This is a genomic window from Kitasatospora sp. NPDC002040, assembly GCF_040296785.1.
GTDB lineage: Bacteria > Actinomycetota > Actinomycetes > Streptomycetales > Streptomycetaceae > Kitasatospora.
On record NZ_JBEOXV010000011.1, the window covers coordinates 114061 to 207314 of the forward strand.

At 72.3% G+C, this 93254-nt stretch carries 88 protein-coding genes and 1 pseudogene (1 of these 89 running past the window's edge); 51 read left to right on the forward strand and 38 right to left on the reverse strand.

The window, feature by feature from the left end:
* On the forward strand, window positions 1–237 hold the 3' portion of the coding sequence (locus ABT118_RS22980) for an MFS transporter (RefSeq protein WP_350671998.1). Its footprint begins 1254 nt before the window's first position; only the last 237 of its 1491 coding nucleotides appear in the window; its start codon lies off the left edge, out of view; its stop codon occupies window positions 235–237.
* A 130-nt stretch (window positions 238–367) separates the two neighbouring features.
* Here ABT118_RS22980 and ABT118_RS22985 read toward each other — a convergent pair whose 3' ends face one another.
* Window positions 368–1678, reverse strand: coding sequence for a hypothetical protein (locus tag ABT118_RS22985; RefSeq protein ID WP_350672000.1), 1311 nt, complete (start codon window positions 1676–1678; stop codon window positions 368–370).
* 583 nt (window positions 1679–2261) lie between these two features.
* Between ABT118_RS22985 and ABT118_RS22990 the strand changes: the two genes are divergently transcribed.
* The 3 genes from ABT118_RS22990 to ABT118_RS23000 all read left to right on the forward strand — a co-directional run bounded on the left by ABT118_RS22990 (window position 2262) and on the right by ABT118_RS23000 (window position 5956).
* On the forward strand, window positions 2262–3113 hold the full coding sequence (locus ABT118_RS22990; RefSeq protein WP_350672002.1) for a class I SAM-dependent methyltransferase: 852 nt from the start codon (window positions 2262–2264) through the stop codon (window positions 3111–3113).
* Window positions 3114–3866: 753 nt separating this feature from the next.
* Complete coding sequence (locus tag ABT118_RS22995) at window positions 3867–5096, forward strand: chymotrypsin family serine protease (protein ID WP_350672004.1); 1230 nt, start codon at window positions 3867–3869, stop codon at window positions 5094–5096.
* Window positions 5097–5560: 464 nt separating this feature from the next.
* Entirely contained in the window at window positions 5561–5956 is a 396-nt protein-coding gene (locus ABT118_RS23000) for a hypothetical protein (protein ID WP_350672006.1), read from the forward strand.
* 394 nt (window positions 5957–6350) lie between these two features.
* Here ABT118_RS23000 and ABT118_RS23005 read toward each other — a convergent pair whose 3' ends face one another.
* From ABT118_RS23005 to ABT118_RS23035, 7 genes and pseudogenes are all read right to left on the reverse strand, one after another.
* Window positions 6351–6848, reverse strand: a complete 498-nt coding sequence (locus ABT118_RS23005; protein WP_350672008.1) for a hypothetical protein — start codon at window positions 6846–6848, stop codon at window positions 6351–6353.
* Window positions 6849–7013: 165 nt separating this feature from the next.
* Entirely contained in the window at window positions 7014–8384 is a 1371-nt protein-coding gene (locus ABT118_RS23010) for a PP2C family protein-serine/threonine phosphatase (protein WP_350672009.1), read from the reverse strand.
* On the reverse strand, window positions 8381–9598 hold the full coding sequence (locus ABT118_RS23015) for an ATP-binding protein (protein ID WP_350672179.1): 1218 nt from the start codon (window positions 9596–9598) through the stop codon (window positions 8381–8383). Before ABT118_RS23015 ends, ABT118_RS23010 begins: the two co-directional genes overlap by 4 nt.
* Window positions 9595–10008 carry an anti-sigma regulatory factor gene (locus ABT118_RS23020; RefSeq protein ID WP_350672010.1) on the reverse strand — a complete coding sequence of 138 codons (414 nt, stop codon included), beginning with the start codon at window positions 10006–10008 and terminating at the stop codon, window positions 9595–9597. Before ABT118_RS23020 ends, ABT118_RS23015 begins: the two co-directional genes overlap by 4 nt.
* Before the next feature lie 86 nt (window positions 10009–10094).
* Window positions 10095–10445 (reverse strand): annotated as a pseudogene (locus tag ABT118_RS23025) (STAS domain-containing protein); the annotation flags it as partial.
* On the reverse strand, window positions 10442–11293 hold the full coding sequence (locus ABT118_RS23030; protein ID WP_350672012.1) for an STAS domain-containing protein: 852 nt from the start codon (window positions 11291–11293) through the stop codon (window positions 10442–10444). The pseudogene ABT118_RS23025 and the gene ABT118_RS23030, both read right to left, overlap by 4 nt.
* 187 nt (window positions 11294–11480) lie before the next feature.
* Window positions 11481–11900, reverse strand: coding sequence for an ATP-binding protein (locus tag ABT118_RS23035; RefSeq protein WP_350672014.1), 420 nt, complete (start codon window positions 11898–11900; stop codon window positions 11481–11483).
* 207 nt (window positions 11901–12107) lie between these two features.
* Here ABT118_RS23035 and ABT118_RS23040 point away from each other — a divergent pair, with 207 nt between their 5' ends.
* Window positions 12108–12440, forward strand: coding sequence for an STAS domain-containing protein (locus ABT118_RS23040; RefSeq protein WP_350672016.1), 333 nt, complete (start codon window positions 12108–12110; stop codon window positions 12438–12440).
* Between the two features lie 269 nt (window positions 12441–12709).
* Here ABT118_RS23040 and ABT118_RS23045 read toward each other — a convergent pair whose 3' ends face one another.
* Together ABT118_RS23045 and ABT118_RS23050 are read right to left on the reverse strand one after the other, a co-directional pair.
* Complete coding sequence (locus ABT118_RS23045) at window positions 12710–13957, reverse strand: serine hydrolase domain-containing protein (RefSeq protein WP_350672017.1); 1248 nt, start codon at window positions 13955–13957, stop codon at window positions 12710–12712.
* A 279-nt stretch (window positions 13958–14236) separates the two neighbouring features.
* Window positions 14237–15631 (reverse strand): DHA2 family efflux MFS transporter permease subunit, encoded by a 1395-nt coding sequence (locus tag ABT118_RS23050; RefSeq protein WP_350672020.1) that lies wholly within the window; start codon window positions 15629–15631, stop codon window positions 14237–14239.
* 93 nt (window positions 15632–15724) lie between these two features.
* On the opposite strand from ABT118_RS23050, the gene ABT118_RS23055 reads away from it, so the two are divergent.
* The gene (locus ABT118_RS23055; RefSeq protein ID WP_350672022.1) at window positions 15725–16222 is read left to right on the forward strand and encodes a winged helix-turn-helix transcriptional regulator; all 498 of its coding nucleotides are present in this window, start codon (window positions 15725–15727) and stop codon (window positions 16220–16222) included.
* A 60-nt stretch (window positions 16223–16282) separates the two neighbouring features.
* Here ABT118_RS23055 and ABT118_RS23060 read toward each other — a convergent pair whose 3' ends face one another.
* From ABT118_RS23060 to ABT118_RS23085, 6 genes are all read right to left on the reverse strand, one after another.
* A complete protein-coding gene (locus ABT118_RS23060) occupies window positions 16283–17248 on the reverse strand; it encodes a Gfo/Idh/MocA family oxidoreductase (protein WP_350672024.1) in 966 nt (321 codons plus the stop codon).
* Between the two features lies 1 nt (window position 17249).
* Window positions 17250–18557 (reverse strand): protocatechuate 4,5-dioxygenase subunit alpha, encoded by a 1308-nt coding sequence (ligA, locus tag ABT118_RS23065; protein ID WP_350672026.1) that lies wholly within the window; start codon window positions 18555–18557, stop codon window positions 17250–17252.
* 23 nt (window positions 18558–18580) lie between these two features.
* Window positions 18581–19498: an amidohydrolase family protein gene (locus ABT118_RS23070; RefSeq protein ID WP_350672028.1), complete on the reverse strand. Its 918-nt coding sequence runs from the start codon at window positions 19496–19498 to the stop codon at window positions 18581–18583.
* Window positions 19495–20187, reverse strand: coding sequence for a 4-carboxy-4-hydroxy-2-oxoadipate aldolase/oxaloacetate decarboxylase (gene ligK / locus ABT118_RS23075; protein WP_350672029.1), 693 nt, complete (start codon window positions 20185–20187; stop codon window positions 19495–19497). Before ligK ends, ABT118_RS23070 begins: the two co-directional genes overlap by 4 nt.
* A 16-nt stretch (window positions 20188–20203) precedes the next feature.
* Entirely contained in the window at window positions 20204–21235 is a 1032-nt protein-coding gene (locus tag ABT118_RS23080; protein ID WP_350672031.1) for an amidohydrolase family protein, read from the reverse strand.
* A 187-nt stretch (window positions 21236–21422) separates the two neighbouring features.
* Window positions 21423–22190 (reverse strand): IclR family transcriptional regulator, encoded by a 768-nt coding sequence (locus tag ABT118_RS23085; protein WP_350672033.1) that lies wholly within the window; start codon window positions 22188–22190, stop codon window positions 21423–21425.
* Window positions 22191–22264: 74 nt separating this feature from the next.
* On the opposite strand from ABT118_RS23085, the gene ABT118_RS23090 reads away from it, so the two are divergent.
* The gene (locus tag ABT118_RS23090) at window positions 22265–22966 is read left to right on the forward strand and encodes a substrate-binding domain-containing protein (protein WP_350672036.1); all 702 of its coding nucleotides are present in this window, start codon (window positions 22265–22267) and stop codon (window positions 22964–22966) included.
* A gap of 19 nt (window positions 22967–22985) precedes the next feature.
* On the opposite strand, the gene ABT118_RS23095 is transcribed toward ABT118_RS23090, so the two are convergent.
* Window positions 22986–23687, reverse strand: a complete 702-nt coding sequence (locus tag ABT118_RS23095) for a TetR/AcrR family transcriptional regulator (protein ID WP_350672039.1) — start codon at window positions 23685–23687, stop codon at window positions 22986–22988.
* A 155-nt stretch (window positions 23688–23842) separates the two neighbouring features.
* Here ABT118_RS23095 and ABT118_RS23100 point away from each other — a divergent pair, with 155 nt between their 5' ends.
* Complete coding sequence (locus tag ABT118_RS23100; RefSeq protein WP_350672042.1) at window positions 23843–25351, forward strand: APC family permease; 1509 nt, start codon at window positions 23843–23845, stop codon at window positions 25349–25351.
* A gap of 90 nt (window positions 25352–25441) precedes the next feature.
* Complete coding sequence (locus ABT118_RS23105; RefSeq protein WP_350672044.1) at window positions 25442–27091, forward strand: amidohydrolase; 1650 nt, start codon at window positions 25442–25444, stop codon at window positions 27089–27091.
* A 57-nt stretch (window positions 27092–27148) separates the two neighbouring features.
* Here the strand turns inward: ABT118_RS23105 and ABT118_RS23110 are convergent, their stop codons facing one another.
* Window positions 27149–29110, reverse strand: a complete 1962-nt coding sequence (locus ABT118_RS23110; RefSeq protein WP_350672045.1) for an ATP-binding cassette domain-containing protein — start codon at window positions 29108–29110, stop codon at window positions 27149–27151.
* 518 nt (window positions 29111–29628) lie between these two features.
* Here ABT118_RS23110 and ABT118_RS23115 point away from each other — a divergent pair.
* The 5 genes from ABT118_RS23115 to ABT118_RS23135 all read left to right on the forward strand — a co-directional run bounded on the left by ABT118_RS23115 (window position 29629) and on the right by ABT118_RS23135 (window position 36437).
* Entirely contained in the window at window positions 29629–30285 is a 657-nt protein-coding gene (locus ABT118_RS23115; protein ID WP_350672182.1) for a class I SAM-dependent methyltransferase, read from the forward strand.
* Window positions 30282–32132, forward strand: a complete 1851-nt coding sequence (locus ABT118_RS23120) for a lyase family protein (RefSeq protein WP_350672047.1) — start codon at window positions 30282–30284, stop codon at window positions 32130–32132. Before ABT118_RS23115 ends, ABT118_RS23120 begins: the two co-directional genes overlap by 4 nt.
* Window positions 32129–33775 (forward strand): thiamine pyrophosphate-binding protein, encoded by a 1647-nt coding sequence (locus ABT118_RS23125; RefSeq protein WP_350672049.1) that lies wholly within the window; start codon window positions 32129–32131, stop codon window positions 33773–33775. Before ABT118_RS23120 ends, ABT118_RS23125 begins: the two co-directional genes overlap by 4 nt.
* A gap of 19 nt (window positions 33776–33794) precedes the next feature.
* Window positions 33795–34952 (forward strand): Glu/Leu/Phe/Val dehydrogenase dimerization domain-containing protein, encoded by a 1158-nt coding sequence (locus tag ABT118_RS23130; RefSeq protein ID WP_350672052.1) that lies wholly within the window; start codon window positions 33795–33797, stop codon window positions 34950–34952.
* A gap of 78 nt (window positions 34953–35030) precedes the next feature.
* Complete coding sequence (locus ABT118_RS23135) at window positions 35031–36437, forward strand: class-II fumarase/aspartase family protein (protein WP_350672054.1); 1407 nt, start codon at window positions 35031–35033, stop codon at window positions 36435–36437.
* 41 nt (window positions 36438–36478) lie between these two features.
* Here the strand turns inward: ABT118_RS23135 and ABT118_RS23140 are convergent, their stop codons facing one another.
* Entirely contained in the window at window positions 36479–37216 is a 738-nt protein-coding gene (locus ABT118_RS23140) for a hypothetical protein (RefSeq protein WP_350672056.1), read from the reverse strand.
* Between the two features lie 222 nt (window positions 37217–37438).
* Between ABT118_RS23140 and ABT118_RS23145 the strand changes: the two genes are divergently transcribed.
* The 8 genes from ABT118_RS23145 (at window position 37439) to ABT118_RS23180 (ending at window position 44251) form a co-directional block, all read left to right on the forward strand.
* Window positions 37439–37912, forward strand: a complete 474-nt coding sequence (locus ABT118_RS23145; RefSeq protein WP_350672059.1) for a hypothetical protein — start codon at window positions 37439–37441, stop codon at window positions 37910–37912.
* Between the two features lie 45 nt (window positions 37913–37957).
* Window positions 37958–38155: a hypothetical protein gene (locus tag ABT118_RS23150; RefSeq protein ID WP_350672061.1), complete on the forward strand. Its 198-nt coding sequence runs from the start codon at window positions 37958–37960 to the stop codon at window positions 38153–38155.
* 59 nt (window positions 38156–38214) lie between these two features.
* Window positions 38215–39015 carry a hypothetical protein gene (locus ABT118_RS23155; protein WP_350672062.1) on the forward strand — a complete coding sequence of 267 codons (801 nt, stop codon included), beginning with the start codon at window positions 38215–38217 and terminating at the stop codon, window positions 39013–39015.
* Window positions 39002–39610 (forward strand): Fic family protein, encoded by a 609-nt coding sequence (locus tag ABT118_RS23160; RefSeq protein WP_350672064.1) that lies wholly within the window; start codon window positions 39002–39004, stop codon window positions 39608–39610. The genes ABT118_RS23155 and ABT118_RS23160 overlap by 14 nt, the downstream gene beginning before the upstream one ends.
* A gap of 238 nt (window positions 39611–39848) precedes the next feature.
* Window positions 39849–40745 carry a polysaccharide deacetylase family protein gene (locus ABT118_RS23165; protein WP_350672065.1) on the forward strand — a complete coding sequence of 299 codons (897 nt, stop codon included), beginning with the start codon at window positions 39849–39851 and terminating at the stop codon, window positions 40743–40745.
* 83 nt (window positions 40746–40828) lie between these two features.
* Window positions 40829–41089, forward strand: a complete 261-nt coding sequence (locus tag ABT118_RS23170) for a hypothetical protein (protein ID WP_350672067.1) — start codon at window positions 40829–40831, stop codon at window positions 41087–41089.
* 336 nt (window positions 41090–41425) lie between these two features.
* Window positions 41426–42883, forward strand: coding sequence for an NB-ARC domain-containing protein (locus ABT118_RS23175; RefSeq protein WP_350672069.1), 1458 nt, complete (start codon window positions 41426–41428; stop codon window positions 42881–42883).
* Window positions 42884–42961: 78 nt separating this feature from the next.
* Entirely contained in the window at window positions 42962–44251 is a 1290-nt protein-coding gene (locus ABT118_RS23180; protein WP_350672070.1) for an MFS transporter, read from the forward strand.
* A 114-nt stretch (window positions 44252–44365) separates the two neighbouring features.
* On the opposite strand, the gene ABT118_RS23185 is transcribed toward ABT118_RS23180, so the two are convergent.
* Both ABT118_RS23185 and ABT118_RS23190 read right to left on the reverse strand, forming a co-directional pair.
* A complete protein-coding gene (locus ABT118_RS23185; RefSeq protein ID WP_350672072.1) occupies window positions 44366–45193 on the reverse strand; it encodes an isocitrate lyase/PEP mutase family protein in 828 nt (275 codons plus the stop codon).
* A 50-nt stretch (window positions 45194–45243) separates the two neighbouring features.
* Window positions 45244–46833 carry a peptide ABC transporter substrate-binding protein gene (locus ABT118_RS23190; protein ID WP_350672075.1) on the reverse strand — a complete coding sequence of 530 codons (1590 nt, stop codon included), beginning with the start codon at window positions 46831–46833 and terminating at the stop codon, window positions 45244–45246.
* Between the two features lie 478 nt (window positions 46834–47311).
* Here ABT118_RS23190 and ABT118_RS23195 point away from each other — a divergent pair, with 478 nt between their 5' ends.
* The 4 genes from ABT118_RS23195 (at window position 47312) to ABT118_RS23210 (ending at window position 51257) form a co-directional block, all read left to right on the forward strand.
* Entirely contained in the window at window positions 47312–48085 is a 774-nt protein-coding gene (locus tag ABT118_RS23195; protein WP_350672077.1) for an acyl-CoA dehydrogenase family protein, read from the forward strand.
* Window positions 48086–48409: 324 nt separating this feature from the next.
* Entirely contained in the window at window positions 48410–49288 is an 879-nt protein-coding gene (locus tag ABT118_RS23200) for a CPBP family intramembrane glutamic endopeptidase (RefSeq protein ID WP_350672078.1), read from the forward strand.
* A gap of 26 nt (window positions 49289–49314) precedes the next feature.
* Window positions 49315–50553 carry a sensor histidine kinase gene (locus ABT118_RS23205; RefSeq protein ID WP_350672080.1) on the forward strand — a complete coding sequence of 413 codons (1239 nt, stop codon included), beginning with the start codon at window positions 49315–49317 and terminating at the stop codon, window positions 50551–50553.
* A 5-nt stretch (window positions 50554–50558) separates the two neighbouring features.
* Window positions 50559–51257, forward strand: a complete 699-nt coding sequence (locus tag ABT118_RS23210) for a response regulator (RefSeq protein ID WP_350672082.1) — start codon at window positions 50559–50561, stop codon at window positions 51255–51257.
* A gap of 773 nt (window positions 51258–52030) precedes the next feature.
* Here ABT118_RS23210 and ABT118_RS23215 read toward each other — a convergent pair.
* The 7 genes from ABT118_RS23215 to ABT118_RS23245 form a co-directional block, all read right to left on the reverse strand.
* Window positions 52031–52540: a hypothetical protein gene (locus tag ABT118_RS23215; RefSeq protein WP_350672184.1), complete on the reverse strand. Its 510-nt coding sequence runs from the start codon at window positions 52538–52540 to the stop codon at window positions 52031–52033.
* A 95-nt stretch (window positions 52541–52635) separates the two neighbouring features.
* Window positions 52636–53526, reverse strand: coding sequence for a UbiA family prenyltransferase (locus ABT118_RS23220; RefSeq protein WP_350672085.1), 891 nt, complete (start codon window positions 53524–53526; stop codon window positions 52636–52638).
* On the reverse strand, window positions 53523–54821 hold the full coding sequence (locus tag ABT118_RS23225) for a cytochrome P450 (protein WP_350672089.1): 1299 nt from the start codon (window positions 54819–54821) through the stop codon (window positions 53523–53525). The genes ABT118_RS23220 and ABT118_RS23225 overlap by 4 nt, the downstream gene beginning before the upstream one ends.
* Window positions 54818–55213: a nuclear transport factor 2 family protein gene (locus tag ABT118_RS23230; protein WP_350672091.1), complete on the reverse strand. Its 396-nt coding sequence runs from the start codon at window positions 55211–55213 to the stop codon at window positions 54818–54820. Before ABT118_RS23230 ends, ABT118_RS23225 begins: the two co-directional genes overlap by 4 nt.
* Window positions 55210–57963 (reverse strand): PEP/pyruvate-binding domain-containing protein, encoded by a 2754-nt coding sequence (locus tag ABT118_RS23235; RefSeq protein WP_350672093.1) that lies wholly within the window; start codon window positions 57961–57963, stop codon window positions 55210–55212. The genes ABT118_RS23230 and ABT118_RS23235 overlap by 4 nt, the downstream gene beginning before the upstream one ends.
* 2 nt (window positions 57964–57965) lie before the next feature.
* Window positions 57966–58607 (reverse strand): methyltransferase family protein, encoded by a 642-nt coding sequence (locus ABT118_RS23240; protein WP_350672095.1) that lies wholly within the window; start codon window positions 58605–58607, stop codon window positions 57966–57968.
* The gene (locus ABT118_RS23245; RefSeq protein ID WP_350672097.1) at window positions 58604–59452 is read right to left on the reverse strand and encodes an AfsA-related hotdog domain-containing protein; all 849 of its coding nucleotides are present in this window, start codon (window positions 59450–59452) and stop codon (window positions 58604–58606) included. Before ABT118_RS23245 ends, ABT118_RS23240 begins: the two co-directional genes overlap by 4 nt.
* A gap of 650 nt (window positions 59453–60102) precedes the next feature.
* On the opposite strand from ABT118_RS23245, the gene ABT118_RS23250 reads away from it, so the two are divergent.
* Complete coding sequence (locus ABT118_RS23250; RefSeq protein WP_350672101.1) at window positions 60103–60945, forward strand: NAD(P)H-binding protein; 843 nt, start codon at window positions 60103–60105, stop codon at window positions 60943–60945.
* Window positions 60946–61007: 62 nt separating this feature from the next.
* On the opposite strand, the gene ABT118_RS23255 is transcribed toward ABT118_RS23250, so the two are convergent.
* Window positions 61008–61448: a hypothetical protein gene (locus tag ABT118_RS23255; RefSeq protein WP_350672103.1), complete on the reverse strand. Its 441-nt coding sequence runs from the start codon at window positions 61446–61448 to the stop codon at window positions 61008–61010.
* Between the two features lie 167 nt (window positions 61449–61615).
* On the opposite strand from ABT118_RS23255, the gene ABT118_RS23260 reads away from it, so the two are divergent.
* The 3 genes from ABT118_RS23260 (at window position 61616) to ABT118_RS23270 (ending at window position 64415) form a co-directional block, all read left to right on the forward strand.
* Complete coding sequence (locus ABT118_RS23260) at window positions 61616–62086, forward strand: DIP1984 family protein (protein WP_350672105.1); 471 nt, start codon at window positions 61616–61618, stop codon at window positions 62084–62086.
* Window positions 62087–62595: 509 nt separating this feature from the next.
* Entirely contained in the window at window positions 62596–63921 is a 1326-nt protein-coding gene (locus tag ABT118_RS23265; RefSeq protein WP_350672107.1) for a DUF6271 family protein, read from the forward strand.
* A complete protein-coding gene (locus ABT118_RS23270; RefSeq protein WP_350672110.1) occupies window positions 63918–64415 on the forward strand; it encodes a GNAT family N-acetyltransferase in 498 nt (165 codons plus the stop codon). Before ABT118_RS23265 ends, ABT118_RS23270 begins: the two co-directional genes overlap by 4 nt.
* 82 nt (window positions 64416–64497) lie before the next feature.
* On the opposite strand, the gene ABT118_RS23275 is transcribed toward ABT118_RS23270, so the two are convergent.
* From ABT118_RS23275 to ABT118_RS23290, 4 genes are all read right to left on the reverse strand, one after another.
* Complete coding sequence (locus tag ABT118_RS23275) at window positions 64498–65220, reverse strand: 4'-phosphopantetheinyl transferase family protein (protein ID WP_350672112.1); 723 nt, start codon at window positions 65218–65220, stop codon at window positions 64498–64500.
* Window positions 65217–66047, reverse strand: a complete 831-nt coding sequence (locus ABT118_RS23280; protein ID WP_350672115.1) for a hypothetical protein — start codon at window positions 66045–66047, stop codon at window positions 65217–65219. The genes ABT118_RS23275 and ABT118_RS23280 overlap by 4 nt, the downstream gene beginning before the upstream one ends.
* 4 nt (window positions 66048–66051) lie before the next feature.
* Entirely contained in the window at window positions 66052–66384 is a 333-nt protein-coding gene (locus ABT118_RS23285) for a phosphopantetheine-binding protein (protein ID WP_350672117.1), read from the reverse strand.
* An 82-nt stretch (window positions 66385–66466) separates the two neighbouring features.
* On the reverse strand, window positions 66467–67399 hold the full coding sequence (locus tag ABT118_RS23290; RefSeq protein WP_350672120.1) for a 3-oxoacyl-[acyl-carrier-protein] synthase III C-terminal domain-containing protein: 933 nt from the start codon (window positions 67397–67399) through the stop codon (window positions 66467–66469).
* Window positions 67400–67497: 98 nt separating this feature from the next.
* Between ABT118_RS23290 and ABT118_RS23295 the strand changes: the two genes are divergently transcribed.
* The 4 genes from ABT118_RS23295 (at window position 67498) to ABT118_RS23310 (ending at window position 70793) form a co-directional block, all read left to right on the forward strand.
* Complete coding sequence (locus tag ABT118_RS23295; RefSeq protein WP_350672122.1) at window positions 67498–67779, forward strand: hypothetical protein; 282 nt, start codon at window positions 67498–67500, stop codon at window positions 67777–67779.
* Window positions 67776–68948 carry a glycosyltransferase gene (locus tag ABT118_RS23300; protein ID WP_350672124.1) on the forward strand — a complete coding sequence of 391 codons (1173 nt, stop codon included), beginning with the start codon at window positions 67776–67778 and terminating at the stop codon, window positions 68946–68948. Before ABT118_RS23295 ends, ABT118_RS23300 begins: the two co-directional genes overlap by 4 nt.
* A gap of 160 nt (window positions 68949–69108) precedes the next feature.
* Window positions 69109–70008, forward strand: a complete 900-nt coding sequence (locus ABT118_RS23305) for an ATP-binding cassette domain-containing protein (protein ID WP_350672126.1) — start codon at window positions 69109–69111, stop codon at window positions 70006–70008.
* A gap of 20 nt (window positions 70009–70028) precedes the next feature.
* Complete coding sequence (locus ABT118_RS23310) at window positions 70029–70793, forward strand: ABC transporter permease (RefSeq protein WP_350672127.1); 765 nt, start codon at window positions 70029–70031, stop codon at window positions 70791–70793.
* Between the two features lie 92 nt (window positions 70794–70885).
* On the opposite strand, the gene ABT118_RS23315 is transcribed toward ABT118_RS23310, so the two are convergent.
* Genes ABT118_RS23315 through ABT118_RS23325 form a run of 3 tightly spaced genes read right to left on the reverse strand, consistent with a single transcriptional unit; the run spans window position 70886 to window position 74270 of the window.
* A complete protein-coding gene (locus tag ABT118_RS23315; RefSeq protein ID WP_350672129.1) occupies window positions 70886–72214 on the reverse strand; it encodes an aminotransferase-like domain-containing protein in 1329 nt (442 codons plus the stop codon).
* Window positions 72211–73155, reverse strand: coding sequence for a LipP1 family hormone-sensitive lipase (gene lipP1, locus ABT118_RS23320; protein WP_350672132.1), 945 nt, complete (start codon window positions 73153–73155; stop codon window positions 72211–72213). Before lipP1 ends, ABT118_RS23315 begins: the two co-directional genes overlap by 4 nt.
* A 26-nt stretch (window positions 73156–73181) precedes the next feature.
* Window positions 73182–74270 carry an alpha-hydroxy acid oxidase gene (locus tag ABT118_RS23325; protein WP_350672135.1) on the reverse strand — a complete coding sequence of 363 codons (1089 nt, stop codon included), beginning with the start codon at window positions 74268–74270 and terminating at the stop codon, window positions 73182–73184.
* A gap of 172 nt (window positions 74271–74442) precedes the next feature.
* On the opposite strand from ABT118_RS23325, the gene ABT118_RS23330 reads away from it, so the two are divergent.
* From ABT118_RS23330 to ABT118_RS23390, 13 genes are all read left to right on the forward strand, one after another.
* Complete coding sequence (locus tag ABT118_RS23330) at window positions 74443–75888, forward strand: class I adenylate-forming enzyme family protein (protein WP_502884641.1); 1446 nt, start codon at window positions 74443–74445, stop codon at window positions 75886–75888.
* 77 nt (window positions 75889–75965) lie between these two features.
* Window positions 75966–76241, forward strand: coding sequence for an acyl carrier protein (locus ABT118_RS23335; protein ID WP_350672137.1), 276 nt, complete (start codon window positions 75966–75968; stop codon window positions 76239–76241).
* On the forward strand, window positions 76238–76513 hold the full coding sequence (locus ABT118_RS23340) for an acyl carrier protein (protein ID WP_350672139.1): 276 nt from the start codon (window positions 76238–76240) through the stop codon (window positions 76511–76513). The genes ABT118_RS23335 and ABT118_RS23340 overlap by 4 nt, the downstream gene beginning before the upstream one ends.
* Complete coding sequence (locus tag ABT118_RS23345) at window positions 76510–77622, forward strand: beta-ketoacyl synthase N-terminal-like domain-containing protein (protein WP_350672141.1); 1113 nt, start codon at window positions 76510–76512, stop codon at window positions 77620–77622. Before ABT118_RS23340 ends, ABT118_RS23345 begins: the two co-directional genes overlap by 4 nt.
* Complete coding sequence (locus tag ABT118_RS23350) at window positions 77619–78146, forward strand: hypothetical protein (protein ID WP_350672143.1); 528 nt, start codon at window positions 77619–77621, stop codon at window positions 78144–78146. The genes ABT118_RS23345 and ABT118_RS23350 overlap by 4 nt, the downstream gene beginning before the upstream one ends.
* 148 nt (window positions 78147–78294) lie before the next feature.
* The gene (locus ABT118_RS23355) at window positions 78295–79914 is read left to right on the forward strand and encodes a class I adenylate-forming enzyme family protein (RefSeq protein ID WP_350672145.1); all 1620 of its coding nucleotides are present in this window, start codon (window positions 78295–78297) and stop codon (window positions 79912–79914) included.
* Window positions 79911–81176 carry a beta-ketoacyl-[acyl-carrier-protein] synthase family protein gene (locus ABT118_RS23360; RefSeq protein ID WP_350672148.1) on the forward strand — a complete coding sequence of 422 codons (1266 nt, stop codon included), beginning with the start codon at window positions 79911–79913 and terminating at the stop codon, window positions 81174–81176. Before ABT118_RS23355 ends, ABT118_RS23360 begins: the two co-directional genes overlap by 4 nt.
* A 70-nt stretch (window positions 81177–81246) precedes the next feature.
* Window positions 81247–82233 carry a 4-hydroxyphenylpyruvate dioxygenase gene (gene hppD / locus ABT118_RS23365; RefSeq protein ID WP_350672151.1) on the forward strand — a complete coding sequence of 329 codons (987 nt, stop codon included), beginning with the start codon at window positions 81247–81249 and terminating at the stop codon, window positions 82231–82233.
* 46 nt (window positions 82234–82279) lie between these two features.
* Window positions 82280–83194: a phytanoyl-CoA dioxygenase family protein gene (locus ABT118_RS23370; RefSeq protein WP_350672154.1), complete on the forward strand. Its 915-nt coding sequence runs from the start codon at window positions 82280–82282 to the stop codon at window positions 83192–83194.
* Window positions 83191–84201, forward strand: coding sequence for a thiamine pyrophosphate-dependent dehydrogenase E1 component subunit alpha (locus ABT118_RS23375; RefSeq protein WP_350672156.1), 1011 nt, complete (start codon window positions 83191–83193; stop codon window positions 84199–84201). The genes ABT118_RS23370 and ABT118_RS23375 overlap by 4 nt, the downstream gene beginning before the upstream one ends.
* Window positions 84198–85157, forward strand: a complete 960-nt coding sequence (locus ABT118_RS23380; RefSeq protein WP_350672159.1) for an alpha-ketoacid dehydrogenase subunit beta — start codon at window positions 84198–84200, stop codon at window positions 85155–85157. Before ABT118_RS23375 ends, ABT118_RS23380 begins: the two co-directional genes overlap by 4 nt.
* A gap of 46 nt (window positions 85158–85203) precedes the next feature.
* A complete protein-coding gene (locus ABT118_RS23385) occupies window positions 85204–86469 on the forward strand; it encodes a type III PLP-dependent enzyme (protein WP_350672162.1) in 1266 nt (421 codons plus the stop codon).
* Complete coding sequence (locus ABT118_RS23390; RefSeq protein WP_350672164.1) at window positions 86466–86963, forward strand: carboxymuconolactone decarboxylase family protein; 498 nt, start codon at window positions 86466–86468, stop codon at window positions 86961–86963. Before ABT118_RS23385 ends, ABT118_RS23390 begins: the two co-directional genes overlap by 4 nt.
* 88 nt (window positions 86964–87051) lie before the next feature.
* Here the strand turns inward: ABT118_RS23390 and ABT118_RS23395 are convergent, their stop codons facing one another.
* On the reverse strand, window positions 87052–88470 hold the full coding sequence (locus tag ABT118_RS23395; protein ID WP_350672167.1) for a lamin tail domain-containing protein: 1419 nt from the start codon (window positions 88468–88470) through the stop codon (window positions 87052–87054).
* A 337-nt stretch (window positions 88471–88807) separates the two neighbouring features.
* On the opposite strand from ABT118_RS23395, the gene ABT118_RS23400 reads away from it, so the two are divergent.
* Both ABT118_RS23400 and ABT118_RS23405 read left to right on the forward strand, forming a co-directional pair.
* Complete coding sequence (locus tag ABT118_RS23400) at window positions 88808–89200, forward strand: hypothetical protein (RefSeq protein ID WP_350672168.1); 393 nt, start codon at window positions 88808–88810, stop codon at window positions 89198–89200.
* Between the two features lie 142 nt (window positions 89201–89342).
* Entirely contained in the window at window positions 89343–89777 is a 435-nt protein-coding gene (locus ABT118_RS23405) for a YdeI/OmpD-associated family protein (protein WP_350672171.1), read from the forward strand.
* 61 nt (window positions 89778–89838) lie between these two features.
* Here ABT118_RS23405 and ABT118_RS23410 read toward each other — a convergent pair whose 3' ends face one another.
* Window positions 89839–91311, reverse strand: a complete 1473-nt coding sequence (locus ABT118_RS23410; RefSeq protein ID WP_502884642.1) for an extracellular catalytic domain type 1 short-chain-length polyhydroxyalkanoate depolymerase — start codon at window positions 91309–91311, stop codon at window positions 89839–89841.
* A gap of 261 nt (window positions 91312–91572) precedes the next feature.
* Here ABT118_RS23410 and ABT118_RS23415 point away from each other — a divergent pair, with 261 nt between their 5' ends.
* Together ABT118_RS23415 and ABT118_RS23420 are read left to right on the forward strand one after the other, a co-directional pair.
* A complete protein-coding gene (locus ABT118_RS23415) occupies window positions 91573–92373 on the forward strand; it encodes a hypothetical protein (RefSeq protein ID WP_350672173.1) in 801 nt (266 codons plus the stop codon).
* Window positions 92374–92452: 79 nt separating this feature from the next.
* Window positions 92453–93004: a hypothetical protein gene (locus ABT118_RS23420; protein ID WP_350672175.1), complete on the forward strand. Its 552-nt coding sequence runs from the start codon at window positions 92453–92455 to the stop codon at window positions 93002–93004.
* Window positions 93005–93254: the final 250 nt, after the last annotated feature.

The following is a 93254-nucleotide window of genomic DNA, read 5'->3' on the forward strand; positions in this document are numbered from 1 at the left end:
GCGGTCCAGGCGGTCGGCGGCTCCATCGGCGTCGCCGTCTTCGGCTCGGTCTTCTTCGCCCGGGCCGAGACCGGTGACTTCACCGGCGGCTTCCACCGCGCGCTGATCGTCCAGGCGTGCCTGCTGGTGGTCTTCTTCGCGATCACCTTCCTGCTGCCCGCGAAGGGCCGCCCCGAGGACGAGCAGCACGGCATCACCCCTGAGACCGCCGACACCAAGCAGCACCTCACCGTCTGAGCCCCGGCCGGGGCCGTGCACGACCAGCGGCCCCGGCCGGCCCGAACGGACCTTGCCGGGGCCGCTGCCCGATTCACCGACGGCGCCGAGCGCCACAGCTGCGGTTCGGTGCGGCTCCAGTGGGTGGGATTCAGAAGGTGCAGCCGCTCTCCTCGCAGCCCGAGACGAGGTAGGTCCCGTCGGGCTGGCGCTCCAGGGTGATACTGACGCTGTATTTGAGGTCGGCAGGGTCGGCGTCCGCCTTCCAGCCGTCGTCGGCGAGCCAGTCGAACCAGACCTCCACTTCCAGGTCGACCGAAGGGTCCGTGAGCAATGCCTTCGGGCCCGACCTGGTGGTGTCCATGCGGACCCTCACGCTGCGTACCTGGGTCCACGCCTTCCGGGGGTAGAGCTCCCTGGCCCAGGCCTCGACGGGGTTGTCCGGCTCGTAGTCCTTGTTGGCTTCACGCGTTGCCAGCTGCCTCGCGTAGAGCTGCCCGGTCACGTAGGGCTTGGTTCTGGGCAGGGCGTCGATGCGCCCCTTGTCCCGGGAGATGTCGACGCTGCTCCGGGTCACGGCCCAGGCGATGGCGACGGATTCGGCGTCGCGCTGGATCACTGTCAGCGGCGGGGCCGCCGCATCAGGACGCTTCGGAACGGCCGGCACCGCCGACGGCGCGGCGGCCGCAGCCGGTGGCACGGGGAGCAGCTTGCCGTCCTGGTCCTGGCACTTGTCGGTGCAGCGAGCCGGCCGGAGAAGGGCCTCGTCGGTGTACTCGGTCGTCCAGATGCCTGCGAACACCAGGTGGTTCGCGTGTCCCTTGCGCACGCCGGAGATCCGGAAGGGCTTGTCGCCGTCCTTCAGCGTCCAGGTCCTGTCCTTCCCGTCGACGGAGCCTTCGACCTTGATGACGTAGTCGTAGCTCTGCTCGGCGGCCATGGCCGTCACCTTGAACAGCTCGGGCTGCTGGTTCTCCAGGAAGTGGAACCTGTCGTCGAAGTACGGCAGGTAGGACACCCCGTTGACCGTGCCCTTCAGGGCGCTGTGGGTCGGTCCGTCGAGATCGAGGCCGACGTCCACCGCGGTGCCCTCGCCCTGGGCGCGGCAGGTGACCACCGTTCCCTTCTCCGGCGGACGTGGCGTGCCGACGATCTCGGTCCGGATGTTGCGGATCGCCACGGTGCGGTCCTTCGCCGGCACGGCCTCGACATCGATCCTGGACGTTCCGATGTCGACGGCTCCCTGCTGCCGGGCCCACTTCCACCCCTCGTCACAGGGGTTCGTCACTCCTTCGACGCTCGACAGGGCGACCGTGGTCGGCAGCACGAAGGAGCCGTCCGTCATCACGGTCGAGTAGCGGGCCGTGAACCGGGGCTCTTCCTTCCCGAGATCGTCCTGCAGTCGCGCCGTGAACAGTCCGACCGGTACGCCGACGAGGAGCAGCAGCACACCGACGATCACCTGCCCGCGGTTCGCCGACCAAAGCCCGCTCCTTCGGACCGGCGGCGGAGCCTGCGGTGCCGGAGGCACGCCTGCCGGTTCCCCTCCCGCCGGTGGACCGGCCGAGGCCTCGCCGTCTCCAGTGCCAGGTCCGCTCATTCGCTGCTCCCCCCGGAGTACCCGAACAATCCCCGGCGATGCTAATCGCACCCTGCGGGAGCGGGAAGAGGGCGCCCGTACGACGCCGCACTTGCACCCCGGCGCCACCACATCGACCGGGACCGCAGTCCCCCGGCTGACGACCCGGTCCTCGACCGACCATCGGCCGGGTCAACCGCACACAGGGCGTCCTCCCCTGACGGCTGACCGGACAGGGGCGGGGTGTCACCTCCCAGGGTGAAACCGTCAGGCCGGCCCTCTGGGCCAAACCCCTACCACTGGGCGTCCGTTCGTGTCCGTATGTCGTCGACGCGCCCGCCGCTCCCCCGCCTCGTGCCCCTACGATCGGGGGCCCGTCGCCCCGGCCGGGCCGACCAGCGCCACCGCCCGTACCCCGTCGGCCCGCCCCGGCATCCCGTAGCCCCGCTCCCCCTGAGGTGCACCCGTGCACAATGCCGCTGACACCACCCCCTCCACCGCGACGCCGCACGGGTCGCCGCTTCCTGCCCTGGAATCGGTTCCCGGCTGGTTCTTCCAGCTCGACCAGGAGGCCTTCCACCACCTGCTCGGCGCCCAGAGCGCGGCCGGGCGGACCGGCGACCTGCTGGAACTCGGCTGCTACCTGGGCCGCAGCACCGTACTGCTCGGCCACCACCTGCAGCCCGGTGAACAGATGACGGTCTGTGACCTCTTCGACTCCGACGCGGGGGACGAGGAGAACGCCGCCGAGATGGCCTCCTCCTACCGCTCCACCCTGACCCGGCGCTCCTTCGAGGCGAACTACCTCGCCTTCCATCCGCAGCTCCCCGTGATCCACCAGGCGCCGACCTCGGCCCTGGCAGACGGACGGGTCCGGGCCGGCAGCTGCCGCTTCGTGCACGTGGACGCCTCGCACCTGTACGAGCACGTGGCCGGGGACATCGAGGTGGCCCGACGGGCACTGGCCGAGGACGGCGTGGTGGTCCTGGACGACTACCGCTCCGAGCACACCCCCGGCGTCTCCGCCGCCGTCTGGGAGGCGGTCTTCACCACCGGACTGCGCCCGGCCGTACTCACCCCGATGAAGTTCTACGGCACCTGGGGCGACCCCCGGGCCGTCCAGCGGATGATGCTCGAACGCGACTGGCAGACCGCCGGGTTCACCGTGGACCAGGAGACCATCGCCGGCCGCCACGTGGTGCGCCTCAACCACCGGCCCACGCCCCGCACCGTCCCACCCCGCCGACTGATCACCGACCTCCTGCCACCGCTACTGACCCGCGCCATCCGCAAGGCCCGCCGCGCATCGGGCGCCTGACCGTGCTCGGTTGAGACGTGGCAGGTCCGACCTGACCCGCCTTGACGGACAGCGGTGCCACCGGACAGCCCTGCGGGACCGGAGCGACCGACACAGCGGCTCAACGCGGTGCCCGCCGTCGGCAGCCGGACCGAGTCGGCTCGTTCCGCGAGGGAGCCTGGGCCGGAGCCCCGCAGGCCGTGCAGGTGGCGGGCCTGGCACCTGCTGGACAACCTGGCCCAAGCGGTCGAGCTCGCCCGGTGTACTGCTGGAGGAGCTCCTGATGACCAAGCAGGGCGACTTCCAGAGGACGGATGAGCCACCGGAGGACTACGTCCAGTCCCCCGGCGGCCGTGGCCGATCTCGCGGTCACGGCGGCACGCGGTGACGTCCTTCCACGGCAACGTTCGCAGCCGGCAGCGCAGTTCGGGTCGGTTGACACACTCCGTGCACGTGGAGCCAGGAGCCTGCCCGGGCGAGGACAGGGGTGGGAAGCAGTCACACCGTGGGCTCGGACGGATCCGACGGTGTGTCGGTGGCGCCGGCGGCCAGCTCACCGCGGGTCGGCGGGCGGCCAGGTGGCGGGGGTGGCCGGGGCGGGCCGGTTCCCATCCTGCTCGGCAGGCGAAATCCGCCCCGTACACGTCGGCCGTGCCGGCGGCGGTGGGGTCCGGAGCGACCGAATCGGACCTACTGGTCTCCCCTGGAGCTGGCTACCGTTTCCCGCATCGACCGAGGCCCCGCACCGGCGGAGCCGATTCGACTGGGGGGCACATGAAACGCACGATCCGCCGCATCTTAGCCGTCACGGCGGTCCTCGCCGTCCTGCCGTTGACAGCGGCGTCCGCCGACGCGGACGCGCCGCAGCCACTGTCCGCCGCCGCGGTCGCGGCGCTGTCGCCCGAGCAGCAGGGGCGGGTGCTGGAGCCGCTGCGGGTGGTGGCCGACGCTGTCGCCACGGTCGGACAGGGCAGCCGCGCCGACATCTACACCCAGGTCGAACTGGCCTCCGACTACCGTTCCGTGAACGTCTACCTGACCGACGTGGGCGAGGCCCGGAGCTTCCTCGGCGCCGTTCACCAGGTCAACCCGAAGGCCGACACCGGGCTCGTCCATGTCCGCCCGGGCAAGAAGTCCCGGCAGCAGCTCAAGCGGGAGACCGACGCGATCCTGGCCGACCCGGCGCTGCCCTTCACCGTCGCACTCGCGGGCTCCACGGTCGACGGCAGCGCGATCGAACTGTCCGTCGACAACCCGGCGGCAGCGCGGGCGTACCTGGCGACGCCCGCCGTCGCAGCCGCCCGCTCCGCCGCGGGCCCGGCCACTCCGGTCCGGGTCGCGCAGGGCGCACCGTCGCGTCCGTTGAGCCGCTGGAACGACAGTTCGCCGTTCTACGCGGGCGCGGCCCTCGGGCCCGCCTCCGGCGCGGAGTCGTACTGCACCAGCGGCATCCCCGCCGTCAGCACCTGGGACGGCCGCCAGTGGCTGGTCACCGCCGGGCACTGCTACAACGTCAACGACTACGTCTACACAGCGGGCGGGACCTACATCGGCCAGGTGAAGTACGACCTGCCCGCGATCGACTCGGTCTTCATCGAGGCGCCCACGCTCCGCTACACCTGGGACGGCACCGACGCCGCGGGCTACACCCGCTACCTCAACGGCGTCCGCAACGTCGCCGTCAACGACTTCACCTGCCAGCTCGGCTACAACTCCAAGGTGGTCTGCAACATCCGTACGGTCTACGCGGGCAACGCCAGCTGGAACGTCAACGGCACTACGGTGAACGGTAGTTACGGTGTCCCCAACGGCGGCGGGATCGTCGGCCGGGGCGGTGACAGCGGCGGGCCGGTGATCTACCTGAACGATCCCAACAGCCGCCAGCTCAACGGCATCATCAGCGTCGGCTACGGCTGCGGAGCCTCCGGCTGCACCACCGGCCTCGGCTGGGTCGACGTGTCGACGATCTTCAACACCTTCGCCATCAAGCTGAACCCGTCCTGACGGGGCGACACCGCCCGCTCACTCGCCCCGGCCTGGCGAGTGGGCGGGCGGTCGTGCTCGCTTCGGGAGGACTGCAGGCTGACGCCTCATCAACTCTCGTCAGAAACAGCACTGTTCAGCTTCAGCGGCGAGAAGGCCGGGGGGGCGCTCGACCGCGATGTCGGCCAAGGAGAACTGCGGACCGCGTGAGCGCGCGGCCGGCGAGCCCGGCCGGACGGGCGTCGTACCGTTCAGTACGCAGTCCCGCACGAGCAGCGTCGACCTGCGGCAGGCGGACGTCCTGGTCCTGCAGCACAGCCGCTGGAACAGGCCCATCCGCGAAAGGGTCGTGCCGGGCCACCCGGGACTGCGTCGTCGCCACGGCGGCCGCCGCACTCACCCGGTCGGGGCTCCCGTTCGGCCAGCACCCCCCTCAAGGTCGGAGTCAGACGGAGGGAGTGCTGAGGCGGTGGCTGCGCAGGACCGTGGCGTCCGACTTCAGGAGCAGCACCGCCGTCGCCGCGCCCGCCGGACCGGTCGGTGCCGTTGTCACCTGCGGTGCCCCGGGTGCGCCCGGGTACCTGCTGACCCGAGCGTGCATCGAGGTGACCGGCAACCAGGTCCGCCTGTACGGCACGGCCACGCCCAACAGCCAGACCTGGCAGCCCCAGCCGGTCGGCTTCAACGTCTCCGGCACCGTGATCGGCGACGCCCCGACCGCGCCCACCAGCCCGACCGTGCTCGTCCAGGCGGGCGGCAACCAGGTCGGCAGCATCTGCACCACCGCCCCGTGCGGCTCCACGGTCATCGCCAACTTCTCGGTGAACCAGCCGGGTTGGCCCACCTCCGCCGCCGGCGTCTCCACCGTGGTGGCCTGCTGACCCGCACCGGCGACCGCCCGGGCCGCCTCGGCTGAGCCGCTGCCCGGCTTCTCCGCGACCATGCGCACCGCACGACGGACGACGCACCATGACCGACATGATCCACCATCACACAATCAGCTTTGAAGACGACCCCTAGGGCCTGTGATCAATTGTCCGGTTCGCCCGCCGTGGGCTGGGTGGGGCCGGTACTACGCTTCCGTGACGCGACGCGAACTGAGTGACGGTGAGTGGGGGCTGGTCGATCCGTTCCTGCCGATCGGCCGGTACGGCCCCTGCCCGCAGCATCTGCGGGAACACTTCGAAGGCGTCACTACCGTCGCGACCGTGAGGCGAACTGCCGGGTCGGCCGCGCGTGGGGCGGTCGCTCGGTGGCTCAGCCGCACGGTCACCGTCATCGGGGCTTCTCGCGGTCGTCCTTGTCGCGGCGGGTGAAGGCGAGGAGGCTCCCGGCGAGACCGATGATGATCAGGGCCAGGGCGATGCTGACGCCGCCGGAGTGCTCCCAGTAGACATCCTTGAGGTCGATGAGGTTCGCGGTCTCGTCGATGACCAGTGCCGCGCCGATGCCGTAGGCCAGGCCCATCCAGGCGTGCCAGCGCGGTGATCGTTCCACGAGTCCGACGGCGCCGACGGCCATCAGGATCAGGATGCCCCAGACGTAGTGGTGGATGTGGACCCCGCCGGCGGAGACGTTGCCCACCCCCGCGGTGTCGATGTGGATCAGCCAGGTCAGCAGCCGCAGGCCGCCGAAGGTGACGGTGAACCCCCACCAGGCCAGCACCAGCCCGCGCCGGGTGGGCGAGACCCTGCGCCACCGCCAGGACCGCGATGCGTCCGGGGCAGCGGTCGGTGCGGTGTCGGCCTCGGCGTCGTCCCCGTCGGTCCTCATCCTCAGACCCTAGACCCCGCGCCGTGCGGCGCGGGCGAGCGACCTGCCGTCCCCGGGAGTCCGGACAGCGGGCCGCGCCGGGAGGGCGGTGGTCGCCGCACGCGGGCGCGCCCACGGCCCGCGCCGTCGGGCCGGCGGACGGTGATGATCATGCCCCGGGCCCCGTCAGGCCGGTGCCGGAGCGGGGGCGTGCGGAGCCGGCTGCTGTCCGGGGGGCTGGATGCGTGCGGCGAAGATGATGATGTCGTCGTCGGGTTCCGTCGCGAAGGTCTCCGCGAGCTTCGTGCACAGGCCTTCTGGTTCGTGCGGTCCGGCCGCGGCGGAGGCGCTGAGGAGGTCCAGGCGTTCGTAGAGGTCGCTGCCCCGGGTTTCGACGAGTCCGTCGGTGATCATGAGGAGGCTGCTGCCGGGTTCGACGGTGTGGGTGACGGCGGGCGGCTGGGGGAGTCCGATGCCCAGCAGGGGGCCGTGTTCGCGCAGGAACCGTGGCGGGCCTTCGGGAGGCAGGAGCAGGGGCGGCAGGTGTCCGGCGTTGGCGACGTGGATCCGGGTGCGGTCCGGGTCCACGAGGACGATGCACAGGGTGGTCGTCCAGTCGGGCTGGTGCAGGCTCATCAGGTGGTCGAGGTGGGTGAGCAGGACGTGCGGGGGGTGACCCTGGGCGGCGTAGGCGCGCAGGGCGTGGCGCAGCTGGCCCATGACCATGGCGGCCTGGAGCGAGTGGCCGCTGACGTCGCCGACGGCGAGGAGCAGTCCGTGGGGGGTGTTGACGGCCTCGTAGAAGTCACCGCCGATCTCGGCCGTGGTGGTGGCGGGCAGGTACCGTACGGCGAGCTCGACCCCGGGGCTGTCGGGCAGGGCGGCGGGCAGGAAGGTGCGCTGGAGTGCCAGGGCGAGTTCGTGCTCCTGGCTGTAGCGCTCCACGACGTCCTTGTGCTCGACGGTCAGCTCGGCGTACAGGGCCATGACCCCGGCGTTGGTCTCGGTGAGTTCGTCGTTGAGGCGTTCCAGTTCGTCACGTTGGGCGCGGGCCTCCTCCAGCGCGGCGAGCAGGTCGCGGGTCTGTGCCTGCAGGTCGTCGATGGCGCTCGCGGGAGCGTCCGTGTCCAGCAGGGAGCTCAGTTGTCCCGCGTCCATGTACCGGGACGACAACTCGGGAACGGGGCACCGGATGTCGATCCGGCCGCCGGCGGTCGCGGTCGGGCGGTGGGCGGTCTGCGGCAGCAGCCGGGTGACCGCCTGCAGTGATTCGCTGCTGGGCGTGCGGTCGTCGTGCCACCGGAGGGAGGCCAGGAGGGCGGCCGGGTCACGCTGCACCTGGAAGGTGACGGTCAGCGGGGTGGCGCGCAGGAGGTCGCGTCCCAGCTCGCTCAGCGCGGTGGCGAGGCGGACCTGGTCGCGGTTGTCGAGGCCGACGGCGTGCGCGACGGTCTTGGCCCGGCGCCGCAGGGCGAAGACGTCCTGCTCGGTCCTGACCGATGTGGTCAGTACGGGCGTGTTGTCACGGGTGCGGGGCGAGGGCCGGCCGATGCTCACCAGGCGCCCTTGGCGACCACCACGCTGGCGTCGTCGCGACGGGTGCCGGCGAGGCGCAGCAGTCCGGTGGCGATCAGGGCGGGCGGATGGTGCAGCAGGGATGCCAGGTCACCGGGGGTCCAGCGTTCGCTCAGTCCGTCCGAGTGCATCACCAGTGCGCCGTGGGCGGGTAGTTGGTGTTCGTAGGTGCGCAGTTGGCGCATCTGGTGCCCGACGATCCCCGGGTGGGAGAGCAGGTTGGCGCGGGAGCTGGTGGTGACGACGGAGGCGGTGATGTTGCCGATGCCACAGAACAGGACCCGGCCGTCGGGTTCGAGGCGGGCGGCGGCGATCGCGGCACCGCGGGTGCCGCGCAGGGCCCGGTGCACCTCCCCGATCACCTGTTCGGGCGTGCGTGCGGTGCCCGTGCGGAAGGCCTGGACAGCGGCCTGTGCGGCCAGTGCGGCCATCGGCCCGTGGCCGAGCCCGTCGCACGACATCACCAGTACACCCGCTCCCGGCCCCGCGGTGGCGCCGCGGACGAGCTCCGAGCGCCCGGCCTTCGCCGGCCGGAGCGGGCGGTGCGGATCCCGGGCTGCGGAGTGCAGGCTACGGCTTCCCGTCGCGGTCGCCGTCATGGCCGACCAGTCGGGTGCGGCAGCGGTGCCCGGCCGGTCCGGGCCGGCGGTCGCCGCCCGGGTGTCCCGGCCGGTGTCGGTCCGGGCGGCCCAGGCGTCGCCGCACACCTCCTCGCCGCCGATGGACCGCGTGATTCCGCCCACGAACGCCTCGCCGGAGAGGGAGGGGTGCAGGGGGTGCGGCCAGAAGCGGGCCAGCTGAAGGGTCCCGAGCCCGGGTGCGGAGTGGATGGCGAAGGTGTCCGCCAGCCGTTGGACCGCGCCCAGGCCGATGCCCAGGGTCCCGATGGTCGACACCCCGTCGCGCAGGGCCTGTGCCACGTCGGCTATGCCGGGGCCGGCGTCGACGACGATCACCTCGACCCCCGCGACGTCGCGGTTGCGCAGGACCCGCAGCGCCATCGAGCCGCTGTGGGCGTGCTTGGTGACGTTGGTCGCGAGTTCGGCGACGGCCAGCACCAGTTGGGCGGTGCGGTGCTCTCCCAGGCCGATCCGCCGGCCCAGGGCGGCGGCGGCGCCGCGGGCCGCCTCCGGCTGGTCGCGGAACCAGGAGGAGTCCTCGCAGTCCAGCAGGAAGGGGCCGCCTGCCGCGTTCATCGGGCCCACTTGGTGATGGTGACGGTGGTACCCCGGCCGGGTGCGGTGTCCAGGACGAAGTCGTCGACGAGCCGTTTGGATCCGGACAGGCCGAGGCCCATGCCGTTGCCCGACGTCCAGCCGTCGGTCAGGGCGAGGTCGGTGTCGGGGATGCCGGGCCCCTGGTCGGCGAAGACCAGGCGGACGCCGCGCCGCCCGCGCTCGTCGACGAGGGCCGCGGTCATGGTGCCTCCTCCCCCGTAGATGAGGGTGTTGCGGGCCAGCTCGCTGGCGGCGGTGATCAGCTTGGTCTGCTCGACGAGTGAGAGCCGGCATTCCTGGGCCAGTGCACGGACCAGCTGGCGGGCCTGCACGACTGCGGCGTTGGCCGTGATCTCCAGGATCTGAGGGTCACGACCAGGGCTGTTCACAGACCGGCCGCGGCATCGGGCGCGGTGCCCTCGTCCCCGGCGTCACCCTGGGACGTCGACGTGCCTCCGCCGAGGCTGCTCGCGCGGGCTTGTTCCAGTAGCCGCAGGCCCTTGTCCAGTGTCAGCGCGGTCCGCACCCCGCCGAGCGAGAGGCCGAGTTCGACGAGGGTGATGGCGACGGCCGGACGCATGCCGACCACGACGGTCTGCGCGTCCAGCAGGCGGGATATGGAGGCGATGGTCGAGAGCATCCGGCCGACGAAGGAGTCGACGATCTCCACGGCGGTGATGTCGATGACGACACCGTGGGCACCGGAGTCCACCACCGCGGCGGCGAGGTCGTCCTGCAGCAGCATCACGGCCTGGTCGTCCAGGTCGGTCTGGATGGAGACGAGGAGGACTTGCCCGATCCGCAGGACGGGAACCTGGTCGCTCACCGGCTGCCCGCCTGCGGTGTGCGCGAGAGGGTGACGCCGGAGCGGCGCAGGGCGTGCCGCAGGGCGTCGGCGAGGGTGGCCTTGGTGACGATGTCGCCGAAGTCGATGCCGAGGGCCACGATCGTCTGCGCGATCTGCGGCCGGATCCCGGAGATGGTGCACTCCGCGCCCATCAGGCGGGCCGCGACCACGGTCTTCAGCAGGTGCTGGGCGACCTCGGTGTCCACCGCGGGCACGCCGGTGATGTCGATGATGGCCTGTTCGGAGCCGGTGTCGATCAGGGCCTGGAGCATCTTCTCCATCACCACCATGGTGCGCGCCGAGTCCAGGGTCCCAACCAGGGGAACGCCGATGACCCCGTCCCACAGCTTCACCACCGGGGTGGACAGCTCCATCAGCTGCTCGGCCTGCGCCGCGATCAGTTCTTCGCGGGTGCGCGTGTACACCTCTATGGTGTACAGGCCCAGGGTGTCCAGCAGCGAGGTGAACCTCAGGTACGCCGGGACGTCGCTGTCGGCCCCGGTGAGGGCCGACTCCAGGACCTCCTTGAGGGCGAAGACGCCGGCAGCGGTCTCCGTGGGGGTGAAGCCCTGCTGGGCACGGGCCCGTGACAGTTCGGTCAGCAGTGCACGGACCTCGCCGAACGCCTCGGAGTGCCCGTCCAGGCTGCCCTCCTCCAGCGCGGCCACCAGCGCGGAGTACAGCTCCTGGAGCTCACGCTGGACCTCCGCGCGGCTGACCCGCCCGCCCAGGGATCCGGTGACCTTGTCCGCCCACTCAGCACCGAGGTCTTCGCCGCGTACTGACAGAAGGCCGATCAGGCGGTTGGAAATGTTCTCATCAGCCACAGCACACACCCCTCCATAGGGGACCAAGCGATCCCACCCGGACCTTAGGCCACTACGCCCGGCGAGTGGTACTCAGTCGGGCGGCCCGTGATCCTCAACACCGTCGGCGCAGCTGCTTCCCCCTTTTCCGTGCTCCATGCACGCAGTCCGGGAGAAAGTCCGTCCGGTGCTGCCGGCCGGGGCCCCGTCACCAGGGCATGGTGGCGTGGATCTCCTTGCCACCGGGGTGGGTGACGACGTCGATGCGGGTGGCGAGGCGCCGGATGATGGCGGGCCAGCCGAACCCGCCGCTTCCGCTCACCAGGTCGGGTGTGCGCGGGACGGGCAGGGCGGTGCTGGTGTCGCGCACGGCGATCCGCACGCCCGCCGGCGAGGCGCTGAGGGTCAGGACGACCGGTCCGGGGGCGTGGCGCACGGCGTTGGTGACCAGTTCGGAGACGACGAGGAGGACCTTGTCCGCGGCCCCGTCGTCAGAGGCGGGTGTGCCCGCGCTGAGGGCGGCGAGGAAGGCGGCGGCGCTCTCGCGGGCGTGCGCGCAGGTGCCCGGTCCGCCGTCGAACGCGGCGCACAGCGGCGCCTGGACCGCCCTGCCGGCACTGCCGTCCACGTGCCCCTCCTTCGCTCGCGGCTCCCGCACGTCCCGAGCGGTGCCCGTCGTCCCCGGACGGACATCCTCGCACCTGCCCGGCGCCCGCCGTCACCTCCGGCGGGCGCCGGGCAGAGCGCCTCGGACCGCCGCTGTCCGTGACACGCTGTCCTGCCCTACGTTTGTCCTCGTCGCGCCGCCACGTGACCGTACCGGAAGGAGCCCCGCGTGACCTCACCCATTCCCGTTCTCAGCATTGCCACGCGCACCGGTCCGAGCGGCCCGGTGATCGAGGCTGTCGGCCAGCTCGACTTCGACACTGCCCCCCAGGTGCGCGCCGCCGTCAGCACCACCCTCGCCGCCGTCCCGACCCCGCCCAGCGTGGACCTGGACCTCGGCCGCCTCACCTTCTGCGACTCCGCCGGCCTCACCGCCCTCATCCACGCCCGCAACGAAGCCGCCCGGGCCGGCAGCCGGCTCCGCCTGTTCGCGGCTTCGGAGAACATCACCGCCCTCCTGGAACTCACCGGCGCCCAGGCCCTCTTCCCCCCGGCGGAGTGACCGCGCAGGGCGACGGCCGCGCGCTGATCCCATGGGGGGCAGGACCTGGCGGGAGAGCGCGCCGAGCGGGCGCCACACTCAGCTCGCATCGTTCAGAAACAGTGCCCCAGTGAGCAGAAAACCGTCCGATATTGCTTTTCGCTTCGCTGCTCCGTGAAGATTTGCCAGATTTATGGCGCCTCAGCCGATTGACCACTCTCCTCCGGAGCGGTTGGACTTGGCCAAATCCGAGGACTTCTGACCGAAGGGCACGGGCGCCCTCGGCCCGGTCAGCGGGCCGCCCGGGGCGGGGTGAGCAGGGCGGCGATCAGGCGGTTGACCACGGCGGGCGAGCCGTCCTGGTCGGTGGTGGTGGCGACGGCGTAGACGGTGCGCAGGTGCAGGTCCCGGGTGGCGAAGACGCCGCTGGCGTAGCCGAGGTCGTGGCCGGTCTTGCCCCACAGGACGGTGCCGTCGGGCAGCGGGAAGCTCTTCAGGCCGGCGCCGTAGCAGGCCGTGCCCTTGGCGGGGCCGGTCTCGCAGTCGCTGCCGTTCGCGTAGGGAAGGGGCCGGCCCGCGCTGTCGCGGGGGAGGTCGAACAGTTCGTCCAGCTGCTGCGGGGCGAGCAGGTCGCCGCTGAACAGCGCGCTGATGAAGCGGTCGAGGTCGGGCGCGGTGGAGATGACGGCCGTGGCGTCGTTCGCCTGGTCGCTGACGTCCACGGGCCGGCCGGTGGAGTCGACGACGTAGCCGTGCAGTGCAGGCCGGGGCATCCAGGTGTCGCCCTCGGGTACGGAGGTGTGGTGCAGGCCGAGCGGGCGGAGGATCCGGGTGGTCACCTCGTGGCCGAAGGAGTTGCCGGTCACCTGCTCGATGATCCTGGCGGCGACGCGGTAGCCGAGTGAGCTGTACTCCTGCTCGGTGCCCGGAGCGAAGTGCAGGGGCGGGGTCGATCCGTCCGCCGGGTGCAGGCTGGAGCGGATGACCTCGTCCAGGGTGAAGTAGTCGTGGCGTTCGCTGATCAGCTGCTCGGCGGTGGGGTTGGCGATGCCCGCCTGCATGGCCGGCAGGCCGCTGGTGTGGTTGAGCAACTGCCGTACGGTGATGGGCTGGTAGCTGTCGGGCAGCAGGCCGGGCAGGTAGTGCTGGACGGTCCGGTCCAGGTCGAGTTTCCGCTCGGCGGCCAGGTCCAGGACCACCACGGCCTCGAAGGCCTTGGAGATGCTGCCGACGTGGAAGTGCGCATCGGGTGAGATCGGGCGGCCGGTGAAGGCGTCCGCGGAACTGCCCCGCCAGACCTGGTCCGCGGTGCCGACCCGGGCCAGCTGACCGGCCGCCCGATCACCGGGACGCAGGGCCGTCGCCGCGTCCAGGGCCGCGGTGTTCAGCCCGGTGGCGGCGGCCGGCGACACACCCTGCGGGGCCGCACCGGCCCGGTCCGCGCCGACCGCCAGGGCCGGGGTGGTGGCGGCAGTGGCGGCCACCAGCACGGCGGCGGCCAGTGCCAGTGGGGTGAGGTGTCGCTTGAGGGCGTGCATCGGGTCAACTCCGGTGGGATCGGATCGGGCGCCGGTCGAACGCCCTTGATCATCTTGTCCACCGGCCTGCGGACGGCACATCAGGAACCACCCCGGCTTCGCCCCGAGGTCGGCCCTGACACCACGTCAGGGTCGTCCCGGAGAAGCCCTCCCCCGGGCCGCACCACCCGGCTGGCCGCGCCTGCCGGACCGGGGGTGCGTGCGGAGGGCGGCTTCGACGTCCTGCGCGCGGCAGTTCAGGACGGGTTCGAACCGTGCCCTCCCTGCTGTGACAGGTCCTCAGACCGTGGAGCGGGCCGTACGGTTCCGGGCCCGCGCCAGCAGGAGTGCGGCGGCGCTGGCCAGGACCGCGGCCACGATCACCGCGGCCCAGCCGCGGCGGAACGCCTCCAGTGCGGCCTGCGGACCGGTCGGTTCGCCGATCAGGGCGACGACCAGCGCCACGCCCACCACCGCCCCGATCTGACGGCTCATCGTGGTCACGGCCGACCCGGTCGCGAAGCGGGCCGGCGGCAGGGCCTGCGCGGCCGCGCCGATCAGGGTGGGCAGGGTCAGGCCGACGCCGAGGCCGGTGAGCAGCAGGCCCGGCAGCAGCGCGGCGGCGTAGTCCGGTCGGACGTCGATGGCGACGGCCCACCAGCCGATCCCGGCGGCGAAGGCCAGGGTGCCGAGTGCGGCGAGCAGGCCGGGGCCGAGTCGGCGGACCAGTGCGGCGCTGCCGATCGCGACGGGCGGGACCAGGAGCGGGCCGGGGGCGATGGCGAGTCCGGTGCGCAGCGCGGAGTAGTCCCAGATCTGCTGGCACCAGAGCACGGACGTGAGCAGCATGCCGGCGAAGGCGGCGGTGAAGAGCAGGGCGGAGGTGTTGGCGGCGGCGAAGGTCGGGACCCGCAGCAGCGGGAGGTCGACGACGGGCGCGCGGTGGTGCGCGGACCGGTGCAGGAACCAGGCGGTCAGGGCGACGGTGGCGAGGGCGCCCGCGATCACCGGGGCGGAGGTCCAGCCCCAGTCGTTGCCCTTGACCAGGGTGACGGCGAGCGCGGCGATGGCTGCGGTCAGGAGTACCGCGCCGAGGATGTCGGGCAGCGGGCCGGTCTCCTTGGTGTGGGCGCGGGGCAGGACCCGGACACCGGCGGCGATGGCGGCGAGGCCGACCGGGACGTTGGCCAGGAACACCCAGCGCCAGTCGGCCTCGACCAGCAGCCCGCCGAGGACGGGGCCCAGTCCGGCGGCGATCCCGCCGATCGAGGCCCAGGCGCGGATGGCGCCGGGGCGGCGTTCGGGGGCGGTGGTGGCGAGGAGCAGGGCGAGCGAGGTGGGGACGAGGGCTGCGGCGCCGGCGGCCTGGAGGACGCGCGCGGCGTCGAGCCACAGGACACCGGGGGCGAGCGCGCAGAGCGCGGAGGCGGCGGTGAAGAGCGCGAGGCCGGCCAGGAAGACGGTCCGGTGGCCGATCCGGTCGGCGAGGCGTCCAGCGGTGACGAGCAGGGCCGCGAAGACGATGGCGTAGCCGTTCAGGATCCAGGACAGCGTGCTCAGGGTGCTGCCGCGGAAGTGCTGCTGCATCGCGGGCAGGGCGACGTTGACGATGAACAGGTCGAGGTTGGAGACGAAGACTGCGGCGGCGATGACCAGGAACGCGGTGCGTCCGGCCGGTCGGGGTGCGGCTTCCACCACTGGTGGGTTTGATATTCCAACTGTGTCCATGGCCGGGCACGCTAGCGGGAGTGGGTTTGATTACGCAACTCACCGTGGCATGCTGGAGCGGTGACCCCTCCTCCCGCCACGCCCCCGCCCGGCCGGCCCTGCTCCATCGCCGCAGCTCTGCAGGTGCTCGGTGAGAAGTGGGCCCTCCTCGCCGTGCGCGAACTCTTCTACGGCAACCACCGTTTCGAGCAGATCGTCCGCAACACCGGTGCGCCGAGGGACCGGCTGACCGCCCGGCTGCGCGCGCTCGAGGAGGCCGGTGTCGTCGAGCGCCGCGCCTACAGCGAGCGCCCGCTGCGGTACGAGTACCACCTCACCGAGGCCGGTCACGACCTCGCGCCGCTGGCCCAGTCCCTGCTCGCCTGGGGCGACAGGTGGCTCCTGCCGGAGCCCCCCGCCGTCCTGCACCACCACGTGGCCGACCACCCCGACCACCCCCTCGACGCCGCCTGGACCTGCCGCACCTGCGGCCACGACGTCGGCTCCGCCGACCTCACCCTGGAGGTCCGCTCCCCCGGCTGGAACCACCAGGGCCCGCTGCCGCCGGTGCCGTCCTGAGCGGACGCGGGCAGGCCGCTTCGGCACCGGCAGGCACACCGAGTACTTCGGCGGGGATGCCTACGCGGAGCGGAGCTGCTGCTCCAGTGCGGCGAGGGTGCGGTAGCAGGGCATCACCTGGGCGATGGAGGCGTTGGGTTCGCGTCCCTCGCGGATGGCCGCGACGAACTCCCGGTCCTGCAGCTCGATGCCGTCCAGTGCGACGGCCACGCCGCTGACGTCCACCCGCTCCTCCGTACCGGTCAGCAGGTCGTCGTAGCGGGCCAGGTAGGTGCCGGTGTCGCCGATGTAGCGGAAGAAGGTGCCGAGCGGGCCGTCGTTGTTGAAGGATAGCGACAGGGTGCAGATCGCGCCGTCGGCGGTGCGCAGTTGGACGGACATGTCCATCGCGATGCCGAGTTCGGGGTGGACGGGTCCCTGGATCGCGTTGGCCTGCACGATCGGTGAACCGGTCTGGTGGGCGAACAGGTCGACGGTGTGGGCGGCGTGGTGCCAGAGCAAGTGGTCGGTCCAGCTGCGGGGCTGCCCGAGTGCGTTGAGGTTGCTGCGGCGGAAGAAGTACGTCTGCACGTCCAGCTGCTGGAGGCGGAACTGCCCGGCCCGGATCCGCTGTCGCAGCCACTGGTGGCTGGGGTTGAAGCGCCGGGTGTGGCCGACCATCGCGACCAGTCCGGTGCGCTGCTGGGCGGCGAGGCAGGCCTCGGCGTCCTCGAGGGAGGAGGCCAGCGGGATCTCGGTCTGCACGTGCTTGCCGGCCTCCAGGCAGGCGAGGGTCTGGGCGGCGTGCAGGGGGGTGGGCGTGGCGAGGACGACGGCGTCCACCTGGTCCGACGCGAGCACCTCCGCCAGGCTCGCCACCGCGCGGCCCACCCCCTGTTCGGCGGCGAACCTCCGCGCCTCCTCGAGGTCCGCGCTCACCACGGCGGTCACTTCGACGCCTTCGATCCGGCGCAGGGCCGCCGCGTGCTTGGCGCCGAAGGCACCGCCGCCGGCCAGGGCGATCCGTACGGTCTGCTGGGCGGTCATGTCACTCCTCGGTGGCGGGCGTCGCGGCCCGCGGGTGGTTGTCCAGGATCAGGTGGCCGACGGCGGTGTTGGACGCCGGTACGTGGTAGAAGCGGTGTCTCAGTTCGACCTCGCCCTCGCCGTCGACGTCGCTGAGGGCACCGCGTGCGATCAGCCACATGACCAGTTCGATGCCCTCCGAGCCGGCCTGCTCGACGTACTCCAGGTGCGGGACCCGGGCCAGACCCGCCGGGTCGTCGATCAGCCGGTCCAGGAAGGCGTTGTCCCACTGACGGTTGATCAGTCCGGCGCGCGGGCCGTGCAGCTGGTGGCTCATCCCGCCGGTGCCCCAGATCTGCACCTTCAGCGGCCGGTCGTACGACTCGACCGCGCGGCGCAGGGCCCGGCCGAGCTGGAAGCAGCGAGCACCGGAGGGGACGGGGTACTGCACCACGTTGACGTGCAGCGGGATCACCTTGCACGGCCAGGCGTCGACCTCGCCGAACATCAGCGAGAGCGGGACGGTCAGGCCGTGGTCCACGCTCATCTCGTTGGCCAGGGTGAGGTCGAAGTCGTCGCTGATCAACGAGTGCGCCAGGTGGGCCGCCAGGTCCGGGTCGCCCTCGATGCCGGGGACGGGCCGGGGACCGTAGCCCTCGTCGGCGGTGGGGTAGGCCGCACCGGTACCGAGCACGAAGGTCGGGATCAGCGACAGGTCGAAGGCGCTGGCATGGTCGTTGTAGACCAGCAGGACCACGTCGGGGAGGTTGTCCCGCTGCCAGGACCTGGAGAACTCGTAGCCCTCGAACACCGGCTGCCAGTAGGGCTCGCCGGTCTTCCCGTGATCGATCGCGGCGCCGATCGCGGGCACGTGCGAGGTGAAGACCGCGGCGGTGATGACGGCGTGTTCGACCGGCGGGGCGGGGTCGGTGTGGGCGGCGTCCAGGACGGCGTGGTCGATCCGCCGGCCGACCGGGGACCGGCCGCCGGCCGCCATCATGGCGCGGTACTCCTGTTCGGTCATCCCGGTCATCGAGCCGGCCATCTGCTGGAACGACAGCCCGAGCGTGGCGCCCCACTTGGCGAGGAAGTAGATGTTGCCGCCCTCGCGCACGGCGGCGTTCAGGTCGCGGTCGAGCAGGGCCCGCTTCTGCTCCTCCCGGAGCGGCCAGGCGTCCAGGTAGGCGCGTTCGTCGGCGAGGTAGCTGGCGCGGTTCTCGGCCGTCATCAGGGACATGCAGAACTGGTTGAGGTGGTAGCCCTTGGCCGACTGCTCGGCGTCGAAGATCGTGGTGCCGGGCACCGATCGGTAGGTCCTGTCCAGGGACACGGTGGGATCCAATCTGCGCCGGTTCAGCGCGCTTCCGGCCAGTACAGCCGCATCGGGTTGTCGACCAGGAGCCGTTGCCGCAGCTCCGGGGTGGGGGCCACGTGCGGCAGGAAGTCGACCAGCAGGCCGTCGTCGGGCATGTGGTCGACCAGGTTGGGGTGCGGCCAGTCGGTGCCCCAGAGCACCCGGTCGGAGAACTCCTCGACCACCCGCCGGGCGAACGGGACCACGTCGCGGTAGGCCGACCGCTCCCCCGCGAGAGCGGGCGGTCCGGTCACCGAGAGGCGCTCCGGGCAGCTGACCTTGCACCAGATGTCGGGCCTGGCCCGGAGGAAGTCCAGGAAGGCCCCGAACTCCGGTCCGTCCGGATCGCGGGTCACGTCGGGGCGGCCCAGGTGGTCGACCACCAGCGGCACCGGGACGGACAGCAGGAAGTCGCGCAGCTCCGCCAGGTCGGCCGCCTCGAAGTAGACCACCACGTGCCACCCGTAGGGGGCGATCCGCTCGACCACGTCCCACAGGTCCTGGCGCGGCGTCACATCGACCAGCCGGCGGACGAAGTTGAACCGGACGCCCCGGACACCGGCGTCGTGCAGCTCGCGGAGTTCGGCGTCCGGGATCCCGGGGCGGACCGTGGCCACGCCCCGGGCGAGTCCGCCGGAAGCGCGCAGGGCGTCGACCAGGGCGGAGTTGTCCGCGCCGTGGCAGGTCGCCTGGACCACGACGTTGCGGGCGAATCCGAGGTGGTCGCGCAGGGCGAACAGCTGCTCCTTGGACGCGTCGCCGGGGGTGTACTTGCGCTCGGGGGCGTAGGGGAAGGTGCGGGCCGGGCCGAAGACGTGGCAGTGCGCGTCGACGGCGCCCGGGGGGAGTTGGAGGCGGGGGCGGCTGGGCTCGGGGTGCCAGTCCAGCCATCCCGGGGTCTTGTCGTGGTGGGTCATCGTTCCTCGTAGCGCAGTCCGAGCTCGGCCAGCGGGCCGCGCATGCCGTACAGGTCCAGGCCGAGTTCGCCGCCGCGGAAGCGTTCCCGGCGGCCCGCTTCGGCGGCCTCCCGGCGGGCCGAGGCCTCCGCCACCTCGGCGGCCCGCTCGCGCGGCACCACCACCACGCCGTCGCGGTCCGCGAGGACCACGTCGCCGGGGTGGACCAGCGCGTTGGCGCACACGACGGGGACGTTTACCGAGCCGAGGGTGGCCTTGACCGTGCCCCTGGCGTTGACCGCCCGGGCGAACACGGGGAAGTCCATCGCCTCCAGGTCGGCCACGTCCCGGACGCCGCCGTCGATCACCAGGCCCCGGCAGCCCCGGGCCCGGAAGGAGGTGGCGAGCAGCTCGCCGAAGAAGCCGTCCTCGCTCTCGGTGGTGCAGGCGGCCACCACCACGTCGCCGGGCCTGATCTGTTCGGCGGCGACGTGCAGCATCCAGTTGTCGCCGGGCTGCAGGAGCACGGTGACGGCCGTGCCGCAGACGCGAGCCGCCGGGTAGACCGGGCGCAGGTAGGGGCGCAGCAGGCCGGTCCGGCCCATCGCCTCGTGGACCGTTGCCACGCCGAACGCCGCCAGCGCGGCGACCGCGTCCGGGTCGGCCCGGGTGATGCCGGTGCGGACGACACCGAGGTCGGGTGCGTTCATGGGGGTTCTCCTGGGGTCAACGCGCCGACGCGGCAGCGCGGTCGGCGATGCGGGCGGCGAGACGGGGGAAGACGCGCAGGGCGTTGCCGGCGTAGACCTCGGCCCGCTGCGCGTCGGTGAGATGGGGGGTGGCGTCGACGTAGCGCCGGGTGTCGTCGAAGTGGTGGCCGGTGCGCGGGTCGACGCCGCGGACGGCGCCGATCACCTCGCCGGCGAACAGCACGGACCGGCTGGGGATCACCCGGGTCAGCAGGTCGATGCCCGGCTGGTGGTAGACGCAGGTGTCGAACAGGACGTTGTCCAGCAGCGTCTCCGGATCGGGGCGTCCGAGTGCGAGCGCGAGCCCCCGGAACCGGCCCCAGTGGTAGGGCACCGCACCGCCGCCGTGCGGGATCACCAGCCGCAGGGTCGGGAAGTCGGCGAACAGGTCGCCCTGGACCAGCTGCATGAAGGCCGTGGTGTCGGCGTTGAGGTAGTGCGCGCCGGTGGTGTGGAACGCCGGGTTGCAGGAGGTGCTGACGTGCACCATGGCGGGCACGTCGTACTCCACCAGGGCCTCGTACAGCGGGTACCAGCTGCGGTCGGTGAGCGGCGGGGCGGTCCAACTCCCGCCCGAGGGATCGGGGTTGAGGTTGACGCTGACCGCACCGAGCTCCTCGACCGCCCGCCGCAGCTCCGGCAGGCAGGTGGCGGGATCGACGCCGGGCGACTGCGGGAGCATCGCGCCCATGGCGAACCGGTCCGGGTGGAGGGTGCTGACCCGGTGCACCAGGTCGTTGCAGATCCGGGACCAGGCCGAGGAGACCGCGAAGTCCCCCAGGTGGTGGGCCATGAAGCTGGCCCGGGGCGAGAAGACGGTCAGATCGGTGCCGCGTTCGTCCATCAGCTTCAGCTGGTGGGGCTCGACGGCGGCGCGCAGCTCGTCGTCGGTGATCACCGGCTCCGCCGGATCGGGTCCGGCGGTGCCGACCGCGGCGAGCTGGCGTGCTCGCCACGTGGCCAACTGCGCCGGGGCCGTGGTGAAGTGGCCGTGGCAGTCGATGATCATGACGAGTGCTCCCGGTGGGTCGGCGCGGGCCGGACCCGAGGGGCCGGCGGCGACCGCCCGGTGGAGCCGGTGCGGCCGATGTCCCGAACGCTGCCACCCGCCGTGGCGGCGGATCTGCCCTGATTCCGTCAGGCGGAAGTGCAGCGTGTCCGAACCAAGAAGCCGAGGTCGCGCACGTCCTGCCAGGTCAGCCCGTTGCCCGGGCGCGTCGCCCCAGCTGCTCGGAGATCTCGCCCGCTGCGAGGCGCAGCGGTTCGCGGAGCCCGCGCACCCGGCTCGCGCTGTCCGCCGTGATCACGATCCCCAGGGCCGCCGTCACCGGTCCGGTCCGGCCGATCCGGATCGGGGCGGCGACCGCTACGGTGTTCTCGGAGAGCTGCCGGTCGCTGACGAACACCTGCTCGCGCCTGATCCGGTCCAACTGCCGCCGGAGCAGGCCCGGGTCGGTGACCGTGTACGGCGTCCAGGCCCGGAGCGGGGATGCCAGCACCTCGGCCTGGACGTCCTGCGGCGCGTACGCCAGCAGCACCCGGCCCATCCCGGTGGCGGCGACGGGGAAGCGCGCCCCGACCATGGTCAGCAGCTCCACCGACCGGTGCCCGGCGATCCGTTCGACGAAGACCAGCTCGGTGCCCTCGCGGACCGCGAGCTGGACGTTCTCGTGCGTCGCCTCGTACAGGTCCTGCATAAACGGCAGTGCCACGTCCCGCAGGATCTGGCTGCGCGGGCAGCCGGAGGCGATCTCCCACAGCCGCAGACCGACGTACCAGGCGCCGTCCTCGCCCCGCTCCAGCGCACCCCAGGCGGCCAGTTCGGCGACCACGCGGTGGGCGGTGCTGAGCGGGAGACCCGCGCGCTGGGCGATCTGCGACAGACCCTGCGAGGAGCGCTCGCGGTCGAAGGTCGAGAGGACCCGGAGCACCTTTCCGGCCGCCGTACTGGAAGTCGAATCCATCGCGCCAGTCTCGCAGGAGCCGCGCGGGGCGGCTCGCGACGCGACGTACCATCACCCGGACCCAAGGAGACCGCATGGACCACCCACTCGCACTGATGTCCTCGATGGCGACCCGGCCGATCCTGGCCGAGCTGGCCCGGCACCTGGCCGAGGACCACGGAACCCGCCTGGACGCCACCGCCGCGGGCGGGGTGGAGATCGCCCGCCGGGTACGCGGCGGAGCCGGGGCCGACCTGCTGGTGCTCGCGGAGGACGCGCTCGCCGACCTGGCGGCCGAGGGACACGTGCGCGCCGACACGGTCCGCCCGCTGTGGATCTCGCAGGTGGTGGCCGCCGTGCCGGCCGGGGCGGCGATCCCGGTGTTCGGCACCGAGGCCGACCTCGCCGCCGCCGTGCGGACCGCGGGCCGGATCGCGTACTCGACCGGTCCCAGCGGCAGCGCGCTGCTCGGGCTGCTCGGCCGCCTCGACCTGCTCGAATCCGTACAGGACCGCCTGGTCCAGGCCCCGCCGGGTGTGCCGGTCGGCAGCCTGCTCGCCTCCGGCGCGGCCGAGCTGGCCTTCCAGCAGCACAGCGAACTTCTCGGGCTTCCCGGTGTCCGGGTGCTGGGGCCACTGCCGGGGGCGAGCGCGATCAGCTCCGTCTTCGCGGCCGGCGTGCTCAGCAGCTCCGGGCAGCCGGGTCGGGCCACCCATGTCCTCGACCTGTTCGGGTCCGACCGGGCGTCGGCGATCGCCGGGGCGCACGGGATGACGGCCGCGCGCGGCCGGCCCTGACCGGCCGTCAGGACCCGGGTCACCCGTCGGCCGGGCGCACCGCCTCGAACTGGGCGAGCATCAGCTCCAGCGCGTCCGGGAACGCCGAACCCGCCATCTCCGGCAGGTGCTCGCGGACCGCGTGCAGATTCGGGTAGCGCTCGGCCGGCAGGCTGCCGTGCACGGTGCGCCAGACCTCGCCCTGCTGAAGGCGCTGCTGCTCGCTGAGCGAGCGCACGTCGGCGTCGAGGGCCGCGTGGGCCAGTACGGTGTCGATGAACGTCCGGTACCGGCGCACCGCTTCGGCCGGGACGAAGCCGGCCCGCAGGAAGATGCCGAGGCCGGTGTCGACCGCGTGGCACTCGCCCGGCCCGCCGGTCACCCGGGAGGCGCGGACCGTCGCCAGCCGGGGGTGGCGCAGCACGGAGCTGTGCACCCGGAACGCGAAGTCCCGCAGCGACGCGATCCAGTCCTCGCCCGGCGTGAAGCCGGTGAGCGAGTCGCCGATCAGCCGGTCCGCCACCGCGAGCAGGATCGCGTCGGTGCTGGGGAAGTACCGGTAGAGCGTCGAGGGGTCGCAGCCCAGGGCCGTACCGAGGCGGCGCACGGTGAGCGTGCCGGTGCCCGGCGCCTCGACCAGCTCCAGCGCCGCCGACACGATCAGCTCCTCGGTGAGCACGGTCCCGGTACTGGTCGGGCGCCGTCGCTTGCGCTCGACCGGGATGCGCTGCGGACCGGGCATGGCGGGCTCCTTCTTATGACAACGTATTGACGTAAGAATGGCATGGTTGTTTCATCGGCGCACACCCCCTCGTCCGCCGCCCGCCCCCCGCACCGCCGGGCCCGGACCGGACCGGGGCACTTCCCCCACGCCTCCCCCACGCCAAGGAGCCCACAATGGCCGTCCCTCCGGAGACCAGACCGCCCGCCCCGGGCATGCGCCGCACCCTCGGGGTCCGCGACGGCATCGCGATCGCGGCCTCCAGCACGGCCGCGACCACCAGCATCGGCATCGGCATGGGCGCCCTGGCCGTCTACGCCGGCCGCCAGACCCCGGCCCTGCTGATGGTCGCCTTCCTGCCGATCCTCGGGATCGCGCTGTCCTACGCACGGCTCAACCGCACCGAGCCCAACTGCGGCAACGGGTACACCTGGGTGGGCCGTTCGGTCGGCGCCTGGCCGGGCTTCCTGACCGGCTGGGTGGTCCTGGTCGCGAACGTGATCTTCATGGCGTACACCAGCGCGATCACCGGCTCGGTGATCCTGCAGTTCGCCAACAAGGCGGACGTGCACAGTCTGCTGGGGATCGCGCTCGACCCCGGCTCCACCGGCGTGAGCACGGTGGTCGGGCTGGTCGCCCTGGTCACGGTGACCGTCACGGCCGTCACCGGCGTGCGGTCCGCGACCCGCCTGCAGTGGGTGCTGCTCGGCTTCGAGTACACCGTGCTGCTGGTCTTCTGCACCTGGGCCCTGGTCACCGGGCACGAGTCGTTCTCCTGGGCCTGGCTCAACCCCTTCGCTATCGACTCCTTCCGGTCGCTGGCCCAGGGCCTGGTGCTCGCGGTCTTCGTGTTCTGGGGCTGGGACGCCGCGTTCACCGTCAACGAGGAGACCAGGAACGCCTCCGACGCCTCCCGCGGCGGCCTGATCGCCCTGGTGGCCATGCTCGGCCTGCTGGTCTTCGCCGCGATCTCGTTCCAGCGGGTGATGAGCACCGACGAGCTGATCGAGCAGGGCCCGCAGGCACTGACCTTCCTCGGCGCGAAGCTCAGCCCCGAGCCCTGGGCCTCGCTCCCGCTGGCCGCCCTGATGTGTTCGGCGTTCGCCTCGCTCCAGTCCAGCGTGATCCCCACCGCCCGCGGCGCACTCGCGATGGGCCGCGACCAGACCCTGGGGCGGATGTGGACCAAGGTCCACCCCCGGTTCGGCTCGCCGGCCGTCGGCACCGTCCTGATCATGGCGATGTCCGCCGCCGTCGCCGTGCTCGCGGTCGGCATCCCGAAGATCAACCTGATGATCCTCACCGCGGTCAACTCGATCGGCCTCATCGTCGCGCTCTACTACGGGCTCACCGCGCTGGCCTGCGCCGTACGGTTCCGGGGCGCGCTGCGCGAGGGGCCGCTGGAGGCGATCCGCAGTGTGATCGTCCCCGGCCTCAGCGCCTTGGTGCTGTTCGGGCTCGGGATCTACCTGGCCGTCCAGTACGCCACCATGAGCGACCACTTCCAGGCCACGCCCGACAACGGCTGGTTCATGCTGCTGATCCCCTCGCTGATCATCGCCACCGGGCTGCTGGCCGCCGCCGTCGCCAAGTGGCACCGCCGGTCCGCCTACTTCACCAGCGGACGCGGCACCGACGCCGACGCGATCGCCCTCCCGATGGACGAGGCCGCCGGCCCGGCCTGATCCCGCCGGCCCAGCCCGATCCCGGGGGCCGGCCGCCCTGGCCGGCCCCCGCCCGACTCCCGTCCGCACCGACCGTCCTGGAGCAGCAGCATGCACACCGACACCGCAGCCGACCTCGTCCTCACCGGCGGGCCCGTCCACACCGTCGACCCCGCCCACCCCTACGCCACCTCGGTCGCCGTCCGCGGCGAGCGGATCGTGGCGGTCGGCCACGACGAGGTCCACGCGCTGATCGGACCCGCCACCGAGGTCGTCGACCTGCACGGACGTCTGCTCGTCCCCGGCTTCCAGGACGCCCACGTCCACCCCGTCGGCGCAGGCGTGGAACTGGGCCAGTGCGACCTGTCCGGGGCCACCACCCCCGACGAGTACGCGGCCCGGATCCGCGCCTACGCCGACACCCACCCGGACCTCCCCTGGATCACCGGCGGCGGCTGGTCCATGGAGGCGTTCCCCGGCGGCACCCCCGACCGGCACCTGCTGGACACCGTGGTGCCCGACCGCCCCGTCTATCTCGTCAACCGCGACCACCACGGCGCCTGGGCCAACACCCGGGCGCTCGACCTGGCCGGCCTCCACCGCGACACCCCCGACCCGGCCGACGGCCGGATCGAACGGGACCCGGACGGCCGGCTCAGCGGCACGCTCCAGGAAGGCGCCATGGAGCTGATCGCCCGTCACGTCCCCGCGGTCACCCCCGACGAACAGCTGGCCGGCCTGCTGCGCGCCCAGGCGGTGCTGCACTCCCACGGCATCACCGCCTGGCAGGACGCCCTGCTGGGCGAGCACGCCTCCACCACCGACGCCGCCCTGGCCTACCGCCACGCCGTGACCGAAGGCCTGCTGACCGCCCGGGTCCGCGGCGCCCTGTGGTGGGACCGCTCGCGCGGCCTCGAACAGCTCCCCGAACTGCTCGCCCGCCGCGAACACTTCACCCTGGGCGGACTGAACACCCACACCGTCAAGATCATGCAGGACGGCATCGCCGAGAACGGCACGGCCGCCATGCTCGCCCCCTACCTCACCGACTGCGGCTGCGTTTCCGGCAACTCCGGGATCTCCTTCGTCGACCCCGAGGAACTCGCCGCCGTCGTAACGCGGTTGGACGCCGAGGACTTCCAGGTCCACTTCCACGCCCTCGGCGACCGGGCAGTGCGCGAAGCCCTCGACGCCGTCGCCGCCGCCCGCCACGCCAACGGCAACCGCGGGAACCGGCACCACCTGGCCCACCTCCAGGTGGTCGACAGCGCCGACATCCCGCGCTTCCGCGAGCTCGGCGCCACCGCCACCATCCAGCCCCTGTGGGCCGCCCACGAACCCCAGATGGACGACCTCACCATCCCCTTCCTCGGCGCCCAGCGAGCCACCCGCCAGTACCCCTTCGCCGAACTCGCCAACAGCGGCGCCCTGTTGGCGTCCGGAAGCGACTGGCCGGTCTCCAGCCCGGACCCGATCGCCGCCCTGCACACCGCCGTAAACCGCCACCAGCCCGGATCCGACCGCCCCGTCTTCCTCCCCGAGCAGCGCATCACCCTGGCCACCGCACTGACGGCCTACACCGCAGGCAGCGCCTACGTGAACCACCTCGACGCCACCGGCACCATCACCGTCGGCAAGCTGGCCGACCTCGCCGTCCTGGACCGCGACATCTTCGCCCGGCCCGCCGACGAGATCGCCCAGGCCCGGGTCCAGCAGACCTTCGTCGGGGGACATCGCGTCCACCACGCTCCCGACGCCTGAACGACGGCGGGTGGGAGCGCGCGATCCCCGGAGCGCTCGGAGGCGTCCCCGAGACGATCACCCCACCGTTCGCTGCACCGGCAGGGAGCGGTCGAGCTGGAAGTCGAGCAGCTCGCGGAACAGTCCGTCGCCTTCGGCGGCCAGGGTGTCGTAGCTGCCCTCCTGGACGACGCGTCCCGCGCTCAGGACCAGAATGCGGTCGGCCAGCCGGGTGTTGGCGAGGTTGTGGGTCACCAGGACCGTGATCCGGCCCTTCGCCATGGCGCGGACGGCGTGCAGGATCCGGTGTTCGGCGGCCGGGTCGAGGTCACTGGTCGGCTCGTCCAGCACCAGCAGGCCCGGCGCCTGGCTGCTTCGGTAGACGGACCGGGCGACTGCGGCGCGCTGCCACTCCCCGCCGGAGAGCTGGTGACCGCCCAGCCACTCCTGGGCGAGCAGGGTCGCCCAGCCGGACCGCAGGCCGGCTACGACCTGGTCGAACGCGGCGGCCCCGGCGGCCTCCTCGACCCGGGCCTGGACGTCGGCGGGTTCGGTCCCAGGGGTGGAGAGGTGGATGTTCTCGGCGGCCGGGAGCGGCCAGCGGGCGAACTCCTGCGGGGTGTAGGCGACTCGGCGCCACAGCGCGTCGGGGTCCAGCTCCTCGATCGGGACGCCGTCCCACCGCACCTCGCCGCGCCCGGCCTCGGGGAGCAGCAGTCCGGTGAGCAGGCGGGTGAGGGTGGACTTGCCGGAGCCGTTGTGTCCGACGATCGCGACCACCTCGTCCTGACGCAGGGTCAGGTCGATGTCGTGCAGGGCGGTCTTGGCCTCGGTGCCGGGGTAGGTGTAGCTGAGGGAGCGGACCTCGATGGTGCCGGGTGCGCCCGGGGTGCGGGTGCCGCGGCGGATCCGTGCGCCGCCCGCCTGGTCGAGGAAGTTGGCCCAATCGTCCAGGTAGAGGCCGACGCGGTAGAGGCGGGCACCGGTGCCGACGACGCCTTGGAGGCCGCTCGCGGCGGTGCGCAGGGCGAAGGTGGCGGCGAGGCCGGCGGCGACGGTGATCCGGCCGGTGGCGACGATGGCGAGCAGGGTGCCCCACACGAGGGCGGTGCCGAGTCCGGTGGCGAGCGCGGCCAGGGCGGAGACGCGGGCGGCGATGCGGGTGGCCGCGTCGGTGGCGTCGGCGATCTTCTGGTCGGCAGCACGGTACTTGCTGAGCAGCAGCGGGGCGACGGTACTGGCGCGGACCTGGTCGGCGTGGAGCTTGTCGACGGCCCACCAGCGGTAGATCCGCAGGGCGCGGCGTTCGTCCGTGGTGGCCAGGGCGGCGAGGTAGTGGATCCGGGCGGTGCGCACGGCGGCGACACCGGCCGGGGCGGAGCCGAGCAGGAGTGCGGGGAAGAGCAGCGGGTCGAGGGTGGCGACGATGCCGGCGGCGGCAAGGAAGGAGATGGCGGCGGCGATCACGTCCAGGGCATCGGCGAGCAGGTCGGGGGCGGTCTGGGCGCCGCGGTCGGCGGCCTCCCAGGCGTCGTTGAAGTCGGGGGTGTTGTAGGCGGCGAGCTCGGCCCGGGTACCGGCCTCGACCAGGGCGAGTTCGGCGCCGCGGGCGATCCTGGGGGCGATCCGGCCGGAGAGCGCGGCGATGACGACGCCGAGCAGGGCCCTGACTCCGGCGGAGAGGGTCAGGACCGTCAGCGCGGGTGCACTCTGGCGCAGGTGCTCGGCGACGGGGCCCTCGCGCATCACCCCGGCCAGCGCGGCGGCCGTGGCCGCGAGCACGACCGCGCCCAGGACGCCGGAGGCGGCCTGGCAGATCAGCACTGCGGCGGTGGAGCGCGGGTCGGCGTTCCAGGCCAGGCCGAGCGCGCGGCGCACCAGGTGCGGGAGTCGGCGCACCATCGAGCCGGTGGAGAGCGTGGTCGCCGCTGCCGCCCGGTTGTCGCCGGGCAGGTCGAAGCGCAGGTTCTCGTTGTGCTCCGGCTGCTCGCCGGGCGCGGGGTCGTCTGCGGGGTGTACCGGTGCGGTGGGCTGGGCCACGGACGCCTCCTGGAGGTCGGGGCGGGGCTCGGACAGCCCGAAAGGCCCTCGCGGCGGACAGGCTCCGCTGCCACTGGAAGGCTGGCCCGACTCCGGATTCGGCGGCCGTGGAAGAGGCGGGGTTGAATCCTGGCAGCCACCCCCGACACCTCCCGGCGTGTCCGTCGCCCCCTCACTCGAAGTGGCCAAATCCGGTCCCACATCGGCGAGTTGCCACCATCTGGCAGCGATCTTCAGCCAGGCCGCCCGAGCGCCGTCGAGGGGACGGTCGAGCTCCTTGCGGGCACCGGGTCTTATGGCCAGGGTCTCCGAGGCCGCGGACACTCGGAGGCATATTTATTTACGCCACATGGAATTAATGATTCCGAATGCTAGCGTTCCTCGGGTGCCACGGAATCCCCAATCCTGGCCCACTCAATGGTAGGTGAATCATACTTAGCAATATCACCAACCTCCTCTATCGGAATCCCGCACTGTACGACGCGGCCTACGCGGAGTGCGCCGACGAGATCCCGAGCCTGTGCGAGGACCTCACCAACCGCGAGGGCGGCCGCGAGTTCGGCTCCGTGCTGGACGTCGGCTGCGGCACCGGCCGCGACCTGGCCCTGCTGACGGAGCGGATGCGAATCCCCCGCGCCGTCGGCCTGGATCTCCAGCCGGACATGCTCGCCCACGCCCGGGCCCGTCACCCGCACCTGGAGTTCCACCAGGGCGACATCCGCGACGCCGATCTCGGTGAGCGGTTCGACCTCCTCCTCTGCGTCGGTCTGGTGCTCAGCAATCTGCACCGCTCCGAGGACCTGGCCGCCGCGACCGCAGGCCTGGCCCGGCACGCGGCACCCGGCGCACTGCTGCTGCTGGAACTCGCCCACGGCACCGCCCGCCCGGCCCCCGACCTGCCCTCGGCGTACACCGCCGGGCCCTACCGGGCCACCGCCGACTACCAGCTGGACCCGGCGGCGAGCACGCTGGTGCGGCGCCGAACCTGGCACGGCGCCGACCTCCCGGCCCCGGTCGAGGACTTCGTGACCTTCCGCACCGTGACGGTCGAGGAGATGCGCGCCCTGCTGGCGGCGAACGGCTGGGAGCTGACCACCACGCACGATAACAGGCAGCTGCGCGAAGGCCCGCTTCAGGGCTGGCGGCTGACCATGACCGCCCGGAGGACCGGATGAGGACCGACGAGGACATGCTGGGCAGCATCGAGCTGCCCGACCACCTCTACTACGGGGTGCACACCGAACGAGGGCGGCAGAACTACGACGTCTCCGGCCCGGTGCTCGGGGACTTCCCGCACTACGTCTCGGCGCTCGCGCAGGTCAAGAAGGCCGCCGCGCTGGCCAACGCCGACGTGGGCGTCATCGACCGGGAGGTCGCCGAGGCGATCGGCCGGGCGGCGGACGAGGTGGTGGCGGGGCGGTTCGGCCGCGAGCAGTACCCGGTGAACATGCTCAACGCCGGTGCCATGTCGGTGAACATGAACCTCAACGAGGTGCTGGCCAACCGGGCCAACGAACTGCTCACCGGCCGGATCGGCCACGACCTCGTGCACCCGAACAACCATGTGAACGCGGGTCAGTCCACCACCGACGCCATCACCACAGCGATGCTCATCGCCCTGCACCACGGGGTCCGGGGACTGGTCACCGAGGTCCGGGCGATGGAGGAGGTGCTGGCGGCCAAGGCCGAGCGCTACCGCCACGCCGTGAAGCCGGCCCGGACCTGCCTGCAGGACTCGGTGCCGGTGACCTTCGGTCAGTCCTTCGGCGCTTACCTGGCCGTGGCCCGGCGGGGCATCGAGCGGCTGGAGGCGGCGGCCGACCGCTGCCTGGACGTACCGATGGGGGCCACCGTGGTCGGCACCGGGCTCGGCGTCGGGGCCGGCTACCTGGAGCGGATCTTCCCCCGGCTCCGGGAGGCCACCGGGCTGGCGCTGCGCCGGCACCCCGACTCCTTCGACTGCGTGCAGAACGGCGACGTCTACCTGCACCTGTCCGCGACCTTCAAGGCCCTGGCCACCAACCTCTCCAAGATCGCCCGGGACCTGCGGCTGCTGGCCGGCAGCGACATGCGCGAGATCACCCTGCCGGCCGTCCAGGCGGGCTCCTCCTACACTCCCGGCAAGGTCAACCCGGTCATCCCCGAGCTGGTGATCCAGGTCGCCTACCAGGTCTGCGGAAACGACACTGCGGTCACCATGGGGGTCGAAGGCGCCGAGCTGGAGGCCAACGTCTGGCTCGGGCTGATCACCAAGAACCTGTTCGAGTCCTGCGCCCTGCTCACCGGCGCTGTCCCGCTGTTCACCCAGCGCTGCCTGGCCGGGATCGAGGTGAACGAGGAGACCGCCCTCGCCCACGCCCGTTCCACCCTCGCGCTCTCCGCCGTCGTCGGCAGCGTCCACGGGTACGAGGCAGGGGTCCGGGCCGCACTGCACGCCAAACACCACGGCACCACCATCGGCGAGGCCGTCGTCGAGCTCGGCATCATGTCCCCGCAGGCCGCCGACGCACTCTTCGACCCGCTCACCCTGACCGACCCCACCCGCAGCCCGCACCTGGTCGACGAACTGACCGAGCTCGAACGGCGCCGGGTGACCGCCCTGTTCGAGGCACTGCCGCTCCCCGTACGACACCGCATCCTGCACGCGGTGACCGTGATCGCCGAGGCCGACGGCAGGATCACCAACGAGGAGGACATCGCCCTGCGCATGATCGGCCGCGCCCTCGGCGTCGCACCGGGAGCGGACCGTCCGGCCGCCGACGGACTCAGCAGCGAGCACCGCTCCCTCGTCTACACCTGCGCGGTCTGGACCGCCCTGGTCGACGACGAGGAGGACGCCACCGAAACCCGCCAACTGGAGCTCCTGCAGGCCGAACTCGGCCTCGACCAGGCCGCCGAGACCGCCGCCCGCCGGCGGGTCGAGCAGGTCCTGGCCCGGCGGCGGGCCCTGCTGCCGCGCTCGGAGGAACTCCCCTGGTGGGAGCAGTTCGAGGCACTGATCACCACCGAGGCGGTGCGGTGAGCCGAGCCCCGACCGCGGCCGGGGCACTGGTCGACGCCCTGCGGGAGCACGGCGTCGACCGGGTCTTCTGCGTCGCCGGCGAGAGCTACCTCTCGGTACTGGACGCGCTGCACGACACGCCCGGGATCGACGTGGTGACCTGCCGTCACGAGGGCTCCGCCGCCTACCTCGCCCTCGCGGACGCCAAGCTCACCGGGCGGGCCGGGGTCTGCCTGGTCAGCCGGGCCCCGGGAGCGGCGAACGCCTGCGTGGGGGTGCACGCGGCGGCCGAGAGCGGAGTGCCCCTGGTGGTACTGGTCGGAGCGGTGTCCAACGGCCGGACCGAGCAGGACTCCTTCCAAGGGCTGGACCCGGTACGGCTGTTCGCCGCGGTCACCAAGGCCGGCTGGACCGTCCGCACCCCCGACACCGCCGCCCCCCTGGTCCACCGCGCCCTGCGCACCGCCGAGTCCGGCACCCCCGGCCCGGTCGTGCTCGCCCTGCCGCAGGACGTCCTCGCGCAGCCCGTCGCACCGACACCGGTCCGCCCCGACCCGCAGCAGGCCGCTGCCGCGTCCCCCGCCGACGTCGAGCAGGCCGGGCAGCTGCTCGCCCGCGCCCGGCGGCCGCTGCTGGTGGCGGGTGCCGGACTGGACAGCGCGGTCGGCCGGGGCCTGCTGCGGGAGTTCGCCGAACGGCACGGCGTCCCGGTGGTCACCAGCAACAAGCACCCGCACCTGCTGCCCAACCGGCATCCGCACTACGCCGGGCAGCTCTCCGACGCCGGCTCCCCCGGGCAGCTGGCCGAGCTCGGGCAGGCGGACCTGGTGCTCGCCGTGGGCACCCGGCTGGACTGGGTGACCAGCCGGGGCCGCAGCTTCCCGCCCGGCCCGCCCGAGCGCCAGCCCCTGGTGCACGTCCACCCCGGCGCCGCCCCGGTCCCGGCGGTCCGGCGGCCGACCGTCGGCGCGGCCTGCGACCCGGCGGACTTCCTGCGCCTGCTGCTGCCCACCGAACCGGCGCCGTGGCAGGAACGGTCCGCCTGGACGGACCGGCTCCACACGGCCGAGGTACGGCGGGCCGCCTGGCGGCCCACCGAGGCACCGGACGGCGTGGTGTTCGGCGCGGTGGTCACCGCGCTGGACGAACTGACCGGCGGCGACGCCACGGTGGCGGTCGACTCCGGCGCGTTCACCAGCTGGGTGCTGCGGCACTTCCGGTTCGGGCCGCGCGGCCGGCTGCTCGGGCTCGGTTCCGGCTCGATGGGCTTCGGCGTGCCGGCTGGGGTGGCGGCCGCCCTGCGCGGCGACGGCACCGTGCCCACCGTGGTGGTCACCGGCGACGGCGGCTTCCTGATGAACGGCACCGAACTGGTCACCGCCTGCGCCCGGCGGCTGCCCCTGCTGGTGCTGGTCGCCAACAACAACAGCTACGGCTCGATCCACCTGCACCAGCAACGACTGCACCCCGGCAGGTCGGTGGGCACCGCACTGAGCAATCCCGACTTCGCGAAGCTCGCCGACTCCTTCGGCGCCCTGGGTCTGGTCCTGGACCGGCAGGAGCAGGCCGGCACCGTGCTGGCCCGGGCCCTCGACCATCCCGGGCCGGTCCTGGTCGACATCCGCACCAGCCTCCGGCACGCCCGCGCGCCGCTGCCCACCTGATCCGATCGGAGCACCCGTCATGACCTCCCGCACCACGGAGTACACCGACCCGGCCACCGGTGTCCGGGGCTGGCTCACCTACCACGACGGCGACCGACCGCTCTCGGCCGGCGGCTGCCGGCTGCGCCCCGGGCTCACCCCGGTCGAACTCGCCGCACTGGCCGAGCGCATGACGGTCAAACAGCGGGTGCTCGGCACCAACGTCGGCGGAGCCAAGTGCGGCCTCGACCTGGCGCCCGACGCCCCCGGCAAGGCCGGGATCCTCGGCCGCTTCCTGCACTTCCTCCGCGACGACCTGCTCACCCGCTACAGCATGGGCCCCGACCTCGGCACCGACTGGGGCGAGCTCTCCGCACTCGCCGCCGACGCCGGGGTGCCCTCGATCAAGTACGCCGTCGGGCTGCGCCAGGGCCTCACCGACGCGGACTTCGCCGCCCGGGTCGCCCTGCTCGACCGGCCTGCGGGCGGCGCGCTGACGCTCGGTCAGCGGCGGGCCGGGCACGCGCTCGGGCACGCCGCGCTGCGCGCCGCCCGGCAGGCCGGCGCGAGCGGCCCGGTCCGGGTGACGCTGCAGGGCTTCGGCAACCTGGGCCGGGCCGCCGCCCTGACCCTGACCGAGCAGGGCGCCCGGCTGGTCGCCGTCGCGGACGAGCACGGCTGCCGCAGCGCCCCGGCCGGGCTCGACGTCGCCGCTCTGCTGGGCGCACCCAGCCGGACGCCGGTTCCCGCCCTGCCCGCTGCCGGTCCGTCCACCGCGCCCCGCGAACTCTTCGCGATCCCCGCCGATGTCCTGGTGCTGGCGGGCGGTTCGGACGCCTTCGACGAGACGACCGCCGCCGTACTGCCCTGCCCCGCCGTGGTGGTGGGCGCCAACCACGGCCTGCGCGAGGAGGTCGAGGAGGTGCTGCACCGGCGCGGTGTCCTGGTGCTGCCCGACTTCGTCGGCGGTATCGGCGGCTCCGCCTCGATGGAGGCCCTGTTCGGCCCCGCCCGCACCCCGGACGTCCCGACCGTCCTGGCCGACCTCGCCCGCCTCATGGACGGCCTCACCGACGACCTGGCCGCGCACAGCCGCACCTCGGGCACCACCCCGCGGGCGACCGCCCTCCGGCTGGCGGCCCGGCGTCCCGTCGACCCGGCCGCGCCGCCGTACGGCCACTGCGTCTACCTGACCTGAGCCGCCCAACCCGGCCTGCCCGGCTCCCGAGAGCGCCCGCACCACCACCCACCTCCAGTCGATCGGAGAACGCCTCCCGTGACATCCGACCCCCCGTGTCCCCACGAGCGCGGGCACATCACCGACTCCCGGCTCTCCGGCAACTGCTACGCCACCGAGGCCAGCCGCCGGATCTTCTGCGACACCTGCCGCTTCCAGCGCTGGCTGGGGATCGAGGCCGCCCTCGCTCTGACCCAGGCGGACCTGGGCATCGTCCCGGCCGAAGCCGCCGCCGCCATCGCCGCGGCCGCCCACCTCGGCCCGGTCGATCCGGCGGCCGTCGACCGGGAGGCCCGCCTCACCGGGCACACCCTGGTCGGCCTGCTGCGGGTCCTGGCCCGGGCGGCCGGCCCGGAGTCCGGCCAGTACGTGCACTTCGGCGCCACCACCCAGGACATCCAGGACACCGCCCAGTCCCTGGAGCTCCGCGACGTGCTCGACCAGCTCCAGCCGCAGCTGGACCAACTCCTGCTCGGCCTCACCGAACTGACCGAGCGCCACGCCCACACCCTGGCCCTCGGCCGCACCCACGCCCAACCCGCACTCCCGATCTCCTTCGGCCTCAAACCGGCCAGCTGGATCGACGAACTGCTGCGCCACCGCGAGCGCCTCGCCCAGCTGCGCGAACGCGCCCTGGTCGTCCAGCTCTTCGGCGCGGCCGGGACGATGGCCGGCTTCGGCGGCCGGGGCCCGGCCCTGCTCGAAGGCTTCGCCAAGCGCCTCGGCCTGCAGGCCCCGGTGGTCGGCTGGCACGTCGCCCGCGACCGGGTCGCCGAGTTCACCACCGTCCTGGCCATGCTGTGCGGCACGCTGGCCCGCATCGCCGACGAGATCCGCACGCTGTCACGGCCCGAGTTCGGCGAGATCAGCGAGGAGTGGCAGTCCGGGCTGGTGTGCAGCAGCACCATGCCGCACAAGCGCAACCCCGAACGCAGCGAACAGGTCGCCGTCCTCGCCCAACTCGCCGCCGCACAACTCGGTCCGGCCTGGGCCAGCATGACCGGCGAGCACGAACGCGACGCCCGGAGCTGGCGGCTGGAGTGGGCCTTCGTCCCCGACGTCTCCCACTACACCCTGGCCGCCCTGGAGACCACCCTGGCCATCGTCGGCGACCTGCGGGTGCACGAGGAACGGCTGCTCGCGAACCTGGCAGCGGTGGCCGACCAGGTGATGTCGGAACGGCTGATGTTGGCCCTGGGCCGGAAGATCGGCAAGCAGCACGCCTACCAGGAGATGTACGAACTGGTCCACCGGGCCCAGGACCTCGGCCACCCCATCCGGCTCGCCCTGCAGGAACGCACCGACTGGTTCACCCCCGGGGAACTGGCCACCCTGCTCGACCCCGCCGGCTACCTCGGCTGCTCCGCCCAACTCGCCCACCGCACCGCTGCTCACGCCCGGACCGCCCTCGGAACTGCGCCGGATTCCCACCGACCCGGGACGTGAGCCCGTACCGTTCCCGAACTCTGCGTCACTGGGCCCGCGCGTCATCGTTCACGGTAGAACCCGCTGCCCGTCAGGCGGACCGCCAGGTCCTCTCCCACGGCATCGACCAGGACCGTGGCGGGAGCAACGTGGCTCTCGAACCGGCCGCCGATCGCTGCTTCCACCGCCTTCGCCGCCTCGTCCCGTCCAAGGCCGGTGGAGGTCAGGAACCAGGTCAACGTCGTCTTGCAGAGCCCGTACCAACCCCCCTCGGCGTGGGTGCTGTTGATGACTGCGGTGACCAGGCGGGTCACCGCGCGCTCCAGGTGCCAGCTACGGGTCTCGGCGTCCGCGCCAGGAAGGGGTACGAGCTGCTCGAACCGCTCGGCGATGTCCTCCAGCCAGTCGCGCCACTCCAGCAGGCAGGTCACGACGCGGTCCGCGGTCTCCTCGGGCTCTTTGACCGAATGCCGATCGCAGCACCAGGTTTCGACGGGACCGCCGTAGTGGGTCGAATGGTCCCAGCCGCAGGCCCACCGGCCGTACCGGGACACCAGGAGCACAGTGACCTCGTCGATGAACCTGAAGCCTGCCATCCGATCGGGGTCAGCGTCCCAGTCGGCTGCGGAAGGCACCATCGGGACGACCAGAGCGGTCAGCCGTGCCGCCTCCTCGTCGTCCCAGTCGAAGGCGTTCCGGTGGGGATCAGCGGCGGACCACGGCAGGTCCCAGGCTCGTTCGCGGTGGAGGGACGTGACGTACCTCCGAAGTCGGACAGGACGGAACAACCGACCGATCATGCCGACCAGGCTGGTACCTGTCACCCCGTTTTGTCGACCGCAGACCTGCCGGTTGGCCGCCGTTGGCCGAGCACGTTCACGTGTACCCACCTGGGCACATGCCCGGCGCGGCAGGATTTTCGTAGCCGAAGATCGCCATGGTTCGATGAGTGCTCAGCCGCCACGGTTGAGCAGGCTCCAAACCTCGGCAGCCGAAAGGAATCGGTGATCTTGGGAAACGCAGTGTCAGCTGACGATCCGGGCTGGGAACCGGACGAGCATGTGCGGTTTGCCCGCTACCGCAGGGCGTTCGACAAGGTGTCTGCCGAGGACGCGGCCGCCCTCGTCACCCGTGTACTCACCGACCCCGATGTGGCGATGGCGAACAGCGCCGTGTGTGAGTACCTCGACCGGCGCGCCGCCGAACTGCTCACGGACCCCGGCTATCCGTCCTGGTGCCTGGAGCTGACCGGTCCCGTGGCGGTGGACGACTTCTCCGCCCGGCGCCTGCGCGAGTGGACTCTGCTGCGGGCGATGACCTTGGACGAGCCATGGGATGCCGAGACTCTGCTCGCGGCCTCCAACTGGCTCCAGCTCCGCTGTGCGGAGGAGTCGACGGCCACGACCGCTCTGGCGACACTGGCCGAGGACGGACGCACCCGGCGCATCCGCAACATTGCCAAGTCCCGCCTGTCGGACCTCTGTCGCCGACGCTAGCCCGAAGCGGATCACTTCCATTGCCGTGATCCCTTGGCGGACCGCGTGCTGATCTTCGCGCAGGGCGGTGGCGATCCCGGCGAGAGGCGGCAAGCCGCTGTCGAAGCGTTCAACGGCTTCTCGAACCTGGTGCACTTCGGCCGGATCGGCACGGTGGCGGCGAAGGCCCCCGACGCCTACGACGCCTGCCCGGACGTCGACTTCAGCGTGCTCGGCGACGACGACAAGGCGGCAGCGGCATGACGGACCGGCAGACGTGGGCCGAAAACCGTTCGCGGTCCCGGGGCATTCGGCCGAGACTGATGGTCGATCACATCGGACCGGAAGAGTGGCCAGCCCTGACGTACAACCGTGACACCCTGCCCTTCCCCGACAACCTCGTGCCCCGCATCACCTACGAGGGCATTCGGGACTGGGACGAGTTCGACCCCGCCCGCCACCCGTTCGTCTGGGACGAGGACGAGGAGGAGTACCTCCGCTCGCTGGTCCGCGAGTGGGTGCCACCCGTGCTCTCCGGTCTGGCCGGCGGGTGGCAGGGCGAAAGCTGGTGCGAGAGCCAGGTGGACGCGGTCCTTCGGGAGCGGTACGGCGCCTGGGCCTGGGGATGGAACTGGTCCTATATCGACGGCGGGCCGATCGGTAGCTGGGTCAGCCGGTCGAGCTCGGTGACGACCCCCGACGAGACCGCAGAACGTGTCGTGGCCGCGCTGTTGGAGTGGCGGGCGTGGTTGGAGCGGACGGCCCGGCACTTTGCCGAACTGGCGCCGCCGCCGGACGCCTCACCCGAGGACCGCAGTTGGCACCTGGAGCGGGCGTGCGTCCGGCTCGTGACCCGCACGGTGGACTCGGGCGCGGAGAACGGCTGGCGCGGCCAGACCTCGATCGTCCTGAGCTGGTTCCTCACCAGCACCGGCATGGACCGGGCCAACGCCGAGCAGGCGGTGGAGCGGGCGATCGGTGGCCGCTTCAAGAGCTGGGTCGTCCCGGAACGGCCGCTGATCGAATCCGTCTGCGAGGACCTGGCCGTCGGCGTCACCGGCCACACCCCGTACCAGGAGCATCGAGCGCGGGCGGCGCTGGAGGAGCTCCATGACCGCTACTGACAGCCTCTCGGTCTGGCTGCGCGTGCGCCGCGAAGTCGACTGGCAGTGTGCACCGGCTCTGCAGCGGATCCCGCCCACCCGCGACGGGTTCCGGTCCTGGTGCGAGGGTCCGGTACGTCTGCGCGACCCGATCCGTGCCGAACGCCTGCTCGCCGCACACGCCTTGGCCCGCGCAGATGCCGCACGCCGGCGCCCACTGAACTTCGCCCTGCTGGCCGGTTGGCAGCGCGAAGTCCTCGCCGCGACAGAGGCACCGTTCCGCACGGGCGACGCCTACGCGAAGGCCGGCCGCGAGCGCTATGGTCTGACCCCTCACACCCAGGCCGACTTCGACTCCTGCCTGCGCGAGGCGACCGACCCGGACCTCCCGCCGGCGGCACGCGCGGCCCGCGCCTACCTCGACGTGGCGTTCTTCCACCCCTTCACCGATGGCAACGCCCGCGCCGCACTGTTGACCTCGGTCCATGTCCTGGCGCGGGAGGACATCGTCCTTCCTGAGGTCGGCCCCCTCCAGACCACCCGCTACGCGGACGATCCGGCCGGCGCCGCCGACCTTGCCGTTCTCATCGGGGTGCTCAACCGCCGCCGGCACTGAAGCGTTCGGATTGGCGCCCGCCTCCTGATCGACGTCGGCGTACGAGCCCCGGCCGGCCCAAGCTGTCAGCTGAGCCGTGGTTCCGCCAGCGGCACCACACGGTCGGACTCGACATCGACGCCGTCCTGGCCCCGCAGCACTCGCAAGTTCGTTGATGTTCAAGGGAATTGACGGCGGTGTCGCCCCAGCGCGGTCAAATTCCGGTGCGTGATGTCCGGCTGGGTCTCAGACTGCGGACATGGACGAAACCACCAATCCCGCGGCCGTCGCGCCTGCGCAGCAGTCGAGTCAGCTACTGGGGTACCCACCTGGTGCGCGGCTGCTGATCGTCAACTGCGATGACTTCGGGATGTATCCGGCGATCAACGCGGCGGTGATCGAGTCGATCGAGGAGGGCATCGCAAGTTCGTGCAGCCTGATGGTCCCGTGCCCCGCAGCGCCCCAGGCCTTGGAGATGCTCAGCCGCCGCCCTCGGATCCCGTTCGGAATCCACCTCACCCTGGTGTGCGAGCTGCCCGGCATCCCGTGGGGGCCGCTGACCGCCAGGGAACGGGTTCCCTCACTGCTGGACCCTTCAGGCGAGTTGTTCTCACCGACGCCCGCCGGCCGAGCGGCCCTGCTCGGCCAGGCTCGGCTCGATGAGATCGAACTTGAGTTCCGCGCCCAGATCAACGCCGTCGCCGACGCCGGCCTCGCGCCGACCCATCTGGACTTCCACTGTCTGGCCGACGGCGGCCGCGACGACATCCTCGACCTGACCGTCATGCTGGCCGCGGAGTACGGCCTCGCGGTCCGGGTCTGGCTCGAACCCGGGCGCCGGACGATGCGCGAACGCGGGCTGCCGGTCACCGACAACGACTTCTTGGACAGCTTCTCCCTGGGCATCGAAGGGAAGGCTGCACGATACGTTCGGATGCTGCGTGACCTGCCTGCGGGACTCAACGAATGGGCAGTGCACCCCAGTCTGGGCAACGAGGAGTCGCAGGCCGTCGACGATGGCTGGCCCGTGCGCCGGACAGACTACGAGTTCCTGACTTCGCCGCAGGCCCGTGCAGTTCTCCAGCAGGAGGACATCACCGTCATCGACTACCGAACGATCCAGCAAGTCTGGTCCGGAGGCACGAGCTTCGAATGAACGGTCCGGCCCATCACGCCCCCACGGCAGTCGCGTCTGGCGCAGCGTCAAGGCTCTGCTGGACACCGAGCGCCTACGTCAGAGTGGGCAAGGTCGGCGTCCCGTACGGGCTGCGCAGCGAACCGTCCAGGGGCTGCGGCCACTTCAGCCCCCATGTGTCCTGCCTTCCCGACCTGGAGGCGTACCTCGCCGACCTTCTCCGCAGCCGTGAGCGCCTGGCGGCCGTGATCAACGCTGACGCCTGGGCGAAAGCCAGGGCGATGCCCTCCGACGAGGAGATCCGCCGCGTCCGCCGCCTGATCGGCCGGGTGAGAGGCTCCGTCAACGAGCTCTCCGAGCAATAGCGCACCGAGATCGAGCAGGCCACCAACCAGACCAATCATCAACCACTAGGCCAAACCGGTTAAGAACACCTAATTCGTGATAGACCCGCCTCAGGCTGATGGCAATACCGAGATGACGCTCTGTGACCCAGCCCACACCTTCTATAATCCTATCGAGTTAGTGGGAGATCCACTATGGTGGAGACGTTTGAAAGTTGTTCAAAGTGGCTCCACGGGGGTGGGCCCATGCGCGTCGCAAACCCGTACGAAAGTATGCCGGCCGGAGATTCGACGCGAATGCCTGCACACTCCAGACCGTCCCCGTGCGCCGCGCTGCGATGTGACATGAGGAGAGTCGTGGCCAGGCCTGAACGTCTGATCGACCCCGATTCCGGGCCACTGGCGGAGTTCGCCAATGATCTGCGAGCTCTGCGAGAAAGCTCCGGAAAGCCGAGCTACCGGGATCTTGCCAAGATCGCGCTCTTCGCCCCGTCGGTCCTCTCCAGCGCCGCGAGCGGCCATCGTCTTCCGACACTGCCGGTGACACTGGCGTTCGTCGCGGCGTGCGGTGGCGATCAACAGGAGTGGGAACACCGTTGGCGCTGGCTCGCCCGGCATCTGGGCGTCCACGAGATGGACGCCGCACCGGCCGGGCAGCATTCCAGCGCGACCGGCAAGCGCGGGCGAAGGTCCGTTCCCACCGTGACGCGCCTGCCGCGGCCGACGCAGATCCCCCGGGGTCTCACCACGTTCGTCGGCCGGGAGTCGACCACGGCCGAAGCGATAAGCCGTATGCGGCTCGACGCCGACCACCGACTTCCGCTGCTGATCACCGGTCCGGTCGGTATCGGCAAGACCGCACTCGCGCTGCGCCTGGCCGCCATGGTGTCGAACGACTACCCGGACGGCCAGCTCTTCGCGAACCTGAACTGTACGGATCCCGGGACAGGTGCCCAACACGTCGCAACCGGCTTTCTCCACGCGCTGGGCCTGCCGCCGGAGTTGGTCCCCGCGGACCCGACCCAGCAGATCAATCTTTATCGCTCGATGCTTGCGGAACGCCGGCTGCTCGTACTGCTCGACGGGGTCAAGGACGAGGAGCAGATCCGCCCGCTGATCGGCGCGTCGGGACAGAGCCTGACCCTCGTCACCAGCCGGGCCCGGCTGCTCGGACTCGACGACACGCATCGCGTTGAGCTCTGTGCCCTCAGCAACGAGGCGTCGGTCACCCTCCTCGGCCGGATCGCCGGGGCGGCGCGGATGCGGGCCGAGGGCGATGCCGTGTCCGCCATCGCCGACGCCTGCGGCAACTCCCCGCTGGCGCTCAACCTGCTCGGCCGCCGGCTCGCGGCGCGGCCTGAGCAAACCATCCGCTCGGTCGCCGACCAGCTGGGCCGCCCCGACCTGGCGTTGGAGTTGATCGCTGTCGGCGATGTCAAGCTCCGCGACCGGTTCGCCGCCGCCTACCGACGGTTGCCGGAGCATACCCGCTCGGCTCTGCTCTTATTGACCCACGACCTGTCCGACGGAACCACGGCGGCCGCCGCCGCCTCGGTCTTGAACATGCCGCAGGCAACGGCCGAAACCAGGCTGGAGTCGAGCGTCGACGCGGGCCTGCTCTGGCGGTCCGCGACGACCGGACGTTACTACTCACCGCGGCTGGTCGGGGCGTTTCTCCGGGAGATGCTCGACGTCGAGCGCCGCAGTGCGCGCGCGCTGGAGGTGCCGCGGCGACGCGTGCTGCGCTCGGTCCCGCGATCCGGACCGGTCCCCCACGAGCCTGCCCTCAGCGGCTTCTGGTACGAGTGCGGATGAGGCGCCCCGGCCACGGAATTGATTGTTCCGGCATCGGCGTTCTGGCGGTCAACTACCGCCTCTGCTGGGATCGTGCCCATGGCGAGCATCACAACAAACTCTGATAAACGTCCGGATTCGCCGAGCATTCTCGCGAGTTTCCGAGCTACCCCGGTCCCGGTCAGATACCTGCTCGGGGGCATATTGGTCAACCAGGCCGGTGCCTTCGCGCAGAGCTTTCTGCTGCTCTATCTGACCGTGAACCGTTTCTCGGTCGGTCAAGCCGGCATCGCGCTCGCCGTCTACAGCGCGGGAGCCGTGTTGGGCACCCTGGCCGGTGGGGAGGTGACGCACCGAGCGGGTCCGCGGAACACGATCATCGGTGCCATGACCGTCTCGGCGGTTCTGATCTCGATAGTCCCCTGGCTGGCCACGCCGGCGCTCTACGGGGTGCTGCTGGTCGTCGTCGGACTGACCGGTCTCGCCACCCAGGCCTATCGTCCGGCGTCGTCGGTGCTGCTGGCGGAGCTGATGCCGGCCGAGAACCGGGTGATGGGCTTCGCCATGCAGCGCACGGCGATCAGCGCCGGCTCGGCACTCGGCCCGCTGATCGCGGCCGCGCTGGTGCTGGTCGACTGGGACCTGTTGTTCTGGGTGGACGGCCTGACGGCCCTGGCGTACGCCGGCCTGGCTTTGATCTTCTTCCCGGCCGGCACCTCGACCAGGGCTCAGGAGCGGACGAACGTCCCCACCCGGAGCGCCTATCTCGCTCTTCTGCGGGACGGCCGGTTCCTGCTCTTCCTGCTCTCGATGCTGCTCGGCGCCTTGATCTACGCCCAGTACTACGTCGCCCTGCCGCTGCAGATCACCGCCGACGGATATCCCACCGCGGTTTACAGCGCCGTTCTGGTGGTCTCGTCGCTGACGCTCATCCTGTGCGAACTGAAGGTGACCTCGTACACCCAGAACCGTCCGGCCCACCGGGTCAGCGCGTTCGGTCAGGCGGTCTTCGGCATCGGGCTGATCGGGTACGCGCTGGCCACACTGAACGTGACCGTTCTTTTCATCGCCACGCTCCTGGTCGCGTTCGGGGCGATGTTCAGCGGACCGATGATGTTCTCGTACCCGGCGACCTTCCCGGACACGGTGAAGGCCCGCTACATCGCCGCGCATCAGGCGTCGTTCGGGCTCGGACTGGCACTGGGCCCGGTCTTCGGCGTCGCGGTCTGGGAGGCGTTGCACCGCGGGGTGTGGTGGGTCTGCGGCCTGCTGGGCTTGGTCTCGGCGGTCCTCGCCCTGGTCTCGATGGCGCCGCGGGCAGACGCCGCGCCGCAAGAGGATCCCGAGCCGCGGGAAGATGCCGCCCCGCAGGAGGACGCCGTGCCCTGACGAGGCGGTGAGCGGCCGTACGGAATGAACCGGACGAGCGCGCCAGGTGGCCGGAGCCGGCACACCTGGCGCGCTCGCGCGTGGATCGAGTATCACGAGCACGGCGACGCGCCCTCAGCGCGTGAACGCTCCATTGATCGTACCGAAGTCGATCGTGTCGGCGGTGTCGCCGTAGCCGCCGACGCCGAGCAGCGCGACCGCCGCCCTCCGCGTGCTCTCCAACGCGATCTGGGTGAGCAAGGGACCGACGCTGACCCGGGCGACGCCCAACTCGCCCAGACGCCGGACCGAGGGGGCACCCGGGCCCGCCATGATGTTCAACGGGCCGTCCACGGCGCCGACCAGCGCCTCGATCGTCGGCTCGTCGACGACACCGGGGACGAACAGGCTGTCGGCACCGGCGGCGCGATAGATCGCAAGCCGCTCCAACGTGGCGTCGAGGCGCGTACCTTCCGGACCGACCTGACGGAGGTAGGTGTCGGTGCGCGCGTTGACCACGAGGTCACCGCCGGCGGCGGCGGCCGCCGCCCGAGCCGCTCGGATCCGCTCGGCATGCACCTTCGGATCGAGCAACGGCGCGCCGTCGACACCCGGTGAATCCTCCAGGTTGATACCGGCGACACCCAGCTCGACCAGCGAGCGAACGATCGCCGCGATGTCGTCGGGGGTGCCGTCGCCGTAACCGCTCTCGATGTCCGCGCTGACCGGGACATCGACCACGGCGACGATACGGCCGATTGCCGCCAGAGCGTCCGGACGGGCCAGTTCCTGGCCGTCTCCGTGACCGAGCGCCCAGGAGACGCCAGCGCTCGTGGTGGCGATTGCGGGCGCCCCGGCCAGTTCGATGATCCGTGCACTGGCCGCGTCCCACGCGTTCGGAAGAACCAGAGGGCGCCGGTCGTGCAGGGCGCGGAGTTGCTGGGCTCGCGTTGCCTGAGTCAATGAGATCTCCGATCGGTCTCCGAGGGGTCGATGTACGGATGACGGGTCGGTCACCGCGGGTCCGCGGCGACTCGGACGCTGAACAGGTCCAGTTCGCGAAACGCGGTCGGGCGTACGTCGCGCAGCCGGGTCGACCAGGCCGAAACGGTGCTCTGATACCACAGCGGAACGGCCGGCATGTCGGCGAGGATCAGCTCCTCGGCCTGCCGGTAGAGCTGCCAGCCGGCCTGTTGGGAGGGCGCGGCGTCGGCCTTCGCCAGCAGGTCGTCCACCTCGGGGTTGGAATAGCCACCGTGGTTCTCGGAGCCGCCGGTGCGATAAATCGGGTTGAGGAAGTTCTCGATCGAGGGGTAGTCCGCGATCCACCCCGACCGGTAGATCGCCGTCACCGAACGGTCGGCGATCCGCTGCCGGAACTCCGCCAGCGTCGGTACGCCGACGAACCGGCACTCACGGCCGAGAGTCCTGCTCACGTGAGCACACAGTTCCGTGTACGGCAGGATGGAGGACTCGGTGTTCGACGTCAGCTCGATCACGCCGTCGAAGCCGGACTCGTCGAAGAGCTGCTTCGCCCGGACCGGCTGATAGGTGCACAGCTCGTGGGGCCCCGTGTCGCGTCGCCCCTGGATGCCGGGCGGCACGAGCCCGTCCGCCGGTTCCAGCTGCCCGAAGAACACCTTGGCGATCAACGCCTCGCGGTCGATCGCCAGGGAGATGGCCTGGCGCACCCGAGGGTCGGCGTACCGGCCGTCATGCAACGGGAAGGTGAACGTCTGGATGCCGAACCAGGTCCGGTTGCGCGCCCGGCCCGGCAGCTCCTCGAGGTAACGGTTGTCTTCCATCGCGGAGTACGGCGCGACCTCGGTGAAGTCGAGCCGGTCGGCGATGACGTCCGCGTATGCGGCGTCGGTGCTGGTGTAGAAGCGGAATTCGACGCCGCCGATGTGTGGCTTCGTCGCCCCGCCGTATTCCCGGTAGCGCCGGACCCTGACGTTCTGGCCGGGCTCGGCGGAGACGAACTCGAACGGACCGTTGCCGATCGGGTGAGCCGCAAAACTCCCGGGATCGGCGAAGAAACTCTCCGGTAGCGGGAAGAACGCGGCCGCCCCGAGCTGTACGGGGAACTCGGAGAACGGCGCGGAAAGAGTGACGACGAACTCCCGGTCGCTCACCAGCCGCAGGCCCGACAGCTCGGTCGCCGGCGGGTCGGTGCCGTCGTCGGGATGAACCGCGGCGTAGCCGTCGATGTGCGCGAGGAAGGGGGCACCGTGCAGACCGTTCGGGCCATAGGCGGTGTGGTTCCAGGCGCGGACGAAACTGGCGGCGGTGACCGGGGTGCCGTCGTGAAACGTCCAACCCGGCTTCAACGTGATCGTGTAGACCCGGGAATCGGTGGTGCTGATCCTTTCGGCGACCGCATTGTTCGGCGCCCCGGTCTCGGGATCGTATTCGACCAGCCCGCGAAAGAGCGCGCCGACGATCTTCACGCCGCCGGACTCGGTGGTGTGCCCGGGAACGAGGGCATTCGCAGGTTCGGTGCCGTGATAGCTGATGAACGCTTCAGTGTCGATCTCGGCATCGCTCCCGTCTTCGCGCCGCTCCGCAGCGAGGACATCTTGATGCGGTGGATACGTCTGCACGTTGCGCTCCGTGATCGTTCAGGAATGAGTCCGCAGTCGGATATGCGCACCAGTCAAGCCAGCCCGCCGGTTGATCGACAGTCCCGATCGCCCCGAACAATTAATCGGCTTGGTTCCTCCGATCGGCCTCGACCGCCCGTTCGCCGAGGCCTGCCAGGGTGCGGCGGCCATGACGTTCTCCGAGCCGCGCGCCCCGCGAGCGCCCGTTGGTTGTCCTCTCCGGACCGTTCTTTCAGTCACCCGCCTCAATGGTTTGAATGGGAACGGCACTACGAGAAGCGAGGGGGATCAATCGCATGCCAGTCGATCACATCCGGCCGGGACCCGAGCACACCACCGCGCCTGCGGAAGCAGACAGCGCTCCGATCGGCGCCGCGTCCGCCGCAGCCGAGATCCTGGCCCGCGCCCGGGCCGCGGCGCCGCTGTTGCGCGAACTCGGGCCGACATCGAGCGCGAGCGGCGCCTGCCCGTCGAGGCGGTGGAGCTCCTGCGCGACACTGGGGTCTTCCGGGTGGGCTTCGCGCGCAGCCGGGGCGGCCCCGAACTCAACTCCATCGAGCAGACCGAGGTCATCGAGGCACTGTCCTACGGCGACGCCGCCGCGGGTTGGTGCGCGATGATCGGGTCGGACTCCGGGCTGTACGCGCAGTTCCTCGACGAGCCGGTGGCCAAGGAGATGTTCACCAGCCTCGACATGGTGACCGCCGGGCTGCTCTTTCCGGTCGGGCGCGCCGACCGCGTCTCAGGCGGCTACCGCCTCACCGGCCGCTGGCCGTTCGGCAGCGGCATCACGCACGCCGACTGGGTGATCTCCGGCGCGTTCGTCCATCTCGACGGGCAGCCCGAGCCGGGCGCGAACGGCGAACCGCACGACTCCAAGCTGTTCATCGTGCCCCGCACCGACGTCGAGGTGATCGATACCTGGCACACCACCGGGCTGGCCGGCAGCGGCAGCTGCGACTACGCGATCAGCGACCTCATGCCGCCCATCGGGGTGGGCGTCAACCTGGCCATGCTCGACGGCCACGACCTCGCCCTCGCCACCCACCCCACCGTCGCCGAGGCCGTCCGCGCCTACGAGAACACCATGCTGCCGCGATCCAACGCCCTGGCCGAAGCCCTCGTCGACAGCGCCGACTTTCTCCTGAAGGCCGAAGAGCAGCCCGACGGGCACGACGAAGCCCGCGCCCCGCAGAAGAAGCTCAAAGCACAGGAGCGACAGCCGCAGGAACCCCCGCACAGCACCACCTGACGGGGTCGCACCGCACCCATGTTCCGCCGACGAATGGCTCCGGGAGCCCCCCTCTGTGCACACCTGGAGGCGTTCGTCGGCCGCGTACCGGTTTCCCGACGCCCCGTAGTTGGTGTAGACGTTCCTTTGCCCGCAGGCCGTCTTCACGGCTGTCCGCCCGTACGCGTCCGCCCTTCCGGCTGTCGCACAGCGCGAAACGGGGCCCCTGCGCATCCCCCGTCAGAGCTACCCGCACTGTCCCGGCACGGGTGATCCCCGGGAAGCCGCGGATTTCTACCGTGGTCCTCGGATCACCGCACGGTGCCCTTGCGACAGGAGACCACCATGGACGCCACGTCCGACACGCAGCACGAACCCGGCGCCGCCCCGGACCGGAGTCCGGACGAACGCGGTGGGCGGCTGGTCCGGATCGTGCGCTCACCGCTCGGCTGGCTGCTGACGGGCGTGGTCGGCGTCGGCCTGGTCTCCGCGCTGACGGCGACGGGCCCCGGGCCGGTGCCGGCGCTGGGCGCGGTCGCGGCGGTGGCCGTGTACTGGTGGGTGACGCACCGTCTGGCCGGGCGCGACGTCCCGGAGATCGCCCGCCGGGGTGCCGTACGGGAGGCGCTGTTCGGTGGCGGGATCGGCCTGGGGTTCATCCTCGTCCCCGTCCTACTGCTCACTGTTTTCGGGGGCTACTCGTTCTCGTGGGCCGGGCACGGTTTCCTCGGCATCCTGTGGACGACCGTGATGGTGCAGATCGGCGGGTCGGTCACCGAGGAGCTGCTCTTCCGCGGTCTCGCCCTGCAGGCGCTGGAGCAGCTGTGGGGCAGCCGGGCCGCGGTCGTGATCACCTCGCTGTTCTTCGGGATCGCGCATCTCGGTGCTGCGGAGGCCACGTTGTGGAGCGCGTTGGCGATCGCGGTGGAGGCGGGGGTCCTGCTGGGAGCGGCGTTCCTGTGGCGTCGTAGCATCTGGTTCGTCGCCGGGGTGCACTTCGCCTGGAACGCAGCCGAACAGCTGCTCGGCATCCCGGTCTCCGGCCACACCCCGGAAGGCTGGTTCACCCTGGATGTCCATGGCCCCGCTCTCCTGACCGGCGGTGGTTTCGGCCTGGAGGCATCGATCCTGTCCGTCCTGGTCGGCGCGGCCATCGCGGTCTGGATGCTGCGCCGGGCCCGCTCCAGCGGCGGAGTCACGACCCGCACCCGTCGCGGCCGCTGAGAGCGGCCGAACCTCCAGGAGACGAAGTGGCGACCCTTCAGACATTGGTCAGGATCCCGCTGTTGCGGGTGCCGTACACCTGGTGGCGGCGACAGGACGCCTCCGTCCAGGACACCGTCCTCGCGCTGGCACTCACCGTGTCGGCCTTCGTGTCGAACTTCGCCCACATCGGCGGACAGATCGGCGACCTGCCCCAGCAGCCGCGCAATGCACTGAGCCTGATCCTGGTCCTGGTTCTCGTCCTGGCTCAGGGCCTGCCGCCGGCATTCCGCCGCCGATGGCCGGCCGGCACACTGGCCGTCGTCGCCGTCGCGTTCGCCACCCATCAGGCACTGGCCTTCCCCACCTCCTTCGCCAGCCTGGGCCTGTACCTGGCCCTGTACTCCGCGGGCGCGCACCAGGTCCGCCTCCGCCGCGAGTTGGCCCTCGGGCTGAGCGCGGGCTACGTCGTGCTGGCCCTCGTCCTCAATGCTCTCGGCTCACCCCAGGGGTTCCTGGGCTATCTCGCGTTCTATCTGTTCCTGGCCGCGTTCTGGCTGGTAGGGAGGACCGTGCGCAAGCACCGGACACAAGAGGCAGAACGACAGCGCCTCACCGCCGAAGTGGCCACCGCCACCGAAAGGGCCCGGATCGCCCGCGAACTGCACGACGTGGTCACCCACCACGTCACCGCCATGGTCATCCAGGCCGACGCGGCACAGTTCCTCATCGACTCCGCCCCCGAACGGGCCGGCGAGTCACTGACGCACGTCAGCGACACCGGCCGCCGCGCCCTGACCGACCTGCGCTACCTCCTCGGCGTCCTGGAGGCGACCGGAGAGACCGCCTCCGCGCACCTGGCAGGGAAGGAGGACCGTTCACCCACCCTGGGAGAGGTCGGTGACCTGGTCGAGCAGACCCGTAGATCAGGCCAGCCGATCGAGTTCACCGAGCGGGGCGAGCGCCGGGAGCAGAGCGTGGAGGTCGAGCTCGCCGCCTACCGGGTCGTGCAGGAAGCACTCACCAACGCGGTCAAGTACGCGGCCGGACAGCCGACTTACGTCCAGCTGCGGCACATCGAGGAACACACCGAGATCAGCGTGACCACCGATGGACCCGCCCAAACGCCGACGACCGAAGAGCCGCATCGGCAGGGTGGCGGGCGCGGTCTGGGCGGCCTGCACGCACGCGTGATGATGCTGGACGGCCACTTCGAGGCCGGGCCCCGCCCCGGAGGCGGGTTCGAGGTCCGGGCCACCCTTCCCTTCCAGCCCCGGCAGGCGTGAACCCCGTGAGCACCGCACCCGACCCGATCCGCGTCCTCGTCTGCGACGACCAGGCCCTCGTCCGCACGGGCTACGTCACGATCCTCTCCGCACAACCCGACCTGGAGGTCGTCGGCGAAGCCGTCAACGGACACGAGGCCGTCGCGGCCTCACGGCGGCTGCACCCCGACGTGGTCGTGATGGACATCCGCATGCCCCTCCTCGACGGCATCCAGGCCACCCGCCAACTCGCCGGCCCCGACATCAAGGACACCAACCCGCCGAAGATCCTGGTCGTCACCACCTTCAACGTCGACGCCTACGTCTACGATGCCCTGCGCGCCGGAGCCAGCGGCTTCCTCCTCAAAGACGCACCCCCCACCGAACTGGTCAACGCCATCCGCACCGTCGCCCGCGGCGAAGCCCTCCTCGCACCCGCCGTCACCCGCCACCTCATCGGCCACTACGCCGGACACCTACGCCCCGCCGCCAACGCCCACCCGGCCAAGGACGACGTCGTGACTGCGCTGACCCCCCGCGAACTCGAAGTGCTCCAGCACATCGCCGAAGGCCTCTCCAACACAGAGATCGCCACCGCCATGTACATCACCCCCGAGACGGTCAAGACCTACGTATCGCGCGTCCTCGCGAAGCTCGGCCTGCGCGACCGCGTCCAGGCCGTCGTCCTCGCCCACCGCACAGGACTCGCCCAGGGCACGACGTGACCGGGGCAGCCATGGCAGACCGATCCCAAGCGCATGGACGAGGAAGGGCACGACCAAAAGGTCCGCTCGGACCGCCCCGCAAGATCCCAGGAAATCGACAGCCTCACGGGCAATTCTGCGCCAGCTGGGAGGCAGCAGCGAGGGTGGTGCCATTGCCTCCCGTTCAGGCCAGTGCAGGCCGGGCCGCCCCAGGTGACGAGTGACGGAGTCGACCTGGCTGCCGCAGATCCCACGGGTTGCTCCTGTGATCGGCGTGGCGAGTGCTGCAAGGTCTGGCGACGGTGCGGAGCAGGTCGACTGCGGCGGCGGGGCGGCCGGCGCGCTGCATAGTGATCGCGAGGGCCCGGGCCGCCTCTCCGGTGATCACGGGATCGCCGCTGGCGAGAGCGAGGTAGCGGGCCGCAGTGAAGTCCGCGCGTGCTTTCCGCAGGCGCGAGCGGAGCGCCGCGAGGTCGAGTGCCGGTGCCGGTGCCGGTGCCGCCGAAGGCCGGAACAGGGCTGCCTCCTGAGCGGCGCCCGGGTCATCCGGCGGGCGGGCAGCGATCGGTTCGGCGCTCGCCGGACCGGCGATCAGTGCGGCGCTGAGCCCGACGGCCCCGCCGAGTAGCTTCCTTCGTCACACCGCGTCCTCCTGTCGCCGCCTGGCGTCGCGCTCCACAGCCGGCTCGCCCCCCCCGCATGTGCAAGGAGGGCGCGCCGCACCGGTGTTGCCACGCCGCGGTCTGCCGGGTCGAGCCCCAACGCGTCGGCGAGAGCCACACCGCGTCAGCCGGTCACGGGCAGGACGGACCGTCAAGTACGGACACCAGGGCCTCCAGGATCCCGACAAACTCTGCGGTCGGGATCATTGCTACGAAGACCTCCCCCGCGTCCTCGGGATGTCTGGGCAGGTGCTCCTTACGCAAGAACTGCACGGTGAGGACCGAACGGTCCCCGGCGCCGAAAAGGTACGCCGTCACGTTGTCGGTCGTGGGCCCCCAGTCCAGGGCCCGGAACCGGCTGCGGAACTCGTGGTCGGCTTCGGTCTCGTCGTCGGCCCCGGCGCTGAGCGTGAGACGCCGGTGGGTGGCCTCCGGGGACAAGCCGTCGAACGGCAGCGCAGAGCCTCCGTCGGAACGCAGCCGTCCGGCCGTCTCCAGCACGGCGCGGCGGAACTGCCCGACGAACGCCGTATTGTCGTCACAGGTCAGCCACTTCCCTGCGGCCCACAGGTCCACCCGGCACAGCGCGTGGTCCCGAACTCCGACCTCGACTGCGAACGTGTGCCTGTCTCCCAGAATCATGGTCACACCCGGGACCATCGCAGGCCCCGCCCCTCACCCACAAGCAAATACCCTGCGAAGATCACCGACAGCATCCAGAACCCGTGCCAGAGCAACTACTCGTGACTGAAGCCGCTCAGGCCGAGGGCGAAGTAGCAGGTGTAGGTCAGCAGCACGTAGAGGCCCGGAAGGATGGGCGACCAGCGGGGGTTCGCCTTCTGCCGGAACTTCAGGGCGGCCAGGGCGGGCAGGGCCAGCGGGAGCAGCGCCAGCGGTACCAGTGCCGGTGTGGGCCGCGCTCCGACGGCCAGCAGCACAGCGGCGAGCACCGGCGCGACCAGGGCGATCGCCACCGTGCCGGGGAGGCCGAAGATGGCGACGTAGCTGCGCTCGCCGGGGCGGAGGCGGCGAGTGATCTTCTTCGCCAGCTCCAGATGGACCGCGGTGAGCACGAGGATCACCACGGCGAGTGCTCCGTACCGGCTCGGGTGGAGCGAGGTGGTGTCCAGGTAGCGGGTGTAGAGGTAGAGGTGCAGCAGCAGGGGCGCCGGGTAGCTGACCGCCAAGCTGAGCAGGAGCCGGTCCCCGGAGGGCCAGTGCAGCCAGTGGTAGACGGAGAGCACGAGCGCGCAGTAGGCGAGCTGCCCGGCGAGGACGGCCAGGGCGACGGGGCTGCCGGCGTTGAGTGCCAGCACCAGGGCGGAGCCCACCGCGCACAGCACCAGCAGGTCGCGGACGCTCACCGCGCCGCTCGCCAGCGGCCGTTCCGGGTTGTGGCGGCGGTCGTAGTCGAGGTCACGGATGTCGTCCGCGGCGCGCATCATCAGCAGCATGACGGTGAGTGTCACGGCGGCGTTGAGGGTGCTGAGGCCGGGTCGCCAGGGCGGGTCGTGCGGCTGGACCGCGGCGAACAGCCCGGTGACGCCGTAGGCCCAGGCCCAGGCGAACGAGACGGAGCGGACCGGGGGGTAGCTGCCGGCCACGTAGCGGGCCCAACGACGGATCATGCCGCATCCCCCGTCGTCCGCCACCGCACCGGAAGCGTCCACACTCCGCGCATGAACATCCTGGTGCGCCAGTCGAGTTCGGTCTCGTCCACGGCGATCTCGAGCCGGTCGAGCCGGCGCAGGATCGCGGCCAGGCCCTCCTGGAGCTCCACCCGGGCGTGGGCGACGCCGAGGCACAGGTGTCGGCCGTGCCCGAAGCCGAGGTGGGGGTTGGGCGTGCGGTCGGGGCGGAACTCGTCGGGGTCGGTGAACGCGTGCTCGTCCCGGTTCGCCGCGTCGGTGAGCGGGATGACGACCTGTCCGGCCTCGATCACCGTGCCGGCCAGCTCCACCGGTTCGAGCGTCACGTGCGGCTGGCCGCCGGTGCCGGCGAACCACACCCAGCGCAGCAACTCCTCGACCACGGTGGGGATTCGGGACGGGTCACGGCGGAGCGAGTCGGCCAGGCCCGGCGTGCGCAGCACCTGCAGCACGCACATCGCCAGGTGGGAGGCGGTGGTCTCGCCGCCCGCCATCAGCAGGCCGAAGCCGAAGACGACGATCTCCTCGTCGCTGAGCCGGCCCTCCTCGGGCGCGGTCAGCAGTGAGGTCAGCAGGTCGTCGCCGGGCGCACCGGTCTCGATCGCCCGCCGCCGCTGCGCCACCTGCTCGAAGAAGTAGGCGTACATCGCCTCGTGGGCGGCCTCGACCTCGTCGGCCGCGAACCGGCCGGCGGACATCATGACGGTCACCCGTGGCAGCAGTCCGTCGAGGTCCGCGACCGGGACACCGAGCAGGTCGCAGATCACCCGGTAGGGGAAGGGAGTGGTGAACTCCGCTATCAGGTCGGCCGGTTGGCCGAGGGATTCGAGTCGGTCGAGCAGTTCCTCGGCGATCTCGACGATGCGGGGCCGGTCCTGCTCCCCCCGGCGATGGGTGAACCGGGACTGGACCGCGCTGCGGCGCCGCGTGTGGGTGGGCGCGTCGCTGGTGACCAGCGCGAGCGAGGTCGACTTGCGGGCGAACAGGGTGCCGTTGACCCAGGCCTCCCGGCTGAACCGCGGATCGGCCAGCACCGTCTTCACGTCGGCGTGCCGGGTGACCAGCAGCGCCCTGCGGCCGCCGGCCATCTGCACCGGCACCAGCGGCTCGTCGCGGAAGCGGTCCAGGTACCCGGGGTCCAGGCTGATGCCCGGCCGGTCGGCGAGCGGGAAGCGCGGGCATTCGGCGGCCGGGCTGCCGCTCCCAGAAGCGGGAGCAGCAGGGACGGCAACGGGGCAGCGCCCGGTCTCGTCGGTCACGCGAACGTCGGTCACGCGAACCATCCTTCGGCGGGCTCGCGCGCGGTGTCGGGAGCGCTGTGCCAGTACTCGTGCAGGCTCGCGCACCGCCCGTCCTCGGCGAAGCGCAGGGCGAGGCAGCCGGCGGCGGTGCGGGGCGTGCCGGTGGCGGGGTCGTGCAGGATGCACCACCACTCGACGAAGGCACGGTCACCGGACGCGAGCGGGGTGCCGAACCAGACCACCGGGTCCTTCTGGTTCGACAGCGTCGTGGTCCAGTGCTCGGCGATCGCCCGTCGCCCGACCCGGGCCTCGCCGTAGGGGCCCTGGTGGTACGAGGCGTCCTCGGTGAACAGCTCGGCGATCGCGTGCGGATCGCGGCCCTTCCAGCGCTCCTCGATCAGGTCGATCCACTGGTGCACGTTCATGTCATCTCCTTGTGGGGGTACGGGATTTCCGCGGGCACGGCTGCGCCGCCCGCAACACTTGCAATCTCGGTCTCGGAGAGCAGGCGCACCGTTCCGGCGTCGCCGTCCAGCTCCACCCAGGCGCCGTCCGGGATGGCCGTGAGGGCCCCGGGTACGGCGACCACGGTCGGGATTCCCAGCAGTCGGCCGCTGATGGCCGTGTGCGAGATCAGGCTGCCGCGCTCGACCACGATGCCCTTGGCCGCCATCATCAGCGCCAGCCAGCCCGGATCGGTCTCCTTGGCGACCAGGATGCGGTCCGTGCAGGACTCCGGCGGGACCGAGGCGTCCCGCACGATCTTGGCGCGGGCGCGCACCCGGCCGCTGCTGGACGCCAGGCCGCGCAGCACACCGTCCCCGGTCGGGTCCGCAGCGAGGACGGTGTCCTGACGCGACGTCAGCGCGACGGGCACCGGAAGCTCGGCCGGGACGGTGAAGTACGCGGGCGGCTCGGCCTTCCCGGCGGACCGCTCCAGCTCCGCCCGGCGGCGGCGCACGACGGCGCGGAGGTCGGTCTCGGTCAGGGTGCCGTCGAACGCGCCCAGGACCTCCTCCACCTGCAGGTGCACCAGGTCGGCAACCTGGTCCAGCATCCCGGCGGCGACCAGCCGGTCGCCCAGCCGCCACAGCACGTCCCGGGAGATGCCGTACAGCTGGCTGCGGCAGAACCGGGTGTCCTCGCGCGCCTTGACCGAGAACCGCAAGGACGCCAGCGCGGCGCCCAGCGCCGCCCGGAGCAGCGGGTTGGGGCACGCCTCGCGCAGCGCCTGCCGCGCCGTGGTCCTGGTGCGCGCCTCGTCGGCCAGGTTGGCCTCGACGGTCAGGCCCTGGGTGATGAACGGCCGCAGGGTGGGCAGGATCATCCACGGTTCCTGCCGGGGCGTGAGCGCCTCCAGCTTCAGGTCGTGCAGCGCACGGTCGCCGTAGGCCGCCAGGTGCTGTCCGAAGGCGGCCGCGACGTCGGCGCCGTACCGGCCGGCCGTGATCTCGGCCCAGACCTCCCGTTCCGGCCGCTCCAGCACGGCCTCGCGCAACTCCGGTCGGGCACCGGCCAGTTCGGCCAGTGCGATGGCCGAGCGGACCGAGGCGAGCGTGCGGTTGGGCTTGCCACCGGCCAGCAGGCGCGGCAGCAGCGCGGTGCCGTCGGGGACCCAGCGCTTCAGCAGCGCGCTCGTGCAGGCGAGGGCGGCCAGCGCGAAGTAGGTCGTCACCATCGTGGTGCCCCAGCGCTGCTCGGCCTCGGCCCACATGTGCCGGTAACGGGCGATCAGTTCGTCGGCCGAGCAGTGCTCCAGTGCGGCGGAGTCGGCCGCCAGGGCGTCCCACCAGCGCAGGAAGCTGCGCAGCCGCCGGGGCTGCTGCGCGTACATCCAGGCCAGCCGCGGCAGGGCGGGCAGCACGTCCGCCCACGGCCTGCGGTGTTCCGGGTGGGGTGTGCCGGTCCGCTCGGTCAGCCCGAGCGAGCGTTCCCACAGCGGCCGCATCAGCACGAAGCCGGGGACCTGTCCGTGCAGCGCGTACCAGGCGTCCAGCCGGTAGAACACCCGGCCGTCCAGGTAGCCGATCATGCGGCTGAGGTGGTGCCGGTTCCGGCGCAGCGAGCGGCCGCTGACGCCGAACCGCCGGTAGAAGTCGGTGAATCCGATCCGGTAGAAGACCCGGGCCTGGGAGTAGGTCAGGGCGCTGGTCAGACCGGGGAAGCTCTCAGTGAGGTTGTGGTTGGTCCACGGCGTCTGCGGGCCGTCCCGTAGGCGACCGACCTCCTGCGCGCCGGCCACCACCACCGGTCTGGACTGCACCAGGTGGATCCGGCCGTCGGCGGTGATGACGCCCTCGACGTCCTGCGGCCCGCCGAAGAGCTGTTCCGCCTCGGCGGCGAGGGCGCAGATCCGGTGCACCTCCGGGTCCGTGAGCACCGGTGCGTCGGCGAGTTCGGCGGGCACCGGGAGCGTGACCGGTCCGTCGCCGGGCCGGGCGGGGTCGAGACCGACCATCATGGTCTTGGCGACGGTGTCGGCCTCGATCGTGCCGGTCGGACCGTCGACGAAGAAGTGGTCGATGTCCGCCTTCTCCTGCACGATGCCTTCGCCGATCCCGTGCGCAGCGGCGATCACCCTCCGGTCGGCACCGGTGCGCGGGTCGCGGGTGAACACCACGAACGACCGCACGCCCGGCACCATCCGCTGCACCCCGACCGCCACCCGGGCCGTGGTCGGATCGCTGCCCCGGCGCACCCGGTAGAGCACCGCCTCGGGGTTGTACGCGGAGGCCCAGCAGTCGACGATCCGGGCCAGCACGGCGTCGCGGCCCACGTACAGGAAGCTGTCGGACAGACCGGCGAACGGGTCGCCGGCGCCGTCCTCCCCGGTGCCGTCCGCTGCCGCCGCCACGCACGCCCGGACGGCCACCAGGCCGTCGCTGTCCGCCAGTTGGTCGAACTCGGACAGTACTCGTTCGGCCAGCCCGGCCGGCAGGCCGGCGGCGCGGATCCGTCCGCGTGCCGCCGCCGCCCAGTCGAGCAGCTCCCCGCTGCTCGCCCCGGCGCCCGGAAAGGCGGCGGCGGTTCGCTCGGAGGCCGGGAACGCCTCCGCGCTCACGCAGAAGAACCCGGGTACGGGCAGCCCGGCCCCGCTCATCACGTACTGCCGGGCGAACTTGTGTCCCACCGCGGCCGGATCGCCCAGGGCGGGTCCGTTCAGAACGGCCTCCACGGCTACCACACTCCCGGGACGAGACGCCGATGCCCGCCCGCGTAGTCGGGGTAGCCGGGCACGGCCCACAGCACCCGTTCCTCGACCAGGATGCGCCGGACCACGCACGCGCACAGCGCGGCGAACAGCAGCACGCTCAGCGGGTTGAGGAAGAACGCGACGAACCCGGCGTTGGCCAGCAGCATCCCGGTGTAGGCCGGATGCCGCACGTACCGGTACGGGCCGGTGGTCACGACCGAGTGGTCCGAGTACCGCACCACATGGTGCGAGTAGAACCGGCCCAGGGTGCGGATCGCCACCAGCCGGAGCGCGACCGCGCCGACGGACACCGCGATCGGCACGGTCAGCCACGGCGACCAGCCGTCCCACGGCAGCGGCCACAGGACCGCGGCCACGGCGGTACCGGCCCGGCTGAGCGCGTACGGCAGCAGGGTGCTGTTCTCGGCGGCCGACTCGGACGGGTGCCGGACGCTGATCCGGGCCTCGGCCACCACCCACCCGAGGTAGGCGAGGGCGAACAGCGCCGCGACCAGGTGCGGCCCCGGGCCGTCCTCGGCGAGCAGCAGGCCGATCGCGACGACGAGGACGGCGGCCACGGTCGGCAGCAGGGCGCGCAGGCAGAGTACGACGACACGTTGGTTCATCCCGCGCTCCGGCTCGCCCGGAAGCGGGCGTACACCTCGGGTCGCAGGATCTTGCCGGTGAAGACCAGCGAGCCGACCACCGGGCCTTCGCCGCCGTCCCGGCCGGCGATCAGGTCGAACCTGTACTCGGTCCGGCTGGCGGAGATGGGCACCGTCTGCCAGCGCAGCGTCAGCGGGAGCGAGGACGGCACCCCGACCGGCAGGTCGGCGGCGACCCCGCGCAGCAGGATCTGCGTGTCCAGCGACCAGCCGCCGGTGCGGTGGGTCAGCCAGGTGGACAGCTGCCGGCCGGCTTCGACCACGGCCTCGGTCCGGTGGATGCCGGGTCGCCGGCCGCTGAGCGCGTGGCCCTCGGCCGGGAACACCACGGCCGCGGTGACCCGGCCCCCGACCACGGACGGGTCGCCGATCATCACGTTCTCCGGGCGGACCCGGTGCACCAGCGACGCCTGCGCGGGCGGAATCCCGCCTCCGTCGAGGCCGTTCGGCCGGACGGGCAGGTCCGCCGGCGAGAACTCGGCCCAGCCGTCGGCAATGGGCGTGGATTCCTGGGAAATGCGAACGGCACACCGTTCGCCCTCCAACTTACTGGCGGACAGCTCCAGTTCCGGGCCGAGTTCGGCCATGGAATGGAGCGTCACCCCGGCCTTGATTCGGCCCGCCCCGGATATGTCGGTGCCGGCCACCACCAGGTCCGTCATGGCGCAGATCAGCAGCATGCCGGGAACGTGGTCGAGCGGGTGGTCGAAGAAGAACGGATCGCTCTGGTCGACCGTCAGGTCGGCCGTCCATCCGTCCCGGTCGGGCAGCGGCCGAACGGGGCCGATGAGTCTGCTTCTGTTCACGTCCGGAATCCTGGACGTCAGTACCGCATGGGTCATTGTTCTGGATACCCCGATTTCCTCGCCTGCCGAGTCGCCGGAGCGCGAAGCGCTTCGCGGGGACTCGGAGTCAGCGGTGGGCGTACAAGGCGGCTTCGTGCAGGCCGGGGAGCCGGCCGGGCGGCAGGCGGTCGATGGGATCAACCGCCGTTGCCGGGAAAGAACTTGGCGCGTTCGACTGTGTCGTCCACGCGAGTCGGTAGTTGTGGCGCCCGCTCAGGACCGATGGCGACCCGATCAACTACGGCGTGACCCTATCACCAGATATTCAGGACCAATTGGCTTGATCTTCATGGTTCCTGATGGCAGGTCAGATTCAACTCGCAGTGATGGCAAGCAAGTTCGTACCCCTATCCTGCGGCACTCGCCGGGCGGTGGGGTACGGATTCCGGGAGGTCTGCGCAGAGGGGCAGCAGATCTGCCCCTGCGGACACGGCCGGTCCGCCCGTACGGGCAGTGAGTCTGCCCGTACGCGTAGAGACGACGCGCCGTCAACAGTCGCTCAAGGCTGAGCAGTTACTGTTCTGTTCCCCCCCAGGCCCCGACTGCTCCATCGGCATACCCGATCGCGTCGGCGTGGCACCGGGACCGCTTCGAGGACGGGAACACCCGCTGTGATTCTTCTGACCGGTGTCACCGGAACGGTGGGCCGCGAGGTGGCCCGACTGCTGGCGCCGACCCGCCCCGTGCGGGTGCTCGCCAGGGACCCCGCGCGCCTGGCCCTGCCGGGCTGCGACGTCGAGGTCGCCACGGCCGAGTACGCGGACCGGGACGCGCTGCGGCGGGCGCTCGAAGGTGTCCGGACGGCGTTCCTGGTGACCAACGACCCGACGCAGCCCGACGACTCCCGGTTCATCGCGGCGGCGACCGCGGCCGGGGTGCGGCATGTGGTGAAGCTGTCCGCCTACGCCGTCAGTGAGGCGGACGCGGACGACCTGATCACCCGTTGGCAGCGGGCCAACGAGGAACTGCTGCGCGAATCCGGTCTGGAGTGGACCCTGCTCCGCCCGCGCGCCTTCATGTCCAACACCCTCGCCTGGGCGTCGTCCATCCGCGCCGAAGGTGTGGTCCGGTCACTGAACCCCTACGCGGGCAACGCATGTATGGATCCGCGCGACATCGCCGAAGTGGCGGCGCGGACCCTGACCGAGCCCGGCCACGTCGGCCGGATCCACCTGCTGACCGGGCCGGAGGCCGTCACGCCGGCCGAGCAGACGGCCCATCTGGCCGCCGTGCTCCGCCGACCGCTCCAGGTGGCGGAGCTGACCCTGAACCAGGCCGTCTCGCAGTGGTCCCGGCGCTACCCGGCGCCGATCGTGGAGGCGCTGCTGCAGAGCGCCGCCCGCCAGGCCCGACGGCGCAAGACGGCGGTCGACCCGACCTTCGAGCAGGTCACCGGTCGGCGACCCCGGCCGTTCCGCACCTGGGCGGCCGACCACGCCTCGGCCTTCAGCTGACGGGGACTTCGACTGACGACCCGGTACCCCCGGCGGTCAACTGACGGCTTGGCGCCCGGCCGTCAGCGGCGGCCGGTGGACAGCACGAGGAGGAACTGGCCGCCGCCGGCCTCGACCGCGGCGGTCACCGGCAGCTCCGGGACCAGCCGGGAGAACCGGTCCACCAGCCAGTCCGCCGCCTCCTGGGCGTCCCGCTTGGTCGGACAGCGACCCACCATCTCGCGGCCGCCCTTGCGCTCCAGCCGCGCCGCCACGGTGATCAGCGGCGCGGGTTCGACCACGTACAGGCGCTCCGGCCAGGCGATGACCACCTTCACCGCGCCCTTGCGGGAGTTGCACCCGCGGTGCGCGAGCCGCTCGGCCACGTTCGCCTTCCGGTCGGCGGTCCGACTGTCGACGCTGGGCCCGCGCGGATCGTTCACCGACTCGTCCGGGTCCACCGCTTCGTCGCACACCCAGCAGCGCCAACCGTCACGCTCGGCCACATCATCAAGGAGACTCACCCGAGCAACTTAGCCTGCCCGGCCCCGACCGCACGCATCAGGACCCCGGCCGGCTCCCGTCGTGCCGCCCCGCAGCACTGCGGCCCGGCCGCCGCGCCGCCACCGTTCCGGCCGCGCTGACGTGCATACTTGCGGGACGATCGGCGGAACACAGGGGTGATGACGCAGTGAAACTGGCTGAAGCGCTCGCGGAGCGCGCGGCTGCGTCGCGGCGGGTGGAGCAGTTGCGGGCGCGGGTCATCGGCAGCGCCCGCTACCAGGAGGGCGAGGAGCCGGCCGAGAACGCGGCGGAGATCCTGGCCCAGGCCGGCGAGGTGCTGGACGAGTTGGAGCGGTTGATTCGTCAGATCAACCGGACCAACTCCACCGCGGTGGTCGAGGGCGGCGGCACCCTGATGGACGCGCTGGCCCGGCGGGACGTGCTGCGGCTGCGCCACTCGGTGCTCACCTCGGCCGCCGACGCCGCCGCCGGGAAGGGCCAGCACGGTGTCCGGCAGCTGCGGTCCGAGCTGCGGATCCTGTCCGCCCTGCCGGTGGTCGAGCTGCACGCCCGGGCGGACGTCCTGGCCAAGGAGCTGCGCGAGGTGGACACGCTGATCCAGCGCACCAACTGGGAGATCGACCTGATCGAGGACTGACCCCCACTGACCGGGTGCGGGAAGCAGGTAGTCGTCACGGAGGCGTGCACACACCGCGGGTCGGCGGTCTATCCGGCCCCTGGCGCGCGAAGGGCAGCGCAGGGGTTCGACTCCCCGTCAACAGTGCAGCTCAGCACCGCGTACAGGTGACACGGCACCACGCACAACTCATCACCACGTGCAGATCCGGACGACGAGGGCGGGAACGGGGCGCCCCGCACCCCGCGCGAGGGCCGTGCCACCGGCACGGCCCTCGTGCCTTTCCGGCGCCGGACCTCACGAGGGCAGGGGGCCCTGCCCGATCGGGCAGTGTCGATGCGCACCGCCCGATCCCCGGAGGCCCTCCGTTGACACCCAAGTTGGTCTAGTCCACTGTGGTGAACAGGGTCATCCACGTGGGCCCGCCGGAGCCCCGCGCCCTGACCCTGCCACCAGGCCGCCGATGGGTTCCTGCCCGTACCGGACGCGTACGGGCGAGCATCTGACGATCAGACGGAGATTCCCACACCATGCAACGAGTCTGCCTCGCCCTGCCCACCATGCGCGCCTGCCCCGGCACCATCGTGGACCTCGCCGAGGAGGCGGCCTACGCCGTCGCGACCTTCGGGGCCGAGGTCCACCTCCTCGTCCTCGACACCACCGGCGAGGCCGAGTTCGCGAAGAACGCGGACGCCGTGGCCTCGCTGGCCCCCACTCCCGGCGTGTTCGTGCACCACCTCGGTGACGCGCAGCAGCGGGACTGGCTGCGCCGGGTGGCCGAGGGGTCCGGCGCCGCCGACCCGGAGCTGCTGCTCGACCTGATGCTGCCCAAGGGCGTCGCGTACGGCTCCTGCGTCAACCGGCTCTTCCTCGGTGCGGCCGCACTGGACTGCACCTCGGTGCACCTGCGCAACGACGACTTCGAGTACCAGGTCCGCGACGGAGAGAAGCTCTACCCGATCCACCCCGAGCTGCTCTCGATCGGCCGCCCGGCCGGCCAGGCGGTGGCCGGTGTGACCCGGTCCGAGCTCGACCCGGCCGACGCGGACAAGCGCGTGATGGTGGTCAGCGGCGCCTTCCTCGGTGAACTCAACGTGGACATCGGCGAGATCCGCGAGCTGGACCCGCAGGTCTACCACGACCTGGTGCGCCTGTGGACCCCGCCGGCCTGGTCGGACGAGGACCGCGACGCGATGGTGGAGCTCTCCTTCAAGGGCGTCGGCGCCGAGCCGTTCGACACCGACGAGTCGATCCTCGGCGTGCCCGACATCTGGAAGGTCTACATGTGCAACGTCGCACTGGACCACCGGGCCTACGAGAAGCTGCCGCTGCTGCCCTCGCTGGACACCCTCGGCTGCGACTACGCCCTGCTGCACGCCCTGGTCCACTCCAAGTCGCCCGGTGTGGTGCACAACCGGCACATCGTCAACTACTACACGCCCGAGCGCAAGGTCGGCACCGGCTTCGTCAACTACCAGCTGCGGTACGTGAAGCTGCTGCTCTCGATGCTCTACCTGTACCCGGTCTACGGTGCGATGTGGGACGCGGGCAGCGAACTCCTGGACGACAAGCACGAGTTGAAGGTCGAGACGATCCTGGGCATGGTGCGCGACACCTTTGGGGCGGACCGGTCCGGGAACGAGCACTGCCTGGACGAGGTGGACCGCGCCTACCGCACGCTGGGCGGCAAGTACGCCGAGCTCGCCGACGTGGTGGCCGAGCGGCGGCAGCAGTTGCTGGACGAGGCGCAGCAGGACGCCGAGCTCTGGGCGACGCTGATCGAGGCCTGGGCCCCGATGGCCGCCGCCGCCCGCACCCAGGGCCTGCACCCCGCCGTGGACGGGGCGGCCCGATGAGCGCGGAGCCCCTGGTCCGGCAACTCGCCGACGGCGACTGGGACATCGTGGTCGCGCTGGAGCACGAGGCCTACGCGGCCGACGGCCTGTCCGAGGGCCGGGAGGCGCTCCAGTCCCGCGCCGTCGCCTCGCCGGGGACCTGCTTCGTGCTGGAGCAGGACGGCGTGGTGTGCGGCTACCTGCTCAGCCTGCCGTACCCGCCGCTGCACTCGCCGGACCTGTCCCGGGTCGAGGACACCGTCTACGAGTCGGACAACCTGCACGTGCACGACGTGGTGATCGCCAAGGACCAGCAGAGCCGGAACCTGGCGGAGGTGCTCATGGTCCAGTTCCACTCCCGCGCAAGGGAGTTGGGCTACCAGAGCGTCTCCATGGTGGCGGTGCGCGGCTCGGAGATCCTGACCCGGCTGCTCGGCTACCGCTCGAACCGGGAGGTGGCGCTCCCCGCGTCCTACGGGCGGCGCGCGGTCTACATGTCGATGCCGCTGCACTGAGCGGGCGCAGCGGCGATGCCCCGGGTCCGACCGCGAACGGTCGGACCCGGGGCATCGCCACGCGCTCAATCAGGGCCCTCGACTACGGTGCTTCCCAGGTGTGCTGACGGACCGTGAAGGGCCGGTCCAGGTCCGCGGCCACCGCCGCGTGGAACGGGCCCGGCACCGGGACGTCGGTCACCCACAGCGGGCCGGACGCCAGCGGACCGGGGTCGGCCAGGCGCAGTGGCGAGGGGCCGGCCACCGGGAGGCCGAGGCCCTGGGCCAGCCGGCCGCCGTGGACCTTGACGCAGGCTTCGCGGCGGCACCAGAGCCGGGCGAACCGGTCCGCGCCCTCGGTCGGCGTGGGGGCGTCCAGGACCGACGCCGCGTCGCGGGGCGGGAAGTGACGACGGGCGATCCGCTCACCGACACCGGGCCGGTGGATCTCCTCGACGTCCGCGCCGACCCGGCGGCCGTCTGCGATGGCCAGAACGGCGAGCGCCCCCGACGCGGACCAGTTCACCTGGATCCGATCGGAGGCGGACGGGAGGACGGGCGCGGGCTTGCCGTGCGGGCCGCGCTCCCAGACCAGTTCGGCGGCTCCGGTGCCGAGCCGGTCGGCGACCAGCAGGCGGACGGCGCCGCGCACCAGGGTGAACCGCGCGCCCTGGACCGGGTCGCGGGCCCGGTCGGCGCGGGCCAGCTCCTCGGGGTCGAGCAGCGCGCGCAGCCGGTGCACCAGGGCTGCGGGCCCGTCGGTGGGAATGGTCCAGAGGTCGATCACGTCGGTGGCAGCGGCGTCGGCCGCAGGTACGGCGTTCACGGCAGCGACAGGGTGCTGAGCCGGCCCAGCCGCCGGTCGTGGTCCGCCAGCAGCAGTGGCCCGCCGGTCTGCGGGCCCCGGGCGATGCGGTCGGCCAGCAGGGTCCAGAGGCCGGTGAACGGCTGTCCCGGCGGCGCCGCCCCGACGGCCGCCCTAGCGGTGCCGGAGCCGAGCTCCACGGCCAGCTCCGAGGCCAGCAACAGCTCCGCGCCGGGGCCCAGTTCACGCTGCGCGGCCAGGGCCGAGTCCAGCGCGGCCGAGCGGTCCGGCTGCTCCTGCTGGCGGACCCGCATCCCCTCCCCCGCCTGCTCCTCGCAGACCAGCACGACCGCACGGTGCAGCTCGGGCAGCACGACCGGCTCCACCGGCTCGTAGTGCAGCACGCTCTGCTCCGCCAGCACGATCACGGCTCGCCGGCAGCCACCGGTGCGGTGGTGGGCGGCGGCGATCCGCAGGGCGGTGAAGGCTGCCGCGCTGCCCTGGTCGCATACGGCGAAGGCCGTCGGCTCCCCGGGACAGTGGCGGCTGAGGTAGAGGGCGGTGGGCGCGCCGGGCCGGACGTCGGGCGAGGAGAAGGCGAGGATCAGCAGGTCCGCCGGCTCGTCCGGGGCCAGCACCTTTCCGAACAGGCCCTCGGCCATCAGCCCGAAGTCGTGTCCGACTCCCCCGTCCAGCAGGTCCTCCCGCAGCGGGACGCCGTACGGGCGGACCAGGTCGCCGACGAAGGTCCGCAGTTCGGGGTGGAGCGCGGTGTCGGCGTGGCCGTCGAACCCGGCGGCGACCGCCCTGGTGACGCGCAGGCCCCGGGCCTCGGCGGCGGGCGGCACCGGGTCAGTCCTGCTCGACGAGGTGCCCGGCGACGTAGTCGGCGAGCCGGTCCATCGAGCTGAGGTCGTCCAGGGCGATCTTCTCCACGTCCACCTGGATGTCGAGCAACTCCTCGATCTCCAGGACCAGTTCGATGGTGCTGGCGGAGGTGAGGCTGAGGTCGTCGAAGAAGCAGACGTTGCTGAGGTCCTCCGGGACCTCGCGGCCGAGGACGCGGGGCAGGGCGTCCTTGATGCCGAGCACGATCCGGCCGCGCAGCTCGGCGTCGACCGCCCCGGTGGCGGCCGCCTCGGTGGCGACCGCTTCGGTGACGGATGAGAGGGCAGAGTCCGACATGGGTGAACCGTCCGGTGTGAGTGAGGTGGATGCGGGCACGGATTGCTACGACGAGCGCGTCGGCGGGCCCGCTGGCGGCACGTCAGTGCCGGATGACCATGGCCGAGAAGGTCGCGCCGACGCCTGCGGCCGCGATCAGGTAGTGATCGCCCGGCCGAAGCGTTCCGCCCGTGGTCGCGGTGCGGAGATTGACGAAGGCGTCTGCAGCGAAACTGTGCCCCACCGAGGGCACGTTGTCCAGCACCACCCGTTCGACCGGATAGTCCATCTCGCGGCAAATCATCCGCCAGGAAGCCTGGTTGACGTTGTGCGGAAGCAGTAGCGCGATCTCGGACAGGTCTAGACCGGCCTGGTCGAGCGCGGCCCCGATGGTCTCGATCATGGTCGGCTGGTACTCCCGCAGGTACCGGTTCAGCAGCTCCGGGTCCTCGGCCAGCCGGCCGTCGAACTCGGGCCGCTGGCGGACCACGTAGGAGAGCACCCGGTCGCGGGTGCCACCGGAGCTGATCAAGCAGGCCGCCGAGGCCTCCGCGAAGATCGAGGTCTCCGGGACCACCTGGGCGTCCCGGGTGAAGGTCTTCTCCCCCGCCAGCACCAGGGCCAGCGCCGACGGGTCACCGTCGTCCGCCAGCAGGCGACCGGCCAGGTCGACGGCCAGCAGCGAGGTCGCGCAGGCCTGCTGGGTGACGGTGAACGCGTTGGCGTGGGTGAGGCCGAAGCGCTCCTGGAGCTGGTGCAGCGGGTTGAGCGGGTAGGGCACCACGACCGGCATGCTGCGCGCGTGCAGCAGGTACCGGACCCGGTGTTCGTTGCCGCGCAGCTCGGGCAGGGCCCTTACAGCGGCGTCCAGCAGGTCGAGCAGCGTCCCGTCCGGGTCCAGGCGTATCTGGTCCAGGCCGTGGAAGCGGCGGAAGAGTCGAAGTTGGCGTGGGGTCAGGCCGATCCGCGCGCCCACGTCCTCGATCGACTCGAGTCGCGGGGGGAGGTGGACGGCCACTGCCTCCAGTGCGGTCACCCGGGCTAGTATTCCCACGCTCCGCAGGTCGCACAAGTGATCACCGACCCGGAGCCCTCCCTTTCGCCCCCGTGCCGTCGAGCAGGTGGAGCCCCCGAATGACTGATATCAGGCCTTCCTTCGTACACCCCGACATCGATCCCGAGCTGGTGGCGCTGCTGGTCGCCGCCGCCGATGCTCTGCCCGATTGGGCAGAGTCGGTGGTACCGCAGGCCCGTCTCGATGCCGATCTGGCCTTCGACGAGAGCGAGTTCGCCGTGCTGGACACCCTGCTCCGGGAGCGGTTCGGCGCCGACCTGGGCGCGCTGCGGGCCGGCCTGGACCTGGACGCGCTGGCCGCGCTGACCGTCGGCGACCTGGCGGAGCTGGTGCGCCGATGAGCCGCTTTCTGCTGGTGGTGCCCCCGCTGACCGGGCACGTCAACCCGGCGGCCGGGATCGCGAACGAGCTGATCGCACGCGGCCACGAGGTGGCCTGGAGCGGCACCGAGACGGTGCTGGAACCGCTGCTGGGCCCGGACGCACTGGTCTTCGGCACCGGCAACCGGGCGTTCCGGGCGCTGGGCGGCCACGGCCTGGCCTCGGTGCGCTCGCTCTGGGAGGGTTTCATCGTCCCCTACTCGAAGTTCACCACGAAGCCGCTCGACACGGTGGTGCGCGAGTACCGGCCCGATGCCCTGCTGGTGGACCAGCACACCCCGGCGGGCGCGCTGATCGCGCACCGGCACGGGCTGCCCTGGGCGACCCTGGCGCCGGGGGCGATGGAGCTGGGCCGCCCGTACCGGGCCCTGCCCGAGGTCGAGGCCTGGATGACCGGCCACCTGGAGCGGCTCTGGGAGCGGGCCCGGCTGCCTGCCGTCGAGTACACCGATCCGCGGTTCTCCCCGCACCTGGTGGTCGCGACCACCGGCCACCCGCTGCTCGGCGACCTGCCGGAGCTGCCGCAGCACGCCCTGGTCGGACCGGTGCTGACCGAGCGTCCGGCGGATCCGACCTTCCCGTGGGAGCGGCTGGACCCGGGCCGCCGCACCGTCCTGGTCACCATGGGCACCATGTCGGACGTGGTCGGCGCCGACTTCCTGAACCGCACCGTGCAGGCGCTGGCCCGGTCCGGCGAGGGCGTCCAGGCGGTGGTCGCCGCGTCCGCCGGGGCACTTCCCGCCGACCTTCCGGACCACGTGGTGGTGGTGGAACGGGCACCGATCCTGGAGCTGCTGTCGAAGGGCGCGCTGGACGCGGTACTTTGCCACGGCGGGATGAACACCGTGGGCGAATCCCTGGCCCACGGCGTCCCGTTGCTGCTGGCGCCGATCCGCAACGACCAGCCCTTCGTGGCGCAGCAGGTCGCCGAGGCCGGTGCCGGCCTGCGGGTGCCGTTCACCCGGGCCGCCCCCGAAACCATCGCCGAGCGGCTCCGGCGGGTGCTCGACGAACCCTCGTTCCGTGCGACCGCGACCCTGATCGGACGTCAACTGCTGTCCGGCGGCGGAGCGGTGGCAGCCGCCGAGCGACTGGAAGCACTGGTCACGGGCTCGCCGACCAGCCCTTAGATTGGTCTAGGCCATTGTTTCCTGGGTACCCCAGCCTCTAGTGTGAGGCGCAGGCACCGGTTCCCAGGAACCCCCGCACCCCATCCCAGCCCGGGAGTTCTGGTTGATCGAGACCAAGGGACTTCGTAAGTCCTATCCGTCCGGAAAACGCGGCCAAACCGTGGTCGATGCCGTCCGCGGCATCGATCTGGACGTCCAAGCAAGTGAGATCTTCGGCTTCCTCGGCCCCAACGGCGCCGGGAAGACCACCACGCTGCGCATGCTCGCCACGCTCATCCGCCCCGACGGCGGCGAGGCCCGGATCGCCGGCGCCGACCTGCTGGCCGACCCGGCCGGGGTCCGCCGGCGGATCGGCTACGTCGCCCAGGGCGGCGGCACCAACGACACCGTCACCGCCCGCGAGGAGCTGGTGCTGCAGGCCCGGATGTACGGCAGCGGCAAGGCCGAGGCCCAGCGGCAGACCGAGGACGCCCTCAAGGCCTTCGACCTGACCGAGTTCGCCGACCGGCCCTGCCGCACCTACTCCGGCGGCCAGCGCCGCCGGGTGGACATCGCCCTCGGGGTGATCCACTCCCCGCAGGTGCTGTTCCTGGACGAGCCGACGGTCGGCCTCGACCCGGCCAGCCGGAGCCAGGTCTGGGCCGAGATCGAGCGGCTGCGCACCGAGGGCATGACGGTGGTGGTGACCACCCACTACCTGGAGGAGGCCGACGCGCTCTGCGACCGGGTCGCGATCGTCGACCACGGCCAAGTGGTCGCCGAGGGAACCTCCGAGGCGCTCAAGCGCGAGATCTCCGGCGACGTCGTCCTGCTCGGAGTCACCGCCGACGAGAGCGGGCCCGCCGCCGCCGCCCTCCGCGGCCAGCCCTACCTGGAGCGGCTGGAGCAGCAGGGCGAGGACAGCCTGCGGCTCTACCTGGACGACGGCGCCACGGCCATCCCGCAGCTGCTGCGCGTCCTGGACGGGGCGGGCGTCGTCCCCAGGACCGTCCAGCTCCAACGGCCGAGCCTGGACGACGTGTTCCTCGCCCGCACCGGCCGCTCCATCGACCAGTCCTGACGATCCCTGGGGTCCTTTCCGTGAAGCTCGCCCGTGACACCTGGCTGGTCTTCCAGCGGCAGCTGCTGCTGATGTGGCGCACACCGATCTGGATCGCCGTCGGCGTGGTCCAGCCGGTGTTCTACCTGCTGCTGTTCGCCCCGCTGCTCAAGCAGGCGCTCATACCCATGGGTGCCACCACCTATGCCGAGGCCTACCAGATATACGTACCGGGCCTGTTGGCGGTGCTCTGCATCTTCGGCGGCCTCTACACCGGATTCAGCCTGCTCGGCGAGCTGAAGGCCGGCGTGATCGAGCGCGCCCGGGTGACCCCGGTCAGCCGGCTCGCCCTGCTGCTGGGCCGGGCACTGCGCGAGGTGGTCGCGCTGATCGCCCAGGCCGTCATCATCACCCTGCTCGCGCTGCCGTTCGGCCTCCGGGTCGGCCCGCTGAACCTCCTGCTGGCCTACCTGCTGCTCGCCCTGCTGGCGCTGATGACCTCGGCCATCTCGTACGGCATCGCCCTGGTGCTGCCCAACGACGCCGCGATGGCGCCGGTGGTGAACACCGTGGCCCAGCCGATCGCACTGCTCTCCGGCACGCTGCTGCCGGTGGCGCTGGCGCCGATGTGGCTCCAGTCGGTGGCCAAGTGGAACCCCTTCTACTGGGCGGTCGAGGGCATGCGGTCGCTGTTCTCCGACCACGCCGGCGCCAGCGTGGTCTGGCAGGGGCTGCTGGTCGTCGCGGTACTGACCACCGCGGCGGTCTACTGGTCGGCCCGGCTGTTCTCGTCCCGGATCCGGTAGCGCCCGGGTCGGTGCAGTGAACGCTCTATAAAGAAGAGGGGAGAGGCCGGGTTTTCACCCGGCCTCTCCCCTCTTCTTTATAGTGCTTGCTTTCAGCTTGCGGACTCCCGGATGAAGTCCGCCAGCCGGGCCACACCAGCCGCGATCTGATCCTGGCTCAGGGCGCTGATCGAGAGCCGCAGCCGGCGCTCGCCGCCACCCGCCGGGTAGAACGGGGCCATCGGGGTCCAGAGCACCCCGTGGTCGCGGGCGCAGCGTTCCATCGCCGCCTCGTCCGCGCTGAACGGGACGTCGAGCACGGCGAAGAAGCCGCCTTCCGGCTCGTTCCAGGACAGGCCGAGCCGGGCCCGCTCGGCCGCCGGGAAGTGCCGCTCCAACTCCCGCAGCAGCACGGTGAGGTTGGCCGCGTAGTACGCGCGGGCGGGTGCGTTGGCCGCGCGCAGCCGGCAGTCGTGGCTGAGCAGCATGCCGCCGATCACGGCCTGGCTGAGTGCGGGGGTGTTGACGGTGGTCATGCTCTTCAGCTTGGCCAGCTGGTCGGCGAGCAGGCCGGTCCGGCCGTCCGGCGTGACCACCTCCTGGTCGGCGACCACGTAGCCGAGCCGGGCGCCGGGGAAGCAGGTCTTGGCGAACGAGCCGAGATAGACCACCTGGCGGTGGCGGTCCAGCGCCTTCAGCGTCGGCCGCTCGCCGGACTCCCGGGCGAAGAAGCCGTACGGGTTGTCCTCGATCACCAACAGCCCCTGCTCGGCGGCCACTTCCAGCAGGGCGGCCCGGGCCTCCACCGTCATGCTGGTGCCGGACGGGTTGGCGAAGTCGGGGACCACGTAGAGCGCGCGCGGGCGGCGGCCGGAGGCCCGGACCGCGCTCGCGGCGGCCCGCACCGCCTCCGGGTCGGGACCGCCGTCGGGGCCCTCGGGGACCGGGACGGTCGCCAGGTCGAGCAGCCGGGCGGCGCCGGTGACGCCGACGTAGCAGGGCGAGCTGACCAGCAGCACGTCGTCCAGCGTGGCGCAGAGCGCGCGCAGCACCAGCAGCATGCCCTCCTGGGCGCCGACGGTGAGCACCAGCGCCTCGGGCGCCACCTCCAGGCCCTCGTCGTTGGCGAGGGTGCGGGCCACCAGGTCCGCGATGATGCCCTTGGTGGGCCCGTACTGGAACAGTGCGGTGCGCACCGCGCTGCGGCTCAGGCCCCGGTCGGCCAGGTGGGCGAGATAAGTGTCCAGGTACGCGTGCACGGTCTCGGGCTCGAAGAAGCCCTCGTGCGGGCGGCCGGGGGCGAACGAGAGCGCGTCCGGATAGCGCTCGGTGACCTCGTTCAGGAAGGTCATCGCGTCCAGCAGCGGATCGGCCAGGCTGCCGTGCAGCTCTCCCAGCGGCAGCGGGGCGCCGATGACGGGGGCGGAGGCGGGGGCGGTCATCGCAGGGCCTCGCGCAGCTGCTCGGCGGCGTACCGCTGGGCCTCGCGGCCCTCGTCCAGCACCCCGGCCATGGCGAAGAAGCCGTGCGGCATGCCCTGGTACCGGCGGACCTCGACCGGCACGCCGGCCGCCCGCAGGGCTTCGGCGTACAGCTCGCCCTCGTCCCGGAGCGGGTCGTACTCGGCGGTGATCACGGTGGCGGGCGGCAGTCCTGACAGGTCCTCGGCCCGCAGCGGGGAGGCCAGCGGGTCGGCGCCGTCGGCCGGGTCGGCCAGGTAGTGGCTCCAGTACCAGTCCACCGAGCGGCGGTTGAACAGCAGCGGGTCGTCGTGCTCGCGGACGGACGGGGTGTCCGCGCCGTGGGCGGTGTTGGGGTAGACCAGCAGTTGGTGCCGCAGCGCGGGGCCGCCCCGCTCGCGGGCGGTCAGGGTGAGCGCGGCGGCGAGGTTGCCGCCCGCGCTGTCGCCGGCCACGGCCAGCCGCTCGGCGTCGATGCACAGGTACGCGGCGTACTCGGCGATCCACTCGGCGGCTGCGGTGACGTCGTGGACGGCGGCCGGGAAGGGGTTCTCGGGGGCGAGCCGGTAGCCGACCGCGAGGGTGACGCAGCCGACCGCGTTGGTGAGCCGACGGCAGATCGCGTCGCCGGTCTCCAGCGAGCCGAGGGTCCAGCCGCCGCCGAACAGGTAGAGCAGGGCGGGCAGCGGACCGTCCGGGACGTCGGCCGCGGCCGGGCGGTAGACCCGCAGCGGCAGCGGTCCGCCGGGGCCGGGGATGATGAACTCCTCGACCGAGCCCACCGGTTCCGGGTTCCCGGCCGCGGCCAGGACGCCGGCCAGGTCCGCGGCGCGCGCCTCGGCGGTGGTGAGGGAGTAGAGCGGGGGCGTACCGGCCTCGGCGCGCTGCTTGCGCAGGGCCTCGGCCTGGGGGTGCAGTGGCACAGGATCTCCAGGAATCGGCTGGTCGTTCAGTGGCAGGTCGGCCGGACGACCGCGGTGCGGTCGAGGTCGGCCAGCCGGGGCCGGCCCAGCAGGGCCAGCGTGTGGTCGAGTTCGGTCTTCAGCAGGTCGAGGACCCCGGCGACGCCGTCCTCGCCGCCGGCGGCCAGGCCCCACAGGACCGGGCGGCCGATCAGCACGGCCCGGGCGCCGAGGGCGATCGCGAGGGCAACATCTGTGCCCGTCCGGACACCGCCGTCCAGGAGGACGGGCAGAGTTGGCGGCACTGCGGCGACCACCTCGGGCAGAACCGAGAGGGTCGCGGGGGCACCGTCGAGCTGGCGGCCGCCGTGGTTGGACACCACGACGGCGTCGACGCCGTGCTCGGCGGCCAGCCGGGCGTCCTCGCCGGTCAGGATGCCCTTGAGCACGATCGGCAGGCTGCTGCGCTCGCGCAGCCAGGACAGATCCGCCCAGGTCAGGGTGGGGTCGAACTGCTCCTTGGCGTGGTCGGCGATGCCCGAACTGCCCGCGTCGGCGCGGTGGCTGGACGCCATCAGGTCCTGGTCGAGGTTGACCGCGCGGATGTGCGCGGGGATGGCGAAGCCGTTGCGGGCGTCGCGCAGCCGGCGGCCGATCCGGGGCGCGTCCACGGTCAGCACCAGGGCGCGGTACCCGGCCGCCTCGGCCCGTTCCACCAGGGCGGCCAGCGCGTCCCGGCGGCGCAGCCAGTACAGCTGCAGCCAGAGCGGGCCGGTGGCGGCCTCGGCGATGGATTCCAGGGTGCGGCTGGCGAAGATTCCGGCGACCAGCAGCGCTCCCGCCCGGCCCGCGGCCCGGGCCGTGGCCAGCTCGCCCTCGGGGTCGTACAGCTGGTGGTAGGCCATCGGCGCGATGCCGATCGGGGTCTCCAGCCGGCTCCCGAGCAGGGTCAGGCCCTGGTCGGTGGCGGAGACGTCGACCAGGGTGCGCGGGCGCAGGCGGCACTGGTCGAACTGGGCCCGGTTGGCGGCGAGGGTCCGTTCGGCGCCGCTGCCGCCCTGGACGAAGTCCCAGGTTTCGGCGGGCAGTCGGGCGCGGGCCGCGCGTTCGACATCCGCCAGTTCGAGAGGTCCCACGGGTTGCCTTTCCGGGCAGGCCTCGCTCGGGCCGGCTCCGGCCGGGAAGCATAGGAGGCCGGGCGCCGAATTGGTATAGACCTTGCTTTGGCCTGGCCCTCTGTGCAATCGTCAGGAACCGAACCGAATCCGTTGATTGTGAACGATGTCCATCCAACCTCCCCTTCGTGGAGTGGCGTTGACCGGCTCTTTCTCCCTTCCTCCCCGGCCGGCCGGGGCCTCGCCCGCCGAGGCTCCGCACGACTGGGTGGACCGCTTCCTCCTGGCCGGCCCCGATGACGAGGAGTGCCTGCGCTTCGGGGCTCCCGTGGACCGCGCCACCCTGCGCGCCCGCGTCGCCGAGCAGGCCGAACGGCTCACCGCCGCCGGTCTGTCGAGCGGCGGCACGGCCGCGCTGCGGCTGGCGCCCTCGCTCGGCTACACCGCCGTCCTGCTCGCCTGCTGGCAACTGGGCGCCCAGGCGATCCTGTTGGACTACCGCCTGACCGACCACGAGGTCGCGCTCGCGGTCGAACGGCTGGCACCCCAGGTCCTGGTGGAGTCGGCGCACCGCCCTGCGGCGGCGCTGCGCGGTTTCGCCGAGACCGACCCGGTGCCGCTGGCACTGCCGGGCGGGCGCCCGGCGGCGACCGGCCATGCGCTGGTGCAGCTGAGCTCGGGCTCGACCGGCCCGGCCAAGGTGATCGCCCGCACCGCCTCCGACCTGCTGCGCGAGCTCGACTGCTACCGGCGGCTGGAGCTGTTCCCCAAGGCCGGCGAGCGGGTCGTCCTGCTCTCCTCGGTCGTCCATGTGCTCGGCCTGGTCGGCGGGTTGCTCAACAGCCTGCACGCCCGGGTGCCGCTGACCGTCCCCGAGCGGATGACCACGGCGGGCATCCTGGCCGCCATCGCCGCGGACGACCGGCCGACCACCGTGATCGGCGTGCCGTTCCACGCCGAGCTGCTGGCCGGTGCCACCGCTCCCCCGCCGCTGCCCCAGCTGCGCCGGATGATCGTCGCCGGCGAGCTGGTCCGACCGGGAGTGCCCGCCGCCTTCGCCGCCCGGTACGGTGTGCCGCTGGGCACCATGTACGGAATGACCGAACTCGGCGTCATCGCCACCGACCTCGACGGCACCCTGCACCCCGGCGCCGCGCCGGTCCACGGCATGGACCTGCTTGAGGACGGCGGCGAGCTGCACATCGCCATGGCCGCCTCGCCGTACCCCGGCCTCGACGACCCCACCCGCTGGTCGGGCGGCCGGCTGCACACCCGGGACGCGGGCCGGATCGACCCGGCGACCGGGCAGGTCACCGTACTCGGCCGGCGCGACTCCCAGGTCTCCATCGGCGGCCTCAAGGTCGACCTCAACGAGGTCGAGCAGACCCTGGCGGCCCTGCCCGAGGTCCGCGAGGCCGTGGTGGTCTTCGAGGACGGCGCGATCGAGGCCTTCCTGGCCGCCGAACCGGTCGCCGACCACGCCACCGTCCGCGACACCCTGACCCGCGAACTGGCCTCCTACAAGCGGCCCCGACGGCTCTCGTTCCTCCCGGCGCTGCCCCGCACTGCCACCGGCAAGCTGGTGCGCGACACCACCGCACTGCGCGCCGCCGCGGCGGCTGCCGCGCCCGCTTCCTGACGCACCGTACGCACGCACGCACCACCGCACGTATGCACCACCGCACCGAACCCCGACACAGCACGAGGAGCACCACCATGCAGGAGCGCATCCACGAGTTCGTCCTCGCGGCACTCGCCGAGATGAACTACGACGTCTCCGAGGTCAGCGGTGACACCGACCTCGGCCCGGCCGGGCTCGACCTGGAGTCGCTGGCGCTCGCCGACCTGTCGGTCCAGGTCGAGGACGAGTTCGGGGTCAAGTTCGACCTCGACGAGATGGAGACCACCGCGCTGATGACGCTCGACCAGTTCACCGCCGACGTGGCCCGCCGGGTCGCCGCGCTGGCGCCCGTCGCGGGCAGCCCCGCGTGAGTGCGCCGGTGCTGCCGGTCCCGCCGGACCGCTCCGTCATCCTGGACATGCTGGCGGCGTTCGGGCAGACCGCTGTCGACAGCGTCCCCGACATCATCGGCTCGCTCGAACTCACCTGGCTGACAGCCGAGTTCGAGCAGCGCTACGGCGTCGAGCTGGAGCTCTCGGACGAGCAGTTCGACTCCATCCGCACGGTGGACGACGCGATCGCGGTCCTGAGCGAGGCCGTGCTCACCTCCCCCGAGTTCGACCCCGGGGCCACCCGGTCATGAGCAGCAGCGCACCGCCGGCCGCCCGGCCGGTGTTCACCGGCCTCGGAGTGCTCAGCGCCTTCGGCCGCGGGCTCGCACCACTGCTGGCCGCAGCCGGGCAGGGCCGGACCGGCTTCACCGAGGTGACCCGGTTCGACGTCGCCCGGCGCGGCACCCGGCGGGCCGCCCTGCTGCCCGATCCGCCGCCGCTCGCGGACGCGGTGCTCGGCGCCGTCACCGACGCGTGGCAGCAGGCCGGGCTGCCGGACCGGCCCGGTGACACGCCGGTGCTGCTCGCCCTGCACAGCGATCTGCACACCGGCGCGGTGGCCGATGCCGTGGCCGGCGGCGTCGCCGCCCTGGGACTGCCCGGGGTGGCCCGGGTCTACACCGGCGCCTGCGTCGCCGCCGCCACCGCGGTGGCCGACGCGGCGGCGCTGGTCGCCTCCGGCCGGCACCCCCGGGTGCTGGTCGCGGCCGGCCACCTGGTGGAGCCGGGCGTCTTCGCGGCCTTCGACGCGGGCCGGGCGCTGGCCCGCGACGGGGAGCTGCGGCCGTTCAGCACTGGCCGCAGCGGCACCCTGCTCGGCGACGCAGCCGCGGCCGTGGTGGTCGAGGCCGACACGGCGGCCGAACGGCGCGGCGCGCTCCCGCTGGCCCGGCTGGCCGGCTGGGGCCGGGCCGGGGACGCGTACCACGTGTGCCGCCCCCGGCCCGACGGCGACGGGGTGGCCCGCGCCACCCGGTCCGCGCTGGCCCGGGCGGGTGTCGACCCGTCGGAGCTGGGCTACCTCAACGCCAACGGCACCGGTTCGCCGATGTCCGACCTGGCGGAGGCCCGGGCGCTGCGCGAGGTGTTCGGCGACGCCCTGGCCGAACTCCCGGTCAGCTCCAGCAAGTCCGTCCACGGCCACGCCCTGGAGGCCTCCGCACTGCTCGAACTCGTGGTCACCATCGCGGCGTTGGACAGCGAACGGCTGCCGGTCAACGCCGGCTGGCTGGGCCCGGACCCGGAGATCGGCCTGAACCTGGTCCTGGCCGGACCGGACCGGCCGCGCCCCCGCTACGCGCTCAGCCTCAACTCGGCCTTCGGCGGCGCCAACACCGCACTCCTGGTGGCCGCCGCATGAACGGACTGCACACCCTCGCCACCGCGACCTGGCCGCACCCGGAGGGGCCGGGCGAGCCGCCTGCGCTGCCCGGCTTCTCCGCCTCGACCTTCAACCCCCTGGTCGCGGCCGTCGCCGAGCTCTGCCTCACCCGGCACCTCGGCGCCGAGCCGCGCGAACCCGACCCCGCGGCCGGGCGGACCGGCCTGCTGCTCGCCAGCGCCGGCGGCGACCGCGCCACCGCGCTGGCCATCGACACCGCCGCCGCCTCCGGGCGCCGGATGCCGGCCCTGCTGTTCTTCCAGTCCAACCCCAACGCCGTCCTCGGGCACATCGCCGCTCGCTGGGGCCTGGCCGGGCCGGTCGTCGCGATCAGCCCCCGGGAGGCCGCCGCACCCGGCGAAATCCCGTCCGATGCACTGGAGTTGGCCGCCCTGATGCTCGCGGACGGCGACGCCGACCAGATCCTGATCATCGCCGCGGAGCAGGCCGACCGGTCCGGGGGCACCGACCACGGCACCGCCGTCCTGGTCACCTCCGCCTGAGCACCCGAGCGCCTGAGCATCCGACGACCTGAGCACCCGACCACCTGAGCGCCCGAGCGCGCGCACCCCATCACACATCCGTCCGTACGCGTCCTCGACGCCGCACGCCGCACCCGCATGGCCAGCACCATGGGAGGGACCCATCACCATGAGCATCCGCAGTATCCGCACCCTTCTGGCGGACGACCCGGACGTCGGCACCGGAAACGTGCTGACCAGCAGAATCGCCCTGGGGATCGGGCTCGACGACCCGCTGCTGACCTTCGACACCCCGGTCGACGACCACGCCGCCTGGGCGCCCTTCACCCTGCGCGAACTCGACCGGTCCGTCCGGGCCAGGGCGGCCGCCCTGCACGCGCTCGGAGTCCGCCGCCGGGACCCGGTGGTGGTGTACGCGACCGCCGCCGCCGACCACGTGCTGTCCTTCCTGGCGCTGGCGCGCCTCGGTGCGATCCCGGCCCTGCTCAACCCCAAGGTGGAGGGCGAGCGCGCGGCCCGCTACATCTCCCGGCTCGGCGCCGTCGGCATCCTCACCGACGCCGAGCACCGGGCCGAGCTGGCCGGGCACGACCCGGTCGCCCCGCTGCTCGCCGACACCTCAGAACTCGGCGCCGGCGACCCCGACGCGGCGCCCGAGCCGTACCGCCACTCGGCGGACGACCCGGTCGCGATCACCCACTCCTCCGGTACCACCGGCCTGCCCAAGGCCGTGGTGCACTCGCACGCCAGCCTGTACGCGTCGATCCGCCACCGGGCCGCACTGCCCCGCGCCCAGGGCACCGACCGGATGCTCAGCGTCCTGCCCGCCCCGCACGCGGCCACCCTGATCGCGGTGAACCTCGCCCTCAGCACGCACGGTCAACTCGCCCTGCTCTCCCAGCAGTCCGGCGCCGCCACGCTGGACGCCATCGAGAGCTGGCGGCCGCACAGCGTGGTCGGCTTCGCCGCCACCTGGGCCGACCTGGCCCACCACGACCTGGCCGCCCGCGACCTGGACACGGTCTCGTTCTGGTGGAACACCGGCGACTGCGCGCACGAGGCGCACATCCGCCGCCTGATCGCCACCGGTTCGCGCGAGACCGTCACCCGCGAGGGCCGCAGCCGGGTGCCGGGCTCGGTGTTCATCGACGGCCTGGGCTCGACCGAGATGGGCCACTCGCACTTCTTCATCACCCACACCCTCGGCACCGAGAAGTACGGCCGCTGCGTCGGCCGCCCGCACACCTTCGTGGACTGCGAGGTGGTCGGCCCGGACGGCGAGCCGCTCGGCCCCGGCGAGGTCGGCGAACTCGCCACCGCCTCACCGACCTTGGCGCCCGGTTACTGGAACGACTCGGTCACCACCTACCGGACCCGGCTGCGCGGCCGCTTCCTCACCGGCGACCTGATGTACCGGGACGAGGAGGGCTACTACTACCACGTCGACCGCCTGGTGGACTCGGTCGACCTCGGCGACGGCAAGCGCCTGTACACCGCGCTCTCCGAGGAGCGGGTGCTGGCCCGCGTCCCCGACGTGCTGGACTGCACGGTGGTCGCGGTCAAGGACGGCGACCGCGTGGTCACCGACGTGCTGCTGATCCTCCAGGACGGCGCCGACCCGGGCGCCGACCGCACCGGTGAGGTGGTCGCCGCGCTGGACGAGCACACCGGCGCCACCGTCCGCTCGGTCCTGGTGGTCAAGGGCGACGACATCCCGCTCGGCCCGACCGGCAAGGTCCGCAAGGTCCTGCTGCGCGAGCGCTACCTCGCCTCGGTGGCCGGCCGATGACCCGGACCGCGCGCAGGCCCGGGGCCGTCATCACCGGGATGGGCCTGGTGACACCGCTGGGCCGCAAGCCCGTTGAGGTCTTCGAGGCGCTGACCGCCGGACGCAGCGGCATCACCGCCGTGCCGGAGGGCCACGTCGCCCACGGCTGGCTGCCCGCCGCCGGAATCGCCCCGCACATCGACGGCCGGGAGGTGCTGCCGCCGACCGAGGCCCGCTGCGTGGACCGGTTCGCGCTGCTCGCGCTGGCCGCGGCGGACGACGCGATCGCCGACGCCGGCCTGGTGATCGGCCGCGACGTGGACGCCCGCCGCACCGCCGTGGTGCTGGGCACCGGCGGCGGCGGCCTGGAGACCTACGAGCAGCAGGCGCAGCGGCGGACCGAGCGCGGCCGACCCGGCGTCAGCCCGTACCTGCTGCCGGGGATGCTCTCCAACATGGCGGCCGCCCGGGTGGCGATCAAGCACGGGATCCGCGGCTACAGCAGCGCGATCGTGACCGCCTGCGCGGCCGGTGCCCAGTCGGTGGCCGAGGGGCTGCGGCTGATCCGGGCGGGCGACGCGGACGTGGTGGTGTGCGGCGGGACCGATGCCTCACTGCACCCGACCATCATCGCCGCCTTCACCAACGCCCGTGCGCTGGCCCAGGGTTGGCAGGATCCCGCGCAGGCGAGCCGCCCGTTCGACCTCGGCCGCAACGGCTTCGTGCTGGGCGAGGGCAGCGCCGTCCTGGTGCTGGAGAGCGCCGAGCACGCGGACGCCCGCGGCGCGGCCGGCTACGCCGAGCTGATCGGTTGGGGCTCGACCACCGACGCCCACCACCCGACCACGCCCCGCCCGGACGGCGAGGGTGCGGCCGACGCCATGCGCACCGCGCTCGCCAGTGCGGGCCTGGAGCCGGCCGACATCGGCTACGTGAACGCGCACGGCACCGGCACCAGGCTCGGCGACATTGCCGAATCCGCCGCGCTCAACGCGGTGTTCGGCGAGCACCGACCCGCCGTCAGCTCCACCAAGGGCGCCACCGGCCACCTGCTGGGTGCCGCCGGGGCGGTGGAGGCCGTGATCACCGCACTGGCGGTGGCCCGGGGCCTGCTGCCCCCGACCCTCAACCTGGCCGAGCCCGACCCGGCCTGCGCCCTGGACCACGTCCGCGGCGCCGCCCGGCCGGTCGAGCTGCGGGCCGCGCTCAGCAACGCCTTCGCGTTCGGCGGCCACAACACCAGCCTGGCCTTCGGGCCCGCGCCCACCCGCGCCGTCCGCTAGGGCCTGTCAGACAGACCCTGGGGCCTCCCGTTCGCCCTTCCGCTCTCAACTCCTTCTGCCAGGAGCTCCGTTGTCCATTCAGACGATCACCCATGTCGAGTACCACTGCGCGGACGCCGCGCAGACCGCCGCCGACTTCCGGGCCGGTTTCGGCTTCCTGCCCGACGCCCGGCAGCCCGACCGGGTCGCGGGCGAGCACCGCATCCACGTCCAGCAGGGCACCATCCGGTTCCGGCTCACCTCCGCCGACGCGGCCGACCACCCGGTGGCCCGCTGGGTCGACCGCCACGGCGACGGCGTGGCCGTGCTGGCGCTCGGCTGCACCGACCCGCAGGCCGCGCTGGAGCGGGCCGAACGCCACGGCGCCGTGGTGCTGGACCGGGCCGGCGGCCTGATCGCCGGCTTCGGCGACACCGCGCTGCGCTTCGTCCCGCTCGACCACACGCCCGCCGAGCCGGGCGAGCTGCTGGACGCGCTCGACCACGTCGCCGTCTGCGTCCCGGCCGGTCAACTCGCCGACACCGTACGGTTCTGCGAGGCCGCGCTCGGCTTCCAGCGGATCTTCGGCGAGTACATCGAGGTCGGCCAGCAGGCGATGGACTCCAGCGTGGTGCAGAGCGCCTCCGGGGACGTCACCTTCACCCTGATCGAGCCGGACACCAGCCGCCGGGCCGGACAGATCGACCGCTTCATCGCCGACCACGACGGCGCGGGCGTCCAGCACCTGGCGTTCAGTACCGGCGACATCGCCACCGCCGTCCGGACCGCCAAGGCCCGCGGCGTGCAGTTCCTCTCCACCCCCTCCACCTACTACGACGGCCTGGCCGAGCGCCTGGGCGGCACCGCGATCCCGGTCGGGACGCTGCGTGAGCTGGACGTGCTGGTGGACCAGGACCACGGCGGCCAGCTGTTCCAGATCTTCGCCCGCTCCACCCACCCCCGGCGGACCTTCTTCCTCGAGGTGATCGAGCGCCAGGGCGCGGGCACCTTCGGCACCGCCAACATCAAGGCCCTCTACGAGGCCGTCGAGCGCCAGCGCGCCACCGCCTCCGTCTGACCCCGAACTCCGCACCCCGACTCCGCACTCCGAGGAGGAGCACCCCATGACCACCGCAACCGAGTTCGTCCTGACCGAGGCCGAGCGCGCCCTGCTGCCCACGCCCGAGGAGATCGCCGGCTACCGCGAGCACGGCTGGTACCTCTCCCACCGCCTGTTCACCGACGAGGAGTTGGACACCCTCCAGGCGGCCACCGAGAAGTACTACGAGGGCCACCGCGACCGCACCCTCGCGGTCCGGCCGCCCAACCTGGCCGCCTGGGACCCGTCCCAGGGAGCGGTCCAGCGGCACAACGACTACGTCCACTACGAGAGCGACGCGATCGCCGCGATCCTGCAGAAGCCGCTGGTCGGCGCGGTGGCCGCGCTGCTGGCCGGCACCGAGGAGATCCGGGTCTTCCAGTCCACCCTGATCTTCAAGCCGCCGGTGCCCGAGGAGCCCTCCAACCAGGTGCCGTGGCACTTCGACAAGCACTACTGGCACACCTCCTCCTCCGAGCGGATGCTGACCGCCTTCATCCCCTTCCACGACTGCGGGGAGAAGAACGGCACCATCACCATGGTCGACGGCAGCAACCGCTGGGAGGAGCTCCCCTCCGGCGAGGACTCCACCCGGCACTTCGCCCACCGCGACCGCTCCGAGCTGGAGTCGATCCTCACCGCCAACGCGCACCACAACGGCGAGGAGGTGCGCAAGGTGCCGGTGGTGATCCCGCGCGGGCACGTCAGCTTCCACCACTGCCGCACCTACCACGGCAGCGGTGCCAACCTGGCCGACACCCCGCGCCGGGCGATCTCGCTGCACCTCCAGGACGGCGCCAACGAGTACCGCCACGCCACCCGCCCCGACGGCAGCGCGGCCTCGTACAACCACGACGCGGTGGTCCGCCGCACCGCCGACGGCCGGCCGGACTACGCGGACCCGGAGATCTGCCCGGTCATCTGGCGGGGAGCCCTGTGACCAGCCCGTCGGAGGCTGCTAACTCCCTTGCCCCTGACCTGGGTTCGGCCGCCGGGCGGTACCGGATGCTGCGGCTGATCCGCGGCTTCGAGGAGCTCGCGCTCGACCTGGTCCGGGCCGGGGAGATCCTCGGCGGCATCCACCCGTACATCGGGCAGGAGGCCGTGGCGGTCGGCGTCTGCGCCGCGCTGCGCCCGCAGGACCGGATCACGTCCACCCACCGGGGCCACGGCCACGTGCTGGCCAAGGGCGTGGACCCGGCCCGGCTGCTGGCCGAACTGACCGGCCGGGAGGGCGGGTTGAACCGGGGGCGGGGCGGTTCGATGCACGCCGCCGACTTCTCGCTCGGCATCCTGGGCGCCAACGGCATGGTCGGCGCGGGCGGCGCGATCGCCACCGGCGCCGCCTGGTCCGCCGTGCAGGCCGGCCAGGACCGGGTCGCCGTGGCGTTCTTCGGCGACGGCGCGCTCAACCAGGGCGTCCTGCTGGAGTCGTTCAACCTGGCCGCGATGTGGCGGCTGCCGGTGCTGTTCGTCTGCGAGAACAACGGGTACGCCACCACCCTGCCGGCCGGCACCGCGGTGGCGGGCAGCGCCACCGGCCGGGCCGCGGCCTTCGGCATCCCGGCCGTCGAGGTCGACGGGATGGACACCGAGGCCGTCCTGGCCGCCACCGCCGAAGCCGTCGCCCGGGCCCGCAGCGGCGGCGGCCCCGGCTTCCTGGAGTGCCACACCTACCGCTTCGAGGGGCACCACACCATGGAGCGGCTGATGAAGCTGAGCTACCGCACCGACGACGAGATCGCCGAGCGGCGCGGACACGACCCGCTGCCGCGCGCCGCCGCCCTGCTGCCCGCCGGCCTGGCCGCCGAGCTGGACGCCTCGGTCGCCGAACAGCTGGCCGCCGCCAAGCGGTTCGCCCTCGAATCCGAACACCCAGCCCCGGAGGGCGCCTTGGAGTACCTCTACGCCGACGGCCTGCGCCCGCGAGCGGGGTCGACGGCATGAGGCTCTCCTACACCAAGGCGCTCAACCGGGCGCTCACCGACGCCCTCGCGGAGGACCCGGCGGTCTGCGTCTTCGGCGAGGACATCGGGGCCGGCCTGGCCGGACCCACCCTGAACCTGCTGGACCGCTTCGGCCCCGGCCGGATCGTCGACACCCCGCTCTCCGAGCAGGCCTTCACCTCGATGGCGATCGGCGCGGCACTGACCGGGCGGCGGCCGGTGATCGAGTTCCAGATCCCCTCGCTGCTGTTCCTGGTCTTCGAGCAACTCGTCAACCAGGCACACAAGTTCTCCCTGATGACCGGAGGTCAGGCGAGCGTGCCGCTGACCTGCCTGGTACCGGGCTCCGGCTCCCGGGACGGCTGGGCCGGACAACACTCCGACCACCCCTACAGCCTGTTCGCCCACGCCGGGATGAAGACCGTCGTACCCGCCACCCCCACCGACGCCTACGGACTGCTCCGCTCGGCGATTGCCGACCCGGACCCGGTGGTGGTGTTCGCCCCGGCCGCCGCGCTGGCGGTGCGCGAGACCGTCACCTGGGAGCTGGCGCCGATCCCGCTCGGCTCGGCCCGGATCCACCGCGAGGGCACCGACGTCACCGTGGTCGCCGTCGGCCACCTGGTGCACGACGCCCTGGCCGTCGCCGAGGAGCTCGCGCCGGAGATCTCGGTCGAGGTGTTCGACCCGCGCACCCTGTACCCCTTCGACTGGGACGCGCTCGGCGCCTCGCTGGAGAAGACCGGCCGCCTGGTCGTCATCGACGACTCCAACCGCAGCTGTGGCATCGGCGCCGAGGTCCTCGCCACCGCCGCCGAGGAGATGCGCCTGACCGCCCCGCCCCGGCGGATCACCCGGCCGGACGGCACCGTACTGCCGTTCGCCCCGGGGCTCGACCGCGCCCTGCAACCCCACCGCGACCAACTGCGCACCGCCCTGCGCGCCGTCGTGAAGTGACCTTCTGCCCGGCGCCTGCGCGCAACCCGTCCACCGGAGGTTCGGCATGTCCGACAACAGCTACCCGCCCTGGCCCGGCGTGAGCACCGGCGGGGCCCCGCCCCTGCTCAGCCCGGATCTGCACGCCGCACTGGCGTCCGCTCCCGACGACCGGATCATCTACGACCTGGCCGGGATCGCCGGGCAGTACGCCCAGCTCTGCGAGGAACTGCCGGGCGTGGCCGTCCGGTTCGCCATGAAGGCCTGCCCGGTGGACCGGGTGCTGGCCCAGCTGGCCGCGCAGGGAGCGGGCTTCGACGCGGCCAGCCCGAACGAGATCGCCCAGGCCGTCCGCACCGGCGTACCGGTCGACCGGATCCACTTCGGCAACACCGTGAAGTCGGACCGCAGCATCGCCGAGGCGTACCGGCTGGGCGTCCGGGACTTCGCCACCGACAGCCTGGAGGACGTCGCGGCGATCGCCGCCCACGCCCCCGGCTCCCGGGTGTTCTGCCGGCTGGCGACCAGCGGGGCGGGGGCGCTCTGGGGGCTCAGCCGGAAGTTCGGCTGCTCGGACGCCGACGCGGTCCAGGTGCTGGAGGCGGCCCGCGCGGCCGGCCTGGTCCCCTCCGGCCTGTCCGTGCACGTCGGTTCGCAGCAGATGACCACCGAGGCCTGGCAGGGGGCGTTCGAGCGGATCGGCGCGGTGCTGGAGACGCTCCGCCGGCGCGGCCTGGTGCTGGACCACGTCAACCTCGGCGGCGGGCTGCCCGCGCTCGGCTACGTCGACCGCCGGGGCATCGCGCTCGACCCGCCGCTGGACAAGATGTTCGCCGTGATCCGCGAGGGCATGCAGCGGCTGCGCGAACTCGCCGGGCCGGAGCTCGGCTTCGTCCTGGAGCCGGGCCGCCACCTGGTGGCCGACCACGGCGCGATCCGGGCGCACGTGTCCCGGCTCACCTCCCGGGAGCAGCTCGACGGCGAGCGCCAGTACTGGCTCTACCTGAGCTGCGGGAAGTTCAACGGCCTGTACGAGATGGACGAGTTGCAGTACCGGCTGGTCTTCCCGACCCACCCGGAGCCGGAGTACGTCCCGGCCGTGGTGGCGGGCCCCACCTGTGACAGCGACGACGCCTACGTGGACGAGCACAGCCGGGTCCGGGTGCCCCGGGCGGTCGCCTCCGGCGATCCGGTCTGGATCCTCTCCAGCGGTGCCTACGCCACCAGTTACCTGACCCAGGGCTTCAACGGCTTCGACCCGCTGCCGTGCACCTGGACCGGCGGCGGTGGGAGGATCGGTGGTGATCACGACATCCCGGAGGAGTCCACATGAGCGGTACGGCAACTGACGTGACGACGGCCCAGGCGACCCCTCGGCGGGTCTACATCGACAAGCAGCATCCCGAGCCCTTCCGCGCCATGCGCGCCGCCGCCGACACGGTCCGGGCCGCGGCGGTCGCGGCCGGCCTGGAGCTGCGGCTGGTGGAGCTGGTCAACCTCCGGGTCTCCCAGCTGAACGGCTGCGCCTACTGCCTGGACGTGCACACCAGGGCCGCGCTCAAGGAGGGCGAGACCACCCAGCGCCTCGGCGTGCTGCCGGCCTGGCGCGACACCCGGCTGTTCACCGCGCCGGAGCGGGCCGCGCTCGCGCTGGCCGAGGCGACCACCCTGCCGGCCGACGCGGCCCTCCAGGAGGGCGCCTACCGCGAGGCCCGCGCCGTGCTGACGGAGGAGCAGATCTCGGCGGTGATCTGGGTGGCCGTCAGCATCAACGCCTTCAACCGGGTCTCCATCCTCAGCAAGCACCCGGTGCTCCCGGCCCGCTGACCCGGCGGGCCGGGTCAGCGGCGGGCGGACGGCGGCGGTCCCGGCCCCCGTCGAGGGGGCCGGGACCGCTGTCAGGTCCGACGGGGCGTCAGCAGGTGATGCTGCCCTTGCGGATCGCGTGCCCGCTGGTGTTGGAGTCGTCCGACCAGTACACCGGCTTGGAGCCGCCGACGCACTCGCTCGCGCCCGCCACCGCGAAGCCCTCGTTGTTGATGTTGGCCATGCCGCTCGGCCGGTTGTAGACGGCCGCGACGGCGAAGGCGCCGGAGGCGTTCACGGTGAAGGTGCGGTGCTGGCCGCTGCAGGTGTCGTCGCAGACCACCCAGAGGCGGCTCGCCTGCGGCTCCCACTCCAGGTCCATCACGCCGCTCATGCCGGAGCTGATGGTGGCCACCTTGGTGAAGGCGCCGGAGTCCTGGAGCACGTAGCCGTAGACCGAGCCGTTGCCCTCCAGGCCGACGAAGAAGACGCCGCCGGTGTGGGCGCCGTAGCCGGCCGGGTCGTAGGCCGCGCCGGTGGAGGCGTCCTTGAAGCCGGCCGCGGTCAGGGCCGAGTCCGGCACCCAGGTGACCGCTTCCAGACCGGCGTTGGAGCCGGACGACGGCAGGTCGGAGGTCAGGTTCCACTCCTTGGTGGCGGTCAGCGAGGAGGAGCTGCCGGAGACGTCGTAGCGCAGCACCGAGAGGCGGCTGGTGCCGGAGGCGTCGCCGTTGCGCTCGCTGGAGACGAAGACGCCGCCCGCCGCGCCGGCCGAGGTGAGGGTGACGCCCTCGGCGTCCGGGGCGCCGGAGCCGTTGGTGAAGCGCAGGGTCTTGCCGGAGGTCCAGCCGTTGGCGGTGTCGGGCTTCCAGCCGCCGGAGCCGTTGGGCACCAGGCGCCAGAGCTTGCCGGAGTTCTGGGCGCCCCAGAGCACGCCGCTGCCCTCGAGGGCGAGGCCGCTGAGGTCGGAGCCGAAGACGTTGGAGGCGTCGGCGGTGGCGACGGTGCTGCTGCCGGGCCAGGCCACCGGGGTGGTGGAGCCGCCGCCGGTGCCGCAGGCGTTGGCCGAACCGAGCGTCACCGCAGCCGACTTGAACGCGCCGGTGCCGTCGGCGCAGCGCGACCAGGACGGGGCGGAGTGGCTGGTCCAGGTGTAGCTGTCGACCAGGGTCGAGCCGCCCGGCAGGTAGAGCCGGGCCTTGTCGCTGGAGCCGAGGCCGAAGGAGCCGGAGATGTCGAAGGCCCGGAACGCGCCGGCGGCCAGCGTGGTGCCGGAGCCGATCGTGAACGAGCTGCTGCTGTCGTCCTTGAGGACCCAGCCGGAGATGTCGACCGACGCGGTGCCCTTGTTGTAGAGCTCGATCGAGTCGTTGACGCTGCCGGTGGTCACCACCTCGTTGATCCGGATGTCGTCGGCCGGGGCCGCCTGGGCGGGGGTGACGGTCAGGACGCCGGCCACCAGGGCGGTGGCGGCGGCGAGCGAGGGGGCGATGCTGCGGCGCCAGCGGCCGGCGAGCGAAGCGGTCACGGTTGTCCATCCTGGGGGAGGCGGTTGCGCGGGGCGGGCATGACAGTGCTCGCTTCGGCCGAATGGGCCCCCACCAACAGGTGGTTGATCCGTGAACGGTGGCCGAACCGTCCGTGGTCCCACCCTTCCCGCGCCCCCGTCCGCGACCGGGTCGCCTGCGGGACGCGACCCGTCCACCGGGGTAGCCCTGGGTGTTCATCCGGCTACCTTCCGTGTGACGCTCCACACAGTGATGATTCGAGCACGGTGTGCAAGACTCGCCTCGTCGGGCCACAAGCCTTCGATTCCTAGGGAGTACACCGCAATGCGCACCCGCATCGCAGCTATTGCTGTCGGCATGACCACCCTTCTCGCCGTACCTGCCACCGCCTCCGCCGCCTCCTCCGTTACCCCCGGAGTGACCGCCGGTCCGGTCACCTGCGCCGCCGACCCCTCGGCCGCGGGCTCGCCGTGCGTCTGGCACGAGCGGGACGCCGCCGGTCTGGCCGGTCTGGCCCGGCTCACGCCGACCGCCGCCCAGCCGGTGCTGGCGAAGGTCGAGCTCAGGACCCAACGCGCCTGGGGCAGCCCGTGGCTGACGGTGGCTTCGACCACCGCCGTGCGCTCCGGCCCGGCCGTGCTCACCACCCCGAAGGTGGTCACCGGCGAACTGAGCATCGTCTGCGTCACCACCGCACCGGTCCGGGCCCCGGAGCAGCAGACCACCGTCTGCACCCACCCCTCGGCCTGACCGGGCGGCGGCGCGTCCGGCGCTCCTTCGTACCGTCGGACGCGCCGTCAGCCCCGACTGCAGGAGCGGTCGTTGGCCGGATACGGACCCTCGGTTACAGTGCCCGGGCCCGGACGTCCGGCAGAACAACAGGAGACCGCCCATGAAGTTTCGGACCCACGTCGAGCCCCCCGAGCCCATGCGGGGCCTGGAAGTGCCGCCCGAGGTGGTGGCAGCGCTCGGCGGGGGCGCGCGTCCGCCGGTGACGATCACGGTCAACGGGCACTCCTGGACCAGCCGGGTCGCCATCCTGCGCGGCCGCCATCTGCTCGGCCTCAGCAACGCCAACCGGCAGGCCGCAGGTGTCGCGATCGGCGACGAGGTGGAGGTCGAGCTGGAGCTCGACACCGAGCCGCGCGTCGTCGTCGAGCCGCCGGACTTCGCCGCAGCCCTGGACGAGGACCCCGTCGCCCGCGCCGCGTACGACGACCTCTCCCACAGCCGAAAGCGCGAGCACGTACACGCCGTCGAGAGCGCCAAGAAGCCCGAGACGCGCCGACGGCGGATCGAGAAGGCCGTCGCCACCCTGCGGGGCTGACAGCCTGCACTCCCGTGCGGCTGCCGTGCAGGACCCTGCCCGGCAGCCGCACGGCGGTGGTTCAGCAGCCGGTGTCGGCGATCACGTAGGAGCCGGCCGAGGTCTCCTTGAGGGTGTGGGTGACGAAGAGGTTGTACAGGCCCATGTTCTGCTCGGAGCCGTTGGCGTAGGTGTAGCCGCCGCTCTGGTGCGCACGGCCGGCCGCGACCTGGTGGTAGTTGTCGGTGGTGTAGCACTTGGGCACCGAGCCGGTGGTGGTCGCGGTGACCGGGCCGGAGGCGGTGCCGGAGGCCCCGGCGGAGTCCACGGCGGCGACGGTGTAGCTGTAGGAGGTCCCGCCGGCCAGGCCGGTGTCGGTGTAGGAGGTGCCGGTGGTCGAGCCGACCCTGGTGCCGCCGCGGTAGACGCCGTACGAGGCCGCCCCGGTGACGGCGGACCAGCTGAGCGAGGCGGTGCTGCCGGTGGTGCCGCTGACGGTCAGGCCTGCGGGAGCGGGCAGCGCGGCGCCGCCGTCACCGTCGCCCGGGCCGTCGAGGCCCCAGAACGCGGCGGTGTAGTACGTGGAGCAGATCGTGTCGAGGTAGTAGCTTCCGGTCGATCCGCACTGCCCGGTGCCGGAGCCCGGGTCGACGGCCAGCCCGTGCGCCATGCCGGAGATCGAGTACAGCTCGACGGCGGGCCTGCCGCCGGCGTCGTCGTAGCTGCTGAGGGTGGTGCCGCCGGTGAGGGAGCGGGTGCTGGAGGCGGTCTGCGAGAGGCCCCAGACATCGGTCCACTGGTCCCGCAGCTCGGTCCCGTTGACCGGCTTGACCGTGGTGTCGGCGCTGCCCTGCCAGATCGCGACCCGCGGGTACGGGCCGCTGTAACCGGGGTACGAGTTGCGCACCTTGGCGCCCCACTGAGCCGGCGTCAGGCCCTGGCTGCTGTTCTGGCAGCCGGACGCGGCGGCCTGCGCGGTCGCGCACTGGGCGGGCAGGCCGGAGGCGATCGATCCCCCGGCGAACACGTCGGGGTAGTCCGCCAGCAGGTTCGCCGCCTGGCCGCCGCCGGCCGACAGGCCGGTGATGAAGATCCGCGAGGTGTCGCTGCCGTACTGGGCCACCGCCTTGTCGATCATCTGCTTCACCGACAGCGCCTCGCCCTTGCCGCGGGTGCTCTGCGCCGGGTCGAACCAGCGGAAGCAACTGAGCGAGTTGTTGGTCGAGTTGGTCTGCGGGTACACCACCGCGAAGCCGTAGCTGTCGGCGAACTGCGCCCAGCCGGAGTGGCTGTGGTAGTCGGAGGCGCTCTGCACGCACCCGTGCATGGCGATCACCAGCGGCGCTCCGGCGGCCAGCCCGGCCGGGGCGTACTCGTACATCGCGAGGTTGCCCGGGTTCGAGCCGAAGCCCGTCACCTGGGTGAGACCGGCGGCGGCGGCCGGCGGCGCGGCGGCGGTGAGCAGTCCGGCGGCGAGCGCGAGGGCGCCGGTCGCGGCCGTGGCCCAGCGGCGGAGCCGCGGTCCGAGGCCGGAGGGCGTGGTCGAGTGTGCCAAGGCGGGCTCCTGGGTGGGGGAAGGAGAACTGACCGAGAGCCGCGCCACGCCCCGGCACCGCGGTGGGGCGGGGGCTCGGGCCGGGAGTCGCGGCGCGCTGTGCCGTGAATCATGCGACCGGACCCGGCGGTCGGTAATGTCCCTGAAGTCCACCCTTCGCGCCGCCCTCGTGTGGCCCTCTGCCATGGGCCCTGCCCTCCCTGCCGTCCCGACCGACAGCCGGCCGTGGCGGTGTCGGCGCCCAATGGCAGACTGCCGATCATGTCCCTCGCCGACCTCACCCTCGAACACTGGCGGTCGTCCGACCTCGCCACCGCCCGCCGCCTCGCCCAGCAGGCGGCCGACCTGGTCGGCGGCCGCGTGGTCGCCGTCGACGCCGTCGAGCACCTGGGCGGCCCGCTGCACCGGGTCCGGATCGAGCGGGACGCCCAGGAGTTCGCGCTGGTACCGGGTGGCCGGGTGACGCTCGGGTTCGACCTCGACGCCTGGCAGCCGACGGCCGCTCAGACGGCCGACTACCAGGAGAGCCTGGAGCAGGGCTTCGGGTTCGGCCCCGATCTCCGGTCCCACCTGGCCCTGGTGCTCAGTCCGCGCCGGCAGGTCACCCTGGCGACGGTGCTGATGGCGGTGGAGGACGAGGACCTGACCGAGCCGGCCACCGACATGCCGGCCCTGCTCGCGGCCCGCGGTCTGCGGATGCCCAGCTCCGACGAGTGGGAGCACGCCTGCGGCGCCGGCGCGACCACCCTGTTCCGCTGGGGCAACGACCTTCCCCCGGACCGGGACCCCTACAACTTCCCCGACGGCCCGCACCACCGGCCGAACGCGCTGGGCCTGCGCATCGCGTACGACACCTACCGGACCGAACTGACCAGCAGCGTCACCGCAGTGCACGGCGGCGACGGCGGCGAATCGGCCTGCGGCGGCTACGGCCGGCTGCTGGGCTGGCTCCCCCTGGCCACGGCCAACCAGCACCCCTTCCTCGCCACCGAGTTCGTCCACGGCCCGGACGGCGAGGACATGTACGAGGAGTTCTCCACCCGCCCGGTCCTCACCCTCTGATCCCCCGTTCCGGTCCCCGGGCCGGACCGGCGATGCTCTGATGGTGCCTGGGGAAACCGGTCGCACACGGGGGGCAGTCATGACAGCACAGACCATCGTCGGTCTGGTGGGGATCGTCGTCCTGACGGGCGTGGTGGTCGCCATCGTCGCCGTCTGGCGGACGGGCACGCCCTTCCCCGAACTCACCGGCCCCGGGCCCGTCCCACTGAACGGGCCGAACTGCACCAGCTGCGGCCACAGCGAGCACCGCGGCGGCTGCGGCGAGCGGACGTCGGCCTCGGGGGACATCTACGACGGTGGCGGCGACTGGGTCGGGTACCGCAACGAGACGTTCTGCGGCTGCAGCACGTACCGCAGCGAACCGTGGCCGCCCTGCACCGTCTGCGGCCACGGTCGCAGCGAGCACTACCAGCTCCTCAAGTGCCGGCACCCCACCAACGGCTACCGCAGCGACCGGCCCTGCCCCTGCGGCGGCTACAGCGCCGAGCCCGGGCCGCCCCCGTCGTACTACCAGGACGCGCTGCGCGCGCAGAACCGCCGCTGCCCCATCCCCGCCGACCAGCGGGCCGACGGGAAGCTGCTCTGCATGTCCTGCTGGGTGCAGCGCCGCTGCCAGTACGACCGGCCGTGACCAGCCCGGCGGGCCGCCGGGCCCGCCGACAGGGCGTCAGCCCTCATCAGCGGCCCTCGACTCGGCTGCCCGGACCGTGCCGACCTCCTCCTCGATCCGCGCCGCCCGCTCCCCAGCCGCTCGCTCTCCGCAGGTCGTTCGCGGGCCCGAACCGACAGCGGCGGCGGACGGCGCTGGGGCGGGACGGCGGGAAGCTGCCCCGTACGGGGCTCGGGAAGGTCGCGCACGGGCTGCCGTTCTGCGAGTTCTG

Bases quoted from the DNA above. Each gene is read 5' to 3' on its own strand.
- ABT118_RS23120 (WP_350672047.1), top strand. From the start codon at position 30,282: ATGAGGACCGACGAGGACATGCTGGGCAGCATCGAGCTGCCCGACCAC.
- ABT118_RS23215 (WP_350672184.1), bottom strand. From the start codon at position 52,540: ATGATTCTGGGAGACAGGCACACGTTCGCAGTCGAGGTCGGAGTTCGG.
- ABT118_RS23090 (WP_350672036.1), top strand. From the start codon at position 22,265: ATGGACCACCCACTCGCACTGATGTCCTCGATGGCGACCCGGCCGATC.
- ABT118_RS23130 (WP_350672052.1), top strand. From the start codon at position 33,795: ATGACCTCCCGCACCACGGAGTACACCGACCCGGCCACCGGTGTCCGG.
- ABT118_RS23400 (WP_350672168.1), top strand. From the start codon at position 88,808: ATGACCACCCTTCTCGCCGTACCTGCCACCGCCTCCGCCGCCTCCTCC.
- ABT118_RS23335 (WP_350672137.1), top strand. From the start codon at position 75,966: ATGCAGGAGCGCATCCACGAGTTCGTCCTCGCGGCACTCGCCGAGATG.
- ABT118_RS23155 (WP_350672062.1), top strand. From the start codon at position 38,215: ATGGTCGATCACATCGGACCGGAAGAGTGGCCAGCCCTGACGTACAAC.
- ABT118_RS23315 (WP_350672129.1), bottom strand. From the start codon at position 72,214: ATGACCGCCCCCGCCTCCGCCCCCGTCATCGGCGCCCCGCTGCCGCTG.
- ABT118_RS23070 (WP_350672028.1), bottom strand. From the start codon at position 19,498: ATGACCCACCACGACAAGACCCCGGGATGGCTGGACTGGCACCCCGAG.
- ABT118_RS23405 (WP_350672171.1), top strand. From the start codon at position 89,343: ATGAAGTTTCGGACCCACGTCGAGCCCCCCGAGCCCATGCGGGGCCTG.
- ABT118_RS23420 (WP_350672175.1), top strand. From the start codon at position 92,453: ATGACAGCACAGACCATCGTCGGTCTGGTGGGGATCGTCGTCCTGACG.
- ABT118_RS23390 (WP_350672164.1), top strand. From the start codon at position 86,466: ATGAGCGGTACGGCAACTGACGTGACGACGGCCCAGGCGACCCCTCGG.
- ABT118_RS23105 (WP_350672044.1), top strand. From the start codon at position 25,442: ATGCACACCGACACCGCAGCCGACCTCGTCCTCACCGGCGGGCCCGTC.
- ABT118_RS23165 (WP_350672065.1), top strand. From the start codon at position 39,849: ATGGACGAAACCACCAATCCCGCGGCCGTCGCGCCTGCGCAGCAGTCG.
- ABT118_RS23230 (WP_350672091.1), bottom strand. From the start codon at position 55,213: ATGAACGTGCACCAGTGGATCGACCTGATCGAGGAGCGCTGGAAGGGC.
- ABT118_RS23005 (WP_350672008.1), bottom strand. From the start codon at position 6,848: ATGAGGACCGACGGGGACGACGCCGAGGCCGACACCGCACCGACCGCT.
- ABT118_RS22995 (WP_350672004.1), top strand. From the start codon at position 3,867: ATGAAACGCACGATCCGCCGCATCTTAGCCGTCACGGCGGTCCTCGCC.
- ABT118_RS23300 (WP_350672124.1), top strand. From the start codon at position 67,776: ATGAGCCGCTTTCTGCTGGTGGTGCCCCCGCTGACCGGGCACGTCAAC.
- ABT118_RS23095 (WP_350672039.1), bottom strand. From the start codon at position 23,687: ATGCCCGGTCCGCAGCGCATCCCGGTCGAGCGCAAGCGACGGCGCCCG.
- ABT118_RS23180 (WP_350672070.1), top strand. From the start codon at position 42,962: ATGGCGAGCATCACAACAAACTCTGATAAACGTCCGGATTCGCCGAGC.
- ABT118_RS23385 (WP_350672162.1), top strand. From the start codon at position 85,204: ATGTCCGACAACAGCTACCCGCCCTGGCCCGGCGTGAGCACCGGCGGG.
- ABT118_RS23415 (WP_350672173.1), top strand. From the start codon at position 91,573: ATGTCCCTCGCCGACCTCACCCTCGAACACTGGCGGTCGTCCGACCTC.
- ABT118_RS23270 (WP_350672110.1), top strand. From the start codon at position 63,918: ATGAGCGCGGAGCCCCTGGTCCGGCAACTCGCCGACGGCGACTGGGAC.
- ABT118_RS23015 (WP_350672179.1), bottom strand. From the start codon at position 9,598: ATGAACGCGGCAGGCGGCCCCTTCCTGCTGGACTGCGAGGACTCCTCC.
- ABT118_RS23355 (WP_350672145.1), top strand. From the start codon at position 78,295: ATGAGCATCCGCAGTATCCGCACCCTTCTGGCGGACGACCCGGACGTC.
- ABT118_RS23360 (WP_350672148.1), top strand. From the start codon at position 79,911: ATGACCCGGACCGCGCGCAGGCCCGGGGCCGTCATCACCGGGATGGGC.
- ABT118_RS23350 (WP_350672143.1), top strand. From the start codon at position 77,619: ATGAACGGACTGCACACCCTCGCCACCGCGACCTGGCCGCACCCGGAG.
- ABT118_RS23200 (WP_350672078.1), top strand. From the start codon at position 48,410: ATGGACGCCACGTCCGACACGCAGCACGAACCCGGCGCCGCCCCGGAC.
- ABT118_RS23370 (WP_350672154.1), top strand. From the start codon at position 82,280: ATGACCACCGCAACCGAGTTCGTCCTGACCGAGGCCGAGCGCGCCCTG.
- ABT118_RS23160 (WP_350672064.1), top strand. From the start codon at position 39,002: ATGACCGCTACTGACAGCCTCTCGGTCTGGCTGCGCGTGCGCCGCGAA.
- ABT118_RS23085 (WP_350672033.1), bottom strand. From the start codon at position 22,190: ATGGATTCGACTTCCAGTACGGCGGCCGGAAAGGTGCTCCGGGTCCTC.
- ABT118_RS23295 (WP_350672122.1), top strand. From the start codon at position 67,498: ATGACTGATATCAGGCCTTCCTTCGTACACCCCGACATCGATCCCGAG.
- ABT118_RS23380 (WP_350672159.1), top strand. From the start codon at position 84,198: ATGAGGCTCTCCTACACCAAGGCGCTCAACCGGGCGCTCACCGACGCC.
- ABT118_RS23045 (WP_350672017.1), bottom strand. From the start codon at position 13,957: ATGCACGCCCTCAAGCGACACCTCACCCCACTGGCACTGGCCGCCGCC.
- ABT118_RS23345 (WP_350672141.1), top strand. From the start codon at position 76,510: ATGAGCAGCAGCGCACCGCCGGCCGCCCGGCCGGTGTTCACCGGCCTC.
- ABT118_RS23140 (WP_350672056.1), bottom strand. From the start codon at position 37,216: ATGATCGGTCGGTTGTTCCGTCCTGTCCGACTTCGGAGGTACGTCACG.
- ABT118_RS23220 (WP_350672085.1), bottom strand. From the start codon at position 53,526: ATGATCCGTCGTTGGGCCCGCTACGTGGCCGGCAGCTACCCCCCGGTC.
- ABT118_RS23080 (WP_350672031.1), bottom strand. From the start codon at position 21,235: ATGATCATCGACTGCCACGGCCACTTCACCACGGCCCCGGCGCAGTTG.
- ABT118_RS23060 (WP_350672024.1), bottom strand. From the start codon at position 17,248: ATGACCGCCCAGCAGACCGTACGGATCGCCCTGGCCGGCGGCGGTGCC.
- ABT118_RS23285 (WP_350672117.1), bottom strand. From the start codon at position 66,384: ATGTCGGACTCTGCCCTCTCATCCGTCACCGAAGCGGTCGCCACCGAG.
- ligK (WP_350672029.1), bottom strand. From the start codon at position 20,187: ATGAACGCACCCGACCTCGGTGTCGTCCGCACCGGCATCACCCGGGCC.
- ABT118_RS23100 (WP_350672042.1), top strand. From the start codon at position 23,843: ATGGCCGTCCCTCCGGAGACCAGACCGCCCGCCCCGGGCATGCGCCGC.
- ABT118_RS23240 (WP_350672095.1), bottom strand. From the start codon at position 58,607: ATGAACCAACGTGTCGTCGTACTCTGCCTGCGCGCCCTGCTGCCGACC.
- ABT118_RS23265 (WP_350672107.1), top strand. From the start codon at position 62,596: ATGCAACGAGTCTGCCTCGCCCTGCCCACCATGCGCGCCTGCCCCGGC.